99 protein-coding genes and 1 tRNA gene (2 of these 100 running past the window's edge) are annotated in these 115,343 nt (G+C 65.1%); 46 read left to right on the plus strand and 54 right to left on the minus strand.

Going from position 1 to position 115,343, the window contains the following annotated elements; genetic code table 11:
• Positions 1-387: the 5' end (the start) of an FAD-dependent oxidoreductase gene (locus DCM80_RS10895; RefSeq protein WP_257196951.1), read on the minus strand. It extends 1,230 nt beyond the left edge of the window; only the first 387 of its 1,617 coding nucleotides appear in the window; it begins with the start codon at positions 385-387; its stop codon lies beyond the left edge, outside the window.
• 109 nt (positions 388-496) lie between these two features.
• On the opposite strand from DCM80_RS10895, the gene DCM80_RS10900 reads away from it, so the two are divergent.
• Positions 497-1,039 carry a MarR family winged helix-turn-helix transcriptional regulator gene (locus DCM80_RS10900; protein WP_257196952.1) on the plus strand — a complete coding sequence of 181 codons (543 nt, stop codon included), beginning with the start codon at positions 497-499 and terminating at the stop codon, positions 1,037-1,039.
• Between the two features lie 143 nt (positions 1,040-1,182).
• On the opposite strand, the gene DCM80_RS10905 is transcribed toward DCM80_RS10900, so the two are convergent.
• Positions 1,183-1,989 carry an N-acyl homoserine lactonase family protein gene (locus DCM80_RS10905; RefSeq protein ID WP_257196953.1) on the minus strand — a complete coding sequence of 269 codons (807 nt, stop codon included), beginning with the start codon at positions 1,987-1,989 and terminating at the stop codon, positions 1,183-1,185.
• Between the two features lie 369 nt (positions 1,990-2,358).
• On the opposite strand from DCM80_RS10905, the gene DCM80_RS10910 reads away from it, so the two are divergent.
• The 4 genes from DCM80_RS10910 to DCM80_RS10925 all read left to right on the plus strand — a co-directional run bounded on the left by DCM80_RS10910 (position 2,359) and on the right by DCM80_RS10925 (position 8,943).
• Positions 2,359-3,900, plus strand: a complete 1,542-nt coding sequence (locus tag DCM80_RS10910; protein WP_257196954.1) for a caspase family protein — start codon at positions 2,359-2,361, stop codon at positions 3,898-3,900.
• 146 nt (positions 3,901-4,046) lie between these two features.
• On the plus strand, positions 4,047-4,718 hold the full coding sequence (locus DCM80_RS10915) for an OmpA family protein (protein WP_257196955.1): 672 nt from the start codon (positions 4,047-4,049) through the stop codon (positions 4,716-4,718).
• Between the two features lie 158 nt (positions 4,719-4,876).
• Complete coding sequence (locus DCM80_RS10920) at positions 4,877-5,809, plus strand: efflux RND transporter periplasmic adaptor subunit (RefSeq protein ID WP_257196956.1); 933 nt, start codon at positions 4,877-4,879, stop codon at positions 5,807-5,809.
• Entirely contained in the window at positions 5,809-8,943 is a 3,135-nt protein-coding gene (locus DCM80_RS10925; protein ID WP_257196958.1) for an efflux RND transporter permease subunit, read from the plus strand. The genes DCM80_RS10920 and DCM80_RS10925 overlap by 1 nt, the downstream gene beginning before the upstream one ends.
• 134 nt (positions 8,944-9,077) lie before the next feature.
• On the opposite strand, the gene DCM80_RS10930 is transcribed toward DCM80_RS10925, so the two are convergent.
• On the minus strand, positions 9,078-9,752 hold the full coding sequence (locus DCM80_RS10930) for a Crp/Fnr family transcriptional regulator (protein ID WP_028133182.1): 675 nt from the start codon (positions 9,750-9,752) through the stop codon (positions 9,078-9,080).
• Between the two features lie 236 nt (positions 9,753-9,988).
• Here DCM80_RS10930 and DCM80_RS10935 point away from each other — a divergent pair, with 236 nt between their 5' ends.
• Together DCM80_RS10935 and DCM80_RS10940 are read left to right on the plus strand one after the other, a co-directional pair.
• Complete coding sequence (locus DCM80_RS10935) at positions 9,989-12,064, plus strand: AsmA family protein (RefSeq protein ID WP_257196960.1); 2,076 nt, start codon at positions 9,989-9,991, stop codon at positions 12,062-12,064.
• 171 nt (positions 12,065-12,235) lie between these two features.
• A complete protein-coding gene (locus DCM80_RS10940; RefSeq protein WP_257196962.1) occupies positions 12,236-14,683 on the plus strand; it encodes an adenylate/guanylate cyclase domain-containing protein in 2,448 nt (815 codons plus the stop codon).
• Positions 14,684-15,514: 831 nt separating this feature from the next.
• Here the strand turns inward: DCM80_RS10940 and DCM80_RS10945 are convergent.
• Genes DCM80_RS10945 through DCM80_RS10970 form a run of 6 tightly spaced genes read right to left on the minus strand, consistent with a single transcriptional unit; the run spans position 15,515 to position 22,238 of the window.
• Positions 15,515-15,790, minus strand: a complete 276-nt coding sequence (locus DCM80_RS10945) for a hypothetical protein (RefSeq protein ID WP_257196963.1) — start codon at positions 15,788-15,790, stop codon at positions 15,515-15,517.
• Between the two features lie 18 nt (positions 15,791-15,808).
• The gene (locus DCM80_RS10950) at positions 15,809-17,263 is read right to left on the minus strand and encodes a class I SAM-dependent DNA methyltransferase (protein WP_257196964.1); all 1,455 of its coding nucleotides are present in this window, start codon (positions 17,261-17,263) and stop codon (positions 15,809-15,811) included.
• Complete coding sequence (locus DCM80_RS10955) at positions 17,260-17,667, minus strand: PIN domain-containing protein (protein WP_257196965.1); 408 nt, start codon at positions 17,665-17,667, stop codon at positions 17,260-17,262. Before DCM80_RS10955 ends, DCM80_RS10950 begins: the two co-directional genes overlap by 4 nt.
• Positions 17,664-17,927: an AbrB/MazE/SpoVT family DNA-binding domain-containing protein gene (locus DCM80_RS10960; RefSeq protein WP_257196966.1), complete on the minus strand. Its 264-nt coding sequence runs from the start codon at positions 17,925-17,927 to the stop codon at positions 17,664-17,666. The genes DCM80_RS10955 and DCM80_RS10960 overlap by 4 nt, the downstream gene beginning before the upstream one ends.
• Before the next feature lie 28 nt (positions 17,928-17,955).
• Complete coding sequence (locus tag DCM80_RS10965; protein ID WP_257197926.1) at positions 17,956-19,500, minus strand: restriction endonuclease subunit S; 1,545 nt, start codon at positions 19,498-19,500, stop codon at positions 17,956-17,958.
• A complete protein-coding gene (locus DCM80_RS10970) occupies positions 19,500-22,238 on the minus strand; it encodes a DEAD/DEAH box helicase family protein (RefSeq protein WP_257196967.1) in 2,739 nt (912 codons plus the stop codon). Before DCM80_RS10970 ends, DCM80_RS10965 begins: the two co-directional genes overlap by 1 nt.
• Before the next feature lie 159 nt (positions 22,239-22,397).
• Here DCM80_RS10970 and DCM80_RS10975 point away from each other — a divergent pair, with 159 nt between their 5' ends.
• From DCM80_RS10975 to DCM80_RS10985, 3 genes are all read left to right on the plus strand, one after another.
• Complete coding sequence (locus DCM80_RS10975; protein ID WP_257196968.1) at positions 22,398-22,694, plus strand: type II toxin-antitoxin system RelE/ParE family toxin; 297 nt, start codon at positions 22,398-22,400, stop codon at positions 22,692-22,694.
• A 3-nt stretch (positions 22,695-22,697) separates the two neighbouring features.
• Positions 22,698-23,006, plus strand: coding sequence for a HigA family addiction module antitoxin (locus tag DCM80_RS10980; RefSeq protein WP_247550462.1), 309 nt, complete (start codon positions 22,698-22,700; stop codon positions 23,004-23,006).
• 290 nt (positions 23,007-23,296) lie between these two features.
• The gene (locus DCM80_RS10985; protein ID WP_257196969.1) at positions 23,297-24,112 is read left to right on the plus strand and encodes a hypothetical protein; all 816 of its coding nucleotides are present in this window, start codon (positions 23,297-23,299) and stop codon (positions 24,110-24,112) included.
• Here DCM80_RS10985 and DCM80_RS10990 read toward each other — a convergent pair whose 3' ends face one another.
• The 5 genes from DCM80_RS10990 to DCM80_RS11010 form a co-directional block, all read right to left on the minus strand.
• Positions 24,113-25,417: a Spy/CpxP family protein refolding chaperone gene (locus DCM80_RS10990; protein ID WP_257197927.1), complete on the minus strand. Its 1,305-nt coding sequence runs from the start codon at positions 25,415-25,417 to the stop codon at positions 24,113-24,115. It lies immediately after the preceding gene.
• Between the two features lie 303 nt (positions 25,418-25,720).
• Entirely contained in the window at positions 25,721-26,854 is a 1,134-nt protein-coding gene (locus DCM80_RS10995) for a LysM peptidoglycan-binding domain-containing protein (protein ID WP_257196970.1), read from the minus strand.
• Positions 26,855-26,982: 128 nt separating this feature from the next.
• On the minus strand, positions 26,983-27,960 hold the full coding sequence (locus DCM80_RS11000; protein WP_257196971.1) for a phosphatase PAP2 family protein: 978 nt from the start codon (positions 27,958-27,960) through the stop codon (positions 26,983-26,985).
• Positions 27,961-28,180: 220 nt separating this feature from the next.
• The gene (locus DCM80_RS11005; protein WP_257178809.1) at positions 28,181-28,303 is read right to left on the minus strand and encodes a hypothetical protein; all 123 of its coding nucleotides are present in this window, start codon (positions 28,301-28,303) and stop codon (positions 28,181-28,183) included.
• 31 nt (positions 28,304-28,334) lie between these two features.
• A complete protein-coding gene (locus DCM80_RS11010) occupies positions 28,335-28,511 on the minus strand; it encodes a hypothetical protein (protein WP_257196972.1) in 177 nt (58 codons plus the stop codon).
• Between the two features lie 236 nt (positions 28,512-28,747).
• Between DCM80_RS11010 and DCM80_RS11015 the strand changes: the two genes are divergently transcribed.
• Together DCM80_RS11015 and DCM80_RS11020 are read left to right on the plus strand one after the other, a co-directional pair.
• Entirely contained in the window at positions 28,748-29,875 is a 1,128-nt protein-coding gene (locus DCM80_RS11015; RefSeq protein ID WP_257196973.1) for a lactonase family protein, read from the plus strand.
• A gap of 124 nt (positions 29,876-29,999) precedes the next feature.
• Complete coding sequence (locus DCM80_RS11020; RefSeq protein WP_257180939.1) at positions 30,000-30,131, plus strand: hypothetical protein; 132 nt, start codon at positions 30,000-30,002, stop codon at positions 30,129-30,131.
• A 6-nt stretch (positions 30,132-30,137) separates the two neighbouring features.
• Here the strand turns inward: DCM80_RS11020 and DCM80_RS11025 are convergent, their stop codons facing one another.
• Positions 30,138-30,665, minus strand: coding sequence for a PAS domain-containing protein (locus DCM80_RS11025; protein WP_306594652.1), 528 nt, complete (start codon positions 30,663-30,665; stop codon positions 30,138-30,140).
• Between the two features lie 371 nt (positions 30,666-31,036).
• Here DCM80_RS11025 and DCM80_RS11030 point away from each other — a divergent pair, with 371 nt between their 5' ends.
• Entirely contained in the window at positions 31,037-31,927 is an 891-nt protein-coding gene (locus DCM80_RS11030; RefSeq protein ID WP_257196975.1) for an efflux RND transporter periplasmic adaptor subunit, read from the plus strand.
• 276 nt (positions 31,928-32,203) lie between these two features.
• On the opposite strand, the gene DCM80_RS11035 is transcribed toward DCM80_RS11030, so the two are convergent.
• On the minus strand, positions 32,204-33,052 hold the full coding sequence (locus DCM80_RS11035; protein WP_257196976.1) for a caspase family protein: 849 nt from the start codon (positions 33,050-33,052) through the stop codon (positions 32,204-32,206).
• Between the two features lie 431 nt (positions 33,053-33,483).
• On the opposite strand from DCM80_RS11035, the gene DCM80_RS11040 reads away from it, so the two are divergent.
• From DCM80_RS11040 to DCM80_RS11050, 3 genes are all read left to right on the plus strand, one after another.
• Positions 33,484-35,211, plus strand: a complete 1,728-nt coding sequence (locus DCM80_RS11040; protein WP_257196977.1) for a hypothetical protein — start codon at positions 33,484-33,486, stop codon at positions 35,209-35,211.
• A gap of 218 nt (positions 35,212-35,429) precedes the next feature.
• Complete coding sequence (locus DCM80_RS11045; RefSeq protein ID WP_257197928.1) at positions 35,430-36,149, plus strand: thermonuclease family protein; 720 nt, start codon at positions 35,430-35,432, stop codon at positions 36,147-36,149.
• A 100-nt stretch (positions 36,150-36,249) separates the two neighbouring features.
• Positions 36,250-37,437 carry an alanine--glyoxylate aminotransferase family protein gene (locus DCM80_RS11050; protein ID WP_257196978.1) on the plus strand — a complete coding sequence of 396 codons (1,188 nt, stop codon included), beginning with the start codon at positions 36,250-36,252 and terminating at the stop codon, positions 37,435-37,437.
• Between the two features lie 181 nt (positions 37,438-37,618).
• Here the strand turns inward: DCM80_RS11050 and DCM80_RS11055 are convergent, their stop codons facing one another.
• Both DCM80_RS11055 and DCM80_RS11060 read right to left on the minus strand, forming a co-directional pair.
• Positions 37,619-38,719: a hypothetical protein gene (locus DCM80_RS11055; RefSeq protein ID WP_257196979.1), complete on the minus strand. Its 1,101-nt coding sequence runs from the start codon at positions 38,717-38,719 to the stop codon at positions 37,619-37,621.
• Positions 38,719-40,155, minus strand: a complete 1,437-nt coding sequence (locus DCM80_RS11060; RefSeq protein WP_257196980.1) for an MBOAT family protein — start codon at positions 40,153-40,155, stop codon at positions 38,719-38,721. The genes DCM80_RS11055 and DCM80_RS11060 overlap by 1 nt, the downstream gene beginning before the upstream one ends.
• A gap of 391 nt (positions 40,156-40,546) precedes the next feature.
• Between DCM80_RS11060 and DCM80_RS11065 the strand changes: the two genes are divergently transcribed.
• Complete coding sequence (locus tag DCM80_RS11065) at positions 40,547-42,646, plus strand: S9 family peptidase (protein WP_257196981.1); 2,100 nt, start codon at positions 40,547-40,549, stop codon at positions 42,644-42,646.
• Positions 42,647-42,892: 246 nt separating this feature from the next.
• Here the strand turns inward: DCM80_RS11065 and DCM80_RS11070 are convergent, their stop codons facing one another.
• Together DCM80_RS11070 and araD are read right to left on the minus strand one after the other, a co-directional pair.
• Positions 42,893-43,612 (minus strand): ribonuclease activity regulator RraA, encoded by a 720-nt coding sequence (locus DCM80_RS11070; protein ID WP_257196982.1) that lies wholly within the window; start codon positions 43,610-43,612, stop codon positions 42,893-42,895.
• 127 nt (positions 43,613-43,739) lie between these two features.
• A complete protein-coding gene (araD, locus tag DCM80_RS11075) occupies positions 43,740-45,476 on the minus strand; it encodes an L-arabinonate dehydratase (RefSeq protein WP_257196983.1) in 1,737 nt (578 codons plus the stop codon).
• 251 nt (positions 45,477-45,727) lie between these two features.
• Between araD and DCM80_RS11080 the strand changes: the two genes are divergently transcribed.
• Both DCM80_RS11080 and DCM80_RS11085 read left to right on the plus strand, forming a co-directional pair.
• Complete coding sequence (locus DCM80_RS11080) at positions 45,728-46,147, plus strand: response regulator (RefSeq protein WP_257178825.1); 420 nt, start codon at positions 45,728-45,730, stop codon at positions 46,145-46,147.
• Positions 46,125-49,718, plus strand: a complete 3,594-nt coding sequence (locus DCM80_RS11085; protein ID WP_257196985.1) for a PAS domain S-box protein — start codon at positions 46,125-46,127, stop codon at positions 49,716-49,718. Before DCM80_RS11080 ends, DCM80_RS11085 begins: the two co-directional genes overlap by 23 nt.
• Positions 49,719-49,877: 159 nt before the next feature.
• Here the strand turns inward: DCM80_RS11085 and DCM80_RS11090 are convergent, their stop codons facing one another.
• Positions 49,878-50,513 (minus strand): response regulator transcription factor, encoded by a 636-nt coding sequence (locus DCM80_RS11090; RefSeq protein ID WP_257178827.1) that lies wholly within the window; start codon positions 50,511-50,513, stop codon positions 49,878-49,880.
• 149 nt (positions 50,514-50,662) lie between these two features.
• On the opposite strand from DCM80_RS11090, the gene DCM80_RS11095 reads away from it, so the two are divergent.
• Positions 50,663-50,953: a hypothetical protein gene (locus DCM80_RS11095; RefSeq protein ID WP_257196987.1), complete on the plus strand. Its 291-nt coding sequence runs from the start codon at positions 50,663-50,665 to the stop codon at positions 50,951-50,953.
• A gap of 46 nt (positions 50,954-50,999) precedes the next feature.
• Here DCM80_RS11095 and DCM80_RS11100 read toward each other — a convergent pair whose 3' ends face one another.
• From DCM80_RS11100 to DCM80_RS11130, 7 genes are all read right to left on the minus strand, one after another.
• A complete protein-coding gene (locus DCM80_RS11100) occupies positions 51,000-51,503 on the minus strand; it encodes a response regulator (RefSeq protein ID WP_126260585.1) in 504 nt (167 codons plus the stop codon).
• 141 nt (positions 51,504-51,644) lie between these two features.
• A complete protein-coding gene (locus DCM80_RS11105) occupies positions 51,645-51,962 on the minus strand; it encodes a hypothetical protein (RefSeq protein WP_027563592.1) in 318 nt (105 codons plus the stop codon).
• A 2-nt stretch (positions 51,963-51,964) separates the two neighbouring features.
• Complete coding sequence (locus tag DCM80_RS11110) at positions 51,965-52,843, minus strand: protein-glutamate O-methyltransferase CheR (RefSeq protein ID WP_257196988.1); 879 nt, start codon at positions 52,841-52,843, stop codon at positions 51,965-51,967.
• A 59-nt stretch (positions 52,844-52,902) separates the two neighbouring features.
• Complete coding sequence (locus DCM80_RS11115) at positions 52,903-53,289, minus strand: PleD family two-component system response regulator (RefSeq protein WP_028133211.1); 387 nt, start codon at positions 53,287-53,289, stop codon at positions 52,903-52,905.
• A gap of 31 nt (positions 53,290-53,320) precedes the next feature.
• Positions 53,321-53,797 carry a chemotaxis protein CheW gene (locus tag DCM80_RS11120; RefSeq protein WP_212088930.1) on the minus strand — a complete coding sequence of 159 codons (477 nt, stop codon included), beginning with the start codon at positions 53,795-53,797 and terminating at the stop codon, positions 53,321-53,323.
• Between the two features lie 22 nt (positions 53,798-53,819).
• A complete protein-coding gene (locus DCM80_RS11125) occupies positions 53,820-55,577 on the minus strand; it encodes a response regulator (protein ID WP_257196990.1) in 1,758 nt (585 codons plus the stop codon).
• 441 nt (positions 55,578-56,018) lie between these two features.
• Positions 56,019-56,480 (minus strand): response regulator, encoded by a 462-nt coding sequence (locus DCM80_RS11130; protein ID WP_373569413.1) that lies wholly within the window; start codon positions 56,478-56,480, stop codon positions 56,019-56,021.
• Positions 56,481-56,925: 445 nt separating this feature from the next.
• Here DCM80_RS11130 and DCM80_RS11135 point away from each other — a divergent pair, with 445 nt between their 5' ends.
• From DCM80_RS11135 to DCM80_RS11150, 4 genes are all read left to right on the plus strand, one after another.
• Positions 56,926-57,636, plus strand: a complete 711-nt coding sequence (locus DCM80_RS11135) for a Crp/Fnr family transcriptional regulator (RefSeq protein WP_257196992.1) — start codon at positions 56,926-56,928, stop codon at positions 57,634-57,636.
• Between the two features lie 185 nt (positions 57,637-57,821).
• Positions 57,822-58,520 carry a Crp/Fnr family transcriptional regulator gene (locus tag DCM80_RS11140; RefSeq protein WP_257197929.1) on the plus strand — a complete coding sequence of 233 codons (699 nt, stop codon included), beginning with the start codon at positions 57,822-57,824 and terminating at the stop codon, positions 58,518-58,520.
• A 153-nt stretch (positions 58,521-58,673) separates the two neighbouring features.
• Positions 58,674-59,048 (plus strand): Hpt domain-containing protein, encoded by a 375-nt coding sequence (locus tag DCM80_RS11145; RefSeq protein WP_257196993.1) that lies wholly within the window; start codon positions 58,674-58,676, stop codon positions 59,046-59,048.
• 100 nt (positions 59,049-59,148) lie between these two features.
• Complete coding sequence (locus DCM80_RS11150; protein WP_028133218.1) at positions 59,149-59,397, plus strand: hypothetical protein; 249 nt, start codon at positions 59,149-59,151, stop codon at positions 59,395-59,397.
• Positions 59,398-59,441: 44 nt separating this feature from the next.
• Here the strand turns inward: DCM80_RS11150 and DCM80_RS11155 are convergent, their stop codons facing one another.
• Positions 59,442-60,065 carry a LuxR family transcriptional regulator gene (locus DCM80_RS11155; protein WP_257196997.1) on the minus strand — a complete coding sequence of 208 codons (624 nt, stop codon included), beginning with the start codon at positions 60,063-60,065 and terminating at the stop codon, positions 59,442-59,444.
• Between the two features lie 323 nt (positions 60,066-60,388).
• Here DCM80_RS11155 and DCM80_RS11160 point away from each other — a divergent pair, with 323 nt between their 5' ends.
• Positions 60,389-61,552: a hypothetical protein gene (locus DCM80_RS11160; RefSeq protein ID WP_257196998.1), complete on the plus strand. Its 1,164-nt coding sequence runs from the start codon at positions 60,389-60,391 to the stop codon at positions 61,550-61,552.
• A 629-nt stretch (positions 61,553-62,181) separates the two neighbouring features.
• A complete protein-coding gene (locus DCM80_RS11165; RefSeq protein ID WP_257197000.1) occupies positions 62,182-63,390 on the plus strand; it encodes an EAL domain-containing protein in 1,209 nt (402 codons plus the stop codon).
• A 16-nt stretch (positions 63,391-63,406) separates the two neighbouring features.
• On the opposite strand, the gene DCM80_RS11170 is transcribed toward DCM80_RS11165, so the two are convergent.
• The 8 genes from DCM80_RS11170 to DCM80_RS11205 all read right to left on the minus strand — a co-directional run bounded on the left by DCM80_RS11170 (position 63,407) and on the right by DCM80_RS11205 (position 75,561).
• Complete coding sequence (locus DCM80_RS11170) at positions 63,407-64,267, minus strand: DMT family transporter (protein ID WP_257197001.1); 861 nt, start codon at positions 64,265-64,267, stop codon at positions 63,407-63,409.
• Between the two features lie 324 nt (positions 64,268-64,591).
• Positions 64,592-66,325, minus strand: a complete 1,734-nt coding sequence (locus tag DCM80_RS11175; RefSeq protein ID WP_257197003.1) for a restriction endonuclease subunit S — start codon at positions 66,323-66,325, stop codon at positions 64,592-64,594.
• The gene (locus tag DCM80_RS11180; protein ID WP_257197004.1) at positions 66,322-67,776 is read right to left on the minus strand and encodes a class I SAM-dependent DNA methyltransferase; all 1,455 of its coding nucleotides are present in this window, start codon (positions 67,774-67,776) and stop codon (positions 66,322-66,324) included. The genes DCM80_RS11175 and DCM80_RS11180 overlap by 4 nt, the downstream gene beginning before the upstream one ends.
• Before the next feature lie 2 nt (positions 67,777-67,778).
• Entirely contained in the window at positions 67,779-70,226 is a 2,448-nt protein-coding gene (hsdR, locus tag DCM80_RS11185) for an EcoAI/FtnUII family type I restriction enzme subunit R (RefSeq protein ID WP_257197005.1), read from the minus strand.
• A gap of 307 nt (positions 70,227-70,533) precedes the next feature.
• Positions 70,534-71,148 carry a GDYXXLXY domain-containing protein gene (locus DCM80_RS11190; RefSeq protein ID WP_257197006.1) on the minus strand — a complete coding sequence of 205 codons (615 nt, stop codon included), beginning with the start codon at positions 71,146-71,148 and terminating at the stop codon, positions 70,534-70,536.
• Complete coding sequence (locus DCM80_RS11195; RefSeq protein WP_257197008.1) at positions 71,145-72,419, minus strand: DUF2157 domain-containing protein; 1,275 nt, start codon at positions 72,417-72,419, stop codon at positions 71,145-71,147. Before DCM80_RS11195 ends, DCM80_RS11190 begins: the two co-directional genes overlap by 4 nt.
• A 452-nt stretch (positions 72,420-72,871) precedes the next feature.
• Positions 72,872-73,852 carry a tripartite tricarboxylate transporter substrate binding protein gene (locus DCM80_RS11200; RefSeq protein WP_257197009.1) on the minus strand — a complete coding sequence of 327 codons (981 nt, stop codon included), beginning with the start codon at positions 73,850-73,852 and terminating at the stop codon, positions 72,872-72,874.
• A gap of 68 nt (positions 73,853-73,920) precedes the next feature.
• On the minus strand, positions 73,921-75,561 hold the full coding sequence (locus DCM80_RS11205; RefSeq protein ID WP_257197010.1) for an FAD-dependent oxidoreductase: 1,641 nt from the start codon (positions 75,559-75,561) through the stop codon (positions 73,921-73,923).
• Between the two features lie 115 nt (positions 75,562-75,676).
• On the opposite strand from DCM80_RS11205, the gene DCM80_RS11210 reads away from it, so the two are divergent.
• Positions 75,677-76,576 (plus strand): LysR family transcriptional regulator, encoded by a 900-nt coding sequence (locus tag DCM80_RS11210; protein WP_257197011.1) that lies wholly within the window; start codon positions 75,677-75,679, stop codon positions 76,574-76,576.
• A gap of 61 nt (positions 76,577-76,637) precedes the next feature.
• On the opposite strand, the gene DCM80_RS11215 is transcribed toward DCM80_RS11210, so the two are convergent.
• Positions 76,638-76,727 (minus strand) — tRNA-Ser (locus DCM80_RS11215).
• A 407-nt stretch (positions 76,728-77,134) separates the two neighbouring features.
• Positions 77,135-78,274 carry an ROK family protein gene (locus DCM80_RS11220; RefSeq protein ID WP_257197012.1) on the minus strand — a complete coding sequence of 380 codons (1,140 nt, stop codon included), beginning with the start codon at positions 78,272-78,274 and terminating at the stop codon, positions 77,135-77,137.
• 331 nt (positions 78,275-78,605) lie between these two features.
• On the opposite strand from DCM80_RS11220, the gene rplU reads away from it, so the two are divergent.
• The 3 genes from rplU to DCM80_RS11235 all read left to right on the plus strand — a co-directional run bounded on the left by rplU (position 78,606) and on the right by DCM80_RS11235 (position 80,108).
• Positions 78,606-78,992 (plus strand): 50S ribosomal protein L21, encoded by a 387-nt coding sequence (rplU, locus tag DCM80_RS11225; RefSeq protein ID WP_257197013.1) that lies wholly within the window; start codon positions 78,606-78,608, stop codon positions 78,990-78,992.
• Between the two features lie 103 nt (positions 78,993-79,095).
• Complete coding sequence (gene rpmA, locus DCM80_RS11230) at positions 79,096-79,365, plus strand: 50S ribosomal protein L27 (RefSeq protein WP_028133240.1); 270 nt, start codon at positions 79,096-79,098, stop codon at positions 79,363-79,365.
• A gap of 149 nt (positions 79,366-79,514) precedes the next feature.
• Positions 79,515-80,108: a GNAT family N-acetyltransferase gene (locus tag DCM80_RS11235; RefSeq protein ID WP_257197014.1), complete on the plus strand. Its 594-nt coding sequence runs from the start codon at positions 79,515-79,517 to the stop codon at positions 80,106-80,108.
• Positions 80,109-80,292: 184 nt separating this feature from the next.
• Here the strand turns inward: DCM80_RS11235 and DCM80_RS11240 are convergent, their stop codons facing one another.
• On the minus strand, positions 80,293-81,207 hold the full coding sequence (locus DCM80_RS11240; protein ID WP_257178851.1) for a DMT family transporter: 915 nt from the start codon (positions 81,205-81,207) through the stop codon (positions 80,293-80,295).
• A gap of 276 nt (positions 81,208-81,483) precedes the next feature.
• Here DCM80_RS11240 and DCM80_RS11245 point away from each other — a divergent pair, with 276 nt between their 5' ends.
• The 13 genes from DCM80_RS11245 (at position 81,484) to DCM80_RS11305 (ending at position 94,893) form a co-directional block, all read left to right on the plus strand.
• Positions 81,484-81,966 carry a MaoC family dehydratase gene (locus tag DCM80_RS11245; protein WP_257197015.1) on the plus strand — a complete coding sequence of 161 codons (483 nt, stop codon included), beginning with the start codon at positions 81,484-81,486 and terminating at the stop codon, positions 81,964-81,966.
• 84 nt (positions 81,967-82,050) lie between these two features.
• On the plus strand, positions 82,051-83,091 hold the full coding sequence (obgE, locus tag DCM80_RS11250) for a GTPase ObgE (protein WP_257197016.1): 1,041 nt from the start codon (positions 82,051-82,053) through the stop codon (positions 83,089-83,091).
• A gap of 219 nt (positions 83,092-83,310) precedes the next feature.
• The gene (locus DCM80_RS11255; RefSeq protein ID WP_257197017.1) at positions 83,311-84,945 is read left to right on the plus strand and encodes an alkaline phosphatase family protein; all 1,635 of its coding nucleotides are present in this window, start codon (positions 83,311-83,313) and stop codon (positions 84,943-84,945) included.
• A gap of 214 nt (positions 84,946-85,159) precedes the next feature.
• Positions 85,160-86,281, plus strand: a complete 1,122-nt coding sequence (proB, locus tag DCM80_RS11260) for a glutamate 5-kinase (protein WP_257197018.1) — start codon at positions 85,160-85,162, stop codon at positions 86,279-86,281.
• A 204-nt stretch (positions 86,282-86,485) separates the two neighbouring features.
• Positions 86,486-87,781: a glutamate-5-semialdehyde dehydrogenase gene (locus DCM80_RS11265; RefSeq protein ID WP_257197020.1), complete on the plus strand. Its 1,296-nt coding sequence runs from the start codon at positions 86,486-86,488 to the stop codon at positions 87,779-87,781.
• A 19-nt stretch (positions 87,782-87,800) separates the two neighbouring features.
• Positions 87,801-88,445 (plus strand): nicotinate-nucleotide adenylyltransferase, encoded by a 645-nt coding sequence (locus DCM80_RS11270; RefSeq protein WP_257197021.1) that lies wholly within the window; start codon positions 87,801-87,803, stop codon positions 88,443-88,445.
• A gap of 237 nt (positions 88,446-88,682) precedes the next feature.
• Entirely contained in the window at positions 88,683-89,039 is a 357-nt protein-coding gene (gene rsfS, locus DCM80_RS11275; RefSeq protein ID WP_028133251.1) for a ribosome silencing factor, read from the plus strand.
• A gap of 111 nt (positions 89,040-89,150) precedes the next feature.
• Positions 89,151-89,633 (plus strand): 23S rRNA (pseudouridine(1915)-N(3))-methyltransferase RlmH, encoded by a 483-nt coding sequence (rlmH, locus tag DCM80_RS11280; RefSeq protein ID WP_257197022.1) that lies wholly within the window; start codon positions 89,151-89,153, stop codon positions 89,631-89,633.
• 32 nt (positions 89,634-89,665) lie between these two features.
• Complete coding sequence (locus DCM80_RS11285; RefSeq protein ID WP_257197023.1) at positions 89,666-91,012, plus strand: murein hydrolase activator EnvC; 1,347 nt, start codon at positions 89,666-89,668, stop codon at positions 91,010-91,012.
• The gene (locus DCM80_RS11290; RefSeq protein ID WP_257178859.1) at positions 91,009-92,370 is read left to right on the plus strand and encodes a S41 family peptidase; all 1,362 of its coding nucleotides are present in this window, start codon (positions 91,009-91,011) and stop codon (positions 92,368-92,370) included. Before DCM80_RS11285 ends, DCM80_RS11290 begins: the two co-directional genes overlap by 4 nt.
• 168 nt (positions 92,371-92,538) lie before the next feature.
• Positions 92,539-93,747, plus strand: a complete 1,209-nt coding sequence (locus DCM80_RS11295; RefSeq protein ID WP_257197024.1) for a divergent polysaccharide deacetylase family protein — start codon at positions 92,539-92,541, stop codon at positions 93,745-93,747.
• A gap of 78 nt (positions 93,748-93,825) precedes the next feature.
• Positions 93,826-94,332 (plus strand): RNA pyrophosphohydrolase, encoded by a 507-nt coding sequence (locus tag DCM80_RS11300; protein WP_257197025.1) that lies wholly within the window; start codon positions 93,826-93,828, stop codon positions 94,330-94,332.
• A 60-nt stretch (positions 94,333-94,392) separates the two neighbouring features.
• Positions 94,393-94,893: an RNA pyrophosphohydrolase gene (locus DCM80_RS11305; RefSeq protein ID WP_257197026.1), complete on the plus strand. Its 501-nt coding sequence runs from the start codon at positions 94,393-94,395 to the stop codon at positions 94,891-94,893.
• Between the two features lie 195 nt (positions 94,894-95,088).
• Here DCM80_RS11305 and DCM80_RS11310 read toward each other — a convergent pair whose 3' ends face one another.
• The 5 genes from DCM80_RS11310 to DCM80_RS11330 form a co-directional block, all read right to left on the minus strand.
• A complete protein-coding gene (locus tag DCM80_RS11310) occupies positions 95,089-95,496 on the minus strand; it encodes a F0F1 ATP synthase subunit epsilon (protein WP_257178863.1) in 408 nt (135 codons plus the stop codon).
• A gap of 80 nt (positions 95,497-95,576) precedes the next feature.
• Complete coding sequence (gene atpD / locus DCM80_RS11315; RefSeq protein WP_025032831.1) at positions 95,577-97,010, minus strand: F0F1 ATP synthase subunit beta; 1,434 nt, start codon at positions 97,008-97,010, stop codon at positions 95,577-95,579.
• A gap of 83 nt (positions 97,011-97,093) precedes the next feature.
• Complete coding sequence (locus tag DCM80_RS11320; RefSeq protein WP_257197027.1) at positions 97,094-97,966, minus strand: F0F1 ATP synthase subunit gamma; 873 nt, start codon at positions 97,964-97,966, stop codon at positions 97,094-97,096.
• Between the two features lie 145 nt (positions 97,967-98,111).
• A complete protein-coding gene (gene atpA / locus DCM80_RS11325; protein ID WP_257197028.1) occupies positions 98,112-99,641 on the minus strand; it encodes a F0F1 ATP synthase subunit alpha in 1,530 nt (509 codons plus the stop codon).
• Positions 99,641-100,201 (minus strand): F0F1 ATP synthase subunit delta, encoded by a 561-nt coding sequence (locus DCM80_RS11330; RefSeq protein WP_257197029.1) that lies wholly within the window; start codon positions 100,199-100,201, stop codon positions 99,641-99,643. Before DCM80_RS11330 ends, atpA begins: the two co-directional genes overlap by 1 nt.
• Positions 100,202-100,875: 674 nt before the next feature.
• Between DCM80_RS11330 and DCM80_RS11335 the strand changes: the two genes are divergently transcribed.
• Positions 100,876-101,373 (plus strand): septal ring lytic transglycosylase RlpA family protein, encoded by a 498-nt coding sequence (locus DCM80_RS11335; protein WP_257197030.1) that lies wholly within the window; start codon positions 100,876-100,878, stop codon positions 101,371-101,373.
• Between the two features lie 296 nt (positions 101,374-101,669).
• Here the strand turns inward: DCM80_RS11335 and DCM80_RS11340 are convergent, their stop codons facing one another.
• A complete protein-coding gene (locus DCM80_RS11340; RefSeq protein WP_257197031.1) occupies positions 101,670-103,880 on the minus strand; it encodes a primosomal protein N' in 2,211 nt (736 codons plus the stop codon).
• 123 nt (positions 103,881-104,003) lie between these two features.
• Between DCM80_RS11340 and DCM80_RS11345 the strand changes: the two genes are divergently transcribed.
• Positions 104,004-104,969, plus strand: a complete 966-nt coding sequence (locus tag DCM80_RS11345) for a tyrosine recombinase XerC (protein ID WP_257197032.1) — start codon at positions 104,004-104,006, stop codon at positions 104,967-104,969.
• A 90-nt stretch (positions 104,970-105,059) separates the two neighbouring features.
• Positions 105,060-105,647, plus strand: a complete 588-nt coding sequence (locus DCM80_RS11350) for a DUF4337 domain-containing protein (RefSeq protein WP_257197033.1) — start codon at positions 105,060-105,062, stop codon at positions 105,645-105,647.
• A gap of 164 nt (positions 105,648-105,811) precedes the next feature.
• Here the strand turns inward: DCM80_RS11350 and DCM80_RS11355 are convergent, their stop codons facing one another.
• The 8 genes from DCM80_RS11355 to sucC form a co-directional block, all read right to left on the minus strand.
• The gene (locus tag DCM80_RS11355; RefSeq protein WP_257197034.1) at positions 105,812-106,342 is read right to left on the minus strand and encodes a hypothetical protein; all 531 of its coding nucleotides are present in this window, start codon (positions 106,340-106,342) and stop codon (positions 105,812-105,814) included.
• Between the two features lie 32 nt (positions 106,343-106,374).
• Complete coding sequence (gene lpdA / locus DCM80_RS11360; protein WP_257197036.1) at positions 106,375-107,775, minus strand: dihydrolipoyl dehydrogenase; 1,401 nt, start codon at positions 107,773-107,775, stop codon at positions 106,375-106,377.
• Positions 107,776-107,831: 56 nt separating this feature from the next.
• A complete protein-coding gene (locus DCM80_RS11365; protein WP_257197037.1) occupies positions 107,832-108,593 on the minus strand; it encodes an SDR family oxidoreductase in 762 nt (253 codons plus the stop codon).
• Positions 108,594-108,645: 52 nt separating this feature from the next.
• Entirely contained in the window at positions 108,646-109,887 is a 1,242-nt protein-coding gene (odhB, locus tag DCM80_RS11370; protein ID WP_257197038.1) for a 2-oxoglutarate dehydrogenase complex dihydrolipoyllysine-residue succinyltransferase, read from the minus strand.
• 140 nt (positions 109,888-110,027) lie between these two features.
• A complete protein-coding gene (locus DCM80_RS11375) occupies positions 110,028-112,985 on the minus strand; it encodes a 2-oxoglutarate dehydrogenase E1 component (RefSeq protein ID WP_257197039.1) in 2,958 nt (985 codons plus the stop codon).
• Between the two features lie 137 nt (positions 112,986-113,122).
• Positions 113,123-114,007, minus strand: coding sequence for a succinate--CoA ligase subunit alpha (gene sucD, locus DCM80_RS11380; protein ID WP_024338867.1), 885 nt, complete (start codon positions 114,005-114,007; stop codon positions 113,123-113,125).
• Between the two features lie 33 nt (positions 114,008-114,040).
• On the minus strand, positions 114,041-114,520 hold the full coding sequence (locus DCM80_RS11385; protein ID WP_257197041.1) for a DUF1579 domain-containing protein: 480 nt from the start codon (positions 114,518-114,520) through the stop codon (positions 114,041-114,043).
• 4 nt (positions 114,521-114,524) lie between these two features.
• Positions 114,525-115,343: the 3' portion of an ADP-forming succinate--CoA ligase subunit beta gene (sucC, locus tag DCM80_RS11390; protein ID WP_257197042.1), read on the minus strand. The gene runs 381 nt beyond the window's last position; 819 of the gene's 1,200 nt are visible here — the last part of the coding sequence; its start codon lies beyond the right edge, outside the window; the stop codon is at positions 114,525-114,527.

Below are 115,343 nucleotides of genomic sequence, written 5' to 3' on the forward strand. Positions count from 1 at the left end.
AAGATTGATGAAGGCCGGCCGCTTGTGGCCGTCTTCGGGCAGCAGATTGAACTGGTAGAGCTGGGACTCCCCGTGAAAGATGCGGCCGACGCTCCAGACCACACCCTTGGCAACCATGCGGTCGCCGACGCCGAGCCGGTCCCAATATTCCAGCGACCGCTTCGAGAAACAGATCGCGCGCGAGCCCTCGCCAATGCGGTCGGCGTCATCCAGCAGGACGACGCGCTGGCCGCGCTGGGCCAGATCGATCGCAAGCGACAGCCCGACCGGGCCGGCGCCGACAACCACGACCGGATGCTCGGCCGGGCTTTGGCTGGCGCGGTCCTGATCGGGATGACGGCGATAGCCGAACTGGGCTTTGGCCCGATGCGTCGTGGGTTGCGCCATACACGAACCTCGGCTCTGGTCAGGAGAGCCCTGATCTGCTAGATAGTCTCACGTGCAACTATTTTGGACCGGAGGCGGCCGGCCGTCAACTGGAATTCGGAGCACTTCCTTGGCGAGGACATCCATCGACACCGCACTGAAGGCGCGCGAGGCCGATCAGGCCGCAGTGCAGCGAGAGCCGCGGCTCGATCTGTTCAAGTTCGTGCCGTTCCGTCTCAACCGGCTCGCGGCCGAAGTCAGTGCCGCGCTCTCGGTCGAATATCAGGAACGCCACGGTCTCGACATTCCGGCCTGGCGCGTGATCGCCACGCTCGGGTTCCGCGTTGATGCCTGCAGCGCGCAGTTCATCGCGCAATGCACCCGCACGCACAAATCCACCATCAGCCGCGCGGTGACCACGCTGCTCCACCAGGGGCTGATCGAGCGGGTCGAGAACCAAGCCGACCGCCGCGAATTCCGTCTGCGACTGACGGCGAAGGGCCGCTCCCTCTACGAGCAGCTGTTCCCGCAATTGCTGCGGCGTGAAGATGAGATCCTCGCATGTCTCTCGACGCAGGAGCGTAAGCAGCTGTCCATGCTGCTCGGCAAGATCGAGCAGAGCCTCGATCTGATCCAGACCAGCGAAGAGGCCGACGCGAAGCAGGCGTATTGAGCACCGCTGTCATTCCGGGGCGCGCGAAGCGCGAGCTATGGTGCGCAATTGCGCACCTGAGAATCCATCTATCGACGTCACCAGTGGCACGATGGATTCCGGGCCTGCGCCTGTCGGCGCATCCCGGAATGACGGCTACATCGTCACTTCGCAAACGATCTTGTCGGCGGCAGGTGCAGCGCGAAGGCGTCGACCTTGTCGCTGGCACGCGGATAGATCTCCGTCACGATCGGATCGTGGCCTGGAATGAACCGATCAGGATGGCCGGCGAGACGCTCGATCGTCTCCCAGCCCACCGCCATGTCGCCGACATTGTAGACGATCGGAAACGGGCTCCTGCGCTGCAGATTGGCGTAGTAATGCGCGGCATCGGATGCCAGCACTACCGGCCCGCGCGCGGTTTCGACCTTGACCACCTGCAAGCCGTCGGAATGGCCGCCGACACGATGCACGGTGATTCCAGGCGCGACCTCGCCGTCACCCGAATGAAACGTGACGCGCTCGCCATAGACATGGCGCACCATCTGCGTGACATGCTCGACCGAGAACGGGTGGCGCAACAGGCCGTTGCACATGCAGCGGCCGGTCGCGTAGGCCATCTCGCGCTCCTGCAAATGGAAGCGCGCCTTCGGGAAACGGTCGAGATTGCCGGCATGGTCGTAGTGCAGATGCGTCACGATGACGTCGCGGATGCTTGATGCCGCGACGCCGAAGCGCTCCAGCGCATCGACCGGATTGAGCGTCAGCTTGCGCGCGCGCGCGCTCGCCTCCTCGGCATTGAAGCCGGTGTCGACCAGGATGTCGCGGCCGCCGCCGCGGATCAACCAGACGAAATAGTCGAGATCCTGCGCCGCGCTGTCATGCGGATCGGGCGCCAGGAAGTTCATGCTGGGGGTGCGCGGCGACATCGTCGCATAGCGCAGGGCGTAGATCTCGTAGGCGTTTCCCATGGTTCTTGCTTTTCTGAGTGGGTCTTTACAGGACGATCCTGCGCAACAAGCCATTGTCCGCAGCAAAGGTCAAACCGCGCGCGGCGCGACCGAGGCGGGCCTTCAATGTGAGACCCATCACGTTTTCGGCGGCGGGCTTGCCCTACCATGCTGCCGATAGGATCGACCCCGATCCCGACGAGGACAGCCATGACACCCTGTTTATTCCCCTTGCGGCGCACCCCGGCGTTGCGGTCAATCGTCGCGATAAAGCCGAATCTCCAAGCGGTTGACGCCCCCCGCCCCCGGTTTGATAATGAATGAAGCGTAAGTTAAGGTCGCCGCGGCGCAAGCTGGGAACGGCGCCTTTTTGGCTGGACCGCGCTGATTATGAAAATTCGCTTCTTTTTTCTTCTGTCCTTGCTCATCTCGCTCGTCCCGACTGCGCCCTCGCTTGCGGCCGGTGAGCGTTTTGCGCTGGTCATCGGCAATGCCAAATATCCGGACGCGGATGCTCCGCTGAGGGAACCGATCAATGACGCGCGCAACGTCGCCGACGAGCTCAAGCGCGACGGCTTTGCGGTCGATATCGGCGAGAATCTGACCGGCGACGGCATGCGTCGCGCCTTCGACAAGCTCTACAGCAAGATCAAGCCCGGATCGGTGGCGCTGGTGTTCTTCAGCGGCTTCGGCATCCAGTCGGCGCGCCAGAGCTACATGCTGCCGGTCGATGCGCAGATCTGGACGGAATCCGACGTGCGCCGCGACGGTTTCAGCCTCGAGACCGTCCTCGGCGAGCTCAACACGCGCGGCGCCGGCGTCAAGATCGCACTGATCGATGCTAGCAGGCGCAATCCGTTCGAACGCCGGTTCCGCAGCTTCTCGGCCGGCCTGACCCCGGTCATCGCGCCGAACGGCACGCTGGTGATGTATTCGGCGGCGCTGGCCTCGGTGGTCTCCGACGCCGGCGGCGATCACAGCCTGTTTGTCCAGGAGCTCCTGAAGGAAATCCGCGTCCCCGACCTGATGGCCGAAGAGACGCTGAACCGCACCAAGATGGGCGTCACAAGGGCTTCGCGCGGCGAGCAGGTGCCGTGGATATCGTCTTCATTGGCCGAAGATTTCTCGTTCAGCCCGGGGGCCGGCGGACCGCGTCCGACAGCTGGCGCGTCGCCTGCGCCGCCCGCGCCGCCGCCGGTCGCCGTCAACAACCCGCCGCCGACGCCGCCGGCACCGCCTCCGCCGCCGAAGCCGGCCGACGTTACCGCAGCGCCCGCGCCTGCTTCTCCGCCTGCGCCCGCACCCGCGCCGGCCCCCACGCCGAGGCCGCAGGTCGAGGCGGCCCTTCCCCCGCCGCCACCGCCACCGCCGGTGACGCCGATCGATCCCGCGCCGGCGCCGAGCGCGGGCAGCGGGCCGAGTGCCGCGGTCCTGGCCGACGATCCCACGATCAAGAGCCTGACCTCCAAGATTGCCGCCAATCCTGATGACGTGAACGCGCTGTACCGGCGCGGCCAGGTTTACGCCAGCAAGGGCGCCTACAACCTCGCCATCAAGGATTTTGACGATACGCTTCGGATCAACTCGAAGGACGTCGAGGCGCTGAACAATCGTTGCTGGACCCGCACCGTGGTCGGCGACCTCCAGGGCGCCTTGAAGGATTGCAACGAGGCGCTGCGGCTGCGGCCGAATTTCGTCGATGCGCTGGACAGCCGGGGGCTCGTCAATCTCAAGTCGGGCGCGGTCAAGAACGCCATCGCCGACTTCGATGCGGCCCTGAAGATCAACCCGCGCCTGACCTCCTCGCTCTACGGACGCGGCCTCGCCAAGCAGCGCAACGGCTCCGCCCAGGAAGGGGCGCTCGATATCGCCAATGCCAAAGCGATGGATCCGAACATCGTTCAAGAATTCGCAAGTTACGGAGTGCGTTGATATTTTTTTGAATTGAGGCCGTCCAAGGCTCGAACCTTGGACAGCCCTGGAACGACCAATCTGGCGGATGCCGCAACACGCCTTTTCGGGCGCTTGTTGCCGGAATTTTCGAAGTACGCGAGCTGGCTGCGCAGGAGGGACTGGCTATGAGATCGGCTGCAAAAGGGCTTACCGCGATTCTGTCCATCATCACCGTCGGCGCCATGCTGTCATTGCCGACCTCTGCCGCCTATGCGGGCGATGACGGCAACAGCAAGAACGTCACCGAGGACGACATCGTCCGCGCACTGGCACCGGCGCCGAAGAAGCCTCTGACCCGCGGCCTCTCGATCGCCCCGCCGGCCAATCCCGCGCCGAACGCGGCGGAGACCAAGCTGATCCAGTCGGTGCGCGGCCGCTCGACGCGATCGCTGTCGTCGACCGAGCGCGAGGAGATCGCATCGGTCGCCAAGGACAAGCCGAACATCGATCTCGAAATCACGTTCGACTACAACTCCGCCAACATCAGCGCGAAGTCGATGCCTTCCGTGCAGGCGCTCGGTCGCGCGCTGACCAGTCCCGATCTGAAAGGCTCCACCTTCGTGGTTGCCGGTCATACCGACGCTGCCGGCGGCGAAGCCTATAATCAGGACCTGTCGGAGCGTCGCGCGGACGCGATCAAGCGCTACCTCGTCGACAAGTACAGCATCTCCGCGACCGATCTCGTCACCGTCGGCTACGGCAAGAGCAAGCTGAAGGATGCAAGCCAGCCGATGGCGGAGGTCAACCGCCGCGTGCAGGTCGTCAATATGGAAAACAAGACCACCGCATCGAAGTAAGCACGACGCAATCCTTTGAAGTGACCGGTCGTGATGTGGTGTAAAGTCTCGCTTCCAGAGCGCGTCCCGCAGCCTTGCGGGACGCCGCTTCGTTTCAGGGAAACGTTCTCGATGGGCCTCGCGCGGACGGCCGTGTGCCAGGCCAGGATGATCCGGCGATGAAGCTCTCCGAATACCTCAAGCCTGCCGGAACCGTGGTGTTCGTCGCGGCACTCGGCATCGGCTATTATCTGTTCGAGCATCGCAAGCGCCCCGAGCCGAAGGAGACGCAGAGCGACGCGCTCGTCATCGTGACGAAGTCGACCAATGCCTGCTTCTCCGACCTGGTGCGTGTCACGGGCTTCTTCGTGCCGCGCCGCGAGGCCGTGGTGATCGCCGACCAGGAAGGCTCCAGGGTCACCGACCTCCTGGTCACGGAGGGCGCAATCGTCGCCGACAATCAGGAGCTGGCGCGCCTGACTGCGCCGCCGCAGATCCCGGGCCAGCCGCAGCGGCCGGGCCAGCAAGGCCCGATCTCGCTGAAGGCGCCGGCGCCGGGCCTCGTCACCGAGGTCCGCACCATCGTCGGCGCGCCGGCCTCGCCGCAGGCCGGTCCGATGTTCCGCATCGCCGTCAACAACGAGATCGAGCTCGATGCTCAGGTCCCGGCGGTGCACATGCCCAAGCTCAATTCCGGTGCCACCGTGCGCATCAGCCGCGACGACGCGCCCGATCTGATCGGCCGGGTCCGGCTGGTCGCGCCCGAGATCGACCGCGCCACGCAGCTCGGCCGCGTCCGCATCAGCGTCACCAACAATCCCTCCCTGAAGGTCGGCGTGTTCGCGCGCGCCTCGATCGACGCCAAGCGAAGCTGCGGCGTCTCGATTCCCAAGACCGCGATCGACCATCTCACCATTCAGGTCGTCAAGGGCGGCAACACCATCGAGACGCGCAAGGTACGGGTCGGGCTGTCGTCCGACAGTGCCACGGAAATCCTGGAAGGGCTCCAGGTCGGCGAGATCGTCGTCGCCGATGCCGGCTCTTCGCTCCATGACGGCGACCAGATCAAGACCATGTTCGCCGATGAACTCGATCGCACGCGGGTACGCTGATGGCTCTCAATATCTCGGCATGGTCGATCCGCAATCCGCTGCCGTCGGTCGTCTTCTCGATCATCCTGCTGATCCTCGGCTGGGTCTCCTTCACCAAGCTCGCAGTGACGCGGCTGCCGTCGGCCGACATTCCCGTGATCTCGGTCGTGGTTTCGCAATTCGGCGCGGCACCCGCCGAGCTCGAATCCCAGGTCACCAAGACGGTCGAAGACGCCGTCTCCGGTGTCGAGGGCGTGCGGCACATCACCTCCTCGATCACCGACGGCGTGTCGGTCACCACGATCCAGTTCGCGCTGGAGACCAACACCGACCGCGCCCTCAACGACGTCAAGGACGCGGTGACGCGCGTGCGCTCCAACTTGCCGCAGAACGTCACCGAGCCGCTGATCCAGCGCGTCGACGTCATCGGCCTGCCGATCGTGACCTATGCCGCGATCTCGCCCGGCAAGACGCCCGAGCAGCTCTCCTATTTCGTCGACGACGTGGTCAAGCGCGCGCTGCAGGGCGTCCGCGGCGTCGCCCAGGTCGAACGCATCGGCGGCGTCGAGCGCGAGATCCTGGTCTCGCTCGACCCGGACCGCCTGCAGGCCATGGGCCTGACCGCCGTCAATGTCAGCCAGAGCCTGCGCGGCACCAATGTCGACGTCGCCGGCGGCCGCGCCGAGATCGGCAAGAACGACCAGGCGATCCGCACGCTCGCCGGCGCCAAGACGCTGGGTGACCTTGCCGGCACCATGATTCCGCTGTTCGGCGGCGGCGAGGTCCGGCTCGACGATCTCGGCACCGTCACCGACACCATCGCCGATCGCCGCACCTTCGCCCGCTTCAACGGCGAGCCGATCGTCGCGCTCGGCATCAAGCGTTCCAAGGGCGCCAGCGACGTGAAGGTGGCCGAGGCCGTTCAGAAGCGCATCGACGCGCTCAAGGCCGCCTATCCCGACGTCGACCTCAAGGTGATCGACACCTCGGTCGAATACACCAACGGCAATTACCACGCGGCGATTTCGACCCTGTTCGAGGGCGCCATCCTCGCCGTCATCATCGTGCTGTTGTTCCTGCGCGACCTGCGCGCCACCATCATTGCCGCGATCTCGTTGCCGCTGTCGATCTTCCCGGCGTTCTGGGCGATGGACCTGCTCGGCTTCTCGCTCAACCTCGTCAGCTTCCTCGCCATCACGCTGTCGACGGGTATCCTGGTCGACGACGCCATCGTCGAGATCGAGAACATCGTTCGGCACATGAACATGGGCAAATCGCCCTATCGCGCTGCGCTCGAGGCTGCCGACGAGATCGGCCTCGCGGTGATCGCGATCTCGCTGACCATCATCGCAATCTTCGCACCCGCAAGCTTCATGTCGGGCATCGCCGGACAGTTCTTCAAGCAGTTCGGCATCACCGTCTCGGTGCAGGTGTTCTTCTCGCTGCTCGCCGCGCGCTTCGTCACGCCGGTGCTGGCCGCCTACTTCCTCAAGCATGGCAAGCACGAGGAGCCGCCGCCGGGGCGCATTCTGCGCTCCTATCACCGGATCGTGGCGTGGTCGGTGAAGCACTATTTCATCACGGTGCTGATCGGCTTCGGCGTCTTCGCCGCCTCGATCTGGAGCATCACGCTGCTGCCGCAGGGCTTCCTGCCGGCGCAGGACAGCGCCCGCTCGCTGCTGGCCCTCGAGCTGCCGCCGGGCACCCAACTCGCCTACACCGAGAAGGTCACCGAGGACATCGTCGCGCGCCTGCGCAAGCGGCCCGAGGTCAAGAGCATCTTCGTCGACGGCGGGCGTGTTCCGCCGGGGACGCAGGAAGTGCGGCGCGCCGCCCTGATCATCAACTACACGCCCAAGGGCAGCCGCGACATCACCCAGCGCGAGCTCGAGTTCTCGATCAGCCAGGAACTGGAGAACGTTCCCGACATCCGCTTCTGGTTCCTGGACGAGAACGGCCTGCGCGCGATCTCGCTGGTGGTGACCGGCGTCGATCCCAACATCGTCAACAACGTCGCGAGCGAGCTCGCGACGCAGATGAAGCGCATTCCCACCATCGCCAATGTGATCTCGGAGACTTCGCTGGAGCGTCCCGAGTTGCGCATCGAGCCGCGCGCCGATCTCGCCGCACGGCTTGGCGTGTCCACCGAAAGCCTGTCGCAGACCATCCGTGTGGCCACCATCGGCGACGTCGGCCCTGCACTCGCCAAATTCGACGTCGGCGATCGCCTGGTACCGATCCGGGTGCAGCTCGAGGACACCGCGCGCGGTAATCTGAAGACGCTCGAACAGTTGCGCGTGCCGCTCGGCGAGCGCGGCGAGAAGGGCGGCGTGCCGCTCTCGGTCATCGCCGACGTCAAGCTCGACCAGGGTCCGACCAGCATCAACCGCTACGACCGCGAGCGCCAAGCCACCGTCGCCGCCGACCTCGTCGGCTCCGCCGCGCTCGGCGATGCCACCAAGAAGATCTACGACCTGCCGGTCATGAAGACCCTGCCGAAGGGTGTGAAGGTCTCGCCCTCCGGCGACGCCGAGAGCTTGAACGAATTGTCCGAGGGCTTCGCCACCGCGATCACGGCCGGCCTGATGATGGTCTATGCCGTGCTGGTGCTGCTGTTCGGCACCTTCCTGCAGCCGATCACCATCCTGTTCTCGCTGCCGCTCTCGATCGGCGGCGCCATCGCGGCCCTGCTCCTCACCGGCAAGCAGCTCACCACGCCGGTGTGGATCGGCATCCTGATGCTGATGGGCATCGTCACCAAGAACGCGATCATGCTGGTGGAGTTCGCGATCGAAGCCATTCACGCCGGCAAGCCGCGCGAGGAGGCCATGATCGACGCCGGCATGAAGCGCGCCAGGCCGATCGTGATGACCACGATCGCGATGGCCGCGGGCATGATGCCGAGCGCGCTCGCGGTCGGTGCCGGCGGCGAGTTCCGCTCGCCGATGGCGCTCGCGGTGATCGGCGGCCTGATCTTCTCGACCATCCTGTCGCTGGTGTTCGTGCCCGCGATGTTCATGGTGATGGACGATTTCGGCGCGCTGATCTGGCGCTTCGCCAAGCGCCTGATCGTGCATAGCGACGACGCCGAGACGGACGGCCATCACGGGGCGGCGTCGCCGCCGAAAGACGTGGCCCACCGTGCTGCGGAGTGAAGATTTAAGGCAAGCACCCGCGGGAGCGCACTAACGAAGGGCGCCGCAAGTCGAGACATCGACGAAGCTTCGCGCTACGCGGCCATCCTCGCCGAAGTTCGTGCCCTCAGGCGCAGGCTTCCGATCGCCTGACTTCACTCGTTGCGCGCGATCGCCGTCAGCTTGGTCATGTTCCGCAGCAATATCCGGCCGCGCTGCAGATCGAGGATCGCCTCCTTGCGCCAGGCCTGCAACTGACGGTTGACGCTTTCGCGGGCGGCGCCTACGAAGACGCCGAGTTGCTCCTGCGAGATGTGCACCTCGGAGCCGAAATCGGCGGCGAGCGCGCAGAGCCGTCGCGCCAGCCGCACCGGCAGCGGCTGCAGCATGGATTCCTCCATGCGCTCGCTCTGCCAGCGGATGCGCTGGCAGAGCAGCGCGATGATCTTGATCGCGACCTTCGGCTCGCGTTCGAGGAAGCTGAGAAAATCTTCGCGCCGCAACACGAACAATTCGCTGGCCTCGCCCGCGGTCGCATCCGCAGTGCGATTCTGGCCGTCCAGCACCGCGACCTCGCCGAACAGGTCGCCCGGTCCCATGAAGTTCAGCGTCAGCCGGCTGCCGTCGGCGGCGCCGGTCTCGATCCGGACCTGGCCGCGGCGCACGCCGAACAGCGCGTCCCCAGGGTCCCCCTTCTGGAACAGCACCTCGCCATTGCCCAGATGCTGGGTGTGGCAGAGGTTGGACAGCCGCTGGAGCTCGTCTGCACCGAGATCCGCGAACATTGCGTTCATCTTCAGAATGACCGCAAATTCGGCCTGCTTGCTCATTTCAATGTCCTTGTGAACGTTCCGGTGCGTTGTCTCGGCAAAGTGCTTGAAACCATCACCATCAGGATCGCGTAAAACCGCGCCGGAGAAGTGTGTCATAAGTCACATAACTTTGCAGCACCCCCTGACTATTTTTACGCGCTTGGAGCCGCTTCCCGTCCGGGGATAAACTCAAGGCGCGAAGGATGGGTGGCCGGCGGGATTCGACGCCGACTGTCCGTCGTTGGAAAGTCGACATGAGAGCAGTGAAATTCGCCGGCGCGGCTTTGGCCGCAATCATCATCGTGACCGCAATCCTGCTGGTGATCGGGATCCCATCGGGCTTCCTGACCTCGACGATCGCCTCGCGGGTCGAGAGTGCGACCGGCTACCGGCTGTCGATCGAGGGCACCACGAGGATCAGCCTGTGGCCGGCGCTGAACGTCACCCTGAACGACCTCACGCTTGCCGACCCCAGGGATCGCAGCGGCATCACGCGCCTGACGGTCGACAGCGTGCAGGCCGAGATGTCGCTCTCCAGCCTGTGGTCCGGCCGTCCCGAGATCAGCGAGCTCATCGTCACTCGTCCCGTGCTCTACCAGCCGCTGCTGCGGGAGCGCCTGCCGAATGCCGGATCTTCCTCGAAGGCGCCCGCGCCCAAGCTCGACGGCGCGTCGATCGACCGCGTCAAGGTCACCGACGGCGAAGTCGCCTTCTCCCGCCTGCGCGATCGCGTCGAGGGCCGCATCAGCGCCATCAACGCCGAGGCGATCGTCGGCCGCGACCGCAAGATCGACGTCACCGGCACCGCGCGCGTCGGCGACCACCCGACCAAGTTCGACATCAAGGCGACTGCGCCGGCATCGTCCACCGACCGCCCGACCATCCCGGTGGATTTCGCCATCGACATGCCCGACGTGCTGAAGTCGCAACTCACCGGTCACGCCGAGCTGCGGATGAACGGCGACGTCGTGATGATCAACGGCGTCAATGGCCGGCTCGGCGACGGCGCGTTCAACGGCTGGGCGTCGGTCGACATCGCGAGCAAGCCGCTGGTGAAGGTCGATCTCGACTTCCAGCGGCTGGCGATTCCGCTGGCCAAATCGCCGCAGGGTACGTCCGGGCAGCCCTGGAGCAATGCGCCGATCGACGTCTCCGGGCTCAATTATGTCGATGCGCAGGTGAGGATTTCCGCGAACGAGGCCGTGATCGGCGATGCCCGCATTGCGCCGCTGGCGCTCGATGGCAAGCTCGCCGGCGGCGTGTTGAAGGCCGGCACCGCCAATCTCGGCGCCTATGGCGGCCAGGTCTCGGGCGAGGTGATTCTCGATGCGACCACGGGCGCGCCCAGCTTTGCCATGCATTCCGATCTCGTCGGCGTGCGCGCGCTGCCGCTGCTTCAGGGCCTTGCCGAATTCGACCGCATCGACGGCAAGCTGCAGGCCAAGCTCGCGCTGCGCAGCGCCGGCACCAGCCAGCGCGCCCTGATGGCGAACATGCAGGGCACCGCCTTCGTCAATTTCCAGGACGGCGCCATCCGCGGCATCAACGTCGCGCAGATGATCCGCTCGCTGACGTCGGGCACGCTGTCGGGCTGGCAGGACAGCCAGAGCGCCAGCCAGGAGCAGAGCACCGACCTGTCGCAGCTCTCGGCCTCGTTCCGCATCGACAAGGGGCAGGCGGTAACGACCGATCTCAATCTGATTGGGCCGCTGGTGCGCGTCACCGGCGCCGGGACCATCGCGCTCGACACCAAGATGATGGGCTTTCGGGTCGAGCCGAAGCTGGTGATGACCACCGAAGGCCAGGGCCGCAGCAATGAGCCGGTCGGCTTCGGCATTCCCGTGATGATCCAGGGCTCCTGGTCGCAGCCGCGGATCTACCCTGACATGGCCGGCATGCTGGACAATCCGGACGCCGCCTATGCCAAGCTGCGCGAGATGGGCAAGGGCCTGTTCGGCCCTGACGGCGCCGGGCTCGGCAACATTCTGGGCGGTCTCGGCGGCAATCTCGGTCTTGGCGGCACCACTGCGCCCAGCGGCAATGCGGCCGGCAACGCCAATCCGCAGGCGCAGCAACCCGGGCAGAACAATCTGCTCGGCGGCCCGCTGGGAGAGGCGCTGGGCAATTTGATCCAGCAGGGGTTGTCCGGCGGCGCGGGAAGCAGCACTGGCGCCGCGCCAGGCAGTAGCCGCAGCCGTAGCTTGCCGGGCACGCCCTCCACGCCGGCGCCGCAGGCTTCGCCCGCGGCCCCTGCTCTGGACGACCCGCCGGTCGCGCAGCAGGACAGTCAGCCAATGAACGACGTGCTGCGGCAGCTCTTCAACCGCTGATGGGACTGCGACCATCCCTCCTTCCACCCGCCCCGGCGTCCGCAGCGGGTAACCACGCCGGCTCGTCCCCGGGCCACGCGGCGGTCCTTTGGCCCAAATTGTGATAGAACGACCCCGCAAGGGCCTTGCGGCCCGTAGCGCCGGCGTCGATGGCGGCGCGAGAGGATCGGGATGGCAGGAGCGAACGACAAGACACGGTTTCTGCGCGAGGGCCTGTTCGCCAAATACGTCGTCTCCCTCGTCGGCCTCGTCGTGTTCGTTCTCGCGGTCAACGGCGCGATGGAGACCTGGATCTCCTACCGCGCCACCAGGACCCAGCTCACCGACGGCCTGGAGGACAAGGCGCAAAGCGCCGCCCGGCGCATCGAGCAATCGATCTCGGAGCTCGACCGCCAGATCAGCTGGGTGACGCGGGCGAGCCAGGACACGCTGGAGAAGCGCCGCGCCGACTACGCCTCGCTGCTGCACCAGGTTTCGGTCGTCAACCAGCTGTTCCAGCTCAACGGCGAGGGCCGCGAGGTGCTGCGGGTCTCGCGCCAGTCGACCACGACCGGCAGCAACGCCGACCTCTCCCGCGACATCCGTTTCACCGAGACGGTCGCCCGCGGCGTCAGCTACGCGCCGGCCTGGTTCGCCGACGGCACGCCCATGATGTCGATCTCGGTGGCGCATTCCGGCTTCAATGCCGGCGTCACGGTGGCCGAGATCGACCTCGGCTTCCTCTCCGATTTCCTCTCCGATGCGCAGGTCGGCAAGGCCGCCTTTGCCTATGTGGTCGATCCGCGCGGCCGCGTGCTGGCGACGTCGTCGAAGGGGCCCGAGGTCGGCAAGGACCTGTCGAAGCTGCCGCAGGTCGCGGCGGCGATCGCGCCCGGCCACGCCGCCGAGACGTCCGGCACCGACGTCAACGGCCATGCGGTGATGAGCGCCGCGAGCATCGTGCCGAAGCTCGGCTGGAGCGTGCTGTTCGAGCAGCCGACCACGCAGGCCCTGATGCCGATCCGCGACCAGCTGGTGCGCATCGCGCTTTTGATCGGGATGGGCCTGATGGTCGCGATCCTCGCCGGCACGCTGCTCGCCCGCCGCATGATCATCCCGATCACGGCGCTGCGCGACGGCGCGCACAAGCTCGGCGAAGGCGATTTCAGCCACCGCATCGACGTGCACACCTCGGACGAGCTGGAGGACCTCGCCAGCCAGTTCAACCGCATGGCCGACCAGATCCAGGAGACCTATTCGAACCTGGAGACCAAGGTCGAGGAGCGCACGCGCGATCTCGCGCAATCGATCAACGAGCTGAAGGTGCTGGAGGAGGTCGGCCGCGCGCTCGCCGCCTCGCTCGATCTCGACGCGGTGCTGCCGACCATCGCCGCGCGCGCGATCGAGATCACCCATGCCGATGCCGTGCTGATCTACGGCTTCGACGCCGAGCGGCGTCGCTTCACCCTGGTCGAGGCCGGCGGCATCGACAGATCGGCCGACGGCGCGCATGTCACCATCGACGAGGGCGACAACATCCTGAGCGATGCCGCCAGAAGCGGCGAGCCGATCGCGCTCGCCGACCTCGACCAGGCCACTGAACAGCCGCTGCGCGAGGCCGCGCTCGCGGCCGGCTTCCATTCGGTGCTGGTGGTGCCGCTGGTCGACCAGCAGGGCACGCTCGGCTCGCTGGTGGTGCTGCGCCGTCGCGGCGGCGAGTTCGCGCCCAGCCTGATCGGCCTGATGCGCACCTTCGCCAACCAGGCGGTGCTGGCGATGCGCAATGCGCGCCTGTTCACCGAGGTCGACCACAAGGGCCGCGAGCTCGAGGCCGCCAACGCGACCGTGCGTGCCCAGGCCGACAAGCTGCGGATACAGACCGAGCAGCTCAAGGACTGGAACAAGTCGCTGGAGGAGCGCGTCAAGACCCAGCTCGGCGAGATCGAGCGCATCCGCAAGCTCGAGCGCTTCCTGGCGCCGCAGGTGGCGCAGCTGATCGCCTCCTCCGACAGCCCGGAAGGGCTGCTCACCAGCCAGCGCCGCGAGGTGACAGTGGTGTTCTGCGACCTGCGCGGCTTCACCGCGTTCACCGAAGCGACCGAGCCCGAAGAGGCGATGAACGTGCTGCGCGAATACCACGCCGCGCTCGGCGGGCTGATCTTCAAATACGAGGGCACGCTCGACAAATATGCCGGCGACGGCGTGATGATCCTGTTCAACGCGCCGATCCAGTTCGAGGACCACACCAGGCGCGCCGTGAAGATGGCGGTGGAAATGCGCGACACGATCGGCCCCCTCACCGAGCGCTGGCGCAACCGCGGGCACAGCCTCGGCTTCGGCATCGGCATCGCGCTCGGCTATGCCACGCTCGGCCAGGTCGGCTTCGAGCAGCGGCTGGAATATGCCGCGATCGGCAGCGTCACCAACCTCGCCTCGCGCCTGTGCGGCGAAGCCAAGCCCAACCAGATCGTGGTCAGCCGCCGCGTCTACGGCATGGTCGAGCCTTTCGTCGAAGCCCGCGCCCTCGACGATCTCCAGCTCAAGGGCTTCAACCATCCCGTGCTGGCGATGGAGATCCTGAGCTGGAACGATGAGGCGGAGACCGTGGTGGATGCGACGGCGGTGCGACGACGCGGGTAGCGTCCGCAACGGTGCCGTAGCCCGGATGGAGCGGAGCGAAATCCGGGTTCGTGCCACAAGCGACAGCAGTCCCGGATTGCGCTCCGCTCCATCCGGGCTACCGGCCCTTGTATCTTTGACAAACAGCCAATCGCGATCCCGCGGCGCTTGGCGCCCGGGTTTTGCTTTGGTCTCGCTACCCTTCGAAATGGAAGGGCGCAGGGAAGGCCGGGCACCGGCTGGCACCCGCAAGACCCCTGTGCTTGAGTGCGTGATAGTCGCTCACAGGGGAGAAACAGGTGTGGCCGAATGCCCGGCCTTCCCTGCGCGATGGTTGAAACGGCTTATGTCGCGCTCTCGCCGGTGAGACGATTTCCCGTTGCCACCGTCGCCTTGCAGCTTTCATCGGATGCACCGTCCGGTCGGACGATCGCACCACTGCAAGACTTGACGCCGGAATACCGGGCGTCACGACCACACGATTTTGCCGTACGTAGGCAGCGCCGTCGTACACGCGCCCGCTGATCGCTCACGGGGGACTACCCCGCCCTGCGACCGCACCTGGCGCCGACGCTGCCCGCGTCCACCGCCCCTCACCCCACGAACCCTGACGATCGCGATCCGTCCCTTACCATGGGATGAGTTGGAGCGGATCATAGGGTGTGTCGTTTTTCTTGTAAAGCGAAATTTTGATTATTCGAAAATTAGGAGGTCGACGCATTTCAAAAACATCGAAAACAACCCATGCACAGTAGACGGGGCTAGCGGGATCAAGGGGTTAGAAGGTGGCTAAAATGGAGTGGGGCAAGCTTCTTTGACACGTCGGGCAGAACATCGGCCGGATTGGCACAATCAACCTTTGGGATGAGACTTGTCTTGTCCTGCTAGCTTCTTTGGCGCTCGCGGCGCCCCGTCGGGCTGCCGCAGTTTGGCCAAGTGAAAAAATGCTTCGTCCGCTTCGCCAATATCGGACGTGTCAATCAGGCTCTCTGGCAAGTCGGCCAGCTCCGCCAAGCGCTTTGTTGAAATCGGCATCGATGTCAATTTCAGCCGCGGCGAGCGCGCAGCTTGATTTCCGAGAGAAAGCCCAGACCCGGCAGTTTGACAGGCCGAGCAAACCGCCAGCATGATAGCATCATCGCGAGCTTAGGCCAGCTTTTCGCCAAGCGTCTTTGCGACGTTGCGAAATCTCTCAAGAGCCGCTTCCAAACTCTCGACGATCTCGGCAGCAGCTTCGTCCGGCGACGGCAGCAGGTCGGGATCATCGAGCGCGTGATCCTTCAGCCAGAAGATATCAAGATTGACCTTGTCGCGCGCAAGCAGGGTTTCCAACGGGAAGCGCTTGAACTTTTCGGACTCCTCACGTCTTGAGCGATTGCCCGCTCGATAGCAGGCAACGAAATCGTCGAGGTCGGCCCGAACCATCGGACGCTCTTTCAGAGTGAAGCGCTGGTTGGTCCGGAGATCGTAAATCCACAAATCTCTCGTCGCGGCCTTTTCCGAAGGCGGCTTCTTGTCGAAGAACAACACGTTCGCCTTGACGCCCTGCTTGTAGAAGATGCCGGTCGGCAACCGCAGGAGCGTGTGGAAGTCGAAGTTTTGCAGCAGCCGACGACGGATGGTTTCGCCTGCGCCGCCCTCGAACAGCACATTGTCCGGAAGCACCACCGCCGCCTCGCCGTTCGGCGCCAGCACCGTCATGATGTGCTGGAGGAAGTTCAGCTGCTTGTTGGAGGTGGTGACGAAAAAGTCCTGACGGTCGTAGTCCTCCCGCTCGCTGTCGATCTCGCCGTCGTCGCGAACGATGCGATAGCTCTGCTTCTTGCCGAAGGGAGGATTGGTGAGCACGACGTCATAGGTCTTGCCACTGACCGTCAGCAAGGCGTCTTTGGCCTCGACGATCGATTCGACACCCGTAATGCCGTGCAGATACAGGTTCATCGCAGCCAGGCGCACCACTTCGGGGACGATGTCGATCCCAGAGAATTTGTTCTTCAGTGCCGAATAGACAGCGCGGTCTCGCGCCTTCGGGTGACGCTTCATATGCTCCCAAGCAGCGAGCAAGAAGCCGGCCGTTCCGCAAGCGGGGTCGTGGACCGTCTGATTTGGCTGCGGATCGACCACTTCAACCATCGCTTCGATGACAGGTCGCGGCGTGAAGTATTGGCCGGCGCCCGACTTGACGTCCTCCGCGTTGCGGGCGAGCAGGCCCTCGTAAATGTTGCCCTTCACATCGACCGGGAGGCCTAGCCACGTCTCGCTGTCGATCAGGCCGACGAGCCGCTTGAGCTTGGCAGGGTCTTGAATCTCACTCTGCGCCTTCAAAAAGATTGCGCCGATAATGCCGCTTTGCCTTGACAACTTCTCCAGCAGCTTCGCGTAAGCTGCGCTGAGCGCTTCGCCCGAGATATCCTTGATGTCCTCCCAGCGCGCCCCCTTTGGCAGCATCGAGGCCTCGCCGATCTGGGTCACGCGCTCCTCGTCCATTTTGAGGAACAGGAGATAAGAGATCTGGCTGATATAGGCCTGATAGGAGACACCCTGGTCGCGCAGGACGTGAGCGAAATTCCAGACTTTGGCAACAAGGGATTGGGCGTTCACGGCGCGCTTTCGATGAAGGGATTGACGATGGTGAGGCCGCCGAACTTGCGGCCGTGCTGCATATCTTCAGTCAGGACGGTGTCGCAGCCGGCCTCAACGGCGGCGGCGACGATCAACGCGTCATAGAAGCTCACATTGTGATCCCGGGCGAAGGCGAGAGCGGCTTCATGCGTCGACATGGCGATCGGCTGCACGCGGCCTGACCGGTTTCGCACCAGCGCGAGCATCGCCTCGATATCGGGCCAGGACCATTTGAGCTTGGCCCGCGCCACGTTGGCGAACTCGTTGAGCACCTGAACGCTGATCGCGCCTCCGGCCGCGAGCAGCCGTTCCGCAATTGCGCAGCGCGGATCATCCGACAACGCGGCATAGACGAGAACGTTGGTATCGAGAAAGACCGTCACCGCGCGTTGGCGTCGTCGCGATTCCAGACGAAGTCCTTGGGCCGGGGCTTTTGCAAAGCACGAAGCCGGCGCAGGAAATCGCTCTCGTCGGTTTTGTCCTTTGAGACTACGATGGTTTCTTCATCCGGCGCCGTGACATGAACATGGTCACCCTCGGCGAGACCAAGCTTCTCAACCAGCTTCTTGGGCAGCCGCACCGCAAGGCTGTTGCCCCATTTTGAAACCTGCATCGTCGAACCCCGGATCTGCTGCGATACCATGTATATCATATACATGATATCATTTTCTTCAAGGGGTGGCAGGCGCACGCGCTTTGGCACCGCCTCGAACCTTTCGTGAGCTGATTGGAGCATCCGCGAGCCGCGCCAAGAGGACACTTGCGGGCTCGTCCGCAGGATCTTGCGGGACGAGGCGCCCCTCGAACGCAGCCTTTAGAATGGATAGCCTCAAGCGCGCCGCATCGGCGGCTTCAGCGTCAAGCAATCCGAGAGCATCAGCAGAAGCCGCCAGAGCCTCCGAAACGCGTCGAAGGATTTCCGCAGCCTCTGCTGGGGGAGGAATTGGAATTGGCAACAAACTAATCTTGGAAAGGCTGATCGAAGCAAGATTGGTGGTCTGCTTGCCTTCTGAGACGAAGAACCGCCGGCCCATTTCATTTGCGTAGTACGATACAAAGAACGGATTGAGGGAGCTCGTTCGTAGCCGAACGCGAAAGATATGATTCTGATGAATCATATCTGGGACCGCGCCGTCCCAGACCCAGCCTCTTCCAATTTTGTCTCGATCACCACCCTCATTAAGCAGAATGTCACCCCGAACGAGCCGCAATTTTTCTAATGTCGCTTGCTCAACCGTAATCGACTTGACCTCCGAGAGATCTACATATCCGCGTTGTACGTTTGCGACTCGCAAATACGGAACTATCACAGGAGTCGCTGGCTTTCGCTTCCTGTCGACCGTTGCGCCGCCAACGATCTCTCCGATCTGGCCCAAATTTGACCAGGCCCAACTTTCGGGAAGTCCCGGTAAGGCCGTTACATCGAAAAGTGGAAAATCGCTCCTGCGAGCCTTGCGACTCGCTGCTGAGAGCTTCTTCGGAGTCTCTTTGGAAAGCCGAGCAAGCACATCTTGGCCTGTTTCGGAGACTGCGTTTGCCGCGCGCCAGTCCTTGGTCAATTCGCCCGTGACCGCCGCTTTTAGTAAGGCCCGGCGGAAAGTCTCGAGGCTTTTGCGCGCTTCCGCCAGCGCCGCTTCGCCCTCAGCGATCTCGGCGAACAGCGCATCTATCCGGGCGACGATGCGACGTTGCTCGGGCAATGGAGCAACTGGAACCCGAAGTCGTTCCAACGCCGATACCTCGATGCTGTTGACGGTCGTACCGTCCTTGGAGCATTCGTGAAGCACCCGTTGCGAAGCGAGCGCGAGGTAGCGAGCGACGTAGTGCGGACTAATTCCATGACTCGGCGCTAGAGCACGCAAGTCCTGATTGAGCGTCACGACTCGGTCTGTGACAGCGACCGGAAACGAGTGGCGGAGAATCCCTGACCGCATCACCATCAAGACCGATCCTTCGGGGACATACTTAGCGGAGGAGGATGCGACAGCTTCCGTCGTTATCTTGTCCTCAGTCTCACCGATGATTTCGACCTTCATATCCTTGGGTGAGACCCACGGAACGGTGCCGTTCTCCCAGAATGAGGCATTGGCCTTCGACGGCGTACCACCGCCGGTCCAAGCACCGAGTCTACCAAGAGGCATCCACGCCCAACCGTCGGGCAACTCCCACGGTCCATCCTTAGCTGGACGGCTTTGATCGATCCCCACCAACTCCATCAAGCCACCAGCACATCCGTCAGCTCATCCAGCAACGCCGGCAGCTTCGCCCCGAACAACGCCCTCGCCCGTACGATCCCCCCACGCGCCGAAAACTCCGGCGCGTCCATCATGTCCTCAGCGCGGATTTCGATATTGACCGCAAGATGGTCGCGAATGGCCATCAACCAGTTCCTCTGCTCCTCGCTGTAGCTGCGCCCGGCCTTCTCCTCGCGGCCGAGCCAGAGATTGAAACGTCCCGCGACCAGCGAGGATAGCGGCTCCAACTGCTCGCTGTCTCCGATCGCATAGCGCACCAGCATGACGATATCCGCCAGCGTGCCGGCGGGATTGCCGCGCACCTTGTCGGAGGCCAGCCGCTTGTAGGCGCGCCAGATGTCGGGAGGTTCCAGAAGCCAGGGCGGACGTCTCAACGCCTCCCTCAAATCATCCACGGCCTCGTAGGTCAATCGCCGCTGTGCATAAGGTAGCCGATAGAGAATCTGGAGCGCGGTGAGTTCGTCGCGGCGCTCCTCCAGGAAGCGTTTGAATCGGGCGACGGTATCGGTCGCCTTCCTCTCGTCCCAGCCGGAGGACACCACCGCATCGGTCGAGACCGTATCGATGCGAATGTCGGCGGCGGCCTTGACCTCCTTGAGCAGCCGCCGCAGCGCGGGATCGTCGAACACGGTCGCCGCCTCGTCCTTGGCGGCTTCGCGCGCCTTCTTCTGTTCCGGTTCGGGCGCGTCCTTCGGGATGCGCGCCGCCAGCGCGTCCGGGTCGATGGCGTTGAGAAGACGCGCGGCGAGGCCGCCGAGATCGATTCCGCATGAGGCCTTGGTGATGGACGCGCGATCCTTGTCACTGATGCGCCGATCCAGCGCGACCAGGCGTCCGGCCAACGTTGCAAAGGCATCGTCGTCGCGCCGCCCGGCGGCAATGTCGTCAATCAGCCGGTCGAACGAAACGGCACGCTGGCGCTCCAGCGGCTGGGAGACCGTCTTGAGGCTTTCGGTGACGCCGACGGCATCGATCAGCACGAAGCGCGTCTTGGCCTCGGCGTCCGGCGTGACCTCGCGTAACTTCTCGACCGAGATCGTGCGGGCACCACGGCCCTTCATCTGTTCGAAATAAAGCTCGGACTTGACGTCGCGCAGGAAGATCACGACCTCCAGCGGCTTCACGTCGGTGCCGGTCGCGATCATATCCACCGTGACGGCGATGCGCGGATTGTAGTCATTGCGGAACGCGCGGATCAGGCCTTCCGGGTCTCCGCCATCGGTCTTGTAGGTGATCTTCTTGGCGAAATCGTTGCCCTTGCCGAAGACCTCGCGGACGAGGTTGGTGATTTCTTCGGCATGGTGATCATCCTTGGCGAAGATCAGAGTCTTCGGCACCTCGGTGCGACCAGGGAACAATTCGGTGAACAGCGAATCCCGATACGATTCAAGAACGGTCCTGATCTGGTTCGGCACCAGCACCGAGCGGTCGATCTGATCCGGCGTGTAGGTGAAATCCGCATCCAGCTTTTCGTAGCGCTCGGCGCGGGTGCGCTTGTCGCGGACTGGCAGGTCATAGCCGGCCTTCACGGTGCTGCCGCGCTCGCCGATCTCGGTGCGGATGCGGAAGATCTCGAAGCCGACGTTGACGCCATCGACGACGGAGCGCTCGTAGGGGTATTGCGCGACGAGGTTCTTGCCGAAGAAGCCCAGCGTGTGCAACGACGGCGTTGCGGTGAGGCCGACGATGAAGGCGTCGAAATAGTCGAGCACCTGGCGCCACGTGCCGTAGATCGAGCGGTGGCATTCGTCGGTGATGATGAGGTCGAAACTTTCGATTGGGATCGACGGATTGTAGACGACGAGCCGCTCGACCTCGCTGCGCGAAGCTTCGAAGGAGGAGGCTTCCTCCTCGTCTTCCGACAATTCCCGTCCGGTCAGAACCGAATAAACGCGCTGGATGGTGGCGATGACCACCGCGGCATCCTTGTCGAGACCCGCCGCGCCGAGCTTCTGCACGTTGTAGATTTCGGAGAACGACCGGCCGGTGCCCGGCGGCCGGTAGGCCAGATATTCATCGCGGGTCTGGCGCACCAGATTGGCGCGATCGGCCAAAAACAGGATGCGCTTGAAGCCGGCATGCGCCAGAAGGCGATAACTCAGCGTGCAGGCCGTGAACGTCTTGCCGGCCCCTGTCGCCATCTGCACCAGCGCCCGGGACTTGTTCTGCTTTAACGAGCTTTCGAGCGCGGAGACGGCGTCGACCTGACAGGTGCGCAGGCCGTCTGAAATTACCGCAGGCATGGCTTGGAGCCGGCCGCGAAGCGTGAGCGGCTGCTTGAGCCAGAGTTCGAGGGTTTCCGGACGGTGGAAGGAGAACAGCCGGCGCGAGGCCGGCTCCGGATCGGCATGGTCGCGAAAGATCGTCTCCGTGCCGGTCGCCACATATTCGAAGCGGACCTGTCCTTCCTCCCTCACGAGGTGTTTGGGAGCACCGGCGATGTAGCGGGAGGCCTGCTCCGAGAAGCCCGACAGGGTCACCCCTTCGGGCTTGGCTTCGATCACCCCGCAAAGCTTGCGGCCGACGAAGAGGGCGTAGTCGACCGGGCCTGAATCGGTCTGAAATTCGCGAACGGCGACGCCGGCCCCGGCGCCGAGGTTGATGTCCTCCCTGGACTGGATGATCCAACCCGAAGCGGCCAGCTGCCGATCAATCAGCGACCGCGCCTTGTCCTCGGGGTGGAAGGCGAATTCGTTCATCAGCAACTTTTAGGCGAACCTGAGCCCGGCCGGAAGCCCTACAAACAGGTCAAGATCCTCGGTGGCCGACGCACGCAGCCGCAGCCGACCTCATAGCCCCCGCAATCACTTGTAGAATGAGTTGTGGGGTGGTACATCAACTCACGCGGGAGAGGGAGCATGATCTTAGGCTTCCGGGACGGCTGGCTGCGCGATTTCTTCGTCGAGGATGCGAGGTCGCGGAAGATTCCCGCGGATCTGGAGGCGCGGCTGTTTCGGAAGATCCAGTTGATCGACGATGCGACGAGCGACCGCGACCTGAGATCGCCGCCGAGCAATCATTTCGAGAAGCTGCGGGGCCATCGCGACGGTTTTCATTCGATCCGCGTCAATGACCAGTGGCGCCTGGTATTCCGCTGGAATGGCGCCCGCGGCGAGGCGACCGACCTCTATCTCGACGACCACAGCTACAGGTGACTCATGTTGATGACGAAGCGCAAGCCGGCCACGGTCGGCGAAATCCTCACCGAGGAATTCATGAAGCCGATGGGCCTGACCCAGGGCGCACTGGCCGAGGCCATGGGCGTGCAGCGCAAACACGTCAACGAACTCTGCAACGACCGCCGCAACGTCACGGCCGCAACAGCGCTGATTCTCGCCCGCGTGTTCGGCAACAGCCCGGACTTCTGGCTGAACGTGCAGCGGCGAACCGATTTGTGGGAGGCGATGCATTCGGCCCGCGACCGCAAGCGGATCGAACGGGCGCGACCGCTGACCTCGGCGGCGTGACGACGCACACAAAGCGCTTACAGCAAGCTGGTGACTTGGTGGCGTCGATCTGCTCGACGATGCGCGTATGGGGAGATTGTCCCCTCCCCGGAGTCGTCCCCGGCGAACGCCGGGACGACAGCGGAGATTGAGGCGCGGACGTCACGAATCATGGGTCCGTCCAACTTTGCCGCCTCCCCGCGAACCACATCCCCGCTCCCCGCGACTAACCCTCGCCTCAACGGCGAGGCTATTTCGATGGGAGACGGCCTGTGGCGTTTGCCTTGCCTTCGCGTGCGTATGATCTGCAGATGCTGGACCGTCCCGTCGACCGCGCGCGCGACCAGGGCTGGGTGTTTGGGCTGCCGCCGGGAATCACGTCCGAGCAATGGCCGCTCGATCCCGTCACCGGATATCCGCTGATGCACGGCTTCACGCTGAAGCTGCCGGAGGATTACCGCGTGCATGGCGAGGACATCGTCGCGCTGTCGTTCTTTGCCACCGCGCCCGACCACAATGACGGCGGCGCGCCCGATGATCCTGAAGTCCGCGAGGCCGTGAAGGCGCGCCCCTTGCATCCGCGGCTGTCGCGCATGACCGACATTCTCGACTACGAATATGCGGCGCTGCTGCTGACGCGGGCCGAATACGAGGGCCCGTTCGCGACACCGCCGGCGCCGCTGGCGCTCGCAACCGCCGACCGGCCGCGCTGGCTCGATGTCGGCGGTGCCAGCGCCTTCTTCGAGGCCGCAGCGCCCTACACCAGGAAGCTATTTGCGGCGCCGCCGCGCGCCGATCTCAGCGAGACCCGCGCGATCGGTATGACGCCGCGCGCAAACGACCCCAACGCCGGCAAGGGCCCGCAGGACGAGCACACCCGCAGCAATCCGCCGACCGGCTATCAGCCGTATTATTACTATGTGGGCGGCGTCCCTAGCCGCGACAATTTTCGCCTGCACGAATGGAGCAAGGATCACGCCCACAATCATCTCGGCGGCACCATGCGGCCGTGCCAGGCGGTGCCGGAGATGAGCCCGTTCTACATCGAGTTCGAGGAATACAATTTCGGCGGCGGCAACGCGCAGCTCGACTTCAGGGACATGAAGTTCGACTGGGCGTGCGGCTGATCACGCCCCCCGCTTCGGCCCGATCGCCTCGAAGCCCGCTTTCTGCTCGTCGCTCAGATCCGCCTCGAAATCGTCGAGCGCGTCGGTGACGCCGTTCACCGCTTGCAGCATCGTCTGCAGCCGCGCCTTGGCGGCGGCGAGGCGGGCCTGCGGGGTTGCGGCCGCCTCCGCCGGGCAGGCGCTCAGCGTCTGCATGGTGCGCAGAGCGGTGTCCTGGAGCACGTCGAAGCGGGCGCGGGCGGTCTCGTCGAGGCGGAGCGTGGCGGCGATGTCGTTCGCGGGCCATTGCTGCTGCACCAGCTGCTCGTATTGACGCTGCAGCTTCTCGTCATAGCGGGGATCGCTGTCGGCACCGCAGGCGGCGGCCGCCTGCGCGTCCTTGCTCGGATCCTTGCTCGAATCCTTGTTCGAATCCTTGCGCTGCATCGCGGCCAGCGCGGCGCGGCGCTCGCCCCCGAGCGCGTTGAGCCGGGCCTTCTGGTCGTCGTCGAGCAGATCCGTGAACTTCGCAAGCGGCGGCGCGACCGCGTCGATGGCCTTGATCATGGCCTCGAGGCGCTCGCGCATCAGGCCAAGGCGCTCGGCGGCCGCGGCCGGCGCCTGCGCCGGGCAGGCGGCGCGAATGATGTCGCGCGCATTGGTCCAGGCGGAGGCGAGCTCGTCGAGCGCGGTGCGCTGCAATTCGTTGGGTGCCACGGCCGCGGCGATGCGCTCGACCGGCAGGCCGCCGCTATCGCTGGCCTCGCACAGGGCCTCCGCGGTCGGCACGCGTCGGCCGCGCCGGCCTTGCGGGGCGGTGTAGGCCGCGAGCTCGGTCGCCGCATAGGGCGCGAAGATCGCGGCATAGATGTCGCCATAGCCGTAGAGCGAGAGGCTGGTGGCATCGCCGAGGATGATGGCGTTGGTGAGGTCGTCGTGCGCGAACGGCCAGAACACCGGGCCGGTCCAGCCATAGCTGCCGTCGGGATGGCGCCACCAGCCTTGCATGCGGCGGCCGCCCTGCCAGCCCGCAAGCGCGGCCTGCGCGGTGAGCGCCGCGCGCAGCACGAAAGGATTGGCGAGCCGGCCGCGCTCGGCGCCGCGCGGATCTTGCGAGCGCAAGGCCGCGGAGCGGTAGCGGCTGCCCCGCACCGCCATGCGGGAATGGCGCAGGCGCGACATGCCGAGCATGTGGCCGACGGCGAAACGTGCCACGCCGAGCGGACCGCCGCGGATTCCGAATTGCGCCTCGGCTCTCTCAGGCAGCAGCACAGCCGCAATCAGGAGGGTCGCGCCGGTCAGCGCCAGCCCGATGCGTCCCGACATGACCGCGGACCTGACCAATTGGGCCTCCCTCCCAGCTGCCCCAGCGCGCACTGCGTCGCACGGGACATGACGCGCCAAGGAACCAATTGTTCCCAGGCGAGACAGGGCAAAGCGTCGCGGGCGACCTATAGCCGGCCCGCTTTGGCAGCGGCCTGCGCGCGCCTCGTCCTTCGAGACGCTTGCTGCGCAAGCTCCTCAGAATGAAGCTAAGCACCGTCGAATTTGCCGCCACACACTCAGTCCTCATCCTGGGGGCCCGCCAAAGGCGGGCGTCTCGAAGGATGGCCGCAGGGAAGCTCCCGCTCACTCCGGCTTTTGCGGCACCACAAAAGTCTGGCCGGGATAGATCAGATTGGGGTTGCTGATCTTGTCGCGGTTGGCGTTGAAGATGACGGCGTAGCGGGCGCCGTCGCCGTAGGCGAGCCGGCTGAGCGCCCACAGGCTGTCGCCGCGGGAGATCACGCGGCTGCCGCCGGCCTCCGCCGGAACCGTGTGAAGCACCTCGGCCGGCGAGGCCGATGCCACCGTCGTGGTGGCGGCGGGCACCCGCGCCATCGCCCGGGGTTTCGGCCGGGGCGCTGGCCGGTCGGGCGCTGAGGCCAGACGCGGCGAGGCCGACGGCAGCGCGGCTACGACGTCCGACTTGTCATCGGCCTTCTCGGCCTGCTTCGGCTCCTGCTTGATCTCCGGCTTCGTCTCTTGCCGCGCGACCTGTGCCGGGCGCGCGGGCGGCGGCGACGCCTCGGCGATGGTCACCGGCATGGTGCGGCCGGACTGCGTCACCGTGCCATCCGGCGCCCTGGCCCGCAGCATCAATTCATAGGAGCCGGCGGGAAGCTGCGGCGGCATCATCACGAACTGGCCCGAGGCGTCGGCGGTCACCGTATCGAGCGGCTTGCCGTCGCGCAGCAGCTCGACCTTGGCTCCCGGCGCGGCCCGGCCCGCGATCACCGCCGCCTCGCCGTGATCGTCGACGCGGGCGACGTCGAAACGGGGCCCGGTATCGGCGGCCGCCGCCGGCGGCTTGACCGGCGCGAGATCGGGCAGCGCCGCGACCTGCTTCTGGATCTCGGCCAGCGGGGCCGGCTTCGGCTCGGGCGCCGGCGCCGCCGCCGGCGCAGGTTCGGGTGCGGGCGGCGCGACGGCAGCCAGCTTGGGCTGATCCGGCTTTGGCTGATCCGGCTTGGCCTGATCCAGTTTCGGCTGTTCCGGTTTCGGCTCGGGCTTGAGGTCGGCCTTGAGCTCGGTCTTGAGCTCTGCCTTGGCCTCGACTTTGGGTTCGACCTTGGTCTCCGGCTTGGCTTCCGGCTTGGCGGCGATTGCGGTCTTGGCCCCGTCCGGCAGCATGCGGCGCAGCTCGGTCGGGCCGATCACCAGCACCGTGCCGACCAGTGCGAGCAGGCAGAAAGCAATGAAGGCCTTGGATGCGGTGATCATCGGAAAAACCTTGGATGGCAAATCAACCGAGGCCGGCAAGGTGCGCCGATTTGGCCGCGGCAGCAAGCCGGTCGAAGGGATGATCGCCCGGCCTCCCCCTTTTCCGGATCAGGCTTTGGCGGACGCGATCATTCCGGAACGCGGGCGAAGACGGCGTCGGCTGCGACAAGCCCGGCAGGCTGCATTCGTTCATCCGCCAGGCGGGCGAGCGCGCGTTGCACGGCGAGCCAGCTCAACAGCGCGATCGCCAGGCCGGCGATGACGTCGCAGAAATAATGGCTTCCATCCACCGGCGTCGCCGCGATCATCGCAACGTTGAGCAGGGCGGCGATGCCGCCGATATATCTCACCGGCCACAACGCCAATAGGAACAGCAATCCGAGGGCGGCATGCAGGCTCGGGAAGCTGATGATGCCGTCGGCGCCCTCCGCGACCAGCTGACGGAGGGTTCCATCGCGCAAACCAAAGAACACGGGAAGCGGCAGATCCCGCGTGACCGGCATGATTGCCGGAGAGTTGGCCGACGACAGATCCAGATAGCCCCAGACGCCCTGCGCCGGCATCAAGGTCGACAGGCCGATGGTCAGAAGCGTCGTCAGCACGAAGCTCAGCATGAAGACGCGCAACCGCAGGGCATGCCCCGCGGCGGCCAGGACGAGGACGATCGCGGTCGCTTGCACGGCAAAGCTCGCATAGGCGAGCGCCAGCGTCCGATGCAGAAGCGGCGCGGCGTTCATGGCATCGAGCCACGACATCCAGTCGAAGCCGAGGTGCCGGTCCAGCGCGGCGAACTCGCTGTCCCACAGCGGCAATGCCGCGCTCGCCGCGACATAGGACAGCGGCGCGGCGACGGCTGCGAACGCAATGAGCTGGGCCGCCGCGATCAACGCGCTGGCGAGAGCGGCGTCCTTGCGGACGGTCGTGTAAAACCAGCTCAACGATAGGAGCAGGCCGCCGACGAGGGCAGGTTTCCAGAACGAGATCCATTCGATCCGGAACGGCCCCAGCATCGCCGCGATCAGCACGACAGTGGCCGTAGCCCCGATCGCGAGCCAGGCGATGCGATCGGCGTGCTTCGACTGATCAGGGGCGATGGGGTGGCTCATGGGCGGCGATCGTCCGGGGCGGCGACGGGAACGACCGGCGGGATGAGGTATGACAATGCCCCCGCCAGATGGGCCAGCTTTATCGGACGAAGATTAAGAGAGTCGTTCTCCGGACCCTTCAATTGCCATCAGCCGGCCGAGCGCGACCGGAGCCGCCGTCCGCAAAACGGGGGTCAAACCGCTGGAGATGCGGGATCTTGCTTGATGATAGCTCGCGAGCTCAGAGCTTCTGTTTGGCCGCGGTGATTTCGACGAACTCGGCGTCGGGATGGCTGACGATGGTTGCGACCCAGATGCCGCTGATGATCAGCGACCAGGCAGTGTTCCAATAGATCCAAAACACGGGCCAGCCTCCGTCGGCGCTATGTTGGGCACTATTTTGACTTGGTCGGCGGCGGGGCACGATCGGTTTGGCCGCTGTGGCGCTTTGCCACGACGTCCTCATCGCGCTCGCCCAGGTTCGGGCGCGGCGGCGACTTGGGGAGGCCGGCCTGGCCGCCATGCTTGCCGCCCATGTCGGGCTTACCTTCAAGATCGTTTTCACGGGGCATGCGGGTTCAATTCGCTGGCGCGGCTTTGGTTCGCATGGTGCCCGCCAATTTGGCTGCGCGCGATCGCATGGGATGGCCGCACCTTGCGGCGCACGACGGAATGCCGGGGACGTCGATGCGGCCACCGATGCGATTTCGGCATCGATCAATTCCCATTCGAATTTGGTGCGACAGCACGCCGCTCGCTATCCTCATGGGCAAAAGCCGAGGCCGCGACGCATCCACAGGAGGAGCCCATGTCGAGACCGCCCCGAGGCAGCGCAGCCACGGCGTTCCGCGCCGCGATGGCCGCCGCCCTGTTCGCGTCCCTCACTCTGTTTTCTGGAGCCCGCGCCGGCATGGCCGAAACCTTCCTTTATGTCGGCAACGCCGACAGCAACGACATCAGCGTGTTCAAGCTGGCGGAGAGCGGCGAGCTGATGGCCGTGCAGACGGCCGCCTTCAAGGGCGTCGACAGGCCCGGCTCCTCGACACCGCTTGCGATCACGCCCGATCGCCGCGTGCTGCTGGCAGGTGTCCGCTCGCAGCCATACGTCGCCGTGAGCTTCGCGATCGATCCCGGAACGGGCCAGCTCAACCCTGTCGGCAGCGGGCCGCTCGCCGACAGCATGGCCAATATCGCCGTCGACCGCAGCGGCAAGTTCCTGTTCAGCGCCTCCTATGGCGGCAACAAGGTCGCGCTGAATCCATTGCACGCAGACGGCGTCGCCGGCGAGCCGAAACAGGTGATCCCGACCGGGCTGAACGCGCACGCCTTCCTGCCCTCGCCCGACAACCGCTTCGCGTTCGCGACCAATCTCGGCTCCGACCAGGTGCTGGCCTTCGCGTTCGACGCCGCGACCGGCACGCTGACCCCGAGCAACCCGCCGGCCTACAAGATGCCGGACAAATCGGGGCCGCGTCACTTCGTATTCCACCCCAACGGCAAGTTCGTCTATCTCGTCCACGAGCTCAACGGCGACGTCGCCGCGTTCGCCTATGAGGCGGGGAGCGGCGCCTGGAAAGAGATCCAGCGCACCACCGCGCTGCCCGAAGGATTTGGCGGAAAGCCCTGGGCCGCCGACATCCACATCACGCCGGACGGCCGCTTCCTCTACGCTTCCGAGCGCACCACCAGCACGCTCACCGCCTACAAGATCGACGCGAGCAGCGGCAGGCTGACGACGATCGGCAGCGTGCCGACCGAGAAGCAGCCGCGCGGCTTCCAGATCGATCCCTCCGGCCGTTATCTCGCCGCGGTCGGCGAGATCTCCGACAGCATGACGGTCTATGCGATCGACCGGAGCAGCGGCGCGCTGGCCAGGCTGAAATCCTATTCCACCGGCAAGAAGCCGAACTGGGTGGAGTTCGTGACCCTGCCGTGAGAGGGCGTCCCACGGCCTACGTAAACATCCGTAACGTAAACATCCGCAATTTCGGAGAGCGCGCCTTGCCGTCATATCATCGGGCATGGACCGTCACATTGTCTTCAAATGCCCGCAGACGGGCATGAACGTGCAGCATCGGCTCAGCAACGAGCCGACCGACCGCACGCATGAGTCGGTGTCCTGTCCGGCCTGCACGCGGCTGCATCTGATCGACCGGGCCAGCGGCAAGCCGCTCGGCGAGCGCCGCGGCTGAAGGCGGTTACCGCCCTCCCATGACTTGCGCCGTGACGTCCTCGACGTGGTGCAGCAGGTAGAGCAGACAACCCGCCGGGTCGTGGATCGGCGAGTTGATCGGCTGCCAGTGACGCTCGATAAAAATCCCGCCGGGATCGCGGATGTCGTAGCGCTGGATCGCCATGGCGTGCGCCTGCCCCGTCTCGGCCACGATCCTCAAGCTGCCGTAGAGATTGCTGACGCCATCGGCGAGCGGGTCGTCGGGATTGTCAGGGAATATCTCGAACAGCGACCGGCCGACGATTTCGGCCCGGTCGGTCAATGTCGCCGCGGCATAGGCATCGTTGATGTCGACGATCAGCAGGCCCGGCCCCGGGTCCAGCAGCATGTAGGGATGCGGCGAGGCATCGAATTCGGGCAGGAATTGCCGCCGCATCGTATCGGCGTCGCCGTGCTGCCGACGCCGCTGTTCAAGCGGCGTCGCATCGGCGCCTGATGCCGCCGAACTCAGCAACGCCAATTGGCGCTTGGCCGATGCCAGCAACCCCCGCACCGTGTTCTGGACCGTCGGATCGGTCGCTTCATGGAGCAGCCGCTCGAAATGAGCGATATTCTGCTCGCAGACGAACCGTTGCATCCCACTTCAACCATGAGCTGTGCGGCGACGATGCCGCGTCATTCTGATCCTAATCCCATACAGGCGGCTCTCGCATGTGAGAAGACCGTGATAGCCGCACTTTGGAAGTAGGGCCGAGCGCGCGCGCGCCCGGCAAAAAGGCGAACCTGTTCTCCAATCCTGCGACTAATCAAGGACTTGCTGCGCCGGCCCCGGCGGCACGGCCTGCTTTTTGGAGACAACGCTGCCGTAGTCCGCGACCCTGCCATCTGCTATCGATTGGAGCCATAGAACCCGTGGAATTTCCGATGCGTCATTTGTCCCGTGCCGTTGTTCGAAGCCTGTGTCCCGCAGCCGTCGCCGGCGTGCTTGCCCTCGGTTCATGTCCGGCCAAAGCCGCCGATGACGAGGCGCCCAAGGGACCGGCGGTCACGGTGCTGAAAGTCGCAAAATCCTGCTTCTCCGACATCGTCGAGGCCACCGGCACGATCATCGCGCGGGAGGAGACCTCGGTGCGGCCCGAGCGTCCGGGCCTGAAGGTCACGGACGTGCTGGCGGAAGCCGGCGACACCACCACCGCCGGCCAGGTGCTGGCGCGGCTGGCGCTGCCCGAGGGCGGCACGCTGCAGGTCACCGCTCCCGTGGCGGGCGTAATCGCGACATCGACCGCCCAGATCGGCAATTTCGCCTCGGCCAAGGGCGAGGCGCTGTTCACGATCGTGGCGCGCAGCGAATACGATCTCGTCGGCCTCGTGGCGACCTCCGACGTGCGCAAGCTCGCCGTCAATCAGCCGGCGACGGTGCGGATCGCAGGCAGCGGCGACATCGACGGCAAGGTGCGCCGCATCGGCCCGACCATCGAACCCAACATCCAGCAGGGCATGGTCTATATCGGCATCTCATCGCAGAAGCGGCTGCTGCTGAAGGCGAGCGGGCGCGCGCTGATCAAGACCGGGCAGAGCTGCAACGTCGCGGTGCCGCTGACAGCAGTGCAATATTCCTCCGCCGGCACCGTGGTGCAGGTGATCCGCCGCAACCGCGTCGAGACCAAGCGTGTCGAGGTCGGCTTGATGTCGGGCGGCAATATCGAGATCCGCGACGGCCTCAACGAAGGCGATGTCGTCGTCGCCCGCGCCGGCGCGCTGCTGCGTGAAGGCGATCCGGTCCGCCCGGTGATGGCCGCGGAAGCGGCGAAGTAGCAGCTACAGGCGTCATTGCGAGCGAAGCTCTCTCAACGCCGTCATTGCGAGGAGCCCTTGCGACGAAGCAATCCAGAGTCTTTCCGCAGAAAGATTCTGGATTGCTTCGCTGCGCTCGCAATGACGGTGTGGAGGTAGATGCGCGTCACATGCGCTCTCGTAGGGTGGGCAAAGCGTAGCGTGCCCACGTCTTCTATCGCGATGATGGAGAAATGGTGGGCACGACGCTTACGCGTCTCTGCCCACCCTACGAGAGCTCGCGAGCCCTTAAAAAAACTAGCCGCCGGCTTCGCCGAAACGGACGTCTTCGAGCAGCGAGGAGGAGACGGTCGGGACCTGGTCGCCTTCGCTGGCGCGGGAGATGGCGAGGCGGGTCTTGTTGAAGACGCTTTCGGCGCTGCCCTTGGCATTGAGGTTGCTCAGGAACTCGCTGACCAGCACGCTGTGCTCGCCCTTGCCGTCGTCGACGACCTTGCCGGGCGAGGCCGAGGAGAGGATCAGCGCATTGTCGGACGCGCTGATCGGCGCGAGACCGTGGCTGTAGGAGCGGAAGCGGCGCTCGTAGGGGTTACGGCGGGAGGCGTCGACGACGACGAGCTTGGCCTTGGCGCCCTGCTCCTTCATCATCTCGATCACGCCGTCGATCGAGACGCCCTGGCGGCGGACGTCGCTTTCCTTCCATATCGCGGCGTCGACCGGCAGCATGTAGCTCTCGCGGCCGGCCTGCACGCCGTAGCCGCCGAAGAACAGCATGACGACGCTGTCGCGCTTGATCCGGGACTTGAGGCGGTTCACGGCGCGGACCATGTCGTCCCGGGTCGCGTCTTCCACCATGTCGACGTCGAAGCCGTCCTTGCGCAGGGACGAGGACAGCGCGCGGGCGTCGTTGATCGACTGCGTCAGCGGCGCGCTGGCGTCGGGATAATGTCCATTGCCGATGACCAGCGCGAGGCGCGAGGACTGGCCGGTCGAGCCGGTGATCTGGTCGGTCGAGACGGCCTTGGCGGCATCGATCGCACGCATGTTGAGAGCAGCATGGGCGCCGATCACCAGCGAGACCGTGCCGATCAGGGCCGCGGCCACCGCGATGGTGCGTCGGGAAAGGTCGAGCTGCTTTACATTCATCTCGGTTCGTTTCCTGTGCCAAAGACCAGCCAAGCGCGCGCACACTGTTTGAGTAGCGCGATAGCGTCTTTAGGTTTGAGGGATTGGCCGGGGATGTGCCCCCGAATTGCGCGCAATTTGCGGCGCCGCACCAAACAAACCTTTAACCGGATATAGGGGGCCCGGCAACAGATTGCTCAATATTTCAGCTAAGGCACTGAAGATACTTGATAATTCCGCTGCCTCAATGTCTGCATTTTCTGCTCTCCCCGTAGCCTTCCGGGTCCGATCATGCAGCCTTCGTGCCGGCTTCTTCCGTGACTCTCATCACATTTGTTTTTCCTGCGAATCCGGGTAGCCTTTTCAACGACTTGCAGGGGGTGGCGCGCGGCTGGGAGCGCGCTGGCCGACCCCTGGCCGACCCCGCCAAAGTCCCCGCGACCGAGTACTTCATGAGCTTTCATTATTTTGCCGGCGCCGCCTGCCGGGCGCTGCTGGCGCCGAAGGACGGCCCCTCGCTTTACGACGTCTGCGATCCCGTCCTCTCGGGCCCGGCCGGCGGCGATCCGCATCTCGCCAAGTTCTACAAGACCGCGCTCGGCAATCCCGCGCTGCGGGTGCTGCTGCGGCGGGCCGGGCTGCCCGAGCTGCGCGACGAGGCCAGGCTGACGGCGCTGCGCGCGGCGCTGGCGCGCGCCCGCGACGAGGCCGAACCCGACTGGGCGGCGGTCGGCCAGCCGGTCGCCGATCTCGTCGACAGCATCGCGCTCGACCATCCCAAGCCGCGGCCGGCAATGCTCACCGGCGCCGCGCCGCCGCAAGCGCAGATCGACGCCGTGATCCGCGACTGCGCGCAGCATCTGCTCGGCTCCTACCGCAAGAACGGCTTCCTGCCGACCTATGCCGCCTTCAACCTGATCGGCGATCCCGATTTCCGCGGCCGCGAGCTGATCATGGCGCTCACGGGCCTCAATGCCCGCGGCTACAAGAATTCCTCGCTGCTGTTCAACCTCGCCCGCGTCTTCATCGCGCGCTCGAAGGCCGCGGCCGTCGTCAATCCGCCCTGGCGGGGAATCGCCGAGCCGATGTGGGAGCCGGTGCAGATCCGGCACCGCTCGGCCTATTACGATGCGTTCTTCATCGAGGCGCTGCTGAGCTACGGCGAGAGCGGCCTCGCCTCACCGGCCGACAAGGTCGCAGCACAGCGCGCCATCGCCGACATGGTGAATTTCTGCATCAACATCAGCCGCGAGGAGGTCGAGGGCATCGACGGGGAGCGCTTCAACGTCGTCACCGCGCTGGCGCCGGCGCCGCATCCGCGCTTCTCGCGCTACTTCGCGCAGATCAAGCAGGATCTCGGTTTCGGCGTCTACGTGCCGGATTGCGACACCACGGCGTGCTCGATCTCGGCAGCGACCCAGGCCGGCTGCCTTGATCCGATCATCGACCAGCCGCTGCTCGACTTCTATTCCGGCTACCAGGTGCGTGCCGGAATCAACGCACCGCGCGTGACCGTGCCGCTCAACGACAACATCGATTACGAGGGCGGGGTCGCGACCTGGATCGACAACCTCGCGGGCGAGCGGCCCTACGGCAATGATCTCGATCCGACGCTCAATCTCGACATTCTCGAGGTGAGCTTTCGCAACCTGACGCGCTGGAAAGTCCTGGAGACGCCGTCGCGGCTCGCCACGGTGCATCGCATCATCGGCTTCCAGAAGCGGCTGGCGGCGAGCGGCGCCTTCGCCAATCCGCGTTCCCACATCTATTACCTGCCGGAACTCTACAGCGCCTATTTCGGCCGCTGCTATGCGGCCTTCCTGGCGCTGCCGCCGGCGGCGCAGGCCGCGATCGATCCCGCCCGCGATTTCGACTTCATCCGCCACCGCGTGCTGTCCTACGTCAAGAGCGAGCTGATGGCCGCGGAGATGAACGCGTTCGACGCCGCGCTGGCGCTGATCGCGCTCGGCCATCTCGGCGCCGCCCCGCGCGACTTCGCGCCGGCGCTGAACGTCATCGTCGGTGCCGTCGGCGAAGGCGGCCGCCGCGGCCCGTTCCGCGCCTATGAGTGGAACAAGATGAAGACGCCGACGCGGATCCTGGTGGGCGGCCCGGAGGTGACGTCGGCCTTCGTGCTGATGGGGCTGGCGCTGGCGAAGCGGGCGATGGCGCGGGGGTGAGTCGTGCGCCGAGCACGGGTCTCGTAGGTGGGCAAAGGCGCGGAGCGCCGTGCCCACGTAAGACATCGTGGGCACGCTTCGCTTTGCCCACTCTACGAGACCTCCCGCAATGACGGGAAGTTGAAAGCCTATCCGTGAAGCATAAGCTGGCCGAGCGGACAAAAGCCGACCACAATTGCGCGTTCTATCGAGATTTTCATCACACGCGGACCGGCACGTTGCGAAAATTACTGATTGCGCTGGCTTTCCTCGCCCCCTCACTCGCGCACGCCGCCGACATCACCGGCACGGCGAAGGTTCGCGCCGGCGACGCCGTGGTGATCGGCAACACGCGGATCCGGCTCGGCGGCATCGACGCGCCTGCGATCGACCAGCTCTGCCTCAACACCAAGACCGAGCGCTGGACCTGCGGGATCGCGGCGCGCGATGAGCTCGCCAAGCATGCCGACGGCAAGACCTGGACCTGCCACACGAGGTCGATCGACCGGCGCGGCCGCACCGTGGCGCGTTGCGAGGTTGGCGGCGAGGACATCCAGAAATGGCTGGTGCGCAGCGGCTGGGCGCTGGCCTACACCCGCATGTCCCATGATTACGAAGCGGACGAAAAGGCCGCGCGTGAGGCCAAGGCCGGGATGTGGCAAGGCGCCTTCATCGCGCCCTGGGACTGGCGCGTCCGCAACAAGAAGACCGTCATCCTGGGTGCCACCAAGCCGCCCGACGGGGCGCATGCGGTGCTGCTCGCCTCGGCCTCGGGCCCGGTCGCGCCTTCGCCGGATTGCACCATCAAAGGCAACGTCAACAGCGCCGGCGAGTGCATCTTCCACCGGCCGACCAGCCGCTGGTACACCCAGATCAAGATGAAGATCAGCAAGGGCACCCGCTGGTTCTGCTCGGTCGAGGAGGCCGAAGCCGCCGGCTGCCGCGAGACCAAGCGATAACCAGACCTGCGTTTAACGTGCTTTTCTCGAACCCAGGCCGCGCGTAAAACGTGATTCAGCAACCCACCAATCTGTTCTCTGGCAACAAGGACCGACAGCAATGACCGTTCGCGCGGGCCGGGAGTTTCTGGCCATCCCCGGGCCCACCACGATGCCCGACGAGGTGCTGCGGGCGATGCACCGTCCGGCGATCGACATCTACTCCAAGGAGATGCTCGACCTGACCGAGAGCCTGCTCGGCGACATCTCCAAGCTGTTTGCGACCAAGGGCAAGTCCTACATCTACATCGCCAACGGTCACGGCGCCTGGGAAGCGGCGCTCAGCAACGTGCTGTCGCGCGGCGACAAGGTGCTGGTGCTGGAGAGCGGCCGTTTCGCGATCGGCTGGGGTAATGCAGCGGCGCTGATGGGCGCCGAGGTCGAGGTGCTCAAGGGCGACTGGCGCCGCGCGGTGCGGCCGCACGAGGTCGAGGAGCGCCTGCGCCGCGACAAGGAGCACAGCATCAAGGCCGTCGTCGTGGTCCAGGTCGACACCGCCTCGGGCGTGCAGAACGACATCGAGGCGATCGGCAAGGCGATCAAGGCGAGCGGTCATCCCGCGCTGTACATGGTCGACACCGTGGCCTCGCTCGGCTGCATGCCGTTCGAGATGGACAAATGGGGCATCGACGTCGCGATGTCCGGCTCGCAGAAGGGCCTGATGACGCCGCCCGGCCTCGGCTTCGTCGCCGCCAATGCGCGTGCACTCGAGGTGCACAAGAAGGCCAACATGTCGACGCCCTATTGGAGCTGGAGCGAGCGCGAGGGCACCGAGAACTATCGCAAATATGCCGGCACCGCGCCGGTGCATCTGTTGTTCGCGTTGCGCCGGGCGATCGACTTGCTGCACGAGGAGGGCCTCGAGAACGCCTTCCGCCGCCACAGCCTGCTCGGCGAAGCCGCGCGCCGCGCCGTTGCCGTCTGGGCGGAAGGCCAGGTGCTCGGCTTCAACGTCGCCGAAGCCAGCGAGCGCTCCAACACCGTGACCACGGTGACCATGAGCAACGGCCACGACCCCGCGGTGCTGCAACGCTATTGCAAGGACAAGTGCGGCGTGGTGCTGGGCACCGGCATCGGCGACCTCTCCGGCCAGGCCTTCCGCATCGCCCATATGGGCCACGTCAACGCGCCGATGCTGCTCGGCACGCTCGGGGTGATCGAGGTCGGCCTCAACGCGCTGAAGATCCCGCACGGCAAGGGCGGGATGGAAGCGGCGGTGTCGTATCTCGGCGACGAGGTGGCGGCGTAGGAAGGCCGCTTTCTTCCTTCTCCCCTTGTGGGAGAAGGTGGCGCGAAGCGCCGGATGAGGGGTTCTATCGGCGAATCTCATCGCGAGAGTTTTACGCGCGGATAGAACCCCTCACCCGTCTCGCCGCTTCGTGGCGAGCCACCCTCTCCCACAAGGGGGCCCACAAGGGGAGAGGGGAAGATCAGCGCCCAACGCGATAATCTTCGACCTGCGCCTTCAACTCGTCCAGTGACGCGGTGGGTGCCTTCGGATCGACGCGATAGGCCCCGCTCGCCAGCCATCTCAGCACCATGGCGTCCACCACCGGCGAATGGTGGATGACGTCGCCGTAATTGTCGTGGTCGTGGGTTACTTCCTTGATCGCGCGGAAATCGTGCAGGCGCACATTGGGGAGCTGCGTCAGGCGCCGCGCGATGGCGGCGGTGAGATCGGTGACGGTCTTCAGCGTCTCAGGCGAAGCCTCGCGCATCGCGACGAATTGCAGGATCGAATAGGGCGGGAAGTAGACGTCGAAGGTGACGTCGGGGTGACGCGCGATCAGTCCGACGGCATCCTGTTCGAAATGCCGGACCATGGCCTCGTAATCGTAGCCTTCGCCGAGGAAACGGCTGCGCGTGGGATTGGTGATGTAGGTGAAGGCCGCGAGCGTCTTCTTCGCATTGTACTCGCGCGCGACGTCGAAATCCCGCGGCAGCGCGTAGATGTCGTCAACGTCAGGCAGCGCGAATTTCACGGGCAGGAACGGCGCCGCCCGGGTCAGCGGCGGCCGCAATGGCGGAACCGAGCGCAGCAGCGCGAACAGAGATTCCTTCGCCATCGCGGCACTGAACAGATAGGACGCAATCCCCTTCGCCGTCCCGCGATAGAGATCGACGGAGAGATACGGATCGGATTCGATGTCGGCGGCATCGATGAAGATGAAATCGTCCATCGCCCAGATCACGCGCCTGGCGCCGCGCCCGATCGCCTGCTCCAGCACGAAACCCTGCTGGCGCGAGTTGGAGCCGGTCATCGCCAGCTTGAGCGAATGCACGCCGAGCGCGCGGTCGATGTCGCTCTGGCGGAAATGGATCGCGAGCGAGGTGCCCATGAAGGCCGTGTCGAACGACTGGCTGCGGATCAGCCCGGCATTCTGCACGCGGGTGTCGTCGGAATAGAAGGCGAGGCGCGAAGGCCGGAACAGCTGCAGGGGATCGACGGCATAGGTGAGCAGCGCGGCGCCCAGCACGCACACGAGGCTCGCGAGCATCAGACGCACCAGATGTGTGAACGCCCCGCGCATCAGAACCGGAAATAGATGAATTCGCTGTGGCTCTGGATGCCCAGGATCCCAAACGCCAGCACCAGCGACGCCGCATAGAGGACCAGCGGCCGCATCCGCCCTGCCCGCAAGCCTTCGCCGACCCTGCGGCCCGCGTGATCATATCCCATCAGCGTTTGCGTGTTCGGTGCCAGCCACACCAGCGCGGCGTAGATGACGACCATCACCAGCGCCGCGATCTCCTCGCGGCCGAAAGCGATATTCGAGGGATCGGCCATGGCCTGGAGCACGCGTAGCGCCCATTCCACACCCGCGGCACGGAAGAACACCCAGGCGACCACGACAGCGAGGAACGTCAGCGCAGCGCCTGCGATGCGAGCTGGGCGTGCAAGCAGCGGCGGAACGTTCGGCACCAACGCATTGAAGGCGTGATTGATGCAGAGATAGGCCCCATGCAGCGCGCCCCAAATGACGAAAGTCCAGGCCGCGCCGTGCCAGAGCCCGCCGAGCAGCATCGTGATCATCAGGTTGACGTAGCGCAGCACGCGTCCCCTGCGATTGCCGCCGAGCGGGATGTAGAGATAGTCGCGCAAAAATTGCGACAGCGTCATGTGCCAGCGGCGCCAGAACTCGACGATGCTGGTCGCCTTGTAAGGCGAGTTGAAGTTCACGGGCAGGAAGATGCCGAACATCAGCGAGATCCCGATCGCCATGTCGGAATAGCCGGAGAAGTCGAAATAGAGCTGGAACGTGTAGGCGAGCGCACCCAGCCAGGCCTGGTCGAAGCTCGGCGAGCGCGCCTCGAAGGCGAGCGCGACCAGCGGCTGGATGCCGTCTGCGAGACAGGTCTTCTTGAACAGGCCGATGGCGAAGATGATGATTCCGCATAACATGAGGTGCCCGTCCGGGCGCTTGGTCTCCTCCCGTTCGAACTGCGGGATCATATCCTTGTGGTGGAGGATGGGCCCGGCGATCAGATGCGGGAAATAGGTCACGAACAGCGTGTAATGCGGCAGCGCGTAGGCCGCGACCTGGCCGCGATAGGCATCGACCAGGAACGCGATCTGCGTGAACGTGTAGAAGGAGATGCCGACCGGCAGCAGGATGTGGACCGCGACATGCGTGCCGAACAGCGCGTTGACGTTCTCGGTGACGAAACCGGCATATTTGAAGATGCCGAGCACGATGAGATCGCCGGCGACGCCAAGCGCGAGCACCGCCTTTCGTCGCGACGGGTCGAGCTCCGACACGATCAGCAGATGGCCGACGCCGTAGTTGAAGCCGATCGACAGCAGCAGCAGCGCCACGAACTGCCAGCTGCCGATGGCGTAGAAGGCGAGCGAGGCCAGTGCCAGCCAGATCACCGGCATGAGATTGCTGCGCCGCCCGAGCCAGAAATAGCCGGCGAGCACGAGGGGCAGGAACAGCAGGATGAACGGGTAGGAATTGAACAGCATCAGGCTGGACCGGCGGCGGGGATACGGTCCGTAAAGCATACACGGGGCCGATCAACAACCCGGCGATCTCTATAGCGTCGTGGGATATGGTTTGATGGCTCCCGGGACGGAAGTGCGCTCCCTCTCCCGCTTGCGGTGTTCAGACCGGGGAGAGGGTGTCTCCGCAACGGGACACTCCCCAAGAGGAGAGAACCCTCACCCGGCGCGCGGGACGATGCTTCGCATCGCCCGGGCGCGCCGACCTCTCCCGCAAGCGGGAGAGGTGAACTGGCCGCGGCGATTCACTCGACCCTAAAGCCATTCGGCTCTAGCGGACGCGCTGGCAATTCGTGGAATCGGGGCGATATAAGGGAACGCGGCGCGCCGCGGATAGCATCTGAACGAGGATCGAGTGACCCAGGCCAAAACAGCTTCGAAGCCCCCTGTCGCGCCGCGCCGGCCGCATTCCTTCACGCGGCACGGGATCACCGTGAGCGACGACTATGCCTGGTTGAAAGACGCGAAATGGCAGGAGGTGCTGCGCGATCCCGCGGTGCTCGACCCCGATATCCGCAACTATCTGGTTGAAGAGAACGGCTACACCGAGAGCCTGCTCGGTCATACCGCGCCGCTGCAGAAGACGCTGGTGCGCGAGATGCGCGGACGGATCAAGGAGGACGATTCCAGCGTGCCGTCGCCGGATGGTCCGTTCGCCTATTTCCGCCGGTTTCGCGAGGGCGGGCAGCACGAGCTGTTCGGCCGCATGCCGCGCGAGGGCGGCGACGGCGAGATCGTGCTCGACGGCGATGCGCTCGCCAAGGATCACACCTATTTCAAGTTCGGCGGCAGCCGCCATTCGAACGATCACAAGATGCAGGCCTGGAGCGCGGACACCAAGGGCTCGGAATATTTCTCCATCCGCGTGCGTGACTGGGCGACCGGAAGCGATCTGGATGATCTTGTGGAAGAGACCGACGGCGGCGTGGTCTGGACCGCTGACTGCAAAAGCTTCTTCTACGTCAGACTCGACGACAATCACCGGCCGATGCAGGTCTGGCGCCACAGGCTCGGCAGCAAGCAGGCCGACGACATTCTGGTGTATGAGGAGCAGGATGCCGGCTGGTTCACCCATCTGCACGAGAGCACCAGCGGCCGCTTCTGCGTGATCGCGGGCGGCGACCACGAGACCAGCGAGCAGCGGCTGATCGATCTCGCCAACCCCGAGGCGCCGCCGCGCCTGGTCGCCGCGCGCGAGCAGGGCGTGCAATATTCGCTGGCCGACCGCGGCGACGAGCTGTTCATCCTCACCAACGCCGACAACGCCATCGACTTCAAGATCGTTACGGCGCCGCTTCACGCGCCCGAGCGCAAGAACTGGCGCGACCTGATCCCGTATCGGCCTGGGATCTACATCATCGACCTCGACCTTTATGCCGGCCATCTGGTGCGGCTGGAGCGCGCCAATGCGCTGCCGTCGATCGTGATCCGCGATCTCGCTTTGAGCGAGGAGCACGCCATCGCCTTCGACGAGGCCGCCTATTCGCTGGATACGATGGGCTCCTACGAGTTCGAGACGACCAATCTGCGCTTTGCCTATTCGTCGATGACGACGCCGTCTGAGGTCTACGACTACGACATGGTCAAGCGCACGCGCGTCTTGCGCAAGCGCCAGGAGATCCCGTCCGGCCACGACGTGGCCGATTACGTCACGACGCGCATCATGGCGAAGGCACATGACGGCGCCGAGGTGCCGGTGTCGATCCTTTATCGCCGCGGGCTGAAGCTCGACGGCTCGGCGCCGCTTTTGCTCTACGGCTACGGCTCCTACGGCATGGCGATGCCGGCTTCGTTCAATGCCAACCGCCTGTCGCTGGTCGACCGCGGCTTCGTCTACGCCATTGCCCATATCCGCGGCGGCGCCGACAAGGGCTGGGGCTGGTATCTCGACGGCAAGCGCGAGAAGAAGACCAACAGCTTTGACGATTTCGCGGCCAGCGCCCGTGCGCTGATCGATGCCAAATACACCAGCGCCAGGCGCATCATCGGCCATGGTGGCTCGGCCGGCGGCATGCTGATGGGCGCGGTCGCCAACCGTGCCGGCGAATTGTTCGCCGGCATCGTCGCGGAGGTGCCGTTCGTCGACGTGCTCAACACCATGCTCGACGACACGCTGCCGCTGACGCCGCCGGAATGGCCGGAATGGGGCAACCCGATCGAGAGCGAGAAGGATTTCCGCACGATCCTGTCCTACTCGCCCTATGACAATGTCGCGGCAAAGGACTATCCGGCGATCCTGGCGATGGGCGGCCTGACCGATCCGCGCGTCACCTATTGGGAGCCCGCCAAATGGATCGCGCGCCTGCGCGCCACCATGACCGGCGGCGGCCCGGTCCTGCTCCGCACCAACATGGGCGCCGGCCACGGCGGCGCCTCCGGGCGATTCGACCGGCTCGACGAGGTCGCGATCGTCTATGCCTTCGCGCTGTGGGCGGCGGGGATGGCGGAGGCGTGACACTTCTGCCTCTCCCGCAAGCGGCAGGGCGAGCGCATAGAATTGTGCGCGGCCGGTGCGCACGCCTCGTCCTTCGAGACGACCGCTGCGCGGTCTCCTCAGGATGAGGCTAAACAATGTCCGTGCTCGTTGAAGCAGTCGCCATGACTCCGGTCCTCATCCTGAGGGCCCGCCAACGGCGGGCGTCTCGAAGGATGGCCACAGGCGAGATCGGTCCATATGCGATTGTCCTGATAAGCGAAGGGACTACCGCCCGTTCTTCTTCCGCCACTCCGCGAAGTCGGTGAGCGTCTGCGGGTCTGTCGCGGGATAGAGGCCGAAGATGCCGCGGCCCTTGCCGACTTCCTCCGTGACGAAATCCTCGAACGCGGTCATCTCGAAGGTCTCGTTCGCGATCTCGTCGGCAAGATGCGCGGGGATGACGATGACGCCGTCGGCATCGCCGAGGATGACGTCGCCGGGAAACACCGGCGCGTCGCCGCAGCCGATGGGGACGTTGATCTCGATCGCCTGGTGCAGCGTCAAGTTCGTCGGCGCACTCGGGCGATGGTGATAGGCGGGGATGCCGAGCCTGGCGATCTCGGCGGAATCGCGAAACCCGCCGTCGGTGACGACGCCGGCGACGCCGCGCTTCATTAATCGCGTCACCAGGATCGCACCGGCCGACGCCGCGCGCGCGTCCTTGCGGCTGTCCATCACCAGCACCGCACCCGGCGGGCAATCCTCAACCGCCTTGCGCTGCGGATGGGAGCGGTCCCTGAAGACGTCGATGGTGTTGAGGTCCTCGCGCGCCGGCATGTAGCGCAGCGTGAAGGCCTCGCCGACCATGGTCGGCTGGTTGGGGCCGACGGGATGGACGTCCTGGATCATCTGGATGCGCAGGCCGCGCTTGAACAAGGCGGTGGCGACGGTCGCGGTGGAGACGGATTTGAGTTTTGTGCGGGTGGCTTCGCTGAGTTTTGTCATTTGGTACGCTCTCTCCGATCGTCATTCCGGGATGCGCCGCATAGCGGTGCAGGCCCGGAATCCATAACCACGATCGGGAGTATGGATTCCGGGCTCATCGCTTCGCGATGCCCCGGAATGACAGCGGCTAATAAATCGACGGCTCGCCGATCGGCGCGCCGAAATCGGTCTCGAGGAAGTCGAAGTCGCAGCCGTCATTGGCCTGCTTGATGTGTTTTGTGAACATCCAGCCATAGCCGCGCTCGAAGCGGCGCTCGGGCTGCTTCCAGGCGGCGCGGCGCTTGTCCAGCTCGGCTTCGCTCACGTCGAGATTGATGGTGCGGGCGGCGACGTCGAGCGTGATGCGGTCGCCGTTCTGCACCAAAGCGAGCGGGCCGCCGATGTAGGATTCCGGCGAAACGTGCAGGATGCAGGCGCCGTAGCTGGTGCCGCTCATGCGCGCATCCGAGATGCGCACCATGTCGCGCACGCCCTGCTTCACCAGCTTGGTCGGGATCGGCAGCATGCCCCATTCCGGCATGCCCGGCCCGCCCTGCGGGCCGGCATTGCGCAGGATGAGAATGTGGTCCTCGGTGACGTCCAGATTGGGATCGTCGACCGCCTGCTTCATCGCGGGATAATCGTCGAACACCAGCGCCGGCCCGGTGTGCTTGAGGAAACGCGGCGCGCAGGCGGAAGGCTTGATCACACAGCCGTCGGGCGCCAGATTGCCCTTGAGCACCGCGAGCGCGCCTTCCTTGTAGATGGGGTCGTCGACGGAGCGGATCACGTCGGCATTGTGCACCTCTGCGCCCTCGATGTTCTCACCCAGCGTCTTGCCTGTGACGGTGATGCAGTCGAGATGCAGATGCGGCTTGATCTGGCCCATCAGCGCCGGCAGGCCGCCGGCATAGAAGAAGTCCTCCATCAGGTAGGTGTCGCCGCTCGGCCGGACGTTGGCGATGACGGGCACCTTGCGGCTCGCGATCTCGAAATCGTCGAGGCCGATATCCTGGCCGGCGCGGCGGGCCTGCGCGATCAGGTGGATGATCGCGTTGGTCGAGCAGCCCATTGCCATCGCCACCGCGATCGCGTTCTCGAACGCCTTGCGGGTCTGGATCGTCTTCGGCGTCAGGTCTTCCCACACCATCTCGACGATGCGGCGCCCGCATTCGGAGGCCATGCGGATGTGGTTGGCGTCGGCGGCCGGAATCGAGGAGGCGCCGGGCAGCGTCATGCCGATCGCTTCCGCGATCGCGGTCATAGTCGAGGCGGTGCCCATGGTCATGCAGGTGCCGTAGCTGCGGGCGATGCCGGCCTCGATGTCGAGCCAGTCCTTGTCGGAGATCTTTCCGGCGCGGCGCTCGTCCCAATATTTCCAGCCGTCCGAGCCGGAGCCGAGCGTCTTGCCCTTCCAATTGCCGCGCAGCATCGGGCCCGCCGGCAGATAGATCGCCGGGATGTTCATCGAGGTGGCCCCCAGCAGCAGCGCCGGCGTGGTCTTGTCGCAGCCGCCCATCAGCACCACGCCGTCGACGGGATGGCTGCGCAGCAATTCCTCGGCGTCCATCGCCAGCAGGTTGCGGTAGAGCATGGTGGTCGGCTTGAGCAGCGATTCCGACAGCGACAGCGCTGGCAGCTCCAGCGGCAGCCCGCCGGCCATCAGGATACCGCGCTTGACGTCGTCGACCCGCGACTTGAAGTGCATGTGACAGGGCTGCGCGTCCGACCAGGTGTTGAGGATCGCGATAACAGGGCGGTCCTTCCACTCCTCCGGGGCGTAGCCCATCTGCATGGCGCGGGAGCGGTGACCGAACGAGCGCAGATCGTCGGGCGCGAACCAGCGCGCGCTGCGGAGCTGATCGGGTGTTTTCTTCTTGGTCATTTTTTCCTCTGCGAATTCGCCCGCTCTTCCCACATGCCGCTCACTCCTCGCAAGTGGTCGGATGCGCCAGGCCCAGCCTTCCGCTATGCACGAAAACGTGCATATATTGCGATACGAAGCAACAGCCGCCGACCGGGAGCGTCATCGCGCGAAGTGCTTGCAGGCCGGGCGGAATCCGCGCAACAATTTCATCTTTAATGGTTTGATTTGCGCCGATGGGAATGTCCCGGCCGGCGCGGAGGAATTTAGACGTGGCCAACATCCTGATCGTGGATGACGACCCGGCCGTTCAGATCACGATCCGGCTGCTCCTGGAGAGGGCCGGTCATCAGGTCAGCCTCGCCGGCGATGGCCGCAAGGCGCTGGCGCTGTTCGAGGCCGGCCGGTTCGATCTGCTGTTCCTCGACATTTTCATGCCTGGCATGGATGGGCTGGAGACGATGCGTCACATCCGGGCGTTGGCCCCGGCCATTCCCATCATCGTCATTTCCGGCCGCTCGGCCGCGCCGGATGCCTATGCGGAACCCGATTTCCTGAATATGGCGACCAAGCTCGGCGCGGTGGCAAGCCTGCAGAAGCCATTCCGGCCCGGCGCACTGCTCGCCGCAGTCGATGGCTGCCTGAAGGCGGGCGAGCCGGAGGGGTCCGATGTCAGCTCCGGCCGCCGATAACGAGGCCTCCTCTGCTTCAGGCCGGATCGGCCGCGATCATCCGGGAAGTCCTGCGCGCATTCCCATGACACTCGCCACGCGGCTCGCCGTCGCCATGATCCTGCTGGTGGCGGTCACCGTGGCCGCGGTCGGCTGGCTGGGCTACCGCAACACCACGCAAGCGGTCATTCCGCGGGTCCTGGAACGGGTCGAGGCCCAGTCGCGCCTGCTGGCAGCCAATTTGGAATCCTACGTTTCCGGAGCGCGCGGCGACCTGATCGGCTATCGCGCCGCGGCGGCCATCCAGGGCCTCATCCGCGCCCACACCGGCGGCGGCACCGATCCGGCCGACGGCGTCTCGGAGCAAACCTGGCGCGAGCGTATCGCCACGCGGCTCGCGGCCGAGATCGAGGCCAAACCCATCTATGGGCAGTTTCGGATCATCGGCATCGATAACGACCAGCGCGAGCTCGTTCGTGTCGATCGCTCCGGACCGAACGGAACCGCCCGGATCGCCCCGGACAACGAGCTGGAGAGCAAGAGCGACCGACCGTACTTTCAGCAAACGATCCGGCTGCCGTCTGGCGAGATCTATGTGTCACCCGTCGATCTCGCCACCCGCCAAGGGGGCACCACGACTCCTCACATCCCGACTCTCCGGGTGGGGACGCCGCTATTCGCACCGGACGGCAAGCCGTTCGGCATCATCGTCGCCAATATCGACATGCGGCCGGCGCTCGACCAGGTCCGCGCGACGGCGGCCTCGGGAGGAGAGATCTACGTCGTGAATTCGCACGGCGACTATCTCGTTCATCCCGATCGCGCGCGCGAATTGGGCACATTGCGCGACCGTCCCGGCGACTGGCGCAAGGACTTCCCTTACTTCGCGGCTCTGACCGGCACGCAGGACATATCCACGCGCCTCATGACCGATGGGTCGGGCCGGCCGAGCGGCGCGGCCATTGCCCCTGCGCTGCTTGCCGGCAAGGAATGGGTCGCCGTCATCGAGACAATTCCCGCGCCCGTGTTCGGCCTCGTACCGGCAGCGATCCAGAAGACGTCCCTGCTGGTCGGCATATTGGCCGTTGTCGCTGCAGCCGTGCTGGCGGTGCTGCTGGCGCGCTCGCTCACGCGTCCGATCGGCCGCTTGACCGCAGCAGTCCAGGCCATCGGCAGTGGGCGCCCGGCGGACATCCCCGTCGATGCCGGCGGCGAGACCGGCGTGTTGGCGCGGGCCTTCGCGCAGATGGTCGAGGAAACCCGGGTGAAGACCGCTGCGCTCGAACGCGAGATCGAGGAGCATCGCCGCACCGAGGCCGCGCGCAGCCATCACGCGGCGCGCGAGCGCCTGTTCAGCGCCGCGATCGAATCCTCCGACGATGCGATCGTGATGCAGACGCTCGATGCCGTCATCACGGGTTGGAATCCGGCCGCCGAGCGTCTGTACGGCTATTCGGCGGACGAGGCGATCGGCAAGCCGACGTCGATCATCGTGCCGGCGGACCGCCGCGAGCAGGGCAAGGACTACCTGGCGCGGATCGCGCGCGGCGAGCCGATCGAACGCTTCGAGACGGTGCGCCTGCGCAAGGACGGCACGCCGGTCGAAATCTCGCTCAGCCTGTCGCCGATCAAAGGTCCGTCCGGCGAGATCATCGGCGTCTCCGGGACCGCGCACAGCCTCACCGAGGCGCGGCGGGCCGAGCGGCAGCTGCAGCAGCAGCTCGAGGAGCGCCGGCAGATCTTCGACACCTCGCAGGACCTGATCATGATCATGGATGCGCGGGGCCATATCGCACAGATCAGTCCGAGCAGCGCGACCATCCTCGGCTATCGGCCCGAGGAGATGATCGGCCGCAGCGGCGCCGACTTCATTCATCCGGATTTTCTGGAGCGATCCCGCGCCGAGATGCGCGCGATGCGGCGCGGCGAGCGTCCCAAGATCGACGACACGCGCTGCTTCCACAAGGGCGGACACGAGGTCTGGCTGTCCTGGCTCGGCAGCTGGTCCGAGCAGGCGCATCGCTTCTTCTTCGTGGGACGCGACATGACGGAAGCGCGGCTCGCGCAGGAATCGCTGCGCGAGAGCGAGCGGCTCGCCCGCAACATCATCGAGACCTCGCTCGACGCCTTCGTCCAGACCGACGAGACCGGCAGCATCCTGAACTGGAACTCGCAGGCCGAGCAGCTGTTCGGCTGGCGCCGCGAGGAAGTGCTCGGCAAGAGCACGATCGACCTCATCGTCGCGGAGAGCCAGCGCGAGCGGGTTAGGGCGGGTCTGACGCAGTTCCTGGCGAGCGAGAGCGGCAGGACGCTGAACCGGCGCCGCGAGCTGATGTGCTGCCGCCGCGACGGCAAGGAATTCAAGGCCGAGCTGAGCGTCACCGCGCTGAAGCGCCGCGAGGGCCTGCTGTTCAACATCTTCTACCGCGACCTCACCGACAAGATCGCCGCCGAGGAACGCATCCGTCACGCCGAGAAGATGGAGGCGATCGGCCAGCTCACCGGCGGCGTCGCGCACGATTTCAACAACATCCTCACCGTCATCACCGGGACGATCGAGATCCTCGCGGAAGCCGTCGAGAAGGAGCCGCAGCTTGCGGCCATCACGAAGATGATCGACGAGGCGGCCGCGCGCGGCGCCGACCTGACCCAGCACCTGCTCGCCTTCGCGCGCAAGCAGCCGCTCCAGCCGCGCGAGATCGACATCAATTCGCTGGTGGTCGACACCGCGAAGCTGTTGCGGCCGACGCTGGGCGAGCAGATCCAGATCGAATCCGTGTTCGAGGATGAGAACTGCGTCGCGATCGTCGATCCCAACCAGCTCACCACCGCGATCCTCAACCTCGCGCTCAATGCCCGCGACGCCATGCCCGGCGGCGGCAAGCTGATCCTGGAGACCGGCGCCGCCTATCTCGACGAGGCCTACGCCAACGCGAACGACGTGTCGCCGGGGCACTATGTGTTGATCGCCGTGAGCGACACCGGCACCGGAATTCCCGCGAACCTGCTGACCAGGGTGTTCGATCCATTCTTCACCTCGAAGGGGCCGGGCAAGGGCACCGGGCTCGGCCTGTCGATGGTCTACGGCTTCATCAAGCAGTCCGCGGGCCACATCAAGATCTACAGCGAGGAAAGCCACGGCACCACGATCAAGATGTACCTGCCGCCCGGCAAGACGCCGACGGCGGCCGGCGAGGGCGTGACGCCGGCGGCCATCGAGGGCGGGCACGAGACGATCCTGGTGGTCGAGGACGACAGGCTGGTGCGCGACTACGTGCTGGCGCAGCTGCATTCGCTGGGCTACGTCCCCTTACAGGCCGCGAATGCCGCGGAGGCGCTCGCGATCGTCGCCGCCGGAAAGCCGTTCGACCTTCTGTTCACCGACGTCATCATGCCCGGCAAGATGAACGGACGGCAGCTTGCCGACGAGCTGATGAAGACGCGGCCCGATCTCAAGGTGGTCTACACGTCGGGCTATACCGAGAACGCGATCATCCATCACGGCCGGCTCGATTCCGGCGTGATGCTGCTGGCCAAGCCCTATCGCAAATCGGATCTGGCGCGGATCATCCGCAAGGCGTTGCAGGCGTAAGGCGCGATTTCGTGTCCCGGACAAGGCGCAGCGTGGAACGCTGCGGCGCAGAGCCGGGACCTAGAACTGTCAGCAGTGAAATTGAGAGATGGGCCCCGGCTCAGCGGCGCATCATTTCATGATGCACCGCGTCCGGGGCACGGAGAGAGCGCCCGTCGCCTACGACGCGCGCTGGGCCGCGGTCATCACGATGCGGATTAGATCGGCGGCGTTGCGCGCGCCGAGCTTCTTCATGATGTTGGCGCGGTGATCCTCGATCGTGCGCGGGCTGATGCCGAGCGTGCGGCCGGCTTCCTTGTTGGACGCGCCGGAAGCAAACTGCTCGAGCACCTCGCGCTCCCTGCGCGTCAGCGGCTCGCGTCCGGGGAAATGCAGCGAGCCGAATTTCGGCGAGGCATTCTCCGCCTGCCTGCGTGCATAGGCGCCGATCGCCTCGTCGAGCCGGCCGACGATCTCGCTGCCGCGGAACGGCTTCTCGATGAAGTCGAGCGCGCCGCTCTTGATCGCGCCCACCGCCATCGTGATGTCGCCCTGTCCGGAGATCATGAAGATCGGCGCCGGATAATCCTCGCCCTGCAGCTCCTTCAGAATGTCGAGCCCCGACTTTCCGGGAATGTGCACGTCGAGCAGGATTGCCGCCGGCGTGCGGTTGCGCGCGACGGAGAGCAGCGCTGCGCCGTCCGCGAAACAGATCACCTCATAACCCGCCGCCTTCAACACCATCGACAGAGTGTCGCGAACGGCAGGGTCGTCGTCGACCACGAAGATTTCACCGCGAGAGCTTTGTTCGGCCATGTGCCACATCCGGTTGGCATGAAGGACTCGCGTCCGCGCCAACCGTTATGGCAATCGGCGCGGATTCGGCCCACCCGTATTTGTACGGGACATGGTCTTAACGCACAAGTAGCGGCAAGGTGCCTTATTGCGGGGGACGGAGAATATCCATGCTAAATTACGCTGGCACACCCCCGCTCGCCGCGATGGCCGACACCGACAGCCGTCAGTTGATTGCAGCCGAACTTCGCTCCCTGATCGCGCGCATCGACCTCAGTATGCGTCTGATCGACGCGGCCATGGAAGAAGAAGACGCCGGCGGTGTTTCGGGTTCCAGCGAGATTGTGGTGCTCGACGACGTGACGCCCCGTTATGCCACGGCCAGCGCCGCCCTCAACGCCTGCCGGGCTGAACTCGGCCAAGCCCTGCGACAGCTGTCGGAATTCAGCAACCCGACATAGAGCGCGATCGGCGCTGAACGCCGACCGCATGGCAAATCCGCGAGCCCTAAGCGCGGTGCCGTTCCACGATCGCGTCGGTGGCGACACCGCCCCAGGTGTGGATCGCGGGAAGGCCCATGGCGATCTTGCCAAGATTGGCGAGGCTGATGCGCAGGGCCGCAAGGTCGAGCGGCTTCGGCAGGCTCTGGAGCTCGATCCCGACGGACCGGGCGAAGCTGCGAGCGGCGCTGCGGCGCTTGCCGTCCATGCCGCTGATGACGATCACGGCGCCGCCGAACTTCGCCGCCGCCATCTCGCGCAGCACGTCGATGCCGTCGCCATCCTCCAGCACGAGATCCAGCGTCACGCAATCGAAGCGGGCGGTGCGCAGCTTCTCGATCGCATTCGCCACGGACGGCGCCACGGTGACTTCGTGCCCGGCCTGCTTGGCGGCGACGGTGATCAGGCTGCGCTGCGTGGCGTCGTCATCGACCACCAGAAGCTGAAGCGCACGCCGCTCAGCGCCGTCGGGCAGGTTGGACGTCATGGGCGAAAGAGGACTTCTGGGCATTTCCGTATCCTGAGATTGAGACGGTCAACGGATACAATGTTCGCGCTGAGGCCACGTAAAGCTGCCGGCGCGAATTCGCTTCGAAATCTTCAGAAAGTGTGAAGCAAGAGATCGGAAAGGACGGCGACGGACGCGGGCGGATCACGCCGCGGCGTCGTGGCCGCCGGCCGCGCCGCGCTTCTTCCTGTTCTTGCCGCGCAGGAACTGGATGTCCATTTCGGCGCCGTTGACGCGGACCAGCTCGCAGCGGCGATAGGCAAGGCCGGTGGACGACAGCAGCAGGAAGAACTCCTTCAGGTTCAATCCCTGAATCGAGCCTTCCACCGTGAGAATGGCGTCGGTGTCGGAGATCGCGTTGAGCTTGCAGTCGCGGCGCCAAGTGCCGTCGATGGCCATGATGCAGACATCATAGCCGCGACTGAAAGTCACGCGTTCGGTACCCTTGCCATCCTCGGCCATGTCTATCGTCCTGCCATCACCGCGAGGCGCGGCGCCGCGCCGGCGAGGACCGGCTTGGCGGCTGCGGCACGCGGATCGTTCGGCTTGTAGAGGCCGCGCCGGTCCGTAATCGGGCGGAACGTATCGGTCAGACCGACCACGGTTTCGGCCGCGCCCAGCACCAGGAAGCCATCGGGCTCGATCTGGCGCGCCAGCCGGTTGAAGATGTTGATCTTGGTGTCCTGGTCGAAATAGATCAGCACGTTGCGACAGAAGATGACGTCGAACGTGCCGAGCTGGGAGAAGTCGTGCAGCAGGTTGAGCTGGCGATGCTGGATCATCGCCCGCAATTCGGGATTGACCTGCCAGGTCTCGCCGGTCTGCTTGAAATATTTGACCAGCATCTGGATCGGCAGGCCGCGCTGCACCTCGAACTGGCTGTAGATTCCGGCCTTGGCCTTCTCCAGCACCTCCTGCGACAGATCGGTCGCGATGATCTCGATGCGCCAGCCGGTGAGGGCCGCGCCCATCTCCTTCAGGCACATCGCCAGCGAATAGGGCTCCTGCCCGGTCGAGCCGGCGGCGCACCAGATCCGCACGCTGCGCTTGCCGGCACGCGCCTTGATGATCTCGGGCATGATGGTGTCGCGAAAATGATCGAACGGGACCTTGTCGCGGAAGAAGAAGGTCTCGTTGGTGGTCATGGCTTCGACCACGTCGGTGATCAGCTGACGCGAGCCGCTTTGCAGCTTCTGCACGAGCTCGGCGATGCCGGAGAGCCCGGCCTTGCGGGCCAGCGGCAGCAGGCGGCTTTCGATCAGATATTGCTTGTCTGCGGACAGGTCGAGACCGGAATTGTCCTTCAGGAACTTACGCAGGTACTCATACTCGGTCGGGGTCACTGGTAGCCTCTTCGAAGCTGTACTGGAACATTCTGACCAGATGCGCGGGCCAGATTCGCTCAGGCCATGGCTTGTCCGACCGGGAGCAAGCCGACTTCAGCAAACTTGTCGGCGATGATGTCCTTGTCGAAGGGCTTCATGATGTACTCGTTGGCGCCGCCGCTGAGCGCCTGGGCGATATGAGCCACATTGTTCTCGGTGGTGCAGAACACCACCTTGGGCTGGTCGCCGCCGGGCAGGCGGCGCATGTGGCCCATGAATTCGAAACCGTCCATCACGGGCATGTTCCAGTCGAGCAGCACCGCGTCGGGCAGCTGCCGCTGGCAGATCTCGAGCGCCTTCGAGCCGTCCTCGGCCTCGGTCACCTCGAATTCCAGGCCCTCCAGGATCCGGCGCGCGATCTTCCGCACCACGCTGGAATCATCGACCACCAAGCAGGTTTTCATTTCGGTTCTCCGGCTCCGATGTTTCGTTGGCTCACGCGGCCATCTGCACTTTGGTTTCGAGCTCGAGGACGCGATCGACGTCGAGGACGACCATGAGCTGTCCGTCGAGGCGGTGGACACCGCCGGCGAGCTTGGCCATGCGGGGATCGAGGTTGACGGGGTTCTCTTCCATGCCGGCTTCGGGCAGGCGCAGCACCTCGCCGATCTGGTCGATCAGAAGGCCGTAGGATTCGCCGCGCAGGTCGACGCCGACCGCCATCGGCACCTTGCCGTCCTCGGGCTGCGGCAGGCCGAGACGGGCGCGCATGTCGACCACGGTGACGATGCGGCCGCGCAGATTGAGCACGCCAGCGATCTCGCGCGAGGACAGCGGCACGCGGGTGACGCGCTCGGGCATGAACACGTCCTGGACGCGGGAGATCGGCAGCCCGAACAGCTGGCCGCCGATCATCGCGGTGACGTATTCGACCATGGCGCCTTCGGCGGACTGGGTCTTCTTGCTGGTCATGCCTGTCTCCTGATCCCCTGGGTTACGCCGCCGCCCGGCTCAGCTCGGAGGCGCCGGCAGCGCCCGCGGTCTGCTCCTTCAGCGCCGCGATCAGGCCGGGACGGTCGAACTTGGCGACATAATCGTGGAAGCCGGCCTGGCGGCCGCGCTCGATCGCCGCCGGCGACACCAGCGCGGAGAGGCCGATGATCGGCATCGAACCGAGATTGTTGTCGGCGCGGATGGTCTCGGCGAACTCGAACCCGTTCATGTCGGGCATCTCGATGTCGGTCAGGACCACGTCGAAGCTCTGGGCCCGCAGCGCGGCGAGACCCTCCTGCGCGGTCGGCGCGGTGCGGACGCGGTAGCCGGCCGCCTTCAGCACCGGGGCCAGCATGTTGCGGAAGAACGCTGAGTCGTCGACCAGCAGCACCGACTGCGAGTGCAGCGACGGCTTCATCTCCTTGCGGGTGAACCAGTCGGAGAACGCCATGGGGAGGAAGTGGCCGACGTCGATCACCTCGGTGGCCTGGCCCTTGATCACGGCCGAGCCGAGAATGCCGGAGGAGGAGCCGCCGACCTCGATGTTGAGCCGTTCCTCGACGATGTCGATGATCTCGTCGACGACGAGGCCCATGGAGCGGCCGTCGTCGGCGAACACCAGGATCGGCTGGGCGCCCTGGCTGGCGATGGTGACGCCTTCCATGGCCACGAGCGGCATCAGCTGCTCGCGGTACTGCACCATGTAGCGGCCGTTGGAGAACTCGATCTTGTCGGCGGGCAGCTCTTCCAGCCGGGTGACGAGGCCGAGCGGGACCGCCTTGGGCTGCGAGGAGCCGGCGCGGAACACGAGCAGCGAAGTGGTCTGCTCGCCCGAGCCAATGTGATGAGCGCCGTTCTCGTCGCCCATGTCATGGGCCGAGGAGCCGGCGGCGCCGAGCGCCTTGGCAATGCCGTTGGGGTCGATGATCATGATGACGGCGCCATCGCCCAGGATGGTGTTGCCGGACTGGTTGGCGATGGACGCGCCCTCGCCGGCGCCCTCGTCGGCCATCGACTTCTTCGGCGCGGCCTTCTCCCTGGCGGGTTTTGCGTCCTTGGCGGCCGGCGCTTCGGGAGCGGGCTCGGCCTTCACTTCGGGCTTCACTTCGGCCTTGGCAACCGGCGCGGGCACCGGCGCTTCGATCGCGGTCTCGCGGAAGGCGCGCTCCAGCTCGTCGAGCGAGACCTCGCCCGGACGCAGCGGACGCTCCAGGGTCTGATCGATCAGCGTGCCCGTGGCCATCTCCTTGGCGGGTGCGGCAGCCGGGGCTTCCGGCGCCAGCGGCGGGGCGTCCGCGACGGGAGCAGCAGCACTACCAGCAGCCGCGATCGGCGAAGCCGACGCTGACGGCATCGGCTGCGCCGAGCCTGACATGGCCGCCATGCCCTGCTCGACCATCGCTTCCAGCTTGTCGATGAGGTCGCGGTCGTTACCCTCGGGCTCGGCCTCGGTGGCTTCGAGCCCTGCGAGGATCTCCTTGATGCGGTCGATCGAGGACAGGATCACCGTCACGGCTTCGGCCGTCACCGGCATGCCGTCACGGAATTTGCCCATCAGGGTCTCGCCGGCATGGGCCAGCGCTTCCAGCCGTGGCAGGCCGAGGAAGCCGCAGGTGCCCTTGATGGTGTGGACCAGGCGGAAGATGTTATCCAGGATCTTGGCGTTGTTCGGCTCCTGCTCGAACTTCACCAATTGATTGTCCACGGTGTCCAGGCTCTCGCTGGTCTCCGTCAAAAACTCCCGCAACAGATCATCCATGAGCTACGCCTTACTGACCTGAACACCGACTTGAATCCGGACTTCGACGCCTGAGCCATCCTTGGCACGGACGGAAGCCCTCCTCTTGGATCGTTAGACAACCCCTTTCACAGTCCCGTTAATTTCATCCTCCGTGCTAATACGGATATTGAAGAGAAGTTTGGGGTTCGGCGGAAGGCAGCAGCGCTTTTCGGCAAATCCGGCTGCGCGCCGCAGCGCCGGGAGGCATGCGGTGACGCACCGACGACAACGACGGGGCGAAGCGCGCGGGAAAGTCCTGCTCGTGAAGGACCATAGGGCCAGCGTGCGGAACGTTGGACCGGACCGCGCGCGAGCGGCAACGCGCTCGCAGGCTCGGTTTCGCGTTGTCGCCCCGCGCTGCAGATCCGGCGTTTGAGGTAAACGAACGATTACCTCGTTGTCATGGCGGCCGGCGCCGCGCTAACCCAATCGCGCGGCCATGCCGCCGTTGGCACGATGCTCCGCCAGGCAATCGTTGATGGCGGCGAGCAGCGCGTGCGGCGTGAATGGCTTGCGCAGACAGCGTGCGGCACCGAGCTCCAGCGCCATCCGGAGGAAGTCGGGTGCAGGCGAAATCAGATCGGCGAAGGCGTAGCCGGACATCGCGATCAGCGGAACGACCGGCGCGCGCTCGTGGAAGAGCCGGATCGATTCGAACCCGCGCATGTGCGGCATGAAGATATCGACGATCATCAGGTCGACCTGTGCATGTTCGAGAGCGCGCAGTCCGGCTTCACCTCCATCGGCAATCGTCACTCGAAAATTGTTGCGCTGAAGATAGATCTCGATGGCCATGCACACCATCGGGTCGTCGTCGACGACGAGAACATGGTATCGACCCTCGGTCCTCTCGTGAGCGTCCGGCTTCGGCGTTTCAATCATTGGACCGTAGGACACGCCTTTCTCCTTTGCTTTCGATCAAGAGAGGGAATGGCCGCAAACGTCGTTGGCGGACCGAGGAGGACGGAGACGACGGAATCGAGCTGCGCGGCCATCGCGCGCCAGGGCTCAGGGCAATGTTGGACGATCGTCACGCGTTCGACGGACGGGAGGGCGCAGGTCATCAGTCGCCCGATGGCGGCACGGATGCAATGCTTCCGGCTCATGAGGCCCCCTTACCGCTTTTTCCTGCATGCCCTTGCAGGAGACGCGACCGCTCACGAGCGAATCGACGCCCTTCTCATTTCGGCCGCAAATCGGACGGCCTGTCTGCCCTGTAACGGGTATATGGACCCCGATGCAACCTTTACAATAGTTTGTGTTCGCCGCGCAACTGAACCACGAACGCCCGCAGAATTGTTCCATCGAACCCCGCCGGATTGACTGCATGACCGCAAGCGGAACTCCGCCCAATCAGCTGCTGCAATTGCTCGACCCGCCGGCTTTCGAGCTGCTGCGTCCGCATCTGGCGACGGTCGAAATGGTCAGGAAGTCTGTCTTGGGTGAAGCGGGTGCCGCGCTGAGATATGTCCACTTCCCGCATGCCGGCTCGGTCTCGATCACGGTGGGTCTGTCCGACGGTCAGACCATCGAGATTGCGATGCTCGGCCGTGACAGCGTCGTTGGCGGCGGCGCCGCGCTGGCCGACGGCATCGCGCTGTCGGACGCGGCCGTGCTGTTTCCCGGGACCGCTTCTGTGCTGGAAATTGCAGCTTTCCGGGCCGTCGCGGCAGCAAGCGCGTCGTTTCGCGAGCTGATCATGCGCCACGAGCAATTCTTGCTCGCGCATGCGCAGCAGTCGCTGCTCTGCAATACGCTGCACCCGGTCGAGGCGCGGCTCGCGCGCTGGCTCTTGCGCGCCCGCGACCTCTCCCCCGGTGAAATCCTGCCGCTGACCCAGGAGGCGCTGGCGCAGATGATCGGCGTCCGGCGCAATGCCATCTCATTGGTCGCGCATGACCTCCAGCGCGCCGGCATCATCCACTACAGCCGAGGCCACATCGAGATCCGCGACCTGCGGGCGCTGCAGGCGACGTCTTGCGAGTGCTATGCGATGGCGAAGGTCTCCCATCTCCGCCTCGTGGGAGCCGTGCCGTGACGACGGCTGAGTCCATAATTGTGTACCGGCATGAACTTCGCATCCAGGAACGATCGCCGGGGCGGACATCTTGTCCCAATTGCCAACATATCCCGAGGGGAACATGATCGAAGCTGCGGCGCCGCAGGTGGCTTTGGGCATCGCGCGGTGCAATCGGCAGGACACGGGAGGCAGCTTTGGAAACGATGGTGCGCTCGTCCAACGGTTTCCTCTCCGCACTTCCGCCAGACGATTATGAATTGATCCGCCCGCACCTGCGGACAGTCGACCTGCCCCATGACGCAGTGCTGGTCGAGAGCGGCGAGACGCTGAAGCGCGCCTATTTTCCCCACCGCGGCGTCATCTCGCTGGTGGTGAAGCTCGCCAGGGGCGAACATGTTCAGGTCGCCATGATCGGCCGCGACAGCTTGCTCGGGACGCTCTCGACCATGGGCGATGCGAGCGCGTTGAACACCGCCATCGTGCTGATGCCGGGCCTTGCGTCGGTGATGGATCTCGACCGGCTGCGGATCGCCGCCGACCAGAGCAGCACCCTGCGCACCCTGCTGACGCGCCACGGGCTGGCGGTTTATGCCCAGGTGCAGCAGACCGCGGGCTGCAATGCCGCCCATCCGGTGGAAGCGCGGCTGGCGCGCTGCCTGCTGCACACGCATGATCTGTCCGCCGATCACCGGCTGCTGCTGACCCAGGAGGCCATGGCGCAGATGATCGGGGCGCGTCGCAACAGCGTGTCGCTGGTGGCCAACACGTTGCAGCAGGCCAATTTCATCCATTACAGCCGCGGCCACATCCAGATCCTCAACCTCGACGGCCTGCGCCAGACGGCCTGCGAATGCTACGCCACCGTGAAGGCGCAGTACGACCGGCTGCTCGGCGCGCGCTGACCGCGGCCGCATGGTGAACCGTCGGCTAATGCCGGCCTGCAAACACCTCAGGTCCTGCTACCGGAACTGAAATCGGCGTGCGGTAGACACGGGGGGCCGCTCGCGCCGGCACGTGCCGCGCGGCAAACGACCCGTGATCAAAGCTGCAAGACGATGTTAGACGTCACCGTCGCGCCCGCGCAGAAGGCGCTTGATGCCGAGCCTGCGCGCGAGGGGCGCGCATACGAAGCGCTGGTGCGCGAGATCGGCGAGGACGGCGCCCGCGAGGTGCGCGAGGTATTCTGGAGCGAGACCTCCGCGCGCCTGCAGCAATTCCGGACGCTTGCGCTCGCCCAGCACCATGGCAGGATCGCGCGCGAAGCGCATTCGCTCAAGAGCGCGGCCGGAACGTTCGGCTATGTCAGGCTGGCGGCGCTGGCGCTGACGCTGGAGAAGACCGCGGAGAGACTCGGCGATGTCGAATTCGGCGATCTCCTGGACCTGATGGATGCGGCTTACGCCGCCGCGCGCGCGCAGGAGCCGCGCTGACCACCCGCGCGTGCATTCCCGCCGTACTTCTACGGCTTGGGATATTTAGAGATGGCTAATCATAGGTGGCGATAGTCGCGGCAAACCAGGAGGGTTGTCCATGTTCACCTTTGAGACTGCGGACCAGAAAGAGGTTCGCCGCTTCCGCATCGCACAGTTCAACGGCCGGATGGCCACGGTGAAGGCTGGCGACTCGACGGTGACGGGCTTCGTGCGTTCGGTGCTGGAGCAGGAATCGAGCATGCCGCCCCGCTGGACCATCACGATCATTCCGAACGGGCCGAAGGAAGAGATCAAGCCGCTGCGTCCCGCCTCGCGCGCACGCCCCTTCGCAGAAGACTATTTCTGAGCGCGACCGGATTTCGCCGAGCCCGGGCCGCCACCGGCGGCCCCTCAGTCGATCGAATGCAGCAGTGCCGCGCGGACCAGGTCCGCGGTGTTGCGCGCACCGAGCTTGCGCATCGCCTCGGCACGATGGCTCTCGAAGGTGCGCGGACTGATCTGCATCCGAAGCGCACCCTGCTTGTTCGAGTATCCTTCGCTGATCAGCCTCAGCACCTCGCGCTCGCGCTTGGTGAGGCGCTTCTGGCCCGACAGGCCGAGGAACTCGGCGCTCGGCACGCGCGGGTTCTGCTGTGTGCGCAGGGCCTTCGTGTCCGTGTCCGCGGCGCTGGACGGGACCGGCAGGCCGCCCTTGTCGGGGCCGGCAAGCTGCTTGACCAGGGCGCAGACGCGCTCGGTCTGTGCCAGCGCATTCTCGACCACCCGCTGCAAATAGGCTCGGTCGCCGGTCGCCGGCGCGAGTTGATCGCTGTGATGCTTGATCTCGCCCATATAGAGCAGCAGCGCAGTCAGGGGGCCGTTGAGCTCGCGGGCGATGGCCGCAGCCATTTCGTCGGCTGCCTTGGCCCGGGCGGCGCCGAGGCGGACCAAATCGAGCTCTTCGGTTGGAGCGGCGCTGTTGTCGTACCATTCCGACGGCCGCGAATCGGTGGCCGTATCATTCTGTGACCCCATGTCACTCGTTTACCGGAACCGGGGGCGGCCTGTGGTTAACTTTTTGCTCCGTAAGACTACGGTGATTTCGGCGGCTTTGCGCTAAAATGGCGGCATCGGCACAATTTGTGCTTGCGCGAGGCCGCGGCCGCCCCCGCGAAGGTTGAATTCAGCCGGAATCGGACAGCAGGCGGGCCCTGATCGCCCCGTCCGGCCGCGCTCCCCCCGGATTTTACGGAATAATTAACGGCGACTTGCTTCTCTTGGCGAGATTGAGAGCGCGCAAATGCCTCCCACGCATTGACCTGCACGCCTGCGGGAAACGCTGCGAAAGATTGCGTGCCATGAACGAGATCGATCGGCTGTCGGAATTCTTGCAGCGGCTGACGCCGCTGTCTCGCAGCTGTCTGCTCAGCGAGCTCGAGCGGCTCGAGCTGTGCGGCATCGACATGCCGGGTTCGAGCGAGATCCAGTCCCGCTTGCGCGCCGAATTTCGCAAGGACGGATCGACCCAGGCGCGCGCCACCAGCCCTTCGCGCTATTTCTTCGCGCCGCTCGAGCTGCTGCTGATCGACGGCGCGCCCGAGCACGCCAACATGGGACGGATCTCGCGCAACACCCTCACTCCGATCTGGGAGTGGATCTGCCGCGACCTGCTGCCGACCATGGCGCGCGACTACATCAAGGCGATCAACGACCAGATCGCCGTGAACAACCAGAAGGAGGTCCTGAAGGTCGCCTCGACCTTCCAGACCAAGGTCGTCAAGGTTCTCGAGAGCACCTTCGCATCAGTGGACAGCACCGAGTTCGCGCGCGGCAAGCTCGCGCAATACACCGCCTCGCGCAGCGCCTTCGACGACGTCAGGAAGATGCTGCATGTGCTGCGCGCCGGCGATGCGCTGCCGAAGTTCAACGAGAAGCTGCCCGAAAAAATCACGAAGTTCGACGACGGCCAGGTGGTTCAGATCACCGCACAGCTCGACGCCTTCAAGAAGGCCCACCCCGAAGCCCTGCCCTTCGCGCTGGCGCTGGTGGCGAGGCGCCTGACGACGTCCTGGCAATTGGTGCGGCTCGCCACCAAGGCTGCCGCAAGCAAGAGCGCCAGTGATGTCGCCGCCACGCCCTATGCCTGCGTCGTCCACATGGTGCTCGACCGGCTCGACGACAAGCGCCTCGCGCTTCGTGTCGCGCTCCGGCACAATCGGGTGCTGATCGCCCGCGATCTGCTCGCCGATATCTACGACACCGAATATGCGCTCAAGGTGCGCATCGACGGCATCGAGAACTGCGAATGGGGCGTCCGCCTTCAGCAATTGATGGACGCGATTGCGACCCTGGTGTCGGCCGAGGTGAGCCGCTTCCCGTCCAATGTCGGCCACATCCTCGGATCGCGTCGATTGCGGAGCCACGACACGCTCTCGGGCAAGCTGACTTACCTCGCCTGGAAGGGGCGCGACGTGGTGCACGACGGCGCCGCGGCGTTTCGCAAATTGATCGGGCAGAGCTGACCTGGCGCCTAATGCGCGCGCGGCAGGCACAGGAAGCGGTCGAGGAATCGCCCTGACATCACGATTCTGAACCACCAGTACATCATTCGCCGTGTCGTCATGGTCGTAATCCTCGACAGTCCACCACCGGCTGCGCGGAGCAATAGCGCAAGTGCGGCAATCCACGTGTAATGCGCTTCACATTCGTGGCCGCAGGCGCAGCCGCGATGTCGCAGAACCATCGCGAGCGTCAGCAAAAACATGCCCGCCCCGCGCGCATGCGGGTCGTTCGGCTTGCCTGTCGCTCGCCCCAATGCACGCGGCTGCATCGGGCGCAGTCCGAACGAGCGGCTGCGATTCATCCTCGGATGTGTCGATGGTGCCTCGAAAGGGCACACCGCCTCGCCGCCGCCTGCGTCCGTCGACGAACAGACGTTCCCGGTATCGCGTGCGGGCGATTCTGCGAGCGCTGACAGTCGTTGCGCGTGCGGTGCTGAGGTATGCGAACGCTTTTCGAACAGATTGTCGAGAGATTAGCTCGAATTGCAGGGTTTAACGTTACTCAGATAATTCAACAACGATGTGAAGCTCTCCTTATTTGAACCCACGCTCGCCGTTTAAGAAACCGTCACGGAACGGGAGTGGTGTAGATGAACGATGGGATGGTTGAACTCGTCGGCCGAAGGCCTGTGACCTTCGGGCGACGAAAGGTGACGCCGCGGGCCTGCGTGGCCGACAGCAAGCGTCACTTGCGCGCCTTCCTCAGCGAAGTGCTCGAGGATCTCGGCTTCGTCACCAGCGAATGCGCCAGTGCGGACGAATTGCAGACCGTGCTCGCCAGCGAATTGCCGGATCTGATCCTGCTCGGCGTCGCCACCGACGGCATCGAGCCGGGACGGTTTCTGGAGATATTGGTGCGTGAGGCCTTCGCCGGAAAAGTTCTGGCGGTCGGCGCGCGCGAATCGATCATCGTCAGGGCCGTGCGGCAGGTCGGCGAGGAATATGGCCTTGCCATGCTGCCGCCGCTGACCACGCCCTTTGCCGCCGAGACGCTGCGCGAGCGCGTGGCGATGCTGCTGCCGGAGGAGCCGGCGCCAAGCCCGGCGGTCCATGTCGGCGAAGCGCTGCATGCCGGCTGGCTGGAGCTGTGGTACCAGTCCAAGATCGACGCGCGCACGCTGGTCCGCAGCGGCGCCGAGGCGCTGGTGCGGATGCGGCATCCGACCTGGGGCGTCGTGCCGCCGGCCTATTTCATTCCGGAGCCGCACGATCCGCATCTGCGCGACCTGTCGGAGTTCGTGATCGACCGCGCCATGCAGGACTGGCACTATCTGCTGGAGCAACAGAGCCCGGTCGATCTGTCGATCAACCTTCCCGCCTCCTATCTCAGGGAGCCGCAGGCGGTGCGCGATCTCTGCCGCCGCGTGCCGACGCATCCGGCTTTCGGCGGCCTGACCGTCGAGATCGACAGCGAGGAGGCGATCCGCGACCTCGATCTTCTCACCGAGGTCGCGCGCGAGGTCGGCCTGCACAATATCGGCCTGTCGATCGACAATCTCGGCGCCAACTGGCCGGCGCTGATGGAGCTGGAGCGGATTCCCTTCGTCAAGCTGAAGGCCGACCGCCAGTTCGTCACCGGCAGCGGCAACGACCGGCTCAAGCGCACGGTGTGCCGTCACATCGTCGAGCTCGCGAAGGGTTATGGCGCGCGCGCGGTGGCGCAAGGTGTCGAGAGCCGCGCCGACCTCGTCGTCGCCAACGAGCTCGGCTTCGACCTCGTGCAGGGCTTCCTGTTCGGCAAGCCGATGCCGCTGAAGAAGTTCGCACGCTCGGCGCTGACGAAAACGGTGATAGAGTAGCCGTGAGGCCCAACCCTCACGCAAACCGCCGCGCGAAGAAGACGCAGGCGACCACGAGCATGGTCGCGGCGATCATGCTCCAGGCGACGGGCTCGTGCAGCAGCAGTCCTGCGAGCGCGAGGCCGAAGAACGGCTGGAGCTGCTGCAGCTGGCCGACGCGTGCGATGCCGCCGAGCGCGAGGCCGCGATACCAGAAGATGAAGCCGACGAACATGCTGAAGATCGAGACGTAAGCGAGCCCGATCCAGGCCGGCACGCCGACGCCGCTCCAGGATGGAGGCCAGGTCAGGATCGCGACCGGCACCATCAGCGGCAGCGCCAGCAGCAGCGCCCAGGAGATCACCTGCCAGCCGCCGAGCCGGCGCGACAATGCCGCGCCTTCGGCATAGCCGAGGCCGCACAGCACGATTGCGGCGACCATCAGGAGATCGCCGATCAGCGAGGCCGATCCGTCGCCGGACAGGGCGAAGCCCACCACTGTCGCGCTGCCGAGGCCAGCGAACAGCCAGAACGGCGGCTGCGGCCGCTCGCCGCCGCGCAGCACGGCGAAGATCGCCGTCGACAACGGCAGCAGGCCGATGAAGACGATCGAATGCGCGGACGTGATGTGCTGGAGCGCGAGCGCGGTCAGCAGGGGAAAGCCGACCACGACGCCGACGGCGACGATGGCGAGGGACGCGAGATCGCCCCGCTGCGGCCGGGCCTGACGGAGCAGGCCGAGCACGGCGACAGCGATCAGCGCGGCGATCACGGCGCGCATCGACGTCAGGAACAGCGCGGAGAAGCCGCCGACCGCGACACGCGTCGCCGGCAAGGAGCCGCTGAAGATGATGACGCCGAGAAGTCCGTTGCCCCAGCCGCTGGCGGAAGAGTGCATGTTGGTCTCGCTTGGTGGGGGCCGCGGATCGGGTGCAGCGGCGGTTGAACGCGTCGCGTGATGGCATGGAACAACAAAAGTGCGAAAACAACCCCATGCACAGTAGACGGGGGTTGCAAGATCAATGGGTTAGGTGGCGCCCGGAATTGGGTGGGGTGCTACGCGAGATTCCCGCGTGGAGCGACGGTTTCAATGACGAAGTCCGGGTTGTTGGCACCGCCGATCGGCTTTCAGTCACTATTCCCGTTGTCGACTGCGGGCGATGCCAGCCGCGCGTGGCGGCGCGCCATTTGCGTCGTCGGGCAAAACAGTGGCATATTGCCATCATTCCGCCGCTTGCAACTCGCGATCCTCAGTCGGGGCCAACGCTTCGGCGAACAGCGCATCGAGAAGGCGGCGGCGAGTGGCGGCAGCTGAGATGAGATTCGCTTCCAGCCGGTCACACAGCGCCATCAGCGCATCAACCTTGGCAACGATGCGGTGTTGTTCGGCAAGAGGCGGAAGGGGTGCTATGAAGTTTCGGAGTGGCCGAAGCGCGATGGTCGGTTGCGCGGTGCCCGTTGTGCTGCGCTTAGCCTGATCGTAGATGAACGGAGACGCAAGCAAGGCCATAAGGAAGCGTAAGCTCATCGCGGCGGCAGGCTTTAAGATCGCTATGTGTCGTTGAACACAGAAGTCGCGTTCCGTATCAACGAGAGCCGGCCGACCGTAGGTCGCGCCCACAACTGTATAAAGGATGTCACCTTTGGCTGGCGTTCGATAGGGTGCGAGCGATTTGAAGTAGGTTTCCGGTACCAATCGACAGTCGGTAAAATCCAGTTGCCCGGTTGTGACATTACCGATTGTTAGGAAAGCTACACCTTTATCAGCTTTAGGCGGCGGTTGATGATCGCCATCAGTGATGACCTTGAATAAGGCGCACAGGCGGGTCCACTGCCAGCCGTTTGGGACTGAGAATGGCAGATCAGCATCTGAGATTGGCTCGACTTGTGTTTGCCCAATTCTATTGGCTTTGCCGTAGGCAGTAATCTCGCCCGCAACTCGCTTTAACAGTTGCGCCGCCGGTTCGTCATTCGGGTCTTGCCGCACGAGTCTGCCCCGCACAGCGAGGTTGAGGATGGCTTGGCGAAGCTGCTTGATCTGGTCGGGGCGAGTAGTGAGCGCGGGCAGCGCGTCGAGCGCGAAGCGGGCGGCGGCCTGGAAAGTTTCAGAATCGGGCGCATTGAGACGGTTGAGGCTCGCCAACGCCAATCGGTCGCGCGCCGCCTCGCGTGCTTGCCGCGCAGCCTCAAGGCGATCGCACAACGCCATCAACTCGTCGACCTTAGCGACGATGCGGTGTTGCTCAGCGAGGGGCGGGAGGGGAACCACTTGATTGATCGCCATTTGCGCCGTGAGTTCGACCTGATTGGTTGAACCGGCGGCACGGTCTTCAATTAATGCGTAAACGTGATCTGATCGAAGCCAGGTGCGGATGTACTCAGGGTCACATTCCAAGCACCGAACTACGGTCACGTGGCTATCACAAACAAGCTTATCGGGAGGATCCACGAGCCGAACGACGCGACCTATCGTTCCCGTCCCGGTCGAGTTCCAAAGCAGATCGCCGCTGCGAAGAAAGCGCACTTGCTCGTAATCAGCCAGGGAATCCAATGTCACTTGCTTCGCGACTGCCAGATCGAGCCCGCGCCATTGGACACACCTTTGAGACACGACAAGAGCGCCATCGGAGGTTGCGTACTTGGGAGATTTTCCGCGCTGAATATACGAGGCTATTGCCCCTAGCCTCGTCCAACACCAAGAGGACGGGATGGCGAAATCGGCGTCCTCGCCGATGGGCAGAAGCGGCTTCTGCTTGTCCATCTCGCCAACCTTGACCAAACGCTGCTTCTCCGCCGCAATCCGCTTCAACAATTCCGACGCCGGTTCGTCGCGCACATCTTGGGTGACCAGTTTGCCGCGCACGGCCAGATCGAGAATGAAACGACGTAGGCGAGCGACCGCGTCGGGCGCATCGGCGACTTGTTCGTATTGCGCCAGGAGACGTTCTGCATTCATCGGGCAAGCGCCTCGGCGAGAATCGCCCGTAACTGATCGCGCAGGTCCGCCGTCTCTGCCTCGGCAGTGACCAAATCCGCGAGGAGCGTCTTCGGATCGCCGTGTTCGTCGGCCACGGCGTGAGGGTTCTTGATGTCCAGATTATAGCCGCGCGCCTTGATCTCCTCGGCGGTGACGCGCCAAGCCTGCGGGGACTCCTTGCGCCCCTTGCGCTCCTTACCGCCCCACCATTCGATGCACCCCAGAAAATGCTCCGTCCGGATCGGTTTAGTCATCGAATAGGCTTTCTGACCTTCGGGCACCCGGTGTTCATAGAACCAGATTTCCTTGGTCGGAGTTCCCTTCTCAAAGAACAGAAGGTTGGTGCCGATCGACGCGTAGGGTTTAAACACGGAATTCGGCAAACGGACGATAGTGTGGAGATTGCACTCCTCCATCAGGTGTTCTTTGAGCCGTGTCTTGACCCCCTCGCCGAATAGCGTGCCGTCGGGCAACACCACAGCGGCGCGACCATCTGCCTTGAGCAAGCGCACGATCAGGGCGAGGAAGAGGTCGGCCGTCTCCTTAGTGCGGAAGGTCGGAAAATTGTTTTCAATGCCGTCTTCCTCGCGACCGCCGAATGGCGGATTAGTCAGCACGATATCGACGCGATCATCCTTGCTCCACGAAATCAGTGGCCGGGCCAAAGTGTTGTCGTGACGCACGAAGCTCGGATCCTCGATGCCGTGCAACAGCATGTTGGTGACGCAGAGCATGTGCGGAAGCTGCTTCTTCTCGACTGCCCGCAAGGCCCCCTGCATCTTTTCGCGCTGCTTGGGCGTTTTGACGTAGTTCTTTTCCATGTGGCGGATGGCGCAGGTCAGAAAGCCGCCGGTGCCGCACGCGGGATCGAACAGGATTTCGCCGGGATGCGGGTCGATGCGATCGGCCATGAAGGCGGTGACGGCACGGGGCGTGTAATATTCGCCGGCGTTGCCTGCCGACTGCAGGTCGTTCAGGATCTGCTCGTAGATGTCGCCGAAATGCTGCCTTTCAGTTAGGTTGTTGAAATCGACATCGTTGATCTTGTTAACGACCTGCCGCATGAGCTGGCCGGATTTCATGTAGTTGTAAGCGTCTTCGAAAACGTCCTTGACCACGCGACGGCGGTCACCAGACTTGCTGGAGACTGCGAGGCCCTTCAGGGCCGGGAACATGTCTCCATTTACAAACGCGAGCAGCTCTTCACCGGTAATGCCTTCCGGATTCGCTGCCCAGGACCGCCACTGGTATTTTCTCGGGATCGGCGAGCGGTAGTTGTCCTGAGTGACTTCGAGTTCCTGGTCCTGATCGTCGATGATCTTGAGGAAAAACATCCAGCACAATTGGCTGATGCGTTGGGCATCGCCGTCAACGCCAGCATCTTGGCGCATGATGTCCTGGATGGATTTTACGGTGTTGCGGACGGACATGATCAGACGACTTCCAGATAGAGAGAGGATTGCAGCTCGTGCACGGCGCGCTCGAACCCGCGACGATCGCCGAATGCCTTGATCAGCTCGAACGGGGTGCCGAGCGTGCTGAGCGGTGGAATACGCAGGATATTGGCGTCGTCAAGGTTGAGAACGCCCTCATCGGCGTATTTCGTCAAAAGTGCATCGAGAACCGCCCGAGCCTGCGCGCCGTATTTGCTGAAGACGTCGCGCTTCTTCACGTTGTCGGCTCGTTCTCGGCGCGTCAGCGGCTTCCTGTCGAACGCGATGTGGCAGATCAGATCGAAGGGATCAAGATTCTTGCCGAGTTCCTCGGCAACGATGTCGAGCACCAAACCTTCAGCTTCGAGTTCTTCGACGATCGCTTGCTTGCGTTCGGCCGTTTTCCAGCGCTTGAGGAAATCATCGAGGCTTGCATAGCGTTTCTTCAGAGCCGCCTTGGTGAAATCACGCAAGGATTCGGTGACAAGCTTACCGCTCTCGTCGAGATATTCGACGCGCTCAGCTATGATGCGAGCGCCCACGCCATCAACAAAGATCTTCCGCGCACGATCGCCGGGCGGGGTTGGTAACACTGGCTGGTCGATGATGGTCTCTTCGTCGCCATCCATGCCGTAGGGCGATTGATCATTCTCGCCGAGGTCGGCGGGGCCGTCGTCAGGCGGCGCGATTGGGTCACCCTCGCCAGGCTCATAGATCTGCACCGGCTCGCCATCGAAGTCCGGATCGGCAAAGTGATCGGTCGCGCCGCGAAAATCGATCAGTGTGAAATAGAACTTCTTGGTATCTTCGTGGACGCGGGTGCCGCGACCGACAATCTGCTTAAACTCAGTCATTGAGCCAACCGCACGGTCGAGCACGATCAACCGGCAAGTCTGCGCATCGACGCCGGTCGAGAGAAGGCGCGAGGTTGTGACCAAGACGGGATATTTCGATTCCGGATCGATGAAATTGCCGAGCTGATCCTGACCTTCCTTGTCGCTTCCGGTGATCCGCATGACGTACCGCTGATTTTCGGCAACGAGATCAGCGTTCTCGTTGACGAGCGCCTGACGCATCCGGGCCGCATGCTCCTCATCGACGCAGAAGACGATCGTTTTCTGAAAGCGGTCGCCGCTTTCCTTTAGAAATTCTGTTACCTTTCGTGCCGTCAGCAGAGTGCGATCATCGAGCACGATATTTCGGTCGAAATCCTTGGCATTGTAGATGCGGTCCTCGACTTCGTTGCCCTCGCGGTCGAGCTGTCCCAACTCGGGGCGGTAGCCCTCCACATCGCGATCGATGTGGACCTTGACGACCTTGTAGGGGGCAAGAAAGCCATCGCTGATCCCTTGCTTCAGCGAGTAAGTGAAGACCGGCGGGCCAAAGTAATTTGTATTCGAAACGTAGGCCGTTTCCTTGGGCGTTGCGGTAAGACCGATCTGCGTTGCACCCGTGAAATGGTCGAGAATTTCGCGCCAGGCCGAATCTTCGGCCGCGCTGCCGCGGTGACACTCGTCAATCACGATCAGGTCGAAGAAGCCGGGCGAGAATTCGCGATAGAGTTTCTGACGCTCTTCCGGGCCGGTGATTGCCTGATAGAGCCCGAGATAAATCTCGAAGGCAGTGTCAATGCGCCGCTTCTTGTCGAGTGCAAGCGGCAGGTCTTCTTTCGTGCCGTCCTGCCTCTCGATCGTCTTGGCGTTGGTCGAAAGCTTCGCCATTGCAGGGCCAAATGGCCGAAAGTCATTCACCATCGTCTGGTCGATCAGCACATTGCGATCCGCAAGGAACAGAATGCGCTTCTTGCGCCCGGCCTTCCACAGCCGCCAGATAATCTGAAACGCGGTGTACGTCTTCCCGGTGCCGGTTGCCATGACCAGCAGCACACGGTCGCGGCCCTTGGCGATTGCCTCGATCGCAGCGTTGACTGCGTTCACCTGATAATAGCGTGGCGACTTGCCGCTGCCGTCGTCGAAATAGTCCTGAAGCACGATTTGTTCGGCTTCTGCATCAAGGCCCTTCCAGGCGCGGTAACGCGCCCACAAATCGGCCGGCGATGGGAAAGCATCGAGGCCAAGATCAACCTCGACCGGGGTGCTCTGGCCGGTCCGATCGTGGAAGACGAAGCCATCGCCGTTCGAGGAAAACACGAACGGGATATCCAGAGTCGCCGCGTAATCGAGACCTTGCTGGATACCGTGGCCGACGCTGTGATTGTTGTCTTTGGCCTCGATAAGGGCGATCGGGATATTAGGTTTGAAATAGAGGATATAGTCTGCACGCTTGGCTCGGCCGCGCGTGACTAGTTTGCCGCGCACGATAATCCGGCCCTTAGTGAAGCTGACCTCCTCGCGGATTTGCAGCATCTCATCCCAGCCGGCCTCGCGCAGGGCCGGGGTGATGAACTTGGTGCAAATGTCGCGCTCGCTTAGCCCCCGTTTATCCATCCCCCTGGCAGATCCCCCACGTCCGGCATTCCAAGCAATGCGTGCACGAACCTGTTTTACATATTGTCGATTGTAACCGGGACTGCGGCTCGCATCCAGTGCAACGCCGCGGCCCGAGCATTGATGCGGCTAAAGGATTAGTTGCCGAATGCCCGCATGGCGGTTGAACGCCTCGCGTCCTGCCATGAAACAACAAGGGTGCGAAAACAACCCTAACGATCTTAAAGTAGCGCTGTAAGATCAATGTGTTACGCAAGAAGAGTCAAGCGAGCGCCTCGGCATTCGATTATCCTGGCGCCATTCCCCCCTAATACAGCGGCTCCTCATACACCGGCTCACCATCCAGCAGCAGCCGCTTGATCGCGGCGCGGCCCGAGGGCAGCACGGCGGCGACGATCCGCAGCTTCTGCTGGTTGCGGGCCTGCTCGAGCTTGCCGCCCTCGCCTTGCGGCACGAAATAGCTTTCGAGGCCGTATTTGATCGGCAGCTTGTCGCAGAATCTTCGCCGGTCGTCGCCGCAGGAGCCGCCATAATTTCCGACGCGGCCGCGGATCAGCACTTCGGGCGCGGTGACCGGGACGGGCTCGGCATGCACCGAGACGGCTTGATAGACGCCGCTGGCGTTGGGCGCGAGCTTGACGAAGACGTCGGGGTGGCGCGCATCCGCGACCTTACCGGCGAGCGCGCCCGCCGGCACCTGCGAGATCTCGTAGCGGAGCACGACATAGTCGCCGCGCAGGAGATCGCGCGGATCGACCGGCTGCGTCTGCAAGGTCACCTCGACCCCTTCGCGCAGGATCTGCACGCGGTCGACGACCATCAGCATCAGCAGCAGGCATTGCACCAGGACGGCGACGCCGAACAGCACGGCTTTCGGGATACGCTGCCAGAGCGTAGACAAGGACGTGACCAGCCGGCTCATCGTGCACTCCTCGGCAGCGCGCGGTTGAGCGCCGTGGCAAAGGCAACGGCGACGACACCGGCCGCCGCAAGGAACGCCGAGCGGGCGAGCAGCGAGCCCTTCACCGCCCAGGTGATGCCGGCGATCACGCCGGCGATGCCGAGCCAGCCGGCGACGAAGCGGGGACGGACCTCATCGAGCATGCCGGAGACGACGAGGCACAGCATGGCGCAAAGCAGCGCGGCATAAGCCAGCCAGGGCTCGCCGGCCGGGGCCACCGGCCAGAACGGCGCGGCCAGCAGCACGAGCCCGATGGCGCCGGCGGCAAGGATCTCACCTCTGCGCCTGGTGAGCGTGGCGGAGACGAGGGCGAGGATCACCCCCGCCGCGCCGCACAGGATCGCCCACAGCGGCTGGGCCGAGGCTGCGCGCGCCGTCCGCAAGTGAATGATGTCGTCGACCGTCGTCACCTCCAGGAAGGCCGCAGCGGCCAGCGCGAACGCACCGTGGATCGACAGCACGCGCCCGAGCCGCGCCGCCTGCGGCGATGGCATCGCGGCGATCGCAAGCCCGGCGCCGAACATCAGGGCCGCGCCGTTGGCGAGCACGAAGGCCGGCTGGGCGCCGTCGAGCTCGAAGCGCAGCGAGGTCGCGATCCACCACGGCAGCACCGCGAGCGCGACGAGATGGGCCGCGACGCGGGAATTCCACGCCAAGGCAAGGCCTGCTGCGATCAGCCAGACCGCCACGAAGGGAAGATGCAGGGCGTCCGGCGAATCGTGGATCCGCATGCAGGTCCAGATGCTGGCGGCGACGAGGCCGACCGCGAGCGCTCCGCGCGAGCCGGTCAACAGCGCGGCGGCGAACGCGCCGATCGACCACAGCAGCATGCCGCCGGCAAAATCCTCGCCGAGATGATACATCTGGCCGACCAGCGCGATGCCCGCGCCGAAGATGATCGCGCCCATGCTGGCGCAGAGATCGGCAAGAACGTCGCGGCCCCGCCCAGCGAACCAGGCGCCGAGGGCACCGGTTACGGCCATGCCGGCGAGCAGGATCGCGAACCGCGCCAGCCGCGCGATCTCGGTCCAGTGCGCGGCGACGAAGGCGAGGAACGCGGCCGAGATCAGCAGCCCGCCGACGATGCCGACGACCACGGCGATGTTGATGCCCGCGGGCAACGGGGGCAGCGCATTGCGGATGGACGCGGCCGCCGCCGGCGCAATCACGCCCTCGGCCTCCCATCGCGCCAGATCGGCTTCGAGGCGGTCGCGGTAAGTCTTGTCGAACATCGGGTGTGGTTACCTCGGTCCCGCCGGAGGGCGGGGCATTGCTGGGTCGGAGCGGGCCGGGATTGGGTTCAAGCGGGTGCCGCCGTGCCAGAGGTCTTATGCCCCGGCCAACAATAAACGCGAAAACAACCCCATGCACAGTAGACGAGGTGCGTTGGATCAATGGGTTACACAGGAGCCACGGGCTTGAGCCATGCGATGGATTCAAGACCCGCAACGCCGCTCTCCGCGAGACTCAGCGGTCCCGCGACAGCGACCGGACATTGGCTCCACCAGGCCAACAGCGGCCGGGGGGCACGCGTTCCGGGTTGCCGGGCAGCGCCACCTCACGAGGCTGCGGTCGCATGCCAACCAAAGCGCGATGCGATGAGGATAGATCGCCATCGCGCTTTAGCTTGTTGTTCGAGCATGATCTTGTCGGAAAACCGCTGCGCACTTTTCCGGATCATGCTTTAGTTCGCCTTGATGCCGGCCTCGCGGATCAGCTTGCCCCATTTCGCGCTTTCGTCCTGAATGAAGCGGGCGAACTGTTCGGGCGACATCGGCGCAGGCTCTGCGCCGAGCGTCCTGATTTTCTCGACCACCGACGGGTCCTTCAGCGCTTTCGTGAAGGCCTCGTTCAGCCTGCTGATGATATCGGCGGGCGTGCCTGCGGGAGCAACGAGCCCGAACCAACCAACGGATTCGAAGCCTGCAATGCCGCTCTCCGCGAGGGTCGGCACATCGGGCAAGGACGCCAGGCGGCGCGCCGAGGAAACGCCGATCGCGTTGAGCTTGCGCTCCAGGATCAATTGCCGCGATGCCGGGATATCGAGCACCGCGAACGGAATATGGCCCGCGAGCACGTCGACCGTCGCCGGTGCGGTGCCGCGATAAGGGACCAGCTCCATCGCGATCCCGGTCTTGTGCGTGAACAGCGCGGCTGTCAAATGCATCGCGGTCGAGTTGCCGCCATGTCCAATCGACAGCGCGCCTGGCCTCGCCTTGGCCAGCGCGACCGTTTCGGCCATGTTGTGCGCGGGAATGTCGGCGGCGGAGACGAGCACGAAGGGGATTTCCGCGAGCAGGGTGATGGGCGCGAGATCTTTCAGCGCGAACGGCATCGACGCGTTGAGATACGGGTTGACCGTCAGCGCACCCGCCGGCGCCACGCCGAGCGTGTAGCCGTCCGGCTTCGCCTGCGCGACCGCGGCCATGCCGATGTTGCCCCCTGCTCCGGCGCGGTTCTCGATCACCAGGCCCTGTTTCAGCTCGGCAATGACCAAGGGCTCGAGCGCGCGGATGACGGTGTCGGCGCTGCCGCCGGGCGGAAAGGTCACGATGATCTTGATCAATTGCTCCGGATAGGCTGCCTTCACGGCCTCCAGCGGCAGCCCGACGAAAGTCGCGGCCGTCAGCACGGCCAGAATGCGGCGCCTTGCGATGCGAAACACGTTCTCCTCCTCGATGCGTTTTGTGTGGGCCGCCTGGCGTCGTCGTCAGGCCGGCAGCTTGATCGTCTTTACGCCGCCGCGCCGGTGAGCCGCGCCAGCAAGCCCGGCGCATCTTCGGGCGCAGCCTGCCCACGCCAGGCGATGTGCTGGTCGGGACGCACCAGCACCAGCTTTTCGGCATAGACCCCGTCTGCCTCATCCGGCGCGATGTCGACCAAGGCCAGCGGCATGCCACGCGTCTCCGCCGCGGATCTCAGCGCCGCCACGTCGATCGCTGGATCGAGCCGCAGCAAGGTGTAGCCGACCCCGAAGGCGTCGTAGAGCGAACGTCCGTCGCGCAGGAACAGATGCGGCGCGCGGGCGCCCGGCACGGTGGAGGGCGTGAAGCTGCCCATCGTGTAGGCCGGAGGCGTCTCGCCGTCATAGGCGATGATCGGCGAGGCATCGTAATAGTAGCCGAAATTCAATCCTGCGCAGCAATATTGCTGCACGTTGAGATCGTAGGCCGCCTTCGCCAGCGCGGCGCGCGCCGCCTGGCCGCGCGGCGTGTCGTCCTCGATCTCCGCCGAGACTCCGCCGCGCTGCGCCATCATCTTCATGGCGTGGTCCATCGCAAAGCGCGAGACCTGCTCGGTGATGGGCTGGCGCTCCGCTTCATAGGCGTCGAGGATCGACGCCGGCGCCCAGCCGTTGAGATGCGCCGCCAATTGCCAGCAGAGATCGACGGCGTCGGCGATGCCCGCATTCATGCCGTAGCCCGCATAGGGCATCCACAGATGCGCGGCGTCGCCGCAGATGAAGACCCTGCGATCGCGGAAGCGATCGGCCACGAGGCGCCGCCCGACCCAATCCTCCTTGCTGAGCACACGATATTCAAAGCGCTCGTCGACGCCGAGGATGGCGCGGATCGACCAGTCGCGATCGACCGAGTCGAATTCGGGCTCATCGGGCTTGAGGTGATTGTGGATCAGCCAGCGGTCGCGACCGTCGATGGCAACGGTGGTGCCGGAGCGCCGCGGGTTGAGCGACAGCACCATCCAGGCCGGCTTGTGCGCGCCCATCAGCTCCTTGAGCTGCGGCGCCTCGATGAAGGTCGATTGCACGCGCTGGATCACGGGCGTGCCGGACAGGCTGGCGCCAATCGATTTGCGAACCAGCGAGCGGCTGCCATCGCACCCGATCACGAAGCCGGCGTCGATGCGCAGCAGGCTTCCGCTGTCGAGGTCGCGTGCCAGCACGACCACATGATCGTCATGCTGCTCGATCGACACGACTTCCGTGCGCGCGAGCATGGTGATGCGCGGCTGCGCGGCGGCATGATCGAACAGGATCGGCTCGAGATAGACCTGGTTGATCCGGTGCGGCGGCTCGGGCGTCGGCCACCAGGTATCGGGACCGCCGGTTGCGCTGTAGCGACGCGCGCGCGAGGGAATATCGATGCGGCAGAGCTCGATGCCGGTCGCCGTGGTCCGATAGGAGCAATCGTTGGGAAAGTCCGCCGGAAGTCCCGCCTCGCGCAGCTTGGCGGCGACGCCCAGCCTTCGGAAGATCTCCATCGAGCGCGCCGAGACGTGGTTGCATTTGACGCTGGGCGGATCGCCGGCATGGCGGATCTCGGCGATCACGACGTCGATCCCGCGCGAAGCCAGGTCCATGGCCGCGGTCAAACCCACGGGCCCGGCGCCCACGACCAGCACCTGTGTCCTCATGCTCGTTTCATCCCCCTGGGCAGCTGCGGATTCCTCGTCCGCGCAACATGCACTTTATTGCAGGGTCGTTTATGAGATAAGACAGAAAGAACTCATCAACTCATGAGTTTTGCCTATGAATGTCACCTTGCGGCAGCTGCGGACCTTCGCCGGCGTGTACCGCACCCGCAGCATCACGCGGGCGGCGCGCGAGCTCGGGATCACGCAATCGGCGGCGAGCCTGTTGATCCAGCAGCTCGAGGGCCAGCTCGGCGTCAGGCTGTTCGACCGCTCCACGCGGTCGGTGCAACCGACGCTGGCCGCCCATGAGGCGTTTCACGCCGCCGAACGGATGCTGAGCGATGCGCTGGGCCTGTCGCGGCGCATGCACGACCTCGCGCAAGCGCGCGCCGGCCGCGTCGCGTTCGTCGCATCAGCCGGCGCCGCATCGGCGCTGCTGCCCTTGGTTCTCGCGAGATTCCGCGCGAGCCATCCCGACATCGAGATCGACATGCGCGATGTCGCAGCCGACGATCTCGTGCCGCGCCTGATCGCAACCGACGCGGAATTCGCGATCGGCAGCGTGGAAGGCGAGTTCGCGGAGATGACGATCGAGACGCTGGCGCGCGGACGCTTGAGCGCGATCGGCCGCCGCACCCCCGAGTTCGCCGCGCGGCGTTCCCTCACATGGGACGAGCTGGCGCAGCTGCCCACGATCGCGATGCGGCGCGAGACACGGATCCGGATGCAGATCGATCAGGCGCTGGGCGCGCAGGGCAAGCGTCTGTCACCGACCTATGAGGTGACGCTGATCAACACCGCGCTCGCCATGACGGCCCAGGGCCTGGGCTTCGCCATCCTGCCCGCGACGATGCTGCCGGCCGACCAGTTTCCGAACCTGATCGCCAAGCCGCTGGTGCGCCCGGCCATCACGCGACCGGTGTCCGTGCTGCAGCGGCAGGGCCGAACGCTGTCACCGGCGGCGCAGGCGTTCGTGGCGACGGCGCGAGCGGTGCTGGCGGAACGATCGGGGTGAGCCCGTCTTCCGTCGAGCATCGCGGGCTACGAGTAGAAGGTGCCGGATGGGATTTCAGAGCTGGCGGAGAGGGAGGGATTCGAACCCCCGATAGGCTTGCACCTATGCCGCATTTCGAGTGCGGTGCATTCAACCACTCTGCCACCTCTCCTGAAGGCGCCATATAGAGGCTGGGCCCCTGTGGTTGGGGGCGTTAATAGGCGAGGATGGCCGGCCAGACAAGGCGCGGGAGACGAAAATCAGACCGGTTTTCCAGCTCCGTCCTGGGATGTTGCGGTGGCGTCGAGGCCAATTGCGGATTTGGGCGGCACTTTGAGGAAAATGGGCCGCTTCTCAGCCGGCGCGCCGGCCGGGCCGCGCAATGGTGCCGAATCATGGATCTGGTCGGAAAAACGGGGTGGGACCGCCAGACGCGGTAAACACTGGCGGTCCCGGTGCCGCTCATTGAAACTCTGGCCGTGAAGGGCGGCTTCGCCGGCCAGGCGAGGCGACGATTCGACCCTAGCGTGCGGCGGCAGGTGCGCAACGCAATCCGGTCCTTAACCTAACCGCTCAAGGTTACTCGTCGTCGTTCTTCTTGCTGTCTTTACCCTTCTTCTTGCCGTTGTCCGTGGAATCCCGGTCCTTGCCATTGTCCTTGCGGCGGTTGGTGAAGCGGGCATTGCCGAGGCCGGTGCCGATGGTGAGCACGCCCCAGCGCTCGACGTCCTGCATGAACGGCACCTCGGAGAGGCCCTGCACCACGCCGTCATTGTGCATCAGGATCGCCGTGTCGTGCTCGCCGATCTGCGGAATGCCCTCCAGCAGGCTCGCCGGCAGGTTGAACTTGCTGCTCTCCCAATTGCCGGGAAGATTCTGCGCGCCCTTCTCGATCGAGCCGTCGGCGTTGATCACGCCGGGGCAGGCGATGCCGATGAAGGGGGCGAGCTTGTAGCCTTCCTTATCGGCCTCCGTGATCAGCCCTTTCAGCATCTTGGTGAGCCGCTTCACCGCGCCTTCGCGCGTCGGTTCGTCGTCGGCGTGGCGCCACAGCTCGGAATGCACCACCTTGGCTTTCGACAGGTCCTTGGCTTTTTTCCAGCCGGTTTCCACCAGGCCGCAGCGGATGTTGGTGCCGCCGATATCGACGGCAATGATGCTGTCATGGGCCTCGAAGATCCAGGACGGCGCCAGATGCAGCGCGCCGATCAGGCCGGCTTCATCGGGGTGATGGCGGATCGGCATCATGTCGATCTTGAAGTCCTCGGATTTGAGGATGATTTCGGCGCGCGCGATCGCGAGCTCGCCGAGCCGGGAATCGCGGAAACCGCCGCCGACGATGATGCGCTCGGTCTTGGCCCAGGCCTTGGTCTTGAGGAAGCGGCGCGTGACATAAGCGAGCTCCTGGGCGAAATCCTCGATCGCGCTGTGCACCACGGCCGCGGCCTCGGCGTCGTCGCCGATCATGATGGCATCCAGCGTCTTCTTGTTGATCTCCTCCGTCGGCACCTTGCCGAACGGGTCCTCGCCGGTCTTGCGCAGCGGCTTGCGCCAGCCCTCGAGGATGTCGCGGAACGCGCCTTTGCTGGCGCGGTCGCCGAGGAAGCCGTCCTCGTCCTTGATCTCGATGTTGAAGCTGTCGATGTCCACCGACGGCAGCCGCTCGGCGCCGTGATGGGCGATGCCCGTCGTCGTCTTGACCAGTTCGTCCGTTGCCATTGAAGAGCCCTTGCCCGCTTACCTGTTCCGGCCGGGACAACGGCGCGGGAACCGGTTTGTTGCAACGCTCGCCGAATTTCGCATGAAAGCCGGCAGCACGGCCAAATCCTTCAAATCCGGGCCTTTTTCCGCGGTTTTCCTTGACTTGCGGCCGATGGCGGCTATAAGTCCCACAGCCGGCGCGGGGCGTTTCTCGCGCCGCTTGTTTTTGCGTGGGTTTTCAAGGGGATAAGCCCCACCCGCACAAAACGCAGATAAACCCGTAGCGACTGACAAAAAGCCGGCCCGGACAATCCGTCACGAGGCCGGGATTGAACACGGAGAAAGAACGATGTTCGCAGTCATCAAAACCGGCGGCAAGCAATACCGCGTCGTGCCGGATGATGTTCTCGAAGTAGGCAAGATCGAAGGCGAAGTCGGCTCGATCGTGCAGTTGAATGAAGTTCTGGTGGTCGGCGGCGACACGCCGGTGCTGGGCATTCCCACGGTCGCAGGCGCGTCCGTTGCGGTCGAGGTGCTCGACCACAAGCGCGGCCCCAAGGTCATCGCGTTCAAGAAGCGCCGCCGCAAGAATTCGCGCCGCAAGCGCGGCTATCGCGACGAGATCACGGTTCTGCGCGTCAGCGAAATCCTGACCGACGGCGCCAAGCCCACCAAGGGCCCGCGTCCGAAGCGGGAGAGGGTGGCGAAGGAGCCGGCAGCGGAAGCCGCCGAGTAACGCGAGATCGATCACGCCCATTCACGAATTGAGGCGTGAGAAATTTTGAAATGATTCCGTCAAGGAATTGACCTAGAAATACGCAGGATTTCGGAGACGAGCCATGGCTCACAAAAAAGCAGGCGGTTCATCGCGTAACGGACGCGATTCCAAGGGCAAGCGCCTCGGTATCAAGGCGTTCGGCGGGGAGCTCGTCACTCCCGGCAACATCATTGCGCGTCAGCGCGGCACCACCTGGCACCCCGGCCTTAATGTCGGCATGGGCACGGACCATACGCTGTTCGCCAAGATCGAGGGTCGTGTTGCGTTCCAGGCCAAAGCCAACGGCCGCACCTTCGTATCGGTACTCCCGATCGCAGAGGCTGCTGAATAGACGGTGGATCAAATGGAGTCCGCCGGTCCCGACTGAACCGGCGGAGTCCAGATCATAGCGATCGAAGGCTCCAGGGGAGGCGGGAAACCGGCCTCCCCTTTTCTTTTGACTTGCTCACTTTGACTTAGTGACTTCTAGCGGAGCCGGACATGTTGCAGGATTTCTCGAGCGTGACCTTGGCCGAGGCGAGACCCAGCGTCGTCGCCACCGAACGGCTGACTTTGCGGCGGCCGACGCTGGCCGACGTCAGGACCATCGCCCGGCTCGCCAACGACCGCCGCGTCGCGGAAAACACCCGCCGCCTGCCGCACCCCTATTCGCAGGACGACGCCGTCGAGTTCATCCGCGCCACCGCCGCGCTCGGCAGCGAAACCGTGTTCCTGATCGAGCACGATAACGGCCCGGTCGGCATGGTCGGCATCGACTGCTCCACGCCTGGGAATGCCGAGCTCGGCTATTGGCTCGGCGTCGAGCATTGGGGCCGCGGCTTTGCCACCGAGGCGGCGCGCGGCGCGATCGATTTCTTCTTCGAGGAGTTCGAGGACGAGCATCTCTATGCGGGTGCGCGCGTCACCAACCCGGCCTCGCGCAAGGTGCTGGAGAAGTGCGGCTTCCAATGGAGCGGCGTCCAGCTGCATCGATTCCTGGCGCTGGGCTCCTCGACGCCGGTCGATTGCTTCCGCCTGTCGCGCGGCGTGTGGGCCTCGCTGAAGAGCTGGAGCAGCGCGCGGCGGATGAGGTAGGCGCGCTGCAGCGTCATTCACGACTGTCATCCCGGGGCGCGGCAAAGCCGCGAGCCCGGGATCCATAATCCCGGAGCGGAGTGTGAGGCAAAGCGCCCACTCCGAGTTTTCGCAACACGACGTCCTGTGGGTATGGATCCCGGGCTCGCGCTTTGCGCGCCCCGGGATGACGTTGTGAGTGTGGCTACGCTGGCGGATTCACTTCCTCACTCGGACGCCCCAGATCCCGCTCGCGCAAGTAAATATAGAACCCGGCGCCGATGATGATCGCGGCGCCGACGAGGGTTGCGACCGACGGCACGTCGCCGAACACGACGAAGCCGAAGATCACGGCCCAGACGATCATCGAATATTGGTACGGCACCACGACGCTGGCCGGCGCCAGCTTGAGCGAGCGGTTGACGCAGAACAGCGCGGTGACCGAAACCAGCCCGGCGGCCGCGAAGATGACGAGGCTACCAGGGGTCGGCGGCACCCAGTTGAAGGCCGACAGCACCGCGCCCAGCGAGAACGTGCCGACGAATTGCGTGGACGCCATCACGATGTCGGGCGTCTTGCGCAGGCTGCGCGTGATCAGCATCAGGGTTGCGAAGGACAGGCTGCCGCCGAGCGCGATCAGCGCCGGCAGGCTGACGGTCTGGGCCGAGGGCCGCAGCGCGATCAGCACACCGCAGAAGCCGATCAGGATCGCGGTCCAGCGCCGCCAGCCGACCTTCTCCCCCAGGAAGATCGCCGACATCGCGGTGACGAAGATCGGGCCGGCGAGATAATAGGTGATGACGTCGGCAAGCGGCAGGTAGACGGTCGCAAGAAAAAAGGCGGCGACCTCCAGCGTCGAGAGCACGACGCGAATGAACTGCAAGCCCGGCCGTTCCAGATGCAGAAACTGGTGACGCTGGGTCCAGATCAGCGGCGACAGCAACAGCAGTGCCGCGCAGGCGCGCAGGAACAGCAGCTGCCCCACCGAATAGGTCCCGACCAGGAACTTGCCCATGGCATCGCCGAACGAGAACATGAAGATCGACAGCAGCATGAGCCCGATGCCGGCCAGCCGCGCGGAGCGGTCATCATAGGCGGAGAGGTTCTTGAAGAGGGGCATTGCTGTCGTGGGTAGGAGCCGTCATTGCGAGGAGCTCTTGCGACGAAGCAATCCAGTCTGCTTCCGCAGAGACAGACTGGATTGCTTCGCTTCGCTCGCAATGACGAGCGGAGAGAGCGCGGAAATCCGACGATTAGAGTCGCCTGCGGTCGTTTTAATGACGTGGCCGCGCCGGACAAGCCCGCATCCGCCGAATTGAACGGATTGTCGCACTCATCGCATCGCGGTAGCGATAAACGCCCCAGCGACCGAGAGAGCCAAGAAGAGAGCTAAGCCATGACCGATTTCGATCCCACCCAGCATCGCATGATCCCCACGCAACGCTGGTTTGAGGATTTCGTCGTCGGCGAGCGCTTCGTGCTGCCGGGCCGCACCCAGACGCCGGCGATCTTCGCGGCATTCCAGACCGCGAGCGGCGACACCCATCCCGTGCATTACGACGTGGAATATTGCCGCAGCCGCGGCATGCCGCATCTGCTCGCCCACGGCTTCCAGACCCTGATCCACACCGCCCCCGGCGCCGGCCTGTTTCCGTTCATGGTCGAGGACTCCCTGGTCGGCTTCCTCGAGCAGTCGAGCCGGTTTCTCAAGCCGGTGTTCGCGGACGACACGATCTATCCGGCGCTCGAGGTCACCGAGCTCTCGCCGGGCCGCACGACCGGCGCGGTGACGCTGCGCAGCACCGTGTTCAACCAGCGCAAGGAGCTGGTGCTGGAGGGGATGCAGAAATTCCTGATCCGGAAGCGGCCGGCTGGTTAAGCACGCCCCAAGTTCGCGGAAATTCGGGCGATTTGCGGGTCTATCCGGGTTGCCGCGGGAGACCTGCTGGCCTACCTATGGCCGATGAAATTCCTTGACGAAGCAAAGGTCTATATCCGCTCCGGCGACGGCGGGAACGGCTGCGTGGCGTTCCGCCGCGAGAAGTTCATCGAGTTCGGCGGCCCCTCCGGCGGCAATGGCGGCCGCGGCGGCAACGTCATCATCGAGGTCGCCGACGGCCTCAACACGCTGATCGACTACCGCTACCAGCAGCACTTCAAGGCCCAGAAGGGCGAGAACGGCTCGGGCTCGGACCGCCACGGCGCCAACGGCAAGAACATCGTGCTGAAGGTGCCTGTCGGCACCCAGATCTTCGACGAGGACCGCGAGACGCTGATCCACGACTTCACTGAGGTCGGCGAGAAGTTCGTGCTGGCCGAGGGCGGCAATGGCGGCTTCGGCAACGCGCATTTCAAGTCGTCGACCAACCGCGCGCCGCGCAACGCCAATCCCGGCCAGCCCGGGGAAGAGCGCTGGATCTGGCTGCGTCTGAAGCTGATTGCGGACGCCGGCCTCGTCGGCCTGCCCAATGCCGGCAAGTCGACCTTCCTGTCCAAGGTCAGCGCGGCAAAGCCGAAGATCGCCGATTATCCCTTCACCACGCTGCATCCGCAGCTCGGCGTCGTGAACGCCGACGGCCGCGAGTTCGTGCTGGCCGACATTCCCGGCCTGATCGAGGGCGCGCATGAGGGCGCGGGTCTCGGCGACCGCTTCCTCGGCCATGTGGAGCGCTGCCGCGTGCTGCTGCACCTGGTCGACGCCACCTGCGAGCATGCCGGCAAGGCCTACAAGACGGTGCGCAAGGAGCTCGACGCCTATGGCGGCCAGCTCACCGACAAGATCGAGATCGTCGCGCTGAACAAGATCGACGCGGTCGAGCCGGACGAATTGAAGAAGCAGAAGGAGCGGCTGAAGCGCGCCGCCAAGAAGACCCCGCTGTTGCTGTCCGGCGTAACCGGCCAGGGCGTGAAGGAAGCCTTGCGTGCGCTGGCCGAGGTGATCGGCGAAGCCCCGGTGTCGGCCAAGGCGAAGAGCGCGGCCGAGGCGGAGCCGTGGTCGGCGTGATTGTTCACGCTTGGAGAACCTCATGGTGAGGAGCGCGGAACGCGCGTCTCGAACCATGAAGGCCCGGTTCTCGCGCGCGGCCATCCTTCGAGACGCCCGCTTTAGGCGGGCTCCTCAGGATGAGGGTCGGTGGTTGTGACTCAATCAACTGGGCACTAGCTTGTCTTCGCGCTTCCGATATCGCAGCATCACACAATCAAGAAAATGCAGGGATGACGCATGGCGCGCGCGAAGAACGTTCTCTGGATCATGTGCGACCAGCTTCGCTATGATTATCTCGGCTGCACCGGCCATCCCACGCTGAAGACGCCCAATATCGACGCCATGGCCAGGCGCGGCGTGCTGTTCAGCAAGGCCTATGTGCAATCGCCGATCTGCGGGCCGTCGCGGATGTCGTTCTACACCGGCCGCTACATGCGCTCGCACGGCTCGCACTGGAACGGCTGGCCGCTGCGCGTCGGTGAGCCCACGCTCGGCGATCACCTCAGGAAGATCGGCGTGCGCAACGTGCTGGTCGGCAAGACCCACATGGCCCCTGATATCGAAGGCATGAAGGCGCTCGGCATCCCGCCGGAATCGATCATCGGCGTGCATGTCGCCGAATGCGGGTTCGAGCCGTATGAACGTGACGACGGCCTGCATCCGACCGGACGTCCGCGGCCGAAGTACGATGACTATCTGCGCCAGCAGGGTTTCGAAGCGACCAATCCCTGGGAGCACTGGGCCAATTCCGGCGCGGCGGACGACGGCAGCTTGCAGAACGGCTGGCTGCTGGTGCATGCGGACAAGGCCGCGCGCGTGCCGGAGGAGCATTCCGAGACGCCTTACATGACGCGCCGCGCGATGGACTTCATCAGCGAGGCCGAGACCGACGGCCGGCCGTGGTGCCTGCACCTGTCCTACATCAAGCCGCACTGGCCCTATATCGCGCCAGAGCCCTATGCGAGCATGTATTCCACCGACGACATGATTCCGGTGATCCGCTCGATGCGCGAGCGACAAAATCCGCATCCGGTGTTCGGCGCCTATATGGACATGCGCTACTCCCGCAACATGGCGCGCGACGATGCCCGCGAGAAGGTGATCCCGACCTATATGGGCCTGATCACGCAGATCGACGACCAGATGGGCGTGCTGATGAAATTTCTGGAAGAGCGCGATCTGCTGGACACCACCATGATCGTGTTCACGTCAGATCATGGCGACTATCTCGGCGATCACTGGATGGGCGAGAAGGATCTATTCCACGAACAGTCGGCGAAGATCCCGCTCATCGTCATCGATCCCTCGAAGGCGGCCGACGCCACGCGCGGCACGCGCAGCGACGCGCTGGTCGAGGCCATCGACCTCGCTCCCACCTTCGTCGATTATTTCGGCGGCAAGGTGCCGGGCCATATCCTCGAAGGACGTTCGCTGCTGCCGCTGTTGCGCGGCGAGAGCCCGCCGGACTGGCGCAAGGTGGCGTTCTCCGAATACGACTATGCCATGCAGGACGTGCGGCTGAAGCTGAACCAGCCGATCGAGCGCTGCCGACTGTTCATGGTGTACGACGGCCGCTGGAAATACATCCACGCCTCGGGCTTCCGCCCGATGCTGTACGACCTCGAAACCGATCCGGAAGAATATCTGGATCGCGGCGATGACCCCGATTGCGCCGGCATCATCGCGCGTCTCCAGGCCGAGCTGTTCGACTGGGCGCTGCATCCGAACGGCCACATCACCACCCCGCGCGAGAAGATCGCGGCCTATGCCGACAACCAGCTCCAGGTGAAGAACGGCGTCTTGATCGGCATCTGGGACGAGACGGAGCTCGCCGCGATCAAGGACGGCATCGCCCAGCGCGGGAAGATGTAGACCTCTTCGCGCTCGGGGCCGCACTGAGGCTTGCCGGCGAAGTCGGGCGGGCTGCCGGCGGGAGCCACATGCCGGGACCGGCGACACAGGGCCGACATGCGCCGTTTACCATCCCGATTGCCTTGCGCCGGTCACCGTCCTGCTGCAAAAGCAGGGCTCATCGGCGCCGCCTGCCGCTTCGCCGTCATTCCATCCAGCGCCAGCACGCAGAGACATGGCCAGCCCCGAACTCAGTCAATTCCGCCGTATCGTCGTCAAGGTCGGCTCCGCGCTGCTGGTCGATTCCGACAAGGGCGAGGTGCGGGCGTCCTGGCTGGCCGCGCTTGCCGACGACATGGCCAAGCTGCACGAGGAAGGGCGCGACGTCCTCGTGGTCTCCTCCGGCTCGATCGCGCTTGGCCGTAGCCGCCTCAAGCTGCCGCGCGGCCCGCTGAAGCTGGAAGAGAGCCAGGCCGCGGCCGCAGTCGGCCAGATCGCGCTGGCGCGGATCTGGTCCGAGGTGCTCGGGACCCACGGCATCGGCACCGGCCAGATCCTGGTGACGCCGCAGGACACCGAGGAGCGCCGCCGCTATCTCAACGCGCGCTCCACCATCGGCAAGCTGCTGGAATGGCGCGCCATCCCCGTGATCAACGAGAACGACACGGTGGCGACCAACGAGATCCGCTACGGCGACAACGACCGCCTCGCCGCGCGCGTCGCCACCATGGCGAGCGCCGACCTGCTCGTGCTGCTGTCCGACATCGACGGGCTCTACGACGCTCCGCCGAAGAACAACCCGAACGCCAAACTGATTCCGGTGGTCGAGAGCATCTCCTCGGAGATCGAGGCGGTGGCCGGCGACGCCGAATCCGAGCTGTCGCGCGGCGGCATGCGCACCAAGGTCGAGGCGGCCAAGATCGCCACGACAGGCGGCACGCATATGCTGATCGCCTCCGGCAAGATCGAGCATCCGCTGCGGGCGATCGCCGATGGCGGCCGCTGCACCTGGTTCCTGACGCCCGCCAACCCCATCACCTCGCGCAAGCGCTGGATCGCGGGCACGCTGGAGCCGAAGGGCACGCTGACGATCGATGCCGGCGCGGTGACGGCGCTGCGCGCCGGCGCCAGCCTGCTGCCGGCTGGCGTGATCAAGGTCGAGGGCCAGTTCGCCCGCGGCGATGCCGTGATCGTGCGCGGCCCCGACAGCAGCGAGATCGGCCGCGGCCTGATCGCCTACGACGCCGACGAGGCCGAGCGGATCAGGGGCCGCTCCTCCCCGGACGTGATGGCCATCCTCGGCATCAGCGGCCGCGCCGAGATGATCCACCGCGACGATCTGGTGGTCGGCGGGTAGCGCCCTTTGCGCCGTCATTCCGGTAGGGTCCGACGGACCAGACCTCAGGTGCGCAATTGCGCACCGGGGAATCTCAAGATTCCGGGCTCAGTGCTCACGCACCGCCCCGGAATGACGTCGGGAGACCAGCCATACGCTGCCCGCCCTTCGCAGAAGCGGGATTTCCGTGCTAGGACACCGCCTTAGCAGAAGGTTGAAACTCCAATGGCCGCCCCCCTCAAAGCCGTCGACGGCAATGCCGATCTCCAGACGCTGATGTCCGATCTCGGGACCCGTGCCCGCGCGGCCGCGCGGGTGCTGGCGCTGGCGCCGCCGGAGCAGAAGAACCGGGCGCTGGAGGCCATGGAGCGGGCGATCCGCAGCCATGCGGCCGCCATTCTCGCCGCCAATGCCGAGGACGTCGCCGAGGCCCGCGCCTCCGGCAGCGCCACCTCCGCCTTCATCGACCGCCTGACGCTGACCGAGGCGCGGATCGAGGGCATGGCCGAGGGCATCGCCATCGTCCGCGGCATCGCCGATCCCATCGGCACCGTCACCGAAAGCTGGCAGCGGCCGAACGGCATGACCATCGAGCGCGTGCGCGTGCCGCTCGGCGTCGTCGGCGTGATCTTCGAGAGCCGGCCAAACGTCGCCGCGGACGCCGGCGTGCTGTGCCTGAAATCCGGCAATGCCGTGATCCTGCGCGGCGGCTCCGACAGTTTCCGCTCATGCCGCGCCATCCACGAGTGCCTGGTGCAGGGCCTGCGCGAAGCCGGCCTGCCTGAAGCCGCGATCACGCTGGTGCCGACGCGCGACCGCGCCGCGGTCGGCATGATGCTGTCAGGATTGAACGGCGCCATCGACGTGATCGTGCCGCGCGGGGGCAAGAGCCTCGTCGCCCGCGTCGAGCAGGAAGCGCGCGTGCCTGTCTTCGCGCATCTCGAAGGCGTCAACCACGTCTATGTCGATGCCAGCGCCGATCTCGCCATGGCGAAGTCGATCGTGCTCAACGCCAAGATGCGCCGCACCGGCGTCTGCGGCGCGGCCGAGACGCTGCTGGTCGACCGCGCGGCCGCCGGCAAAAATCTGAAGCCGCTGGTCGAGATGCTGCTCGATGCGGGCTGCGAAGTGCGGGGCGACGACGCGGTGCAGAAAACGGACGCGCGCGTCAAACCCGCCAGCGATGACGATTGGGACACCGAATATCTCGATGCGATCATCGCGGCGAAGGTGGTGGACGGCGTCGACGGCGCGATCGCGCACATCCAGAATCACGGCTCGCACCACACCGATGCGATCGTGAGTGCCGACGAGGCTGCGGCGAACAAATTCCTCAGCGAAGTCGATTCCGCAATCGTGCTGCACAACGCCTCGACGCAGTTCGCCGATGGCGGAGAGTTCGGCTTCGGTGCCGAGATCGGCATCGCCACCGGGCGCTTCCACGCCCGCGGCCCTGTCGGCGCCGAGCAATTGACGAGCTTCAAATATCGCGTCCACGGCACCGGGCAGACGCGGCCGTAAACGTCGCGAGGCGCGGGCATTGAACAGCAATTTCGTCCTGCCGCGCTTCCTGGCGCAAGCGGTCCCGCCCTATACGGAGGGCATGCGCATCGGCCTGCTCGGCGGCTCGTTCAATCCGCCGCATCAGGCGCATCGGGCCATCAGCCAGTTCGCGCTGAAGCGATTGCAACTCGATCGCGTCTGGTGGCTGGTGACCCCCGGCAATCCGCTGAAGGAGAACGGCACGCTGCATGAGCTCGGCGCGCGCATGCAGGCCGCGCGCGACGTCGCCGACGATCCCAGGATCGAGGTCAGCTGTCTCGAATCCGTCATTCGCACCCGCTATACTATTGACACGATCAACACCTTGCGCCGCCGCCTCTCGGGCCTGCGCTTTGTCTGGATCATGGGCGCCGACAACCTCGCTCAATTCCATCGTTGGCAGCACTGGCGGCGCATCGCCGACCAGGTGCCGATCGCGGTGGTCGATCGCCCGCCGCAGAGTTTTCGCGCCCTCGCCTCGCCTGCTGCCAGGGCGTTGGCGCGCTACCGCCTGCCCGAGAAGAAGGCCCCGCTGCTTGCTGATCAGCCGGCGCCGGCCTGGGTCTTCCTGACCGGAATGAAGCTGAACCTGTCCTCGACGGGCCTGCGGAACCCGGATGGGAGCTGGAAAGGTACGAAGTGAGTCAGACCGTGGGGGCCGGGTGGGCGTCGGGCCTCTCTGGCATATTGAAACCCTTAACCCCACATGATGTAGTGTAACCGGTGGACGCCGGATTCGGCGTTCGCGATACAGTGAAAGGAATGGTCCCTGACCGCATCTGTATTGTCCAAGTCTACTTCCACGAAGTCAGCTTCGACGAAGCCTGTTTTACCCAAGGTTGCCAAGCCGGCGCGTAAAACATCGACCAAAGCTGCGGCCTTGGAGGCGCAACCCGACGCCGACAAGACGCTGAGCCTGATCCTCTCCCGCCTTGAGGACATGAAGGCGGAAGAGACGGTCACCATCGACCTTCGCGGCAAATCGGCGTACTCTGACTACATGATCGTCACCACCGGCCGGGCCAACCGGCACGTCGGCGCGATCGCGGAAAACGTCACCAAGAGCCTGAAGGAAAACGGCATCAAGAACATCCATGTCGAGGGCTTGCCCAATTGCGACTGGGTGCTGATCGATTCCGGCGACGTGATCGTGCACGTGTTCAGACCCGAGGTCCGCGAGTTCTACAATCTCGAGCGATTGTACACGCAGGGCCCAGGGGCGGCGAAGGCGATCTAGGCTCCAAGGCGACATAGGCTCGCTGGCCGATTTCGAATCGGCTGACGCGCATGCTAGCGTCGTGCGCGCGCATCATGCGCGCGGTATTGAGAACGCGACCCTGAAGAGATCATGCGTGTTGCCGTCATTGCGGTGGGCCGGCTGAAGCAGGGGCCCGAACGTGAGCTTGCCGACCGCTATTTCGAGCGGTTCAGCGAAGCCGGCGGCAAGCTCGGATTCCGCGGGCTCAGCGTCCACGAAGTCGCCGAAAGCCGCGCGCGGGACACGGCGACGCGGATGGCCGAGGAGGCCGCGGCGATCTCGGCGCATGTCCCGGAAAAACCCATCCTGGTGGCGCTGGACGAGCGCGGGCAGAATCTCGATTCCACCGTATTCGCACGGCATCTGGCGCGCTGGCGGGACGAAGGCGTCGGACATACTATCTTCATGATCGGAGGGGCGGACGGACTTTCGCCCGAATTGCGCCGTAAGGCCAAGCTCGCGATCGCGTTCGGCTCTGCGACCTGGCCGCACCAAATGGTCCGCGTCATGCTTCTGGAACAGCTTTACCGGGCCGCCACCATTCTGGCCGGCCATCCCTATCACCGCGCGTGATGCGCGCTACAACGAGCATCTTTGCCTCAGCGATGCGAGCGCCTGTCCTCAACCTGCTGCTGATCGCGAGCGTCCTGCAAATAGGCGTTCTGGGCGCAAGCCTCGCGCGGGCTCAGACGGCGCCGCCGCAGACCGCAGCCATCTCGCCCGAAGCCATCAAGCAGCGCGAGCAGGAGCTGGAAGCCGCCCGCGCCAGGCAGAAGAGCGCGGAAGAGGCACAGGCCAAGCTCAAGGCCGAGATCACCTCGCTGGGGAAGGACCGCACCCAGCTCAATCAGCAGCTGATCGATACCGCCGCCAACGTGCGCACGGTCGAGACCAAGATCGACGACACCGAAGCGCGGCTGCGAAGCCTGAACGGCCGCGAGCAGGAGATGCGCGCGTCGCTGGATTCGCGCCGCGGCGACATCGTCGAGGTGCTGGCGGCGTTGCAGCGGGCCGGGCGGCGGACGCCGCCGGCGCTGCTGGTGCGGCCCGAAGACGCGCTGCAATCCTTGCGCACGGCGATGCTGCTCGGCGCTGTGGTGCCGGAATTGCGCGGCCGCGCCGAAAAGATCGCAAGCGAGCTCGGCGAGCTCGTGGCCTTGCGCAAGACCATCGCTTCCGAGCGCGACCAGCTCGCCGCCGACCGCGACCGGGTCCGCAGCGACCAGACCCGGCTCACCGCCCTGGTCGAGGAGCGGCAGCGCCAGCAGTCCGCGCGCGAAAAGGATCTCGACGCCGAGAACGCGCGCGCGATCATGCTGTCGAAGCAGGTCGGCGATCTCCAGGGCCTGATCACCAAGATGGAGCAGGACCTGCAAAGCGCCGCCAAGGCCGCCGAGAAAGCAGCCGAGGCCGCAAGGCAGGCCGAGGCCAAGGAAGCCAAGTTGGCGGCCGCCAGCGCCAAGTCGGGCCCTGGCGCATTCAAGGACCGGTCCCGGACCACCCCCGCGATCGCGTTCGCCTCGGCCAAGGGTCTGCTGCCGCTTCCGGTTAACGGTAACAAGATCAGGGATTTCGGCGGTTCCGACGGGGTCGGCGGGGTTCAGAAGGGCATTTCGCTGGCAACCAAGCCCGGCTCCCAGGTCACAACGCCGTGTGACGGCTGGGTGGTCTATTCCGGCCCGTTCCGCAGCTATGGACAACTCTTGATCCTCAATGCCGGGGGCGGGTATCATGTCCTGATCGCCGGGATGGAGCGTATTTCGGTCAACATCGGACAGTTCGTGCTCACGGGAGAGCCGGTCGCGACCATGGGGTCGACATCTCAAGTCGCCTCCATTCTCGCGACGAATGCGAGTCAACCTGTGCTGTATGTCGAGTTCCGTAAGGACGGCACTCCAATCGATCCAGGCCCATGGTGGGCCGCAAATGAAGGCGAGAAGGTTCGCGGATGATGCGCAAGACTTCAGTAATCCTCCTCAGCGCCGCCACCGGTGCAGCGCTGACGCTGTTCGTGACCCAGCCGCGCGCGGTCTTCATGGGCTCCAGCGCGCGAGCCGCCACCGCGGACACCTATCGCCAGCTCAACCTGTTCGGCGACGTGTTCGAGCGCGTGCGCTCCGACTATGTCGAGAAGCCCGACGACACCAAGCTGATCGAGTCGGCCATCAGCGGCATGCTCACCGGCCTCGATCCGCATTCCAGCTACATGGACGCCAAGAGCTTCCGCGACATGCAGGTGCAGACGCGCGGTGAGTTCGGCGGCCTCGGCATCGAGGTCACGATGGAAGACGGCCTCATCAAGGTGGTCTCGCCGATCGACGACACGCCGGCCTCGCGCGCCGGCGTCATGGCCAACGACATCATCACCAATCTCGACGACGAGGCGGTGCAGGGCCTGACCCTGAACCAGGCGGTCGAGAAGATGCGCGGCCCGGTCAACACCAAGATCAAGCTCAAGATCATCCGCAAGGGCCAGGACAATCCGATCGACGTCACCCTGGTGCGCGACAACATCCGCGTCCGCTCGGTGCGTGCGCGCGTGGAGCAGGACGACATCGGCTATATCCGCATCACCACCTTCAACGAGCAGACCACCGAAGGGCTGAAGCGCGAGATCGGCAACCTTTCGAATCAGATCGGCGGCGACAAGCTCAAGGGCTTCATCATCGACCTGCGCAACAATCCGGGCGGCCTGCTCGAGGAAGCGGTCACCGTCTCCGACTCCTTCCTGGAGAAGGGCGAGATCGTCTCGACCCGCGGCCGCAACGCCGAGGAGACTCAGCGCCGCACCGCGCATTCGGGCGACCTCACCAAGGGCAAGCCGGTCATCGTGCTGGTCAATGGCGGCTCGGCCTCGGCGTCGGAGATCGTCGCCGGCGCGCTGCAGGACCACAAGCGCGCGACCATCGTCGGCACGCGCTCGTTCGGCAAGGGCTCGGTGCAGACCATCATCCCGCTCGGAAGCGGCAACGGCGCGCTGCGCCTGACCACGGCGCGCTATTACACGCCGTCGGGCAAGTCGATCCAGGCCAAGGGCATCGTGCCCGACATCGAGGTGCTGCAGGACGTGCCGGACGAGCTCAAGGCGCGCACCGACACCAAGGGCGAGGCTTCCCTGCGCGGCCATCTCAAGAACGACGGCGACGAGAAGACCGGCTCGCAATCCTACGTCCCGCCGGACGCCAAGGACGACAAGGCGCTCAAGCTCGCCGGCGACCTGCTCCACGGCATCAAGAACAGCGCCTCGGCCGCGCCCGCGCCCGGCGGCGACACCAAGGCCACGACCGACAAGCCCAAGGCGGCGAACTAGGTCGGCGAACCAGGTCGACGAACCAGCTCGCGTATAACGCGATCCCTCAAGGGCGGCTCCAAGAGCCGCCCTTTTTGCTTGGGAACTCCTGGCATCCCCGGCCTCTCCCGGCCTGCCACCGCTTGACCTCGGCGTGGTATCGTCATTCGCAGTGATTCGGGATCGCGCATGACTGAAACGGCCGATGATCTGAGCGCTCCGCTCGGACAGGACAAGCCGCGCCGGAAACGCCGGCTGCGGCTGCCGTTCACGGCCACGCAGCTGCTTGCCGTGCTGCTCGGCCTGTTCCTTGTCACCTTTGCCGGCTTCGCCCTCTTCAACAAGGATCCGCTCGGCGGCGAGCCGATGACGCGGATCGCGATCAAGCCGGCGGACAAGGCAGCGGACGAGAAGCCGGCCGCCGCTCAGGACAGCAAGCACGAGACCAAGGAGGCGCCGAAGCAGGCCTCCCCCGGCGAGCAGAAGACCGTCACCATGATCGACGGCTCCACCGGCGCCCGCCACGACGTGGTCATCGGCGGCGGCGATGGCGCCGACAAGGGCGACACCGCAGCGTCAGCCCCGCCGCCCGTGATGGCCGGGATCAATCCGAAGCTGCTGGAGAAATCGCGCTACGGCATGATCCCGGTGGCGGCCGACGGGCTGAAGCCGTTCAACGTCTATGCCGCGGATGCCGACCGCGCCAAGGCCGCCAAGATGCCTGTCGTCGCCATCGTGATCGGCGGCCTCGGCGTCGGCGCCGCCAAGACCACCGACGCCATCATGAAGCTGCCTGGGGCGGTGACGCTGGCCTTCACGCCCTATGGCGCCGATCCCGGCAAGCTCGCCGAGCGGGCCCGCGCGCAGCGCCACGAGATCTTCCTGCAGATCCCGATGGAGCCCTACGATTTTCCCGACAACGATCCGGGACCGCAGACGCTGCTGACCTCGCTCAGCGCCGACCAGAACATGGACCGCCTGTACTGGCATTTGAGCCGGATGCAGGGCTATGCCGGCATCGCCAATTTCATGGGCGCACGCTTCATCGCGACCGAGCCGGCGATGCAGCCGATCGTCCGCGAGGCGGCCAAGCGCGGCCTCGGCTTCTTCGACGACGGCTCCTCGCCCCGCAGCATCGCAGGCCAGACGGCAGCGAGCCAGGCCATGCCGTTCGGCAGGGGCGACATCGCGATCGACGTGGTGCCGACGGCGACCGAGATCGACCGCGCCCTGAACAAGCTGGAATCGACGGCGCGCGAGCGCGGCATCGCCGTCGGCACGGCCTCCGCTTTGCCCGTCTCGATCGACCGCATCGCCGCGTGGACCAAGACATTGGCCGACCGGGGCATTCTCCTGGTGCCATTGACAACCGCGATGCTGAAATCAAAATCCAGCTGAATCAACGGATTGGTACGGCGCTTGTCCTGACGGGGGACCGGTTCAGCCGTACCGGCAGCATGTGAGAGGTCTGGCGGAATGGCGCGTTACGAGGATCTGCCCTACCGGACCTGTGTCGGTGTGATGCTGCTCAACAAGGAAGGACGCGTGTTCATCGGCCGCCGCGCCGGCGGGATCGAGCATGTCGACGACACCCATGTCTGGCAGATGCCGCAAGGCGGCGTCGATCCCGGCGAGGACACCTGGGAGGCCGCCAAGCGCGAGCTGTACGAGGAGACCAGCGTGCGCTCGGTGGAGCGGCTCGGCGAGGTCCCGGACTGGCTCACTTACGACATTCCGCGCACGGTCGCCGGGCGCGCCTGGAAAGGCCGCTACCGCGGCCAGCGCCAGAAATGGTACGCGGTGCGCTTCACCGGCAAGGACAGCGAGATCAACGTCGAAAAGCCCGGCGGCGGCGGCCACAAGGCCGAGTTCATCAGCTGGCGCTGGGAGCCGATGAAGAATTTGACCGGACTGATCATTCCGTTCAAGCGCCCGGTCTATGAACGCGTGGTGCAGGAATTTTCCGCGCTGGCGGACCAATAAATCGGATTCGCCCCGCCTTCGGTGCTAATGCATCGCCGGGACGACGATGAGAGATTGCGCGTGACGACTGAAAAGCCCTACCGCCCCAATGTGGGGATCGCGCTGTTCAATGCCGATGGCCGCGTGCTGGTCGGCCACCGTTTCAAGGGCGACGGACCCGAGATCATTTTGCCGGGGCTCGATTGGCAGATGCCGCAAGGCGGCGTCGACGAGGGCGAGAACTTGCGCGACGCGGCGATGCGCGAGCTCTGGGAGGAGACCAGCGTCGTCAGCGCCGACTATCTCGGCGAGACCGATTGGTTGACCTACGAATTCCCGCCCTACGACGGCCCGCAGACGCATCGCCTGGCGAAATTCCGCGGCCAGCGCCAAAAGTGGTTCGCGCTGCGCTTCACCGGCATGGATGACGAGATCGACCCGCTGACGCCGCGCAACGGCCAGCCCGCCGAGTTCGACGCCTGGCGCTGGGAGCGCCTCGACCGCGTCGCCGACATCGTCGTGCCGTTCCGACGCGAGGTCTACCTGGCGGTGGCCGGCCAGTTCGCGCCCTTCGCAAACTGAAAACCGCGAAAACAACCCCATGCACAGTAGAATGGGATTGAAATCGTTGGAGGATTTCGGCCGCCATTTGCGGCTGCGCGTGTGAGAGACCCTCATCTCTCGGTCAACAAAGTTTCAGCGCCCGCCACGGTCGGTGACGAGCGCTGAACCGGTTCAGGAATTTCAGTCTTGAGCCCCGGAGCGGTGCTCCGGGGCTTAGTGCATGGCCGTCGCGTTGAGCTGATGCTGGATGCTCTTGAAGTGGTCGAGCCGCTCGATGGCGTGATCGAGCTCGCCGCCTTCGTGCTCCTTCAGGCTCTCTTCCATCTCCGCGATCGTCTCGGCGAACTGGGCACGATCGAGCTCGGCCAGCGACGTCGCGACGTCGGCGAGCACGGTCAGGCCCTTTTCGGAGACCTCGGCGATGCCGCCGAGCACGATGATCTTCTCGTGCTTGCCGCCGGCGGTGATGGTGAGAATGCCGGGGCGGATCGCCGCCACGACCGGCGCATGCCCTGCCAGCACGCCGAAGTCACCCTCGACGCCGGGAATGTCGACCTGGTCGACCTCGCCCGAGAAGGCGAGCTTTTCCGGAGAAACGAGATCGAAGTGGAAGGTGGCCATAAGAAACCTGCGAATGGTGAGTGGCGAGTGGTTGAAGCAGGGAGCAGCTATTCGCCACTCCCTATTCGCTATTCGCCAGCTTAGGCGGCTTCCGCCGCCAGCTTCTTGCCCTTCTCGACGGCTTCTTCGATGGTGCCGACCATGTAGAAGGCGGCTTCCGGCAGGTGGTCGTACTTGCCTTCCACGAGGCCCTTGAAGCCCTTGATGGTGTCGGCGAGGTCGACGAACTTGCCGGGCGAGCCCGTGAAGATTTCGGCGACGTGGAACGGCTGCGACATGAAGCGCTCGACCTTGCGGGCGCGGGCCACGGTCAGCTTGTCCTCTTCCGAAAGCTCGTCCATGCCGAGAATGGCGATGATGTCCTGGAGCGCCTTGTAGCGCTGCAGCACCTGCTGGACCTGACGGGCGACCGCGTAATGCTCCTCGCCGACGACCAGCGGGGAGAGCATGCGCGAGGTCGAGTCGAGCGGGTCCACCGCCGGATAGATGCCCTTTTCGGCGATCGAGCGCGACAGCGTCGTGGTCGCGTCAAGATGCGCGAACGAAGTCGCCGGCGCCGGGTCGGTCAAGTCGTCGGCCGGAACGTAGATGGCCTGCACCGAGGTGATCGAGCCCTTCTGCGTGGTGGTGATGCGCTCCTGCAGCGCGCCCATGTCGGTGGCGAGCGTTGGCTGATAACCCACCGCCGAAGGAATACGGCCGAGCAGCGCCGACACTTCCGAGCCGGCCTGGGTGAAGCGGAAGATGTTGTCGACGAAGAACAGCACGTCCTGGCCCTTGTCGCGGAAGTCTTCCGCGATGGTCAGCCCCGTGAGCGCGACGCGGGCGCGGGCGCCGGGCGGCTCGTTCATCTGGCCGAACACCAGCGCGCACTTCGACTTCACGCTCGGATCGGGATTCTTCGGATCGGCGTTGACCTTGGATTCGATGAACTCGTGATAGAGGTCGTTGCCTTCGCGGGTGCGCTCGCCGACGCCGGCGAACACGGAGTAGCCGCCGTGCGCCTTGGCGACGTTGTTGATCAGCTCCTGAATCAGCACGGTCTTGCCGACGCCGGCGCCGCCGAACAGGCCGATCTTGCCGCCCTTGGCGTAAGGCGCGAGCAGGTCGACGACCTTGATGCCGGTGACGAGAATTTCGGCTTCGGTGGACTGGTCGGTGTAGGTCGGCGCTTCCTGGTGGATGGCGCGCAGGCCTTCGGTCTTGACCGGACCGGCTTCGTCGATCGGCTCGCCGATGACGTTGATGATGCGGCCGAGTGTGCCTTCGCCGACGGGAACGCGGATCGGAGCGCCGGTGTCGGTCACTTCCTGGCCGCGGACCAGACCTTCGGTGGTGTCCATCGCGATGGTGCGGACGGTCGACTCGCCGAGATGCTGGGCGACTTCGAGCACCAGGCGGTTGCCGCCGTTCTTGGTCTCGAGCGAATTGAGAATGGCCGGGAGGTGGCCTTCGAACTGCACGTCGACGACGGCGCCGATGACCTGGGTGACGCGACCGACCTGGGCTGCCATTGAATGTCTCCTTCGATCCGAACTTCTAAACCGCGGTCAGCGTGACCGGGATGTTGCGTGTAATGGGTGCTGAAGCGTCCTGGTCAGACGGCCTCGGCGCCCGAGATGATTTCGATCAGTTCCTTGGTGATCTGCGCCTGACGCGTGCGGTTGTAGACCAGCGTCTGCTTGCGGATCATCTCACCGGCGTTGCGCGTCGCGTTGTCCATCGCGCTCATCTGCGCGCCGTAGAACGAGGCGTTGTTCTCGAGCAGCGCGCGGAAGATCTGGACCGCGAGGTTGCGCGGCAGCAGGCGGGTGAGGATCTCGTCCTCTTCCGGCTCGTATTCGTAGGACGTCGTGTTGGCGGCAGCGCCCTCCTCGACCACCAGCGGAATGATCTGCTGGGCGGTCGGGATCTGCGCGATCACCGAGCGGAAGCGCGAATAGAACAGCGTGCAGACGTCGAACTCGCCGTTGTCGAATCGCGCCAGCACCTTCCTGGCGATCTCCTCGGCATTGACGAAGCCGAGCTGGCGGACGCTGCGCAGGTCCATGTGCTCGACAATCTGCTTGTCGAACTGGCGGCGCAGCTGCTCGTAGCCCTTGCGTCCCACGCAGAAGAACTTCACGTCCTTGCCCTGCGCCATCAGCGCCAAGGCGCGCTCGCGGGCGAGACGCACGATCGAGGAGTTGAAGGCACCGGACAGGCCGCGCTCGCCGGTGCAGACCAGCAGCAGGTGGACCTGGTCCTTGCCGGTGCCGGCCAGCAGCACCGGTGCGCCGGGCGAGCCCGCCGCGGCGCCGGCGATGTTGGAGATCACCGCGCTCATCTTGTCGGCATAGGGACGCGCCGCTTCCGCGGCGGTCTGTGCGCGGCGCAGCTTGGAGGCTGCGACCATCTGCATGGCCTTGGTGATCTTCTGCGTCGCCTTGGTGGAGGCGATGCGGACGCGCATGTCTTTAAGTGACGCCATTCTTCGTCCCCGACGGTTCGATCGCTCGGATCAAGCCGCTAGCCTATCTCTGTCGTCATGCCCGGGCTCGTCCCGGGCATCCACGTCTTCGTCGCCACGCGGTGCGTGGATGGCCGGGACAAGCCCGGCCATGACGGCGCTTCAATTAAGCGAAGCTCTTCGCAAAGCCTTCGACCACCGACTTCAGCTTCGCAGCAACCTCGTCGGAGAGGTCCCGGCTGTCGCGGATCGCGTTGAGGATGTCGACGTGCTTGCCGCGCAGCAGCGAGAGCAGGCCGTCCTCGAAGGCGCGCACCTTGTTGAGCGGGAGCGGATCGAGATAGCCGTTGGTGCCGGCCCAGATCACGCAGACCTGCTCTTCCATCTTCAGCGGCGAGAATTGCGGCTGCTTCAACAGCTCGGTGAGCCGCGAGCCGCGGTTGAGCAGGCGCTGGGTCGAGGCGTCCAAGTCGGAGCCGAACTGCGCGAAGGCCGCCATTTCGCGGTACTGCGCGAGTTCGCCCTTGATCTTGCCGGCGACCTTCTTGGTGGCCTTGGTCTGCGCCGACGAACCCACGCGCGACACCGACAGACCGACGTTCACCGCGGGACGGATGCCCTGGAAGAACAGGTCGGTTTCCAGGAAGATCTGGCCGTCGGTGATCGAGATGACGTTGGTCGGGATGTAGGCCGACACGTCGTTGGCCTGGGTTTCGATGACCGGCAGCGCCGTCAGCGAGCCCGAGCCCTGGTCCTTGTTCAGCTTCGCCGCGCGCTCGAGCAGGCGGGAGTGCAGATAGAACACGTCACCGGGATAAGCTTCGCGGCCCGGCGGGCGACGCAGCAGCAGCGACATCTGGCGATAGGCGACGGCCTGCTTCGAAAGGTCGTCATAGATGATGACGGCGTGCATGCCGTTGTCGCGGAAGTACTCGCCCATGGTGCAGCCGGTGAACGGCGCGATGTACTGCATCGGCGCCGGATCCGAGGCGGTGGCGGCGACGACGATCGAGTATTCGAGCGCGCCCTGCTCTTCCAGCACCTTGACGAACTGGGCAACCGTGGAGCGCTTCTGGCCGACCGCGACGTAGACGCAGTACAGCTTGATGTTCTCGTCGGGCTGCGCGTTGAGCGGCTTCTGGTTCAGGATGGTGTCGAGCGCGATCGCGGTCTTGCCGGTCTGACGGTCGCCGATGATCAGCTCGCGCTGGCCGCGGCCGATCGGGATCAGGGCGTCGATCGCCTTGAGGCCGGTCGCCATCGGCTCGCTCACCGACTTGCGCGGAATGATGCCGGGCGCCTTGACGTCGACGCGCATGCGCTTGTCGGCCTGGATCGGGCCCTTGCCGTCGATCGGGTTGCCGAGCGCGTCGACGACGCGGCCGAGCAGGCCCTTGCCGACCGGCGCGTCCACGATGGCGCGGGTGCGCTTGACGGTCTGGCCTTCCTTGATCTCGCGGTCGGCACCGAAAATGACGACGCCGACGTTGTCGGTTTCGAGGTTCAGCGCCATGCCGCGGGTGCCGTTCTCGAACTCGACCATTTCACCGGCCTGGACGTTGTCCAGACCGTAGACGCGGGCGATACCGTCGCCGACGGACAGCACCTGTCCGACTTCGGAGACTTCAGCTTCCTGGCCGAAATTCTTGATCTGGTCCTTGAGGATCGCGGAAATTTCCGCGGCGCGGATGTCCATCAGCCTGCCTCTTTCATCGCGTGCTTGATCGAATTGAGTTTGGTGCGAAGCGAACCATCGACCATGCGGCTGCCCAGCTTGACGACGAGGCCACCGATGATCGCGGGATCGACTTTCACGTTCAGCGCGACGTCCTTGCCGGTCACCGACTTCAGGGCAACCTTGAGGGCGTCGAGATTCTTGTCCGACAGCGCTTCCGCCACCGTGACGTCGGCCGTCGTCTCGCCCTTGAACTTGGCGACGAGGGAGCGGTAGGCGCGGATGACGTCCGCCACCACGAACAGGCGGCGGTTGGCGGTCAGCACTTTGAGGAAATTGGCGGAGATGCCGGCGATGCCGGCCTTGGCCAGCACGGCCGACAGGGCCTTGGACTGGGCGTCGGCGGCGAACACCGGGCTGCGGACGAGGCGCTTCAGATCGGCGCTCTCGTTCAGCAGGGCCTCGAATTTCTCGAGATCGGCTTTGACCTCGTCGACCACTTTCTGATCGCGGGCCAGGTCGAACAAGGCCGTTGCATAACGGCCGGACACACCGGAAACGGAGGTATCTTCTGCAGCCACAGACGCGCTCTTTTTGCTGTCAAACTCGCAAGGGAAAAACCGTCGCCACGAAGCGGCGCCTAGCGATCCAAGCCCTTGGAATTCAAGCGGGACTTCGATTTTCGACCAGCACGGGACGTGCCGGGCTCGTTAAAATCGCGGCTTTGCTAACATAGCAGGCGCGCAGGTGCAACATGACGCCAAATTAAAGGCACGAGGTTCTGTCGCCAGTTCGTCGCACGCTGCGACGTCGCTTGTCCGGTTCGGCGATCGGAGCAGGACTCGATCAAGGACTTGGATGGCGATCTTCCCGGTCGCGGAATTGGCGCGTTCGCCGCTCTGCCCGGATTGGTTCCTGCCCTCAGTGCATAGCGGCCATGAACACGGATCGCTGAGCCGTGAATCCGGCGCCGACAGCATCACTCGCCGAATACTTACCCAATTCTAAACGCCGGAAGGGATGACTTCGTTTTACAGTATTCGTGAGTAATCTGTAGGTTAATAAATCGTTAAAGGCGAAGGTTAGCGAACATGAGATGAATATCTTGTTCGAGTAACAAGATGTTTCATGACGACACAGAACGGATTTACTGCCCAATTCACGCCGCATTGGGAATCGAAACGCCAGACCGCTCACAAATTGATGGGGGCTCCACTTGCCACATATGTGGCAATACTAGCTTAGGGACCAATAAATGCTGTCTTTGAAGACGCTGGGCTTCGTGACCCGGCCGCGTACGGCGATCGCTTTCGTTGCCGCAACTCTCCTGATCGGTGGAACTGCCACCGAAGCTTCCGCCAAATCCCGCCACCATAAGCATCATCACCGCCACCACGCCCAGGCCGACACCAATGCGGGCTCCGATTGGCGCAACGCCAATGCGTCGATGAATCCGACCTCGGGCACCGGCCGCAGCTTCTCCGGCATGGCCTCCTTTTACGGCAACGAGTCCGGCAGCAAGACTGCCTCGGGCCAGCGCTTCAACCAGAACGCCATGACCGCGGCGCACCGTTCGCTGCCGTTCGGCACCAAGCTGCGCGTCACCCATGGCAGCCAGAGCGTCGTCGTCACCATCAATGATCGCGGCCCGTTCATCCGCGGCCGGGTTCTCGACCTCTCCACGGGTGCCGCCCGCGCCATCGGCCTCACCAGTCGCGGCGTCGGCCGCGTCACCGCGGAAGTCGTCTCCTAAGGCGCCAGCCGCGCCTCACATCAACGCGCGCAGTTTCCATCAATTTGATGCGCGCCTGAAACAAGCCCGCGGTCTTGGGGGACCGCGGGCTTTTTGTTCGGCGCACGGCGCGTGTCCCGGACAAGCAGCAGCGCACCGCTAAAGAAGCGCTGCGCACGCGAAGGCGAGATTTGCGCCCGCTCTCACCACGTCATTGCGAGGAGCCCTTGCGACGAAGCAATCCAGACTGCCTCCATGGAGGGATCCTGGATTGCTTCGCTACGCTCGCAATGACGTGGAGAGAGTGTGGGCCGGCTCTACAAGAAACTCTGCGGGTCGACGTCGACTTCGAGCTTCTGATTGCCTGATGGCTTCGGGCAGACCGCGAGCCAGTTGCGCAAGTAATCCGACAGGTCGAAATTGCGCGCCGATTTCACCAGGACGCGGAAGCGGTAGCGGCCCTTGATGACGGCGAGCGGCGCTTCGGCGGGGCCGAGCACGACGACGCGCTCGTCGCGCGGCGCCAGCGCGACCAGACGGCGGCCGAGACCTTCGGCGCTGGGGCGGTCGCCGGCGGAGATGATCAGGCTGGCGAGCCGGCCGAACGGCGGATACAGCGTCTTCTCGCGCAGCTCGATCTCGCTGTCGTAGAAGGCCTCGCGGTCGCAGGCGATCAGCGCCCGCATCACGGGATGATCGGGCTGGTGGGTCTGCAAGTACCCGATGCCACGGCCCTGCTCGCGGCCGGCGCGGCCGATCACCTGGTTGAGCAATTGCCAGGTGCGCTCCGCCGCGCGCGGATCGCCGTTGGACAGGCCGAGATCGGCATCGACCACGCCGACGAGGTTGAGCCGCGGAAAATTGTGGCCCTTGGCCACGAGCTGCGTGCCGATGATGATGTCGACGCGGCCCTCCGCGATCTCGGCGAGCTCGCTTCGCATCGTCTCGATCGAGGTGACGAGATCGCTCGACAGCACCATGGTGCGCGCCTGCGGAAACAGCGCGGCCGCCTCCTCCTGCAGGCGCTCGACGCCGGGCCCGACCGCGACCAGCGATTCCTCGGCCGAGCAGTGCGGGCAGAGATGCGGGCGCGGCATCGAGAAGCCGCAATGGTGACAGACCAGGCGCTGGCGGAAGCGGTGATCGACCAGCCAGGCATCGCAGATGGCGCAGGCGAAGCGATGGCCGCAGGCGCGGCACAGCGTCAGCGGCGCATAGCCGCGGCGATTGAGGAACAGCAGCGCCTGCTCGCGCCGCTCGATCGCGGTCCTGATCTCGCCGGCCAGCCGCGGCGAGATGAAGCGGCCGCGCGCGGGCGGCTCGCGGCGCATGTCGATGGCCTCGATATGCGGCATGTGCTGGCCGCCGAAGCGCGAGGGCAGCGCGATGCGCTGATAGCGGTTCTTGCGCGCGTTGACCTCGGACTCCACCGACGGCGTCGCCGACGCCAGCACCACCGGGATCCTGGCGATGTGCCCGCGCACCACCGCCATGTCGCGGGCATGATAATGCACGCCCTCGTCCTGCTTGTAGGCCTGGTCGTGCTCTTCATCGACCACGATCAGGCCGAGATCGGCGTAGGGCAGGAACAGCGCCGAGCGCGCGCCGACCACGACCGGCGCGGTGCCCGAGGAGATCGCCGCCCAATTGCGTGCGCGCGTGCGCGGGGTGAGCTCGGAGTGCCACTCGATCGGACGCGCGCCGAAGCGCTGCGCGAAGCGATCGAGGAACTGGCCGGTGAGCGCGATCTCCGGCATCAGGATCAGCGATTGCCTGCCGCGGCGGATGGTTTCCGCGACGGCCTCGAAATAGACCTCGGTCTTGCCCGAGCCGGTGACGCCGTCGAGCAATGCGACGTGGAAGGTGCCGTTGGCGGCGAGCGCGCGCATCGCATCCACGCCGGCCCGCTGCAGCGGCGAAAAATCCGGCCGGCCGAAATCCGGATCGGGCGCCGGGGGCGGCGCCGGCGGCGGCATCGGCTCGACCGTGAGCGTGCCTTCATCGACGAGACCGTCGATCACGCCTGAGGAGACGCCGGCCTCCCTGGCGGCTTCCGACTTGCCGTGCAGCAGCCGGTCCGACAGCAGCTCGATCACGCGCTGGCGCGCCGGCGTCAGCCGCTTCGGCGGATCGCCGGTCAGGCGCACGCCGGGACGCACCCGCTCCGGACCGAGATTGTCGCCCATCCGCAGGCACATGCGCAGCACCATGCCGCGCGGGCTCAGCGTGTAATTGGCGACCCAGTCGACGACCTGGCGCAGCTCCGGCTTGAGTGGCGGGATGTCGAGCTTCTCGCTGACCTCCTTGAGGCGGTTGTGCAGGCGCGGATCCGGATTGGCGTTCTCGCCCCAGACCACCGCCAGCACCTCGCGCGGCCCGAGCGGCACACTGAGGAGATCGCCCGCCTTCAGCTCCATGCCGCGCGGCACCTTGTAGGAATAGGTCTGGTCGAGCGCGACCGGCACCAGCACGTCGACCATGCCGGTCGCGTTGGTGGGGGCGGCGTTGCTGCGCGACGAATGGTCCATCAACGGTCTTTGCAGGGAGAATCGGAACCCGGGGGTGCGAAGGCTAGCGTCCGGGGGCGACCTTAGCGAACGATAAACGAGTGTGATGCGATATACTGTACGGAATCATTCCGTCCAGAGCGCATGAGCAAACCGGCCGCCCCACAGATCGAGCTCGCCAGCGCCGATCCCTCGATCGCGCAGGAGATGACGCGCTGGCTGTCGCATCTCGGTGCCGAGCGGCGGCTGTCGCCGAAGACGCTGGAAGCCTATGGCCGCGACTTGCGGCAATGCCTGGATTTCCTCTGTGCCCATTGGGGCGAGCGCGTCACGCTCGAGCGTTTCGCCGCGCTGGAAGCCACCGACGTGCGCGCCTTCATGGCGATGCGCCGGGCCGACGACATCGCCGGCCGCAGCCTGATGCGCGCGCTCGCGGGGCTGCGCTCGTTCGGCCGCTTTCTCGAACGCGAGGGCAAGGGCAAAGTCGGCGCCCTCTCCGCCATCCGCGCGCCGAAGGTGGCGAAGAGCCTGCCGAAGCCGCTGCCGATGGCTTCCGCCAAGCGTCTTGCCGATGCCGACGAGCGCGCCGGCGAGGACCGCGAGACCTGGATCCTGGCACGCGATGCCGCGGTGATGGCGCTGCTGTACGGCTCGGGCCTGCGCATCTCCGAGGCGCTCGGCCTGAAGCGCCGCGAGGTGCCGCGTCCCGGCGAAGGCGACGTGCTGGTCGTAACAGGCAAAGGCAACAAGACCCGCATGGTGCCGGTGCTGCAGAACGTGCTCGCGCTGGTGCAGGAATACGTTTCGATGTGCCCCTATCCGCTGCCGGCGGAGGGGCCGATCTTCGTCGGCGCGCGCGGCGGGCCCTTGAGCCCGCGCATCATCCAGCTGGCGATGGAGCGGCTGCGCGGGGCGCTGGGACTTCCCGACAGCGCGACGCCGCACGCGCTGCGCCATTCCTTCGCCACGCATCTGCTCTCGCGCGGCGGCGACTTGCGCGCGATCCAGGAATTGCTCGGCCATTCCTCGCTGTCGACGACGCAGGTCTATACCGGCATCGATTCCGAGCGGCTGCTCGAAGTCTATGCGAGCGCGCATCCACGGCGCTGATACTGACATGAAGCTGTCATAGCTCGCGTGCCTCTTGCGCCGGCCGCGCGGTTGGTTCAATCGTTGCGGAACCGAGGCAGGAGAAACATCATGGGCGCACATGAAAGCATGGAGCATGCCGAGCACGCCGAACACGCGTCCGGCTCGAACAAGAAGATCGCGCTTCTGATCGCCGTGCTGGCGCTGTTCCTGGCGATCTCGGAGACGCTCGGCAAGGGTGCCCAGACCGAATCGATCAGCAAGAACGTCGAAGCCGCCAATCTCTGGGCGTTCTTCCAGGCCAAGAGCATCCGCCGCACCGTGGTAGTGACCGCGGCCGAGCAGGGCAAGCTCACGCTCGCCGGCGCGGACGAGGCGCAGAAGCCCGCGGTGCAGAAGCAGGTCGACGACTGGACCAAGACGGCGGCGCGCTACCGCTCCGAGCCCGAGACCGGCGAAGGCACCGAGCAGCTCGCCGAGAAGGCCAAGCATGCCGAGCACGCGCGCGACGAGGCAACCGCGAAATACCATCACTTCGAGCTGGCCTCGGCCGCGTTCCAGATCGGCATCGTGCTGGCCTCGGCCACCATCATCACCGGCATGCTCGCGCTGGCTTACGTCAGCGGCGTGCTGACCGTTGCCGGCCTGTTCATGACCGCGCTCGGCCTGTGGTGGCCGCATCTCTTACATTTGCACTGAGGGCGCGGGTGTCGCGCAGGCTTGAAGCCTCGCAGACGGTGTCATGCCCCGGCTTGACCGGGGCATCCAGTACGCCGCGGCCTCTCGATTCAATCACTCACGTCTTTGGAATACTGGATCGCCCGGTCACGCCGGGCGATGACAGCTGAGTGTGTGGCCGGCAACTACCGCGCCTGATGCACGCTCTTCCTGAAGCGCTGAATCATACGCAGCGTCCGTGACGACCATCCCTCGCCGTTGCCGGCGATCAGCTCGCGGATGCGCTGCTTGATCGGGTTGACCAGCTCGGCGGCCTTGGCGCGGATCCTCAGCACCAGGTCGTAGATCCGCTCGAACCAGCGCATCTCCAGCAGCTTGTGGCGCGTCACGTCGAACACGAAGGCGGTGACGCCGACGCCGACCAGCTTTGCGAACACGATCATGAAGACCGCGCTGGTCCAGTATTCGTGCGCGAGCAGCCAGAGGCCGACCAGCTTGAGCGGAAACAGCGGCACGACCGGGACGGCGAACACGATCAGCGTCATGGCCGGCGACAGCGCATCGACGCGCTCCGTCAGCCAATGCTTGAAGCGCGCCAGCGGAATGGCCGCGACGATCCTGGCAACGATCGGCTCGAGATGGTCCCACAGCCAGGCCTCGATCAGGAAGATGATCGCAAGAAGGACCCAGAGCGGTTGAAGAAGGCGGCGCAGCATGTGTTTCCCGCCCGATTCGGCGCCGGGCGTGGCTACATATGGATGGCCCGCTTGCCGACTGCAAGCGCGGCTTCCTTGACCGCCTCCGAGCGGGTCGGATGCGCGTGGCAGGTGCGCGCGAGATCTTCCGCACTGCCGCCGAACTCCATGAGAACACAGGCCTCGTGGATCATTTCGCCGGCTTCGCGGCCGATGATGTGCACGCCGAGCACGCGATCGGTCTTCGCATCTGCGAGAATCTTCACAAAGCCGTCAGTGGTCTGGTTGACCTTGGAGCGGCCGTTGGCGGTGAACGGAAACTTTCCGACGGTATAGGCCACGCCCGCCTGCTTGAGCTCCTCCTCGGTCTTGCCGACGGAGGACACTTCCGGCGAGGTATACACGACGCCCGGGATCACATCGTAATTCACATGGCCGGCCTGGCCGGCGATGATCTCGGCGACAGCAACGCCTTCGTCCTCGGCCTTGTGCGCCAGCATCGGGCCGGCGACGACGTCGCCGATGGCATAGACGCCCTTCACGCTGGTGGCGAAGTGCGGATCGATCTGCACGCGGCCGCGATTGTCGAGCGCGACGCCGGCTTCCTTGAGCCCGAGCGCGTCGGTGTAGGGCACGCGGCCGATGCAAACGAGCACGACGTCGGCCTCCAGCGTCTCGGCGGCGCCGCCGGAGGCGGGCTCGACCGTCGCCTTCAGCGTCTTGCCGGAGGTATCGACGCCGGTGACCTTGGCCCCGAGCTTGAATGCAAAGCCCTGCTTTTCAAGGATGCGCTGGAATTGCTTGGCGATCTCGCCGTCCATGCCGGGCAGGATGCGGTCGAGGAATTCGACGACGACGACTTCGGCACCCAGGCGATGCCAGACCGAGCCGAGCTCGAGGCCGATCACGCCGGCGCCGACGATCAGGAGCTTGCCGGGGACCTTGTCCAGCGACAGCGCGCCGGTGGACGACACGATGCGCTTCTCGTCGATCTCGATGCCCTTGAGGCGCGCGATGTCCGAGCCGGTGGCGATCACGATGTTCTTGGTCTCGACCACTTGCGATTTGCCGTCGGCGGAAACCTCGACCTTGCCGGCGCCGAGGATCTTGCCGGTGCCCTTGAGCACGTCGATCTTGTTCTTCTTCATCAGGAATTCGACGCCCTTGACGTTGCCGTCGATGCCCTGCTGCTTGAAGTTCATCATCGCCGGAAGATCGAGCTTCGGCGCCGACACCGACACGCCCATCTTGGCGAAGGAATGGCCGGCTTCCTCGAACATCTCGGAGGCGTGCAGCAGCGCCTTCGACGGCATGCAGCCGACATTGAGGCAGGTGCCGCCGAGGGTAGCGTTCTTTTCGACCACGGCGACCTTCATGCCGAGCTGGCTGGCGCGCACCGCGCAGACGTAACCGCCAGGTCCAGTGCCGATGACGACGAGATCGTAGGTAGCCATGAGAGAAGCCCCGTAAGTTTAGCGTGATGAGATTGTGTCAGCGTCCGCGCGGCGCGTCAGCGTCCGCCGGACACATCGAGAGTGGCTGCGGTGATGTAGGAGGCCTCGTCCGACATCAGCCAGAGGATGGCGCTCGCGATCTCGTCGGCGGTGCCGACGCGCTTCATCGGCACCATATGGGCCAGGCGATGGTGCCGGTCGGGCTCGCCGCCCGAGGCGTGGATTTCCGTATCGATCAGGCCGGGGCGAATGCCCGCGACGCGAATGCCTTCGCCGGCGACCTCATAGCCGAGGCCGGTGGTGAAGGAATCGATCGCGCCCTTGGAGGCGGCATAGTCGACATAGGTGTTGGGCGCGCCGAGCCTGGCGGCGACCGACGACAGATTGACGATCACGCCGCCCTCGCCGCCATGCCGGGTCGACATCCGCTTGACGGCTTCGCGTGCGCAGAGAATGGAGCCGGTGACGTTGACCGCCAGCACGCGCTGGATGCGCTCGGCCGACATCTCGTCGACGCGCACGCCGCTGGTGCCGACGATGCCGCCATTGTTGACGAGCGCCCCTAACTTACCGAACTTGTCGGCCTCCTTGAACAGGTCGATGATGTCGCGCTCCTCGGCGACATCGCACTTCACCGCAACGGCCTTGCCGTTGCTGGCCTCGATCTGCGCCACCACCTCGTCGGCAGCCTTCTTGTTGCTGGCATAGCCGACCACGACCCGGTAGCCGCGCGCGGCCGCCGCGATCGCGGTTGCCCGCCCGATGCCGCGGCTGCCGCCGGTGATGACAACGACCTTATCCGTCACATCAGCCTCCATGGTTCGACACGCGCCGTCGCGCATGGCGACGGCGCTCGCAGAGCATCAGGGATCAGAGATCGAGCACCAGGCGCGCCGGATCTTCCAGGCTCTCCTTGACGCGAACCAGGAAGGTGACGGCTTCCTTGCCGTCGATGACGCGGTGATCGTAGGACAGCGCCAGGTACATCATCGGGCGGACCTCGATCTTGCCGCCGACGACCATCGGCCGCTCCTGGATCTTGTGCATGCCGAGGATGCCGGACTGCGGCGCGTTCAGGATCGGGGTCGACATCAGCGAGCCGTAGATGCCGCCATTGGTGATGGTGAAGGTGCCGCCCTGCATCTCGTCGATCTTGAGCTGGCCGTCGCGGGCGCGGCGGCCGAAATCGGCGATGCTCTTCTCGATGTCGGAGATCGATTTGTGGTCGCAGTCGCGCACCACGGGCACGACGAGACCCTTGTCGGTGCCGACGGCGACGCCGACGTGGTAGTAGTTCTTGTAGATCAGGTCGGTGCCGTCGATCTCGGCGTTGACCGCCGGGATGTCCTTCAGCGCCTGCACGACGGCCTTGGTGAAGAAGCCCATGAAGCCGAGCTTGGCGCCGTGCTTCTTCTCGAACGCGTCCTTGTAGTGCGCGCGCAGCGCCATGACGTTGGTCATGTCGACCTCGTTGAAGGTCGTCAGCATGGCCGCGGTGTTCTGCACGTCCTTGAGGCGGCGCGCGATGGTCTGGCGCAGCCGGGTCATCTTGACGCGCTCTTCGCGGGCAGCGTCATCGGCCGGCGACGGCGCGCGCACCTGCACGGCGGCGGCGGGCTGGTTGACCGGGGTCGGCGCCGAGGCCGCGCGCTCGATCGCAGCCAGCATGTCGCCCTTGGTGACGCGGCCGTCCTTGCCGGAGCCCGGAACGGTCGAGGCGTCGACGCCGGTCTCGGCGGAGAGTTTTCGCACCGAGGGCGCGAGCGGCGCATCGGCCGGCGGCGCCTTCGGCGCAGCGGCAGCAGCCGGAGCCGGAGCCGCGGCAGCCGGAGCAGGGGCAGCCTTCGCTGGCGCCGGGGCGGGCTTGGCTGCACCGGCACCTTCCGTGATCTGGCCGAGCAGCGCGCCGACCGCAACGGTCGCGCCATCGGCGGCGATGATCTCGCTCAGCGTGCCGGCGGAGGGCGCGGGCACTTCGATGGTGACCTTGTCGGTCTCGAGCTCCACCAGGGGCTCGTCGACGGCGACCGGGTCGCCGGCCTTCTTGAACCAGCGGCCGATGGTGGCCTCGGTGACGGATTCGCCGAGCGTCGGCACACGAATTTCAGTCATGGTCTTTTTTCCTCGATCGCTAATACCGTCATCGTCCGCGAAGGCGGACGATCCAGTACTCCGTGACGACCGCGTTCAAAACGGATGGCACGGCGTACTGGATGCCCCGGTCAAGCCGGGGCATGACATTGGAATTCAGTTCAGCTCAGTGCTTCGTCCAGGAACGCCTTCAGCTGCGCCTGATGCTTGGACATCAGACCCGTGGCGGTCGCGGCGGAAGCGGCGCGGCCGACATAACGCGGACGCCGGCTCGCGCCGTTCACCTGGTTCAGCACCCATTCCAGATAGGGCTCGATGAAGTGCCAGGCACCCATGTTGCGGGGCTCTTCCTGGCACCACACCACTTCGGCCTTCTTGAAGCGCGACAGCTCGGCCACCAGCGCCTTCAGCGGCACCGGATAGAGCTGCTCGACGCGCATCAGATAGATGTCGTCGATGCCGCGCTTCTCGCGCTCCTCGTAGAGGTCGTAATAGACCTTGCCGGAGCACAACACGATGCGGCGGACCTTCTCGTCGGGGACGAGCTTGATCGCCTCGTTCGGCAGCATCTGGGCGTCATCATAGAGGATGCGGTGGAAGGTCGTATCCTTGGCCAGCTCCTCCAGACGCGACACCGCCCGCTTGTGACGCAGCAGCGACTTCGGCGTCATCATGATCAGCGGCTTGCGGATCTCGCGATGCAGCTGGCGGCGCAGCGCGTGGAAGTAATTTGCCGGCGTGGTCGGGTAGACCACCTGCATGTTGTCTTCCGCGCACATCTGCAGGAAACGCTCGAGGCGCGCCGAGGAATGCTCCGGTCCCTGGCCCTCATAGCCGTGCGGCAGCAGGCAGACGAGGCCGGACATGCGCAGCCATTTGCGCTCGCCCGAGGAGATGAACTGGTCGAACACGACCTGCGCGCCGTTGGCGAAGTCGCCGAACTGGGCTTCCCACAGCGTCAGCGTGTTCGGCTCGGCGAGCGAATAGCCGTATTCGAAGCCGAGCACGGCCTCTTCCGACAGCAGCGAGTTGATGACCTCGTAATGGCCCTGCTCGCCGCCGAGATGGTTGAACGGGGTGTAGCGGCTCTCGTCCTCCTGGTCGATCAGGACCGAGTGGCGCTGCGAGAAGGTGCCGCGCTCGCAGTCCTGGCCGGACAGGCGGACATGGTGGTTCTCGTTCAGCAGCGTGCAGAACGCCAGCGCCTCGCCGGTCGCCCAGTCGATGCCGTTGCCGCTCTCGATCGCCTTGGAGCGGTTCTCCAGGAAGCGCTGGATGGTGCGGTGGACGCGGAAGCCATCCGGCACCTTGGTGATCTTGCGGCCGATGTCCTTCAGGATCGGCAGATCGACGCCGGTGACGCCGCGGCGGGCGTCCTCTTCCTGGTCGGCGATCTTGAAGCCCGCCCATTTGCCGTCGAGCCAGTCGGCCTTGTTCGGCTTGTAGGAGGTGCCGGCCTCGAACTCGGCATCGAGCCGGGCGCGCCAGTCGGCCTTCAGCTTGTCGACCTCGCCCTCGGTGACCACGCCTTCGGCGATCAGGCGCTTGGAGTAAAGCGTGAGCGTCGAGGGATGGGCCGCGATGCGCTTGTACATCACCGGCTGGGTGAACGCCGGCTCGTCGCCCTCATTGTGGCCGTAGCGGCGGTAGCACCACATGTCGATGACGACGGGCTTGTGGAATTTCTGCCGGAATTCGGTCGCGACCTTGGCCGCGAACACCACGGCTTCCGGATCGTCGCCGTTGACGTGGAAGATCGGCGCGTCGATCATCTTCGCCACATCAGACGGGTAAGGCGAAGAACGCGAATAACGCGGATAGGTGGTGAAGCCGATCTGGTTGTTGACGATGAAGTGCACGGAGCCGCCGGTGCGGTAGCCCTTCAGATCGGACAGGCCGAAGCACTCGGCGACCACGCCTTGACCTGCGAACGCGGCGTCGCCGTGCATCAGCAGCGGCATCACGGAGATGCGCATATCGGGCGGATCGCCGTGCTGGTCCTGCTTGGCGCGCACCTTGCCGAGCACGACGGGATCGACGATCTCGAGATGCGAGGGGTTGGCGGTCAGCGACAGATGGATGCGGTTGCCGTCGAACTCGCGGTCCGAGGAGGCGCCGAGGTGATACTTGACGTCGCCGGAGCCTTCGACCGCGTCGGGATTGGCCGAGCCGCCCTTGAATTCGTGGAACAGGGCGCGGTGCGCCTTGCCCATCACCTGGGTCAGCACGTTGAGGCGGCCGCGATGCGGCATGCCCAGCACGATCTCCTTCACGCCGAGATTGCCGCCGCGCTTGATGATCTGCTCGAGCGCCGGGATCAGCGCCTCGCCGCCGTCGAGGCCGAAGCGCTTGGTGCCGGTGAACTTGGTGTCGCAGAACTTCTCGAAGCCTTCGGCCTCGACCAGCTTCTGCAAAATGGCCCTGCGGCCCTCGCGGGTGAACGAGATCTCCTTGTCGGGTCCCTCGATGCGCTCCTGGATCCAGGCCTTCTGCGCCGCGTTGCTGATATGCATGAACTCGACGCCGAGCGTCTGGCAGTAGGTGCGTTCGCAGATCGCGGTGATCTCGCGGATCGTGCCGTATTCGAGACCGAGCACGTGATCGAGGAAGATCTTGCGGTCGAAATCGGCTTCGCTGAACCCGTAGGTGCGCGGGTCGAGCTCTTCACGGTTGCGCTGGGCCTCGATGCCGAGCGGATCGAGCTTGGCATGGAAATGACCGCGCATGCGGTAGGAGCGGATCAGCATCAGGGCGCGGACGGAATCGCGCGTCGCCTGGAGCAGGTCGGCGGAGGAAATGTCGGCGCCCTTAGCCTGCGCCTTGGCGGCGATCTTGCCGCCGACCGTCTTCTCGACCTCGGCCCAATTGCCGTCGAGGGCGGAGGTGAGATCATCCTTGGGGGTGAGTGGCCAGTTGTCCCGCTCCCAGGACGGTCCTTCCGCGTTCTTACTGATGTCGGCAGGCGCGTCGTTCAGGCTCTTGAAGAACTCCTGCCACTCGGCGTCGACCGAGGACGGGTCCTTCTCGTAGCGGGCGTAGATTTCGTCGATGTAGGTGGCGTTGGTGCCCTGCAAAAATGATGACAAGGCAAAGGCTGCGTTCGCGTCCTGGCGAGACATACTGGAGTTCCTGGCGATTTCGGTTCGCGCATAACAAACGGCGCTGGCACCGAGCTCCCCGGCAGAGGCTCGGCGCGACAGGCACCCTTTACCCTATTTGCTGCGAAACTTCGCCCGGAAAAGCACGAAGAAGTGAATTAGCCTTTCAACTTTTCGGCAAGCGTATGGCCGAGCCGGGCGGGCGACGGAGACACTGTAATCCCTGCCGATTTCATCGCCTCGGTCTTGGAACCGGCGTCGCCCTTGCCGCCCGAAATGATCGCGCCGGCATGGCCCATGCGGCGGCCCGGAGGGGCGGTGACACCGGCGATGAAGCCCACCATCGGCTTCTTGCGGCCGCGCTTGGCCTCGTCCTTGAGGAACTGGGCGGCATCCTCCTCGGCCGAGCCGCCGATCTCGCCGATCATGATGATCGATTCGGTCTTGGGATCGGCCAGCAGCATTTCCAGCACGTCGATGAATTCGGTGCCCTTGACCGGGTCGCCGCCGATGCCGACCGCGGTGGTCTGGCCGAGGCCCTCCTGAGAGGTCTGGAACACGGCTTCGTAAGTCAGCGTGCCCGAACGGGAGACGATGCCGACCGAGCCGGTCTTGAAGATGTTGGCGGGCATGATGCCGATCTTGCATTCGCCGGCAGTCATGACGCCCGGGCAGTTCGGCCCGATCAGGCGGGACTTGGAGCCGAGCAGCGAGCGCTTCACCCGCACCATGTCGAGGACGGGAATGCCCTCGGTGATGCAGACGATCAGCGGGATCTCGGCATCGATGGCCTCGCAGATCGCATCCGCCGCGCCCGGGGGCGGCACGTAGATCACCGACGCATCCGCGCCGGTCTTCTCGCGCGCCTCGCGAACGGTGTCGAACACCGGCAGGCCCAGATGCGTCGAGCCGCCTTTGCCCGGCGAGGTGCCGCCGACCATCTTGGTGCCATAGGCGATCGCGGCCTCGGAATGGAAGGTGCCGTTCTTGCCGGTGAAGCCCTGGCAGATGACCTTGGTGTTCTTGTCGATCAGGATGGACATGAGGTCTGCTTTCGCGAACTAACGAGTGAGAGGTCAGTGGATGCGGCGGTAGACGCCGGTGAGCACGTCAGCCCAGCCCTCCGCGTCCGGCGAGAACTGAATCTTCAACGAGTAGGAATCCTCATTGATGATCTCGTAGACGTGGCGCGCATTGCCGCGGAGCGAGCCGCGCACCAGCGTCAGGGTCTTGCCGACCCAGCCGCCGGAGGCGGGCGAGGGCGGCGTGTAGCCGAGCGAGTCGTACCAGAACAATTTGTAGGTCCGGTCGTCGCGGTCGTAGCTGAAGATGCCGTGGGTGGCGAAGACCTGCTTGCCGTCGCGCATCTGGACCGAGTCCTGGATCAGATAGAACCCGTTGAGATCCATGCGCGCGACGGTGCGCGAGGTCGCCGGCCCGCCCGCCGTCCAGCGCGACGGGAAGACCATCTCCTCACCATCCCATTCGCCGGCGAACGCGGCGAGGCGCGCATGCTCGGGAAGCGGGGATGATGCGGCGAGATGGTCCTGGGCCATGGCGTTAGCCTCCCTTGACGGCCTTCACGATCTTCTGCGCGGCGTCGTCGAGATTGTCGGCCGGCACCACGTTGAGGCCGGATTCACGGATGATCTTCTTGCCGAGCTCGACGTTGGTGCCCTCGAGGCGGACCACCAGCGGCACGCTGAGGCCGACTTCGCGAACCGCCGCCGTGACGCCCTCGGCGATCACGTCGCACTTCATGATGCCGCCGAAGATGTTGACCAGGATGCCCTTCACGTTGGGATCGGCGGTGATGATCTTGAACGCGGCGGCGACCTTCTCCTTGCTGGCGCTGCCGCCGACGTCGAGGAAGTTCGCCGGCGCCATGCAGTAGAGCTTGATGATGTCCATCGTCGCCATGGCGAGACCAGCGCCGTTGACCATGCAGCCGATGTCGCCGTCGAGCGTGACATAGTTGAGATCGTATTTCGACGCCTCGATTTCCTTGGCGTCTTCCTCGGTCAGATCGCGCAACGACACCGCGATCTCGGGATGGCGGAACATGGCGTTGTCATCGAACGACACCTTGGCGTCGAGCACGCGGAGCTCGCCCTGCTTGGTGACGACGAGCGGATTGATCTCCAGCATCGACATGTCCCTGGCGACGAAGGCGGCGTAGAGCTGCGCGGTGAGCTTCTCGGCCTGCTTGGCGAGGTCGCCGGATAGATTCAGCGCCTTCGCCACGGTGCGGCCGTGATGGCCCATGATGCCGGTGGCGGGATCGACCGAGAAAGTGACGATCTTCTCGGGCGTGTTGTGGGCGACGTCCTCGATGTTGACGCCGCCTTCGGTCGACACCACGAAGGAGACGCGCGAGGT

It is taken from the genome of Bradyrhizobium sp. WBOS08, from assembly GCF_024585125.1.
GTDB classification, from domain to species: Bacteria; Pseudomonadota; Alphaproteobacteria; order Rhizobiales; family Xanthobacteraceae; genus Bradyrhizobium; species Bradyrhizobium japonicum_B.

Coding starts and splice junctions, on each gene's coding strand:
- DCM80_RS11320 (WP_257197027.1), bottom strand. CDS start 97,966: ATGGCGTCACTTAAAGACATGCGCGTCCGCATCGCCTCCACCAAGGCG.
- obgE (WP_257197016.1), top strand. CDS start 82,051: ATGAAATTCCTTGACGAAGCAAAGGTCTATATCCGCTCCGGCGACGGC.
- DCM80_RS11125 (WP_257196990.1), bottom strand. CDS start 55,577: ATGGATGATCTGTTGCGGGAGTTTTTGACGGAGACCAGCGAGAGCCTG.
- DCM80_RS11085 (WP_257196985.1), top strand. CDS start 46,125: ATGTCAGCTCCGGCCGCCGATAACGAGGCCTCCTCTGCTTCAGGCCGG.
- DCM80_RS11385 (WP_257197041.1), bottom strand. CDS start 114,520: ATGGCCCAGGACCATCTCGCCGCATCATCCCCGCTTCCCGAGCATGCG.
- DCM80_RS11150 (WP_028133218.1), top strand. CDS start 59,149: ATGTTCACCTTTGAGACTGCGGACCAGAAAGAGGTTCGCCGCTTCCGC.
- DCM80_RS11115 (WP_028133211.1), bottom strand. CDS start 53,289: ATGAAAACCTGCTTGGTGGTCGATGATTCCAGCGTGGTGCGGAAGATC.
- DCM80_RS11340 (WP_257197031.1), bottom strand. CDS start 103,880: ATGGACCATTCGTCGCGCAGCAACGCCGCCCCCACCAACGCGACCGGC.
- DCM80_RS10995 (WP_257196970.1), bottom strand. CDS start 26,854: ATGATCACCGCATCCAAGGCCTTCATTGCTTTCTGCCTGCTCGCACTG.
- DCM80_RS11105 (WP_027563592.1), bottom strand. CDS start 51,962: ATGGCCGAGGATGGCAAGGGTACCGAACGCGTGACTTTCAGTCGCGGC.
- DCM80_RS11020 (WP_257180939.1), top strand. CDS start 30,000: ATGAACGTGCAGCATCGGCTCAGCAACGAGCCGACCGACCGCACGCAT.
- DCM80_RS10970 (WP_257196967.1), bottom strand. CDS start 22,238: ATGAACGAATTCGCCTTCCACCCCGAGGACAAGGCGCGGTCGCTGATT.
- DCM80_RS11240 (WP_257178851.1), bottom strand. CDS start 81,207: ATGCCCCTCTTCAAGAACCTCTCCGCCTATGATGACCGCTCCGCGCGG.
- DCM80_RS11210 (WP_257197011.1), top strand. CDS start 75,677: ATGAATGTCACCTTGCGGCAGCTGCGGACCTTCGCCGGCGTGTACCGC.
- DCM80_RS11090 (WP_257178827.1), bottom strand. CDS start 50,513: ATGGCCGAACAAAGCTCTCGCGGTGAAATCTTCGTGGTCGACGACGAC.
- DCM80_RS11050 (WP_257196978.1), top strand. CDS start 36,250: ATGACCGTTCGCGCGGGCCGGGAGTTTCTGGCCATCCCCGGGCCCACC.
- DCM80_RS11010 (WP_257196972.1), bottom strand. CDS start 28,511: ATGCCCCGTGAAAACGATCTTGAAGGTAAGCCCGACATGGGCGGCAAG.
- DCM80_RS11175 (WP_257197003.1), bottom strand. CDS start 66,325: ATGAATGCAGAACGTCTCCTGGCGCAATACGAACAAGTCGCCGATGCG.
- DCM80_RS11235 (WP_257197014.1), top strand. CDS start 79,515: ATGTTGCAGGATTTCTCGAGCGTGACCTTGGCCGAGGCGAGACCCAGC.
- rpmA (WP_028133240.1), top strand. CDS start 79,096: ATGGCTCACAAAAAAGCAGGCGGTTCATCGCGTAACGGACGCGATTCC.
- DCM80_RS10915 (WP_257196955.1), top strand. CDS start 4,047: ATGAGATCGGCTGCAAAAGGGCTTACCGCGATTCTGTCCATCATCACC.
- DCM80_RS11120 (WP_212088930.1), bottom strand. CDS start 53,797: ATGACCAGCAAGAAGACCCAGTCCGCCGAAGGCGCCATGGTCGAATAC.
- araD (WP_257196983.1), bottom strand. CDS start 45,476: ATGACCAAGAAGAAAACACCCGATCAGCTCCGCAGCGCGCGCTGGTTC.
- DCM80_RS11035 (WP_257196976.1), bottom strand. CDS start 33,052: ATGAATGTAAAGCAGCTCGACCTTTCCCGACGCACCATCGCGGTGGCC.
- hsdR (WP_257197005.1), bottom strand. CDS start 70,226: ATGGATAAACGGGGGCTAAGCGAGCGCGACATTTGCACCAAGTTCATC.
- DCM80_RS11245 (WP_257197015.1), top strand. CDS start 81,484: ATGACCGATTTCGATCCCACCCAGCATCGCATGATCCCCACGCAACGC.
- DCM80_RS11070 (WP_257196982.1), bottom strand. CDS start 43,612: ATGACAAAACTCAGCGAAGCCACCCGCACAAAACTCAAATCCGTCTCC.
- DCM80_RS11060 (WP_257196980.1), bottom strand. CDS start 40,155: ATGCTGTTCAATTCCTACCCGTTCATCCTGCTGTTCCTGCCCCTCGTG.
- DCM80_RS11255 (WP_257197017.1), top strand. CDS start 83,311: ATGGCGCGCGCGAAGAACGTTCTCTGGATCATGTGCGACCAGCTTCGC.
- DCM80_RS10960 (WP_257196966.1), bottom strand. CDS start 17,927: ATGGTATCGCAGCAGATCCGGGGTTCGACGATGCAGGTTTCAAAATGG.
- DCM80_RS11055 (WP_257196979.1), bottom strand. CDS start 38,719: ATGCGCGGGGCGTTCACACATCTGGTGCGTCTGATGCTCGCGAGCCTC.
- DCM80_RS11220 (WP_257197012.1), bottom strand. CDS start 78,274: ATGGCAACGGACGAACTGGTCAAGACGACGACGGGCATCGCCCATCAC.
- DCM80_RS10985 (WP_257196969.1), top strand. CDS start 23,297: ATGCTGGACCGTCCCGTCGACCGCGCGCGCGACCAGGGCTGGGTGTTT.
- DCM80_RS11015 (WP_257196973.1), top strand. CDS start 28,748: ATGTCGAGACCGCCCCGAGGCAGCGCAGCCACGGCGTTCCGCGCCGCG.
- DCM80_RS10975 (WP_257196968.1), top strand. CDS start 22,398: ATGATCTTAGGCTTCCGGGACGGCTGGCTGCGCGATTTCTTCGTCGAG.
- DCM80_RS11195 (WP_257197008.1), bottom strand. CDS start 72,419: ATGTTCGACAAGACTTACCGCGACCGCCTCGAAGCCGATCTGGCGCGA.
- DCM80_RS10910 (WP_257196954.1), top strand. CDS start 2,359: ATGAAAATTCGCTTCTTTTTTCTTCTGTCCTTGCTCATCTCGCTCGTC.
- DCM80_RS11300 (WP_257197025.1), top strand. CDS start 93,826: ATGGCGCGTTACGAGGATCTGCCCTACCGGACCTGTGTCGGTGTGATG.
- DCM80_RS11140 (WP_257197929.1), top strand. CDS start 57,822: ATGGTGCGCTCGTCCAACGGTTTCCTCTCCGCACTTCCGCCAGACGAT.
- DCM80_RS11295 (WP_257197024.1), top strand. CDS start 92,539: ATGACTGAAACGGCCGATGATCTGAGCGCTCCGCTCGGACAGGACAAG.
- DCM80_RS10925 (WP_257196958.1), top strand. CDS start 5,809: ATGGCTCTCAATATCTCGGCATGGTCGATCCGCAATCCGCTGCCGTCG.
- DCM80_RS10920 (WP_257196956.1), top strand. CDS start 4,877: ATGAAGCTCTCCGAATACCTCAAGCCTGCCGGAACCGTGGTGTTCGTC.
- DCM80_RS11000 (WP_257196971.1), bottom strand. CDS start 27,960: ATGAGCCACCCCATCGCCCCTGATCAGTCGAAGCACGCCGATCGCATC.
- DCM80_RS10930 (WP_028133182.1), bottom strand. CDS start 9,752: ATGAGCAAGCAGGCCGAATTTGCGGTCATTCTGAAGATGAACGCAATG.
- DCM80_RS11165 (WP_257197000.1), top strand. CDS start 62,182: ATGAACGATGGGATGGTTGAACTCGTCGGCCGAAGGCCTGTGACCTTC.
- sucD (WP_024338867.1), bottom strand. CDS start 114,007: ATGTCCATCCTGATCGACAAGAACACCAAGGTCATCTGCCAGGGCTTC.
- DCM80_RS10965 (WP_257197926.1), bottom strand. CDS start 19,500: ATGGAGTTGGTGGGGATCGATCAAAGCCGTCCAGCTAAGGATGGACCG.
- DCM80_RS11285 (WP_257197023.1), top strand. CDS start 89,666: ATGCGAGCGCCTGTCCTCAACCTGCTGCTGATCGCGAGCGTCCTGCAA.
- DCM80_RS10940 (WP_257196962.1), top strand. CDS start 12,236: ATGGCAGGAGCGAACGACAAGACACGGTTTCTGCGCGAGGGCCTGTTC.
- odhB (WP_257197038.1), bottom strand. CDS start 109,887: ATGACTGAAATTCGTGTGCCGACGCTCGGCGAATCCGTCACCGAGGCC.
- DCM80_RS11040 (WP_257196977.1), top strand. CDS start 33,484: ATGAGCTTTCATTATTTTGCCGGCGCCGCCTGCCGGGCGCTGCTGGCG.
- DCM80_RS11030 (WP_257196975.1), top strand. CDS start 31,037: ATGCGTCATTTGTCCCGTGCCGTTGTTCGAAGCCTGTGTCCCGCAGCC.
- DCM80_RS10990 (WP_257197927.1), bottom strand. CDS start 25,417: ATGTCGGGACGCATCGGGCTGGCGCTGACCGGCGCGACCCTCCTGATT.
- DCM80_RS11365 (WP_257197037.1), bottom strand. CDS start 108,593: ATGGAGGCTGATGTGACGGATAAGGTCGTTGTCATCACCGGCGGCAGC.
- DCM80_RS10905 (WP_257196953.1), bottom strand. CDS start 1,989: ATGGGAAACGCCTACGAGATCTACGCCCTGCGCTATGCGACGATGTCG.
- DCM80_RS11350 (WP_257197033.1), top strand. CDS start 105,060: ATGGGCGCACATGAAAGCATGGAGCATGCCGAGCACGCCGAACACGCG.
- DCM80_RS11310 (WP_257178863.1), bottom strand. CDS start 95,496: ATGGCCACCTTCCACTTCGATCTCGTTTCTCCGGAAAAGCTCGCCTTC.
- atpA (WP_257197028.1), bottom strand. CDS start 99,641: ATGGACATCCGCGCCGCGGAAATTTCCGCGATCCTCAAGGACCAGATC.
- DCM80_RS11345 (WP_257197032.1), top strand. CDS start 104,004: ATGAGCAAACCGGCCGCCCCACAGATCGAGCTCGCCAGCGCCGATCCC.
- DCM80_RS11355 (WP_257197034.1), bottom strand. CDS start 106,342: ATGCTGCGCCGCCTTCTTCAACCGCTCTGGGTCCTTCTTGCGATCATC.
- DCM80_RS11170 (WP_257197001.1), bottom strand. CDS start 64,267: ATGCACTCTTCCGCCAGCGGCTGGGGCAACGGACTTCTCGGCGTCATC.
- DCM80_RS11155 (WP_257196997.1), bottom strand. CDS start 60,065: ATGGGGTCACAGAATGATACGGCCACCGATTCGCGGCCGTCGGAATGG.
- rlmH (WP_257197022.1), top strand. CDS start 89,151: ATGCGTGTTGCCGTCATTGCGGTGGGCCGGCTGAAGCAGGGGCCCGAA.
- DCM80_RS11265 (WP_257197020.1), top strand. CDS start 86,486: ATGGCCGCCCCCCTCAAAGCCGTCGACGGCAATGCCGATCTCCAGACG.
- DCM80_RS10980 (WP_247550462.1), top strand. CDS start 22,698: ATGTTGATGACGAAGCGCAAGCCGGCCACGGTCGGCGAAATCCTCACC.
- DCM80_RS11335 (WP_257197030.1), top strand. CDS start 100,876: ATGCTGTCTTTGAAGACGCTGGGCTTCGTGACCCGGCCGCGTACGGCG.
- DCM80_RS11145 (WP_257196993.1), top strand. CDS start 58,674: ATGTTAGACGTCACCGTCGCGCCCGCGCAGAAGGCGCTTGATGCCGAG.
- DCM80_RS10945 (WP_257196963.1), bottom strand. CDS start 15,790: ATGCTGGCGGTTTGCTCGGCCTGTCAAACTGCCGGGTCTGGGCTTTCT.
- DCM80_RS11190 (WP_257197006.1), bottom strand. CDS start 71,148: ATGAGCCGGCTGGTCACGTCCTTGTCTACGCTCTGGCAGCGTATCCCG.
- atpD (WP_025032831.1), bottom strand. CDS start 97,010: ATGGCAGCCCAGGTCGGTCGCGTCACCCAGGTCATCGGCGCCGTCGTC.
- DCM80_RS11130 (WP_373569413.1), bottom strand. CDS start 56,480: ATGATTGAAACGCCGAAGCCGGACGCTCACGAGAGGACCGAGGGTCGA.
- DCM80_RS11290 (WP_257178859.1), top strand. CDS start 91,009: ATGATGCGCAAGACTTCAGTAATCCTCCTCAGCGCCGCCACCGGTGCA.
- lpdA (WP_257197036.1), bottom strand. CDS start 107,775: ATGGCTACCTACGATCTCGTCGTCATCGGCACTGGACCTGGCGGTTAC.
- proB (WP_257197018.1), top strand. CDS start 85,160: ATGGCCAGCCCCGAACTCAGTCAATTCCGCCGTATCGTCGTCAAGGTC.
- DCM80_RS11135 (WP_257196992.1), top strand. CDS start 56,926: ATGACCGCAAGCGGAACTCCGCCCAATCAGCTGCTGCAATTGCTCGAC.
- DCM80_RS11180 (WP_257197004.1), bottom strand. CDS start 67,776: ATGTCCGTCCGCAACACCGTAAAATCCATCCAGGACATCATGCGCCAA.
- DCM80_RS10935 (WP_257196960.1), top strand. CDS start 9,989: ATGAGAGCAGTGAAATTCGCCGGCGCGGCTTTGGCCGCAATCATCATC.
- DCM80_RS11095 (WP_257196987.1), top strand. CDS start 50,663: ATGCTAAATTACGCTGGCACACCCCCGCTCGCCGCGATGGCCGACACC.
- DCM80_RS11375 (WP_257197039.1), bottom strand. CDS start 112,985: ATGTCTCGCCAGGACGCGAACGCAGCCTTTGCCTTGTCATCATTTTTG.
- DCM80_RS11100 (WP_126260585.1), bottom strand. CDS start 51,503: ATGCCCAGAAGTCCTCTTTCGCCCATGACGTCCAACCTGCCCGACGGC.
- DCM80_RS11160 (WP_257196998.1), top strand. CDS start 60,389: ATGAACGAGATCGATCGGCTGTCGGAATTCTTGCAGCGGCTGACGCCG.
- rplU (WP_257197013.1), top strand. CDS start 78,606: ATGTTCGCAGTCATCAAAACCGGCGGCAAGCAATACCGCGTCGTGCCG.
- DCM80_RS11205 (WP_257197010.1), bottom strand. CDS start 75,561: ATGAGGACACAGGTGCTGGTCGTGGGCGCCGGGCCCGTGGGTTTGACC.